Source organism: Alistipes provencensis, assembly GCF_900083545.1.
Taxonomy (GTDB): Bacteria; Bacteroidota; Bacteroidia; order Bacteroidales; family Rikenellaceae; genus Alistipes; species Alistipes provencensis.
The window spans coordinates 1556731-1672073 of the sequence record NZ_LT559262.1; the positions used below are offsets into that span (position 1 = coordinate 1556731).

Annotated in this window: 75 protein-coding genes and 2 tRNA genes (2 of these 77 only partly in view); 44 read left to right on the plus strand and 33 right to left on the minus strand. The window is 58.8% G+C overall.

All coding sequences use genetic code 11. The annotated features are described in order from the left end of the window. The 5 genes in view from BN5935_RS06235 to BN5935_RS06255 are tightly spaced (at most 20 nt apart) and all read right to left on the minus strand, a layout consistent with a single transcriptional unit that may run on beyond the window. Window positions 1-262 carry the start of a phosphatase PAP2 family protein gene (locus tag BN5935_RS06235; protein ID WP_064975352.1) on the minus strand. 383 nt of this gene lie to the left of the window's left edge, so 262 of the gene's 645 nt are visible here — the first part of the coding sequence; the start codon lies at window positions 260-262; the stop codon falls past the left edge of the window. Between the two features lie 7 nt (window positions 263-269). Continuing rightward, window positions 270-1775: an MBOAT family O-acyltransferase gene (locus tag BN5935_RS06240; protein ID WP_064975353.1), complete on the minus strand. Its 1506-nt coding sequence runs from the start codon at window positions 1773-1775 to the stop codon at window positions 270-272. Continuing rightward, window positions 1772-3373 (minus strand): SGNH/GDSL hydrolase family protein, encoded by a 1602-nt coding sequence (locus BN5935_RS06245; RefSeq protein WP_064975354.1) that lies wholly within the window; start codon window positions 3371-3373, stop codon window positions 1772-1774. The genes BN5935_RS06240 and BN5935_RS06245 overlap by 4 nt, the downstream gene beginning before the upstream one ends. Window positions 3374-3380: 7 nt before the next feature. Beyond that, window positions 3381-4133 (minus strand): zinc metallopeptidase, encoded by a 753-nt coding sequence (locus tag BN5935_RS06250; protein WP_064975355.1) that lies wholly within the window; start codon window positions 4131-4133, stop codon window positions 3381-3383. A 20-nt stretch (window positions 4134-4153) separates the two neighbouring features. Further along, on the minus strand, window positions 4154-4903 hold the full coding sequence (locus BN5935_RS06255) for an SDR family NAD(P)-dependent oxidoreductase (RefSeq protein WP_064975356.1): 750 nt from the start codon (window positions 4901-4903) through the stop codon (window positions 4154-4156). 74 nt (window positions 4904-4977) lie between these two features. Between BN5935_RS06255 and BN5935_RS06260 the strand changes: the two genes are divergently transcribed. The 19 genes from BN5935_RS06260 to BN5935_RS06350 all read left to right on the plus strand — a co-directional run bounded on the left by BN5935_RS06260 (window position 4978) and on the right by BN5935_RS06350 (window position 28348). Further along, window positions 4978-6222, plus strand: a complete 1245-nt coding sequence (locus tag BN5935_RS06260; protein ID WP_064975357.1) for an ABC transporter permease — start codon at window positions 4978-4980, stop codon at window positions 6220-6222. Then, window positions 6219-6935 carry a bifunctional demethylmenaquinone methyltransferase/2-methoxy-6-polyprenyl-1,4-benzoquinol methylase UbiE gene (ubiE, locus tag BN5935_RS06265; protein WP_064975358.1) on the plus strand — a complete coding sequence of 239 codons (717 nt, stop codon included), beginning with the start codon at window positions 6219-6221 and terminating at the stop codon, window positions 6933-6935. Before BN5935_RS06260 ends, ubiE begins: the two co-directional genes overlap by 4 nt. A 167-nt stretch (window positions 6936-7102) precedes the next feature. Further along, window positions 7103-7579, plus strand: coding sequence for a hypothetical protein (locus BN5935_RS06270; protein ID WP_235821030.1), 477 nt, complete (start codon window positions 7103-7105; stop codon window positions 7577-7579). Then, entirely contained in the window at window positions 7579-8085 is a 507-nt protein-coding gene (locus BN5935_RS06275; protein WP_064975359.1) for a hypothetical protein, read from the plus strand. Before BN5935_RS06270 ends, BN5935_RS06275 begins: the two co-directional genes overlap by 1 nt. 104 nt (window positions 8086-8189) lie before the next feature. Beyond that, a complete protein-coding gene (locus BN5935_RS06280; protein ID WP_064975360.1) occupies window positions 8190-8426 on the plus strand; it encodes a hypothetical protein in 237 nt (78 codons plus the stop codon). Between the two features lie 130 nt (window positions 8427-8556). Further along, the gene (locus BN5935_RS06285) at window positions 8557-9171 is read left to right on the plus strand and encodes a flavodoxin family protein (RefSeq protein WP_064975361.1); all 615 of its coding nucleotides are present in this window, start codon (window positions 8557-8559) and stop codon (window positions 9169-9171) included. A gap of 180 nt (window positions 9172-9351) precedes the next feature. Further along, a complete protein-coding gene (locus tag BN5935_RS06290; RefSeq protein WP_064976860.1) occupies window positions 9352-9915 on the plus strand; it encodes an RNA polymerase sigma factor in 564 nt (187 codons plus the stop codon). Window positions 9916-9986: 71 nt separating this feature from the next. Next, window positions 9987-10976, plus strand: a complete 990-nt coding sequence (locus tag BN5935_RS06295) for a FecR family protein (protein WP_064975362.1) — start codon at window positions 9987-9989, stop codon at window positions 10974-10976. Between the two features lie 156 nt (window positions 10977-11132). Further along, window positions 11133-14513, plus strand: coding sequence for a TonB-dependent receptor (locus BN5935_RS06300; RefSeq protein ID WP_064975363.1), 3381 nt, complete (start codon window positions 11133-11135; stop codon window positions 14511-14513). An 18-nt stretch (window positions 14514-14531) separates the two neighbouring features. Beyond that, window positions 14532-16172 carry a RagB/SusD family nutrient uptake outer membrane protein gene (locus BN5935_RS06305; protein WP_162272059.1) on the plus strand — a complete coding sequence of 547 codons (1641 nt, stop codon included), beginning with the start codon at window positions 14532-14534 and terminating at the stop codon, window positions 16170-16172. Between the two features lie 49 nt (window positions 16173-16221). Then, window positions 16222-17724 (plus strand): glycosyl hydrolase family 28 protein, encoded by a 1503-nt coding sequence (locus BN5935_RS06310; RefSeq protein ID WP_064975365.1) that lies wholly within the window; start codon window positions 16222-16224, stop codon window positions 17722-17724. 12 nt (window positions 17725-17736) lie between these two features. Next, on the plus strand, window positions 17737-19182 hold the full coding sequence (locus BN5935_RS06315; protein WP_064975366.1) for a glycosyl hydrolase family 28 protein: 1446 nt from the start codon (window positions 17737-17739) through the stop codon (window positions 19180-19182). Window positions 19183-19264: 82 nt separating this feature from the next. After that, on the plus strand, window positions 19265-21940 hold the full coding sequence (locus BN5935_RS06320) for an alpha-L-rhamnosidase (RefSeq protein ID WP_162272060.1): 2676 nt from the start codon (window positions 19265-19267) through the stop codon (window positions 21938-21940). Beyond that, window positions 21937-22848, plus strand: a complete 912-nt coding sequence (gene rbsK, locus BN5935_RS06325) for a ribokinase (protein ID WP_064975368.1) — start codon at window positions 21937-21939, stop codon at window positions 22846-22848. The genes BN5935_RS06320 and rbsK overlap by 4 nt, the downstream gene beginning before the upstream one ends. Window positions 22849-22872: 24 nt before the next feature. Beyond that, window positions 22873-24054, plus strand: coding sequence for a hypothetical protein (locus tag BN5935_RS06330; RefSeq protein WP_064975369.1), 1182 nt, complete (start codon window positions 22873-22875; stop codon window positions 24052-24054). 59 nt (window positions 24055-24113) lie between these two features. Beyond that, window positions 24114-25148 (plus strand): nucleoside hydrolase, encoded by a 1035-nt coding sequence (locus BN5935_RS06335; protein ID WP_064975370.1) that lies wholly within the window; start codon window positions 24114-24116, stop codon window positions 25146-25148. A gap of 13 nt (window positions 25149-25161) precedes the next feature. Then, window positions 25162-26166, plus strand: coding sequence for a GRP family sugar transporter (locus BN5935_RS06340; protein WP_064975371.1), 1005 nt, complete (start codon window positions 25162-25164; stop codon window positions 26164-26166). A 156-nt stretch (window positions 26167-26322) separates the two neighbouring features. Next, window positions 26323-27399, plus strand: a complete 1077-nt coding sequence (locus tag BN5935_RS06345; protein WP_064975372.1) for a glycoside hydrolase family 43 protein — start codon at window positions 26323-26325, stop codon at window positions 27397-27399. 52 nt (window positions 27400-27451) lie between these two features. Further along, window positions 27452-28348, plus strand: coding sequence for a glycoside hydrolase family 43 protein (locus BN5935_RS06350; protein ID WP_235821138.1), 897 nt, complete (start codon window positions 27452-27454; stop codon window positions 28346-28348). Between the two features lie 303 nt (window positions 28349-28651). On the opposite strand, the gene BN5935_RS06355 is transcribed toward BN5935_RS06350, so the two are convergent. The 5 genes from BN5935_RS06355 to BN5935_RS06375 form a co-directional block, all read right to left on the minus strand. Continuing rightward, window positions 28652-28739 (minus strand) — tRNA-Ser (locus BN5935_RS06355). Between the two features lie 121 nt (window positions 28740-28860). Beyond that, window positions 28861-29241: a hypothetical protein gene (locus BN5935_RS06360; RefSeq protein ID WP_064975374.1), complete on the minus strand. Its 381-nt coding sequence runs from the start codon at window positions 29239-29241 to the stop codon at window positions 28861-28863. 362 nt (window positions 29242-29603) lie between these two features. Next, a complete protein-coding gene (gene tamL, locus BN5935_RS06365; RefSeq protein WP_064975375.1) occupies window positions 29604-31916 on the minus strand; it encodes a translocation and assembly module lipoprotein TamL in 2313 nt (770 codons plus the stop codon). Beyond that, window positions 31891-36615, minus strand: a complete 4725-nt coding sequence (locus tag BN5935_RS06370; RefSeq protein WP_064975376.1) for a translocation/assembly module TamB domain-containing protein — start codon at window positions 36613-36615, stop codon at window positions 31891-31893. The genes tamL and BN5935_RS06370 overlap by 26 nt, the downstream gene beginning before the upstream one ends. A gap of 227 nt (window positions 36616-36842) precedes the next feature. Next, the gene (locus BN5935_RS06375; RefSeq protein ID WP_147625781.1) at window positions 36843-38420 is read right to left on the minus strand and encodes a cobyric acid synthase; all 1578 of its coding nucleotides are present in this window, start codon (window positions 38418-38420) and stop codon (window positions 36843-36845) included. 47 nt (window positions 38421-38467) lie between these two features. Between BN5935_RS06375 and BN5935_RS06380 the strand changes: the two genes are divergently transcribed. Further along, window positions 38468-39187 carry a Dph6-related ATP pyrophosphatase gene (locus BN5935_RS06380; RefSeq protein ID WP_064975377.1) on the plus strand — a complete coding sequence of 240 codons (720 nt, stop codon included), beginning with the start codon at window positions 38468-38470 and terminating at the stop codon, window positions 39185-39187. Window positions 39188-39442: 255 nt separating this feature from the next. On the opposite strand, the gene BN5935_RS06385 is transcribed toward BN5935_RS06380, so the two are convergent. Then, window positions 39443-40183 carry an MvaI/BcnI restriction endonuclease family protein gene (locus BN5935_RS06385; protein WP_204244893.1) on the minus strand — a complete coding sequence of 247 codons (741 nt, stop codon included), beginning with the start codon at window positions 40181-40183 and terminating at the stop codon, window positions 39443-39445. After that, window positions 40176-40478 carry a helix-turn-helix transcriptional regulator gene (locus BN5935_RS06390; protein ID WP_064975379.1) on the minus strand — a complete coding sequence of 101 codons (303 nt, stop codon included), beginning with the start codon at window positions 40476-40478 and terminating at the stop codon, window positions 40176-40178. Before BN5935_RS06390 ends, BN5935_RS06385 begins: the two co-directional genes overlap by 8 nt. Window positions 40479-40578: 100 nt before the next feature. On the opposite strand from BN5935_RS06390, the gene BN5935_RS06395 reads away from it, so the two are divergent. Beyond that, the gene (locus BN5935_RS06395) at window positions 40579-41829 is read left to right on the plus strand and encodes a DNA methyltransferase (RefSeq protein ID WP_064975380.1); all 1251 of its coding nucleotides are present in this window, start codon (window positions 40579-40581) and stop codon (window positions 41827-41829) included. Window positions 41830-42469: 640 nt separating this feature from the next. Further along, window positions 42470-43255 (plus strand): hypothetical protein, encoded by a 786-nt coding sequence (locus tag BN5935_RS06405; RefSeq protein WP_064975382.1) that lies wholly within the window; start codon window positions 42470-42472, stop codon window positions 43253-43255. A 58-nt stretch (window positions 43256-43313) separates the two neighbouring features. Here the strand turns inward: BN5935_RS06405 and BN5935_RS14860 are convergent, their stop codons facing one another. Further along, complete coding sequence (locus BN5935_RS14860) at window positions 43314-44594, minus strand: DNA cytosine methyltransferase (RefSeq protein WP_082944044.1); 1281 nt, start codon at window positions 44592-44594, stop codon at window positions 43314-43316. Between the two features lie 222 nt (window positions 44595-44816). After that, window positions 44817-44903 (minus strand) — tRNA-Ser (locus BN5935_RS06410). A 316-nt stretch (window positions 44904-45219) separates the two neighbouring features. Here BN5935_RS06410 and BN5935_RS06415 point away from each other — a divergent pair. The 6 genes from BN5935_RS06415 (at window position 45220) to BN5935_RS06440 (ending at window position 54356) form a co-directional block, all read left to right on the plus strand. After that, complete coding sequence (locus BN5935_RS06415) at window positions 45220-46275, plus strand: hypothetical protein (protein WP_064975383.1); 1056 nt, start codon at window positions 45220-45222, stop codon at window positions 46273-46275. A 35-nt stretch (window positions 46276-46310) separates the two neighbouring features. Next, entirely contained in the window at window positions 46311-48041 is a 1731-nt protein-coding gene (locus BN5935_RS06420; protein ID WP_064975384.1) for an OmpP1/FadL family transporter, read from the plus strand. A 97-nt stretch (window positions 48042-48138) separates the two neighbouring features. Beyond that, window positions 48139-49623: a proline--tRNA ligase gene (gene proS / locus BN5935_RS06425; protein ID WP_064975385.1), complete on the plus strand. Its 1485-nt coding sequence runs from the start codon at window positions 48139-48141 to the stop codon at window positions 49621-49623. A gap of 324 nt (window positions 49624-49947) precedes the next feature. Then, complete coding sequence (locus BN5935_RS06430; RefSeq protein WP_064975386.1) at window positions 49948-51219, plus strand: site-specific integrase; 1272 nt, start codon at window positions 49948-49950, stop codon at window positions 51217-51219. 813 nt (window positions 51220-52032) lie between these two features. Next, window positions 52033-52320, plus strand: coding sequence for a plasmid mobilization protein (locus BN5935_RS06435; RefSeq protein WP_064975387.1), 288 nt, complete (start codon window positions 52033-52035; stop codon window positions 52318-52320). Between the two features lie 464 nt (window positions 52321-52784). Further along, complete coding sequence (locus BN5935_RS06440; RefSeq protein WP_064975388.1) at window positions 52785-54356, plus strand: calcineurin-like phosphoesterase C-terminal domain-containing protein; 1572 nt, start codon at window positions 52785-52787, stop codon at window positions 54354-54356. A gap of 9 nt (window positions 54357-54365) precedes the next feature. Here BN5935_RS06440 and BN5935_RS06445 read toward each other — a convergent pair whose 3' ends face one another. Next, window positions 54366-55289 carry an AraC family transcriptional regulator gene (locus BN5935_RS06445; RefSeq protein ID WP_064975389.1) on the minus strand — a complete coding sequence of 308 codons (924 nt, stop codon included), beginning with the start codon at window positions 55287-55289 and terminating at the stop codon, window positions 54366-54368. A gap of 122 nt (window positions 55290-55411) precedes the next feature. On the opposite strand from BN5935_RS06445, the gene BN5935_RS06450 reads away from it, so the two are divergent. The 11 genes from BN5935_RS06450 to BN5935_RS06495 all read left to right on the plus strand — a co-directional run bounded on the left by BN5935_RS06450 (window position 55412) and on the right by BN5935_RS06495 (window position 72602). Then, on the plus strand, window positions 55412-56794 hold the full coding sequence (locus tag BN5935_RS06450; protein ID WP_064975390.1) for a sugar porter family MFS transporter: 1383 nt from the start codon (window positions 55412-55414) through the stop codon (window positions 56792-56794). A gap of 20 nt (window positions 56795-56814) precedes the next feature. Continuing rightward, window positions 56815-60201, plus strand: coding sequence for a DUF5107 domain-containing protein (locus BN5935_RS06455; RefSeq protein ID WP_064975391.1), 3387 nt, complete (start codon window positions 56815-56817; stop codon window positions 60199-60201). 2 nt (window positions 60202-60203) lie between these two features. Then, window positions 60204-63026: a glycoside hydrolase family 2 TIM barrel-domain containing protein gene (locus tag BN5935_RS06460; protein WP_064975392.1), complete on the plus strand. Its 2823-nt coding sequence runs from the start codon at window positions 60204-60206 to the stop codon at window positions 63024-63026. A gap of 36 nt (window positions 63027-63062) precedes the next feature. Beyond that, a complete protein-coding gene (locus BN5935_RS06465; protein ID WP_064975393.1) occupies window positions 63063-66179 on the plus strand; it encodes a SusC/RagA family TonB-linked outer membrane protein in 3117 nt (1038 codons plus the stop codon). A gap of 17 nt (window positions 66180-66196) precedes the next feature. After that, the gene (locus BN5935_RS06470; protein ID WP_064975394.1) at window positions 66197-68014 is read left to right on the plus strand and encodes a RagB/SusD family nutrient uptake outer membrane protein; all 1818 of its coding nucleotides are present in this window, start codon (window positions 66197-66199) and stop codon (window positions 68012-68014) included. A gap of 12 nt (window positions 68015-68026) precedes the next feature. Then, complete coding sequence (locus BN5935_RS06475; RefSeq protein WP_064975395.1) at window positions 68027-69001, plus strand: BT_3987 domain-containing protein; 975 nt, start codon at window positions 68027-68029, stop codon at window positions 68999-69001. A gap of 693 nt (window positions 69002-69694) precedes the next feature. Beyond that, complete coding sequence (locus BN5935_RS06480; protein WP_064975396.1) at window positions 69695-70594, plus strand: cation diffusion facilitator family transporter; 900 nt, start codon at window positions 69695-69697, stop codon at window positions 70592-70594. Window positions 70595-70931: 337 nt separating this feature from the next. Further along, on the plus strand, window positions 70932-71516 hold the full coding sequence (locus BN5935_RS06485; protein ID WP_064975397.1) for an RNA polymerase sigma factor: 585 nt from the start codon (window positions 70932-70934) through the stop codon (window positions 71514-71516). A 67-nt stretch (window positions 71517-71583) separates the two neighbouring features. Next, window positions 71584-71733 (plus strand): hypothetical protein, encoded by a 150-nt coding sequence (locus tag BN5935_RS15390; protein WP_204244894.1) that lies wholly within the window; start codon window positions 71584-71586, stop codon window positions 71731-71733. 97 nt (window positions 71734-71830) lie between these two features. Continuing rightward, a complete protein-coding gene (locus BN5935_RS06490) occupies window positions 71831-72223 on the plus strand; it encodes a VOC family protein (RefSeq protein ID WP_064976862.1) in 393 nt (130 codons plus the stop codon). Between the two features lie 4 nt (window positions 72224-72227). Continuing rightward, window positions 72228-72602, plus strand: coding sequence for a DUF488 domain-containing protein (locus BN5935_RS06495; protein WP_064975398.1), 375 nt, complete (start codon window positions 72228-72230; stop codon window positions 72600-72602). On the opposite strand, the gene BN5935_RS06500 is transcribed toward BN5935_RS06495, so the two are convergent. Continuing rightward, window positions 72589-72954, minus strand: a complete 366-nt coding sequence (locus BN5935_RS06500) for a hypothetical protein (RefSeq protein ID WP_204244895.1) — start codon at window positions 72952-72954, stop codon at window positions 72589-72591. The two genes, BN5935_RS06495 and BN5935_RS06500, sit on opposite strands and share 14 nt — an antisense overlap. Before the next feature lie 116 nt (window positions 72955-73070). After that, on the minus strand, window positions 73071-73658 hold the full coding sequence (locus tag BN5935_RS06505; RefSeq protein WP_064975399.1) for an HdeD family acid-resistance protein: 588 nt from the start codon (window positions 73656-73658) through the stop codon (window positions 73071-73073). Window positions 73659-73989: 331 nt separating this feature from the next. Here BN5935_RS06505 and BN5935_RS06510 point away from each other — a divergent pair, with 331 nt between their 5' ends. Beyond that, window positions 73990-77052, plus strand: a complete 3063-nt coding sequence (locus BN5935_RS06510) for a SusC/RagA family TonB-linked outer membrane protein (RefSeq protein WP_064975400.1) — start codon at window positions 73990-73992, stop codon at window positions 77050-77052. A 4-nt stretch (window positions 77053-77056) separates the two neighbouring features. Then, on the plus strand, window positions 77057-78688 hold the full coding sequence (locus BN5935_RS06515; protein ID WP_064975401.1) for a SusD/RagB family nutrient-binding outer membrane lipoprotein: 1632 nt from the start codon (window positions 77057-77059) through the stop codon (window positions 78686-78688). A 9-nt stretch (window positions 78689-78697) separates the two neighbouring features. On the opposite strand, the gene BN5935_RS06520 is transcribed toward BN5935_RS06515, so the two are convergent. The 15 genes from BN5935_RS06520 to BN5935_RS06590 form a co-directional block, all read right to left on the minus strand. Next, window positions 78698-79285: a DNA-3-methyladenine glycosylase I gene (locus tag BN5935_RS06520; RefSeq protein ID WP_064975402.1), complete on the minus strand. Its 588-nt coding sequence runs from the start codon at window positions 79283-79285 to the stop codon at window positions 78698-78700. Window positions 79286-79563: 278 nt separating this feature from the next. Continuing rightward, window positions 79564-81276, minus strand: a complete 1713-nt coding sequence (locus tag BN5935_RS06525; RefSeq protein ID WP_064975403.1) for a glycoside hydrolase family 88/105 protein — start codon at window positions 81274-81276, stop codon at window positions 79564-79566. 4 nt (window positions 81277-81280) lie between these two features. Beyond that, on the minus strand, window positions 81281-82681 hold the full coding sequence (locus tag BN5935_RS06530) for a polysaccharide lyase 11 (RefSeq protein ID WP_064975404.1): 1401 nt from the start codon (window positions 82679-82681) through the stop codon (window positions 81281-81283). A gap of 82 nt (window positions 82682-82763) precedes the next feature. Beyond that, window positions 82764-84671 carry a glycoside hydrolase family 28 protein gene (locus BN5935_RS06535; protein ID WP_064975405.1) on the minus strand — a complete coding sequence of 636 codons (1908 nt, stop codon included), beginning with the start codon at window positions 84669-84671 and terminating at the stop codon, window positions 82764-82766. A gap of 92 nt (window positions 84672-84763) precedes the next feature. Next, window positions 84764-86692: a hypothetical protein gene (locus BN5935_RS06540; protein ID WP_064975406.1), complete on the minus strand. Its 1929-nt coding sequence runs from the start codon at window positions 86690-86692 to the stop codon at window positions 84764-84766. Between the two features lie 59 nt (window positions 86693-86751). Continuing rightward, the gene (locus tag BN5935_RS06545) at window positions 86752-88614 is read right to left on the minus strand and encodes an Ig-like domain-containing protein (RefSeq protein WP_064975407.1); all 1863 of its coding nucleotides are present in this window, start codon (window positions 88612-88614) and stop codon (window positions 86752-86754) included. A gap of 31 nt (window positions 88615-88645) precedes the next feature. Beyond that, window positions 88646-89431, minus strand: coding sequence for a two component regulator (locus BN5935_RS06550; protein ID WP_064975408.1), 786 nt, complete (start codon window positions 89429-89431; stop codon window positions 88646-88648). A 19-nt stretch (window positions 89432-89450) separates the two neighbouring features. Continuing rightward, window positions 89451-90878: an alpha/beta hydrolase family protein gene (locus BN5935_RS06555; RefSeq protein ID WP_064975409.1), complete on the minus strand. Its 1428-nt coding sequence runs from the start codon at window positions 90876-90878 to the stop codon at window positions 89451-89453. Window positions 90879-90883: 5 nt separating this feature from the next. Next, window positions 90884-92314, minus strand: coding sequence for a glycoside hydrolase family 28 protein (locus BN5935_RS06560; protein WP_064975410.1), 1431 nt, complete (start codon window positions 92312-92314; stop codon window positions 90884-90886). Further along, a complete protein-coding gene (locus BN5935_RS06565; RefSeq protein ID WP_064975411.1) occupies window positions 92311-93846 on the minus strand; it encodes a glycoside hydrolase family 28 protein in 1536 nt (511 codons plus the stop codon). The genes BN5935_RS06560 and BN5935_RS06565 overlap by 4 nt, the downstream gene beginning before the upstream one ends. Before the next feature lies 1 nt (window position 93847). Further along, complete coding sequence (locus BN5935_RS06570; protein WP_064975412.1) at window positions 93848-96994, minus strand: glycoside hydrolase family 2 protein; 3147 nt, start codon at window positions 96992-96994, stop codon at window positions 93848-93850. Between the two features lie 25 nt (window positions 96995-97019). Then, window positions 97020-98120 carry a formylglycine-generating enzyme family protein gene (locus BN5935_RS06575; RefSeq protein WP_064975413.1) on the minus strand — a complete coding sequence of 367 codons (1101 nt, stop codon included), beginning with the start codon at window positions 98118-98120 and terminating at the stop codon, window positions 97020-97022. A 22-nt stretch (window positions 98121-98142) separates the two neighbouring features. Continuing rightward, entirely contained in the window at window positions 98143-99699 is a 1557-nt protein-coding gene (locus BN5935_RS06580) for a RagB/SusD family nutrient uptake outer membrane protein (RefSeq protein ID WP_064975414.1), read from the minus strand. Window positions 99700-99714: 15 nt separating this feature from the next. Next, complete coding sequence (locus BN5935_RS06585) at window positions 99715-102861, minus strand: SusC/RagA family TonB-linked outer membrane protein (protein WP_064975415.1); 3147 nt, start codon at window positions 102859-102861, stop codon at window positions 99715-99717. Window positions 102862-102996: 135 nt separating this feature from the next. After that, window positions 102997-105978 carry a glycoside hydrolase family 2 protein gene (locus BN5935_RS06590; RefSeq protein WP_064975416.1) on the minus strand — a complete coding sequence of 994 codons (2982 nt, stop codon included), beginning with the start codon at window positions 105976-105978 and terminating at the stop codon, window positions 102997-102999. A 156-nt stretch (window positions 105979-106134) separates the two neighbouring features. Here BN5935_RS06590 and BN5935_RS06595 point away from each other — a divergent pair, with 156 nt between their 5' ends. The 3 genes from BN5935_RS06595 to BN5935_RS06605 all read left to right on the plus strand — a co-directional run bounded on the left by BN5935_RS06595 (window position 106135) and on the right by BN5935_RS06605 (window position 115219). Beyond that, window positions 106135-110175 (plus strand): hybrid sensor histidine kinase/response regulator transcription factor, encoded by a 4041-nt coding sequence (locus tag BN5935_RS06595; protein WP_235821031.1) that lies wholly within the window; start codon window positions 106135-106137, stop codon window positions 110173-110175. Between the two features lie 91 nt (window positions 110176-110266). Then, on the plus strand, window positions 110267-112636 hold the full coding sequence (locus tag BN5935_RS06600; RefSeq protein ID WP_064975418.1) for a glycoside hydrolase family 2 protein: 2370 nt from the start codon (window positions 110267-110269) through the stop codon (window positions 112634-112636). Then, a complete protein-coding gene (locus BN5935_RS06605; RefSeq protein WP_064975419.1) occupies window positions 112637-115219 on the plus strand; it encodes a glycoside hydrolase family 2 TIM barrel-domain containing protein in 2583 nt (860 codons plus the stop codon). Here BN5935_RS06605 and BN5935_RS15115 read toward each other — a convergent pair. Further along, on the minus strand, window positions 115203-115343 hold the 3' portion of the coding sequence (locus BN5935_RS15115) for a hypothetical protein (RefSeq protein WP_157377876.1). Its footprint extends 3 nt past the window's final position; only the last 141 of its 144 coding nucleotides appear in the window; its start codon lies off the right edge, out of view; its stop codon occupies window positions 115203-115205. The two genes, BN5935_RS06605 and BN5935_RS15115, sit on opposite strands and share 17 nt — an antisense overlap.

A 115343-nucleotide genomic window follows, 5' to 3' on the forward strand; every position in this document is an offset into this window, starting at 1 on the left:
CGAAGTCAGGCAGCAGGTCGCCCAGCAGGCCGTTGCCCTTGAAGATGCCCGAAACCATGTCCGAGAGGGCCAGCGCCGCGACCATCAGCACCGTGAAGACGAGTACGTTGCGCCATCCGCCGCCGCGCCAGACGAGCCAGAGGATCAGCGCATACAGGGGCAGCCACATCGCCGTGCCCGAGACGGTCAGCATCAGACGGTCCATGAAGGGGCCGCCGTCGAAATTCAGATCGAGAAACAGTTGATGGTCAAAGTCGTACATCGGTCACTTAGAATTGGAAGTAGATGAAGGGCTGTATGTCGCTGGATTTTATCTGCATGACGCACCAGATCATCGCCGCGGCCATCACGACCTGCAACACCAGCGGCGCGTGGACCACGATCCGCCGTGCAAGGGCGTCCACCCGGCCCGGAAGCAGGTGGAGGATATACCCCGCGGCGATCAGCGCGAAGACGGCGGCGTATCCTGTCAATACCTGCGGGATCATCGCGGCGTTGAAATTTTCGAAAATCTGGTGCAGCATCAGCGAAACGGTCTGCATCGAGTCGGCGCGGAACATCAGCCATCCGAAGCAGACGATGTTGAACGTCAGGAAGATGCCCGCCGTACGGCTCCACCAGTGCATCTGGGCCCCGGTGGCCTTGGCACCCGGGACGACCGCCATCCAGAGTTTGTGCAGGGCCAGCGCCACGCCGTGCAGCCCGCCCCAGAGGATGAAGCGCACCGCCGCGCCGTGCCACAATCCGCCCAGCAGCATCGTCAGCAACAGGTTGCCGTAGGTCCGGATGCGGCCTTTGCGGTTGCCGCCCAGCGAGATGTAGAGGTAGTCGCGCAGCCACGTCGAGAGCGAGATGTGCCACCGCCGCCAGAATTCGGTGATCGTCGCCGACTTGTAGGGGGCGTCGAAGTTCTTCGGGAAGCGGAATCCCAGCAGCAGGGCGATGCCGATGGCCATGTCGGAATAGCCCGAGAAGTCGCAGTAGATTTGCAGCGCGTAGCCGTAAATGCCCATCAGACATTCGAACCCGGAGTAGAGCAGCGGCTCGTCGAAGATGCGGTCGACGAAGTTGAGCGAAATGTAGTCCGAGATGATGGCCTTCTTGAACAGACCCGTGAGGATCAGAAAGACGCCCGTGCCGAACATCTCGCGGGTGACGACGATCGGGTTTTGCCGGATCTGGGGGATGAAATCCCGGGCCCGGACGATCGGGCCGGCCACGAGCTGCGGAAAGAACGACAGGTAAAAGAGATAGTCGAGCCAGTTGGACAAAGGCTTCAACTGGCCGCGGTAAATGTCTATGGTATAGCTCATCGACTGGAAGACGAAGAACGAGATGCCGACCGGCAGGAAGATGTTCTGGAATTGCAGGAATCCCTGTCCGAACAACTGGTTGGAGATGTCGACGAAGAAGTTGGTGTACTTGAAGTAGCCGAGCATTCCGAGGTTGACGGCGACGCTCAGGGCCACCAGCCAGCGTTTCAGCCCCTTGAAGCGGGCCCGGTAGATGCCCTGCGCGATCAGGAAGTCGCTCGCCGCGGCGAAGATCAGCAGCAGGAAATAGACCCCGCTCGACTTGTAGTAGAAGTAGAGCGAGAAGGCGATGACGTAGACGATGCGGGCCATCGGCGCGCGGCGGAAGGCGCTGTAGATGAGCAGGAACCCCGCGAAGAGGAAGAGAAACAGCCCGCTGCTGAAGATCAGCGGCGACGAAGCGTCGTAGGCCAGCAGCGCCTGCACCTTGTCCCAAATGCCGTCTGTCGCGGGAAGCGTCATCGTATCGGCGGATTAAGCGGTTCGGGAGCTGCGGACGGCAGCAGGCTGCGCTCGATGCGCGTCCTTTGCAGGGAGTCGAGCACGGCGGCTTCGGCCTGCCGGCGCAGTTCGGCGGCCCGCTGCTCGGCATGGAGGGAGCAGGCTTCGGCGTTGAGGGCGTCGAACAGCGCCCACGCCACGCGGCGTCCGCCGGCGTAGTTGATGTGGGTGTAGTCCTTGCCCGCCCAGCCGTTCTTCACGAACTGCTCCATGCCCCCTTGCGCACGCATGGCGTCGCATGTGGGCCAGAAGGCCGCGCCCGTGTTCCGGGCCGCCCCGCGCTGGAAGTCGAGCATGTAGGGGATGGCGTCCATCGGTTCGAAGCCCGCGTCGGTCTTCGTCGAGCGGTCGCTGACGCCCAGCACCAGCACCGCGGCCCCCGGGAAACAGCTCCGCACGAAAGCTACCATCTTTTCGATCTGCGCCGCGTAGTTGGTGTAACTCTTCACGCCCGCCTGCATGATGTTGAGCCCGTATTGGAGGATCACCAGATCGTAACCCGTGAGGGCGTTGATCTGGGCGTTGACCGACGGGTTGGTCCAGAACATCGCCTGTCCGTTGTTGCTGCGCACCGAATAATTGTCGACGACGACTCCGCCGCCTTCGAAGACCGCGCCGTAGCCGATGAATCCCTCCGTGCCGGAGAGCACCTTGAAGGCGAGCGAGCGGATGTGCGGGGCTGAGATCTCGATCTGGCGCACGGCGGCGTCGCCCGTGATGTCGAACTCGCGGCGCAGGGTGTCGTTGAGCGTCACCTCGACGCGGCTGTCGCGGGGCGAGAGGAAGAGGATGCGCGCCCCGTCGCACGAGTCGAGCAGTTTGCGGTAGTCGGTGTTCTCCCAGCGGGTCGAGGCGCCCGCCGTGGGTTGGCAGACCCAGCCCGAGACGTAGAAATTCTCGCGCAGGTTGGCCGGGGCGGCCTTGCGCTGCATGATGTTGTAGGCTGTCCAGCCTTTCGACTGGGTTTTGATCGTGCGCCGGAAAGCCGTCAGCGGCGAGGCCATCGGGGCGAATCCCGCGCCGCCGCCGGGCCGTCCCCCGAAGGCCGACTGGAGCCGTTCGCGCAGGTCGGCGGTGAGGATGTCGCCCTCGACGAACGAGTCGCCGAGGAAGGCGATGCGCACCGGACGTTGGGCGTTGAGCAGCGTGTCGCAGAAAGCGCGGATGCGGCCGTCGCCGCTGTAATCCTCGATCGGGACCAATGTCGCGGTGAAGCGCGCCGAGTCGGGCTCGGGCCGTTGGCCGCGGAGGCTGTCCCGCGGGATGAGCCACTGGTAGGTGGTCTGCGTCTGGCGCGGGGCGGTGTCGGCTTCGATGCGTTCGGCGACGGCGTCGAGGTCGATGTGGAAATCCGCCTCGTCGAAAAGAACGGGTTCGGCGATGGGCTCGGCAGCGGCCGCATCGTCGAAGACCAGAATGTCCGAGAGGATGTTGGCTCGGCGCAGTTTGACGCTTCCGACGCTCTGCGGGGGAATGAAGCCGACGGCCGCGAGCACTGCGATGAGTGCCGCGGTCGCCAGCCAACTGCGGTGGGTGTAGTCTTTTTCGGGGGAGTTCATTGCCGGGTTAGTCGCGCCTTCCGAGGATCAGGAAGACGTAGTAGAGGACCGAGGCGATGGCGCTCAACGCCGCCACGAGGTAGGTGCGGGCCGCCCACGAGAGGGCTTCCTTGGCCTGTGCGAGCTGGGCGCCCTGCATCGTATGGCTGGTCTGGAGCCACTCCACGGCGCGGGCCGAGGCGTTGTACTCCACGGGCAGCGTGACGAGCGAGAAAACCGCCGACATGGCGATCATGCCCACGCCGATCCAGCACAGGATCTCGTTCTGCGTCGAGGCCAGAATGACAAGGCCCAAGATGATGATCCATGTGGCGGCCGACGAGGCGAACTGCACGACGGGAACCAACTGCGAACGGAGCACCAGCGGCGCATAGCCCTGAGCGTGCTGTACGGCGTGGCCGCACTCGTGGGCGGCGACGGCCGCCGCCGCGACGCTCGTCGACGAGTAGACCGAGTCGCTGAGGTTGACGGTCATCGTCTGCGGGTTGAAATGGTCGGTGAGGTGACCTCCGACGTGCGTCACCTTCACGTTGTGGATGTTGTTGTCGCGCAGCATCTTCTCGGCGACCTCGGCACCGGTCAGCCCGCCCGGGAACTGGACCTTCGAATACTTCTTGAACACCGACTGCAGGCGCGCCTGCACGATGAAGCCGATGACGCCGATGGCGATGATCAGCACGAACATGCCCATCGTGGCGGCCGAGTAGCTGATTCCGGCGCTCTCCTGAGTGTAATAGCCTGTCTGGAGCAGGGTAATCATAGGAAATGTCATAGCGTTTTCTATTTTGTTTTGCGGTATGTGTAATAAGCCCCGGCCTGTTGGGCGGGCATCAATACCATATCATTAACGTTCATGTGCGCGGGTAATTGTGCGGCCCACGCGATCGCTTCGGCGATGTCGTCGCCGGTGAGGGGCTCGACGCCCGTGTAGACCGCGTCGGCACGCTCCTTGTCGCCGTGGAAGCGGACCTCGGAAAACTCCGTTTCGACCATTCCCGGGCGGATTTCCGTCACTTTGATTCCCGCCGAAAGCAGGTCGGCGCGCATCGACTGCGAAATGGCGTGCACGGCGTGCTTCGAGGCGCAGTAGACCGCGCCGTTCTCGTAGGCTTCGGTCCCGGCGATCGAGCCGATGTTGAAGATATGCCCGCCGCCCGCAGCGACCATCTTCGGGGCGATGACGCGCGTGACGTAGAGCAGTCCCTTGACGTTGGTGTCGATCATGGCGTCCCAGTCGCGGGTGTCGCCCCGGTCGATGTGTTCCAGCCCGGCGGCCAGCCCGGCGTTGTTGACCAGCAGGTCGATCCGTTCGAGCGGTTCGAGCCAGCGGCGCACCGCCTCCTCGGAACGCACGTCGAACGCCAGCGCGGTGCAGCGTCCGCCTGCGGCTTCGATCTCGGTTTTTAACGCCGCGAGCCGTTCGGCACGCCGTCCGGTGACCGTGACGGCATATCCCTCTTTCGCGAGCCGGAGCGCCGTGGCGCGGCCGATGCCCGATGTCGCCCCTGTAATGAGTGCCTGTTTTTGCATAAAAAACGGTTCTTTCGGGCAAAAATACGAAATTTATACGTTTATTTGCATAAATTTTCTGCAAAACCGCTGCCGTGAATCTCGCTTTTTTCATCGCCCGCCGCATGGCGAAGCCCTCCCCGGAGAACAAACCCGGGGTGATGGAGCGCATCGCCGTGGTGTCGGTGGCGCTGGGGGTGGCGGTGATGATCCTCGCGATGGCCGTCATCATGGGCTTCAAGCGCGAAGTGGCGCACAAGATGACGGGCTTCGCCGCCCACGTCTCGGTGACCGACGTGCGGGGCGTCAACGCCCTCGATTCGGAGCCCGTGCACCGCAGCGCGCACCTCGAGGAGCTGATCCGCGCGACCGACGGGTTTGAGACGATGGCCCCCTATGCCGTGAAGGGCGGCATCGTCCGCACGGCCGACGCCGTGGGCGAGGTGATGCTCAAGGGCGTCGAGGGGGATTACGACTGGTCCTATTTCCGCGAATGGCTCGTCGACGGCGAGCTGCCTCGTGTGGGCGATTCGGTGCGCACGAAAGACATCCTCTTGTCGCGTTCGCTGGCCGACAGGCTGTTGCTCGGCGTGGGCGACAAGGTCGAGATGCTCTTCGTCGAGCCGGGCGAAATGCCCCGCCGCGACCGCTTCAAAGTGGCAGGCGTCTACGCCTCGGGGATGGAGGAGATGGACGGCATGGTGGTCGTCACGGACATCCGCAACGTGCAGCGGTTGTCGGACTGGGGACCGGACGAGATATCCGGTTACGAGATACGGACCCGCGACCTGCGCGACGCCGGCGCCTTTGCCCGCACGCTGGGCCGGACGCTGTTGTACGATGAGGAGGAGGGAACCGAAAACCTCGCGGTGACGAGCGTCACGGAGCGTTATGCCAATATTTTCGACTGGCTGAAGGCCCACGATGTGAACGCCGCGGTGATTATCGTCATCATGCTGGTCGTGGCCTTCTTCAACATGGCTTCGGCGCTGCTGATTCTGGTGCTGGAGCGCACCCGCATGATCGGGCTGCTGAAAGCTCTCGGGATGCGCAGCGGCGAGCTGCGGCGCATCTTCCTCTGGCGGGCGGCTTTCGTCACGCTGCGGGGATTGGTGTGGGGCAACGCCGTCGGACTGGGGCTGTGCCTTATTCAGAAATGGACCCATCTGGTGAAACTCAGCGCGGAGGGCTACCTGCTTTCGGAGGTGCCCGTGTCGCTGGGGTGGGGCTGGTGGCTGGCGCTGAACGCCGGGTTCATCGCCGCGATCGTCGCCCTGCTGGTGATCCCGACGGCCGTGGTGTCCGGTGTGAAACCCGAAGAAACAATCAGGTACGAATGAAACCATATAATACAGATCAGACCAAGAAAGAGGAGGTTCGCGAGATGTTCGACAACATCGCGCCCCGATACGACCTGCTGAACCATACGCTTTCGGTGAACATCGACCGCATCTGGCGCCGCCGCGTGGTGAACGAGGTGCGGCGTGCGAACCCCCGCCGCATTCTCGACGTGGCGACCGGCACGGGCGATCTGGCGATCGCCATGGCGCGCCGGATCGAGGGCGTGCAGGGGATGGGCGTGGACCTTTCGGAGCAGATGCTCGCCGTGGCGCGCCGCAAGGTCGAGGCCCGGGGGCTGGACAACCGCATCGTCCTCGACCGGGGCGATGCCGAGCACCTCGCCGTGGCCGACGCTTCGGTCGATGCGGCGACCGTCGCATTCGGGGTGCGCAACTTCGGGGACCTCACGGCGGGACTGCCCGAACTGGCCCGCACAATAAAACCCGGGGGCAAAGTCGTTATTCTGGAGTTCTCGCGGCCCCGCAACCGGGCGTTCCGGGCGTTGTACGAATTTTATTCCTATAAAATACTGCCCCGCATCGGCGGGCTGGTGTCGCGCGACAAGAGGGCCTACGAGTACCTGCCGGCCTCGGTGGGGGAGTTTCCCGCCCCGGCGGAGTTTCTGGGAATGATGGAAAAGGCGGGGTTCCGAAACTGCCGGGCGAGAAGCCAGAGCTTCGGGATCGCACAGATATATATAGGGGAGAAATGAGAAAAATGCAAGAACCGCAATATGATTATTGCTGCCGAATGCCGTATTCGCGGCCTCAGGCCGCGTATGCAAGTCTGCCCCGCCCCCAACCCCCCGCCTCAGGCAGGGGCTTGGTCCGCCTGCGGTGGAAGATCAGGGTTCCGAACGCTGTTTTCTCATCGCTTTTGTTGCTGGCGGTCATTCTGTCGACTTCGTGCCGCAAGGCCGTCGAGAAGGCGCAGCGCAACATCCGTTTCGAGGGGATCGAGAAGATCGAACGGCAGGGGCTGACCGGCGCCGAGATGGTCGTGCGGGGGATGAACGACACGGGCTACAAGCTGCAGCTCAACATGGCCGAGATCGACATTTATTACTCCGAAAGCCGTGTGGGGACGATCGTGCTGCGCGAACCGGTCGAGGTGCCCCGCCGCACGACGGACAGTTTCCGGACGCTGTGGAGGTTGAAGATCTCCGATCCGATGGCGCTCTATGTGCTGCTCCGGAAAGTCGAGGCGGGCGACCTTTCGCAGGTCGGCGTCGCCTATGCCCTCGAGGGGCGCGGAGGCCCGGCGCCCGTAAAAATTTCGCGCGACAGGATGCCGTTGTCGGATTTTTTGAATACCTTTGGCCTTACGTTGCAGGATGTTAAAAACCAATTGAAGTGATGCGCAGATTGTCGATCCTTACCCTGATGCTCCTGTGTGCGGCCGTTTCGCTCCGTGCACAGTCGCTCGACGCTTTCAAACAGCGGCTGGCCGAACCCGTCGCCGGGGCCGCCCTTTTCGGACGGGCGCAGGTGACCGTCACGGAGCACGGCGATGCCGCGCGCGCCGTGGCTGACGCCGTGCCGGAGCACGGCGATGCCGCGCGCGCCGTGGCTGACGCCGTGCGTGCCGGGCAGCGGTTGCAGATACGCGGTTTCCGCGTCTGTATCTTTTCGGACAACGGGCCCGAGGCCCGCAACGGGGCCTTCGCCGCGCAGAAACTCTTCGAGGAGACCTATCCCGGCGTGAAGGTTTACATGGACTACAAGATTCCCTATTTCGTCGTTTCGGTCGGGGACTGCCTGAGCAACGAGGAGGCGGTTATTCTGAAAGGCCGCGTGACGGGGACTTTTCCGAAAGCGTTCCTGAAAAACGAGGAATTTCCGATTTCGAACCTTTTGGACTAAAAAAAGTCCATTTTTGAAAAATATATGTTTTTTCTTTGCTTATTTCGGGCGAATATATATCTTTGCGGCGTTACTGAATAACTAATTTCTAAACATTTAGCGCTATGAAAAAGATTTTCTCTTTTGTTGTCGTTATGGCTGCCGTCGCTATGGTAAGCTGCTGCGGCAATTCGAACAAGAAGGCCGCTGAAGGTGCTGCCGCCGAGGCTGCTGCTACGACCGAGGCTGCCGCTTGCTGCGCCGAGAAATGCGACTCGACGAAGGCTTGCTGCGCCGAGAAGTGCGATTCGGCGAAGGTTGAGGCTTGCGCCGAGAAACCCTGCTGCAAGAAGGCCGAGTAATTTCCGGTTAGGTTTGAGAGTGAGGGAGGTTCGGAAGAATCCCCCTTTTTCATTATACATTATAGGTAACGCCGCCTCATCTCCGGCGGCATAGTAACGACACTTTTATTTTTGTAACAAAATAACAGCCATGAAAGTACTGCTTATCAACGGAAGCCCCCGGCGCGAGGGCAACACCTTCATCGCACTCTCGGAAGTGGCGCGCACGCTCGAAGCCGAGGGTATCGGGGCCGAGATCGTGTCGATCGGCACCAAGGCCGTGCAGGGTTGCATCGCCTGCGGAAAATGCTCGGAGCTGGGCCGCTGCGTCTTCAACGACGCGCTTTACGACGAAGTGCGTGAAAAACTGGCAGGGGCCGACGCCCTCGTGGTCGGCTCGCCGGTCTACTACGCAGGGCCGAACGGGTCGCTGTGCGCGCTGCTGGACCGGTTGTTCTACTCCTGCGGGCCGATGCTGGCCTACAAGCCCGCGGCCGCGGTGGCTGTCTGCCGCCGGGGTGGGGCGAGTGCGACGTTCGACCGGCTGAACAAGTATTTTACGATCTCGAACATGCCTGTCGTTTCGTCGCAGTACTGGAACAGCGTTCACGGGCGGCTGCCCGGCGAAGCGGCGCAGGACGCCGAGGGGTTGCAGACGATGCGGGTATTGGCGCGCAACATGGCGCGTGTGCTTCGGGCCGGACTGCTGGCCGGGGAGGGACGTCCCGAGCCCGAGGAGCGGGTGGTGACGAGTTTCATCCGGTAGGGAGCGTCGCCGGAAAAGATTGGGCCGCGGGGATTTTTCCGCGGCTTTTTTCGTGTTTTTTCAGTTCCGGCGGCACGGGCAAATGGCACGAACGGACTTGATTTTGTCCGGTTCGGTAGCGTTTTCCCGAAAAATTTTGCATATTTGGGCACCGAACACCTAATTGCTACCTTTTTCCAGATGCAGAACGGAACCGATGAACAAACGCTGGTTCGTAACCTGAACCAAGGGGATCAGACGGCTTTCGAGTTGTTGTTTTACCGTTATCGCGGTAAAGTCTGCAATTTCGTAAAGGCCTCGCTGCCGCGTCATTCCGACCCGGAAGAGGTGGTTCACGAGGTCTTCCTGCGCATCTGGACCGGTCGCGGGAACCTCGATCCCGGGTTGCCGTTCGGACCCTATTTGTTCCGCACGGCCCGCAATCTGGTCATCGACCGGCTGCGCGGGCGCGTCAACCGCATGGTCTGTCTCAGCGACGAACTGTTTTCCGACGACGCGGACACCGACGCCGCGGCCCGGGACGTCGAGGAGCGGCAGTTGGGCGAGTGGTTCGACCGGACGCTGGAACAGCTTCCGGAACACCGGCGGCAGATTTTCGTGCTGAGCCGTCTCGAAGGGCTCTCCTACCGGGAGATCGCCGCACGCCTCGGCGTCACGGAGAACACGGTCGACACCCAGATTCGCCGGGCGCTGCTCTTTTTCCGCGAAGAGCTCAAAAAATTGCGGCTTCTCTTCCTTTTTTAATATTTTTTCGCCGCTCTGTCACGGAACACCCCCGGGTATTCCGTATTTATGTATGTAAAGTGCATGCAGAGATGGAAAATACATTCGACATACTGGACCGGTTCGTAAACGGACAGGCGCTCACGGACGAGGAGTTCGCCGCGCTGAAGCGTCTTTTTGCGACCCGCGAGGGCGGCCGCACGATCGAGATGTGGCTGGCCGCGAAGTGGGAGACCGCTTCGGACGCGGACGCGGAGATCGGTTACGACGCCCTGCGGCGGAAGATCACCGATTACGAACACTCCCGCTCCCTGCGGCGGCGGATCGCCGGGTCGGCGCTGCTGCGCAGCTACCAGCGGATCGCCGCCGTGCTGCTGGTTCCGCTGCTGGTGGCCGCGTCGCTGTTCGCACTCGGCGCTTTCGGCGATGTGAAGACCTACACGGCCGAGGCGCCTTGGGGCGAGAAGGCCCGGCTGGTGCTGCCCGACGGCAGTGTGGTGCTGCTCAATGCCGGGTCGCGCATCAGCTACACCTCCGATTTCGACCGCCGCGACCGCCGGCTGGAACTCGACGGCGAGGCCTATTTCGAGGTGCGGAAGAACAAGGGAAAACCGTTCGTCGTCTCGACGCCCTATCTCGACGTCCGGGTGACGGGTACTAAATTCAACGTCAACGCCTATGACGACGAACCGTCGGTCGTGGCGTCGCTCGTGGAGGGCAGCGTGGACATCACCGCCCGCTCCGACGGCCGGGTCTACCGGCTGACGCCCGGCCATTCGATCGCATTGGCCAAGGCCTCCGGCGAGGTGACCTATCCGCCGCTGAACGGCGATGTCGTCCTCGCTTGGAAGGACAATAGGCTGGTGTTCGCCGACGACGACATCGCCTCGCTGGCCAAAAAGATCGAGAAATGGTATGACGTGAAGGTCGTTTACGACCCGGCACGCTTCGAAAACAGTAAATTCACGGTCCGCCTGATGGAGGGCGAGCGGCTCGACAACCTGCTCGACATCATCGAAACGGCCCTCGGTGCGGAGTGCTCGATGCGCGGCGACACGCTGGTCATCACGCGCCGCAAATAACCTGAAAGACAATCACTGACCCTGCTTAAAACCAACGCCTGCCTATGAGATAGAAACCATCTTTTCATCCGAATGAAAAAGGGAAGCGGTGTGCGACCACCCCTCCCCTGAGTGAACTTTAAAAAACTTTGCGCTTCATTAAAATTCATTGCGAATATGAGAAAAAAATCGTTATTACGCAAATTCGTGCTCGTATTTGCGTCATACGCAATCACTTTATCCCTTCCCACGGGCGTCCGCGCCCAATCCGGAGGAGGCGATAAAGTCACCTTCGACCTGAAAAACGCCCCGCTGACCGAAATTTTCAGGCAGATAGAAACCCAGACCGACAAACGCATCGCCTACGACGATTCGATCCTGCCGGGCGTGCGCATCGACCTCGCCGTGCGGAACGAACCGGTGGCGGGCGTGCTCGACAAAGCCCTGCGCAACACCGACCTGACCTATCAGGTCAAGGGCAAGTACGTCGTGATCGCCAAAAAGGGCGGACAGCAGGCCGCAACCCTCTCCGTGTCGGGCCGGGTGGCCGATTCGGCGGGACCGCTGGTCGGTGCCACGGTCATCGTGAAAGGCTCCGGAGCGGGGACCGTGACCAACGAAAAGGGTGAATACACCCTCGGCAACCTCACGCAGGACGCCGTGCTGGTCTTCTCGTTCGTGGGCATGCAGACCCGAGAGGTGACGGTCGGCAGCCGCACGCGCATCAACGTGACCATGGAGACCGACGCCAACCAGATCGAGGAGGTCGTCGTCAGTTACAGTTCCCAGAAGAAAACGTCGCTGACGGCGTCGGTGGGGATGATCAAGAACGACAAGATCTATTCGAAACCCGTCGCCGACGTCAGTTCGGCGCTGGTCGGGCAGATGGCCGGACTCATCACGGCCCAAAGCTCCGGCGAAGTCGGCGTGGACAAGACCGAAATCTACATCCGCGGTATCTCGACCTTCGGCAACAGCAGTCCGCTGATTATCGTGGACGGCGTGCAGCGCGGTGACCTGAGCATGCTCGACGCCAACGTCATCGAGTCGGTCTCGGTGCTGAAGGACGCCGCAGCGGTGGCTCCCTATGGCATGGCTGGCGCCAACGGCGTCATCCTCGTCACGACCAAGAGCGGTTCGAAATCGCGTCCGACGCTCACCTACAACGGGTACACCGGATTCCAGAACCCGACGGTGACGCCGAAACTGCTGAACTCCTACGACTATGCGCGGATGATGAACGAGGCGGTGCGGAATGCCGACCCCAAGGCCACGCTGCCCTATCCGAATCCCGAAGGGTATCTGAAAACCATCCGCCGCACGGCGGACGCCGACTACGACCGCTATCCCGACAGCAATGCTTGGGATGAAATTTACAACGACAACACGGTCATCACCAGCCACAATGTCGGGCTCTCGGGCGGTACGGACGTCGTGAAATACTACATGGGACTGGGCTACCTCTATCAGGAGGGCATGTGGTCCACGTCGCACATGAACAAGTACAACATGCTGCTCAACCTCGAGGCCAAGGCCACCCGTACGACGACCATCAAGCTCTCGTTCAACGGCAACCTGCGCCGGATCAAGGCCCCCGAGGCGACCGAGTCGCATGTGATGTCCTATGTGCTGCAATACAAGCCCGTCGACGCTTTCTGGTACACGAACGGACTGATGGGCGCCTCGAACGGCAAGAATCCCTATGGTATGACGCGTACCGGCAAACGCCAGTACGAGGACACCAACATCTTCACCCAGCTCACCGTGGAGCAGGAACTGCCGTTCCTGCCGGGGCTCAAGGCGAAGGGCGTATTCAGTTTCGACCCCACGAGCGTCTTCCAGAAGACGTGGCACGAGCCCGAAATGACCTATTACACCATCAACACCAACGTTCTGCCCTACGTCTACAATCCGGTGGTGTCGTCCGAGAAGCCCAGTCTGGCCGAGAGTCAGTCCAACTCGAAGGCCTACACCTTTCAGGGCATGCTGACCTATGCGAACACCTTCGGCGGAAAACACTCCGTGTCGGCGCTGGCCGTCGTCGAGGCCCGGCAGGTGGACTACCGCAACCTGAGCGCCTCGCGCACGAATTTCGACCTGAATATCCCCGAGCTGAGCATGGGTAACTCCAACTCCTCGAACTGGAGCAACGGCGGCGGATCGTCGAAGGCCACGCAGGTGGGTTACGTCTACCGCGTCTCCTATGAGTACGACCACAAATACCTGCTCGAGACTGCCGGACGCTACGACGGGAACTACTATTTCGCCAAGGGCAAGAAATTCGGTTTCTTCCCCTCGGTGTCGGCGGGATGGCGCGTGAGCGAGGAGCCTTTCATCAAAAATAACCTTCCGTGGCTGAACAACCTGAAGCTCCGCGCCTCGTGGGGCGAGTCGGGCAATCTGGCGGGTTCGGCGTTCCAGTACTCCTCGGCCATGAACGTCTACGGCGGAGCCTATGTCTTCGACGGGTACCTCTATCAGGGCGTGGCGGAGAGTCTCGAGCCCAATGTGAACATCACATGGGAGAAGGCCCGGAAGACCAATGTCGGTATCGACATCGGGCTGTGGAACAACCGCCTGACTCTCGAGGCCGACTATTTCTACGAGCGGCGCAATAATATGCTGGTCAGCCCGCAAACGGTTGTGCCGATCGAGTACGGCATCGGAATCGCGCAGGAGAACGCCGGCGTGATGGAGAACAGCGGCGTGGAATTCACCCTCGGCGGCAACTACTCCTTCGCCTCGGGACTGCGGCTGGAGGGTAGTTTCAACTTCACCTACGCCCGTAACAAGATTCTCCAGATTTTCGAGAATCCCCTCACGCGCGACAACCCGCTGCGCGCACGCACCGGGCGTCCGCTGAACACTCCCTTCGGGCTGAAGGCCGAGCGGCTTTATCAGGAGTCCGATTTCGACGAGTACGGCAACCTGTGGCTCGACCTGCCCCAGCCGACCTTCTCAGAGGTCGCCCCGGGTGACATCAAGTGGGCCGATCTGAACGGTGACGGGGTGATCGACGGTGCCGACGAAACGGCGCTGGGCTATCCCAGACTGCCGCAGATCATCTACGGATTTACGCTCAAGGCCCTCTTCCGGGGACTGGATTTCAGCGCCCTGTTCCAAGGCGCCGGGCAGAGCACGACCTTCATCGACGGCGGTCTGGCGTTCCCCTTCGCCGGCGGCGAGAACCCGCCCCGGGCAGCCAAGGACTACTGGACGCCCGAGAATACCGACGCCACCTATCCGCGGCTGTACGGCACGGGCGGCGGTAACAGCAACAACTTCCGCCGCGGCAACAACGATTGGTTTCGCCGCAGCGGCAACTACCTCCGCCTGAAGAACATCGAGCTGGGATACACTTTCTCGCGGGCGATGTTTCCGAAACTGCCCCTGCAGTCGATACGCCTCTATCTTTCGGGGCAGAACCTCTGGACGGTCAGCGACCTGAAGGATTTCTACGACCCCGAGATGGGGCAGGTGGGCGACGACGCCAACACCCGCGGATGGTACAGCCCCCAGCGCAAGATCGTCAGCGTGGGATTGAACATCACTTTCTAACGTAAAACCAAGACCATGATGAAAACGAATATATTCCTGAAAGGTTTGCTGGCGGCGATGCTGTTCCTGTCCGCATCGTGCGGCGAGGATTTCCTGACGGTGGTCCCGCAGGACCAGCTCGACTCCGAGGCGGTATTTTCCGACTCTTCGGGCGGCGACCTCTTCCTGAGCGATATTTACAACAACCTGCCCGATCAGGAGACCCTCAATGCCGACGGCTTCGGGTACGACTCCTTCGAAATGTTCGGCGACAACGCCGTGGCCCGCTACGACTGGTGCGTGAGCTGGAACATCGGCATCGCACGCGACTACGGACCCAACAACACCGGGTTTCTCTATGCCCACGGCTATCCGAGCATCCCGTTCTACTACCCGCGCATGATGGCGAACATCCGCAAATGCAATGTTTTCATCAAGCAGGTGGAGGATCACAAGGCCAACTTCCCGGCGGACTGGATTCAGAAACGCGTGGCCGAGGCCCGTTTCCTGCGCGCCTACTTCTACCATCAGGCGTGGATGGCTTACGGCGGTCTGCCGATCATCACCGTGCCGCTGGACCGCAATACGCAGGGCGACGCCATTTTCTATCCGCGTGCGACCTCCGAGGAGACCTTCGAGTTCATTACCCGCGAGCTGGGCGAATGCGCCGCGGACCTGCCCAACGAGGTGGGTGCGGGCCACGCCACGCAAGGTGCGGCGCTGACGCTCAAAGGGTGGTGCGAGTTGTTCGCACAGCGTTATGATCTGGCGGCGGCGACCAACTGGCAGGTGATGCAACTGGGCGTATACGACCTCTACAAGGAGGGGTACAACGCGCTCTTTACGGAGAAGGCCAACAACTGCGCGGAGTCGATCTTCGCCTACCAGCATGTGCCGGGTAACAAGATTTCGCAGCGCTCGATGCTGTTCGGCCCGATCGGTGCTTACAACGGCTGGGGCTTCATGCAGCCCACGCAGAACCTTGTCGAGGAGTTCCGCATGGCTTCGGGCCTTCCGACCGGCGAGGACGGCAGTTTCGATCCGCAGAATCCCTACGTCGGACGCGAGCCGCGCTTCTATGAGTCGATCATCTACCACAAGTCCACCTTCTCGGGCAAGGTTTACGAGATCAACGACCTCTACGACCCCGCGTCGAATCTCTATACGGGTTACTTCCGCCGCAAGGGTATCTCCGAGCCGCTGAACCTCGGGCAGGAGGGGTACAATTTCATGTTCTTCCGCTTTGCCGAGGTGCTGCTCAGCTATGCCGAGGCCAAGATCGAACTGAACGAGATCGACGACACGGTTCTGGACGCCATCGACCGGGTACGCCGGCGCGGCGGGCTGCCTTCGCTCGAGGAGACCTACGGAAAGACCACCTTCATGCAGGCGGAACTGCGTGACGTGGTGCGCACCGAACGCCGCATCGAGCTGGCTTTCGAGGGCAAGCGCTACTGGGACCTGATCCGCTGGCGCGAGGCCGAGCGGCTGCTCAACCTGCCGGTGCGCGGCATCAGCTACGAGAACGGACGGTATGTCGAAAAGAACGTGCATGCCATGAAGTTCGATGCGTCGAAAAACTACCTCTTCCCGATGGACCAGAGCTGGATCGACATCAACCCCCGTTGGCAGGAGCAGACCACCGGCGAATTCAACCGCGGGCAGAACCCCGGTTATTGACGGTGGGGACAACAACAGACAGATTACCAAACCTACAAGCCAAAACACTATGTTTCGAACGAAAAATAATCTCCTGAAAGCCCTTTGCGCCCTCGTATTCGCCTGCCCCCTGACGGCATGCGACAAGGACGATGCGCCGGACCCCGGCAAGGACCGTTTCAACGGGAGCGGATATGCCGTCAGCGTGAACGGCGAGCCGGTGAAGGCCTACACATGCCGGGTTTCGGCCGTTCCCTTCAACCAAGTGTGGGACGGGTATCAGCGTCCCGTGGACCAGACCGAGATCGCCTATATGGCCCTTTGGGACCAGCCCGAAAGCGGGCCTGCCGAGGTCGAAGTGACCGTCCGGCAGCCGATAACCTCCGTGCGGATCAATCCTTCGTGGGCCGGGGTGGAGCCCCGGGTCGAGGGGCAGAAAGTCTCGTTTTCGCTGACGGGCACCGAGCCGCGGAACCTCACGCTCGAGGTGAACGGCCCGCACAACGCCCTGCATCTCTTCGCCTGCGCCCCGGAAGCGGACGTCCCGGCCGAGGGGAGTGTCACCTACTATTACGGACCCGGCATACACCGTCCGGGACGCATCAAACTTCAGTCCGGCGCCCGGGTCTATCTGGCTCCCGACGCCGTGGTGTTCGGCAGCTTCTACGCCGTGAACGCCTCGGACATCCGCATCTGGGGCCGCGGAACGATCGACGGCAGCCAGCTCAAACGCGGCTCGGGGTCGGGACTCGGATTTTCGAACTGCAGCAACATAAAGATCGAGGGCATCGTGCTGCGCGATCCCGCGATGTGGTGCTGCGCCCTGTTCGGATGTACGGACGTCGAGATCGACAACGTGAAGATCGTCGGGCTGTGGCGTTACAACGCCGACGGCATCGACGTGGTGAACAGTTCGCGGGTCCGCGTGAAAGACTGCTTCGTGCGCTCGTTCGACGACGCGCTGGTCGTCAAGGGCCTGACGCAGAACAGCGGCGAGCCCGAGACGGTCTTCATCGGCGACCGGCCGGTCGAGGACGTGACGTTCGAGCGCTGCGTCGTCTGGTGCGATTGGGGCCGCGGGATGGTCATCGGCGCCGAGACCTTTGCGCCGTCGATCAGTAATGTCACTTTCCGCGATATCGACGTCATCCGCACGACGGACGTCTTTATGGACATCCTTCACGGCAACAAGGCCGCCGTGAAAGACATTACGTTCGAGAACATCCGCGCCGGGATCGACGACCATACGCCCGAACCCCTCTTCCAGACTGAAAAGGGACAGATCTATGCCGATCCCGACCGCGGGTATGTGCCGCGCCTGATGAGCATTTCGATCGCACCCAACGGTTGGCTGCCCGACGGGACTCTGGGGACGGTGGACCGTGTGACCTACAAGAACGTCACGGTTTACGGCGACAAGCGTCCGGAGTCGGATTTCACGGGCAATTCGGCGGTGCACCGCATCGACGGCGTGGTGATCGACAATCTGGTGATCGGCGGCGAGAAGGCCACCGACGCCGCGTCGGCATCGCTCGAGGTGGGCGAATACGTCCAGAACCTGCAATTCCGCTAAACCGACGGGCGTATGAAAACCATTCGTATCATACCGCTTTTCGCCGTGCTGCTCCTTGCGGCCTGCGGCGGGACGCAGACCGGGGCCTACCGCCTGAAGGTGGACGGTCGGGAGATCGGGGTGACGGACTGCCGCGTGTCGGCCGTGCCGATCAATCAGGTGTGGCCCGGCTACCAGCGCCCCGTGGATCAGACCGATACGGCTTATTTCGCCGCATGGGAGATGCCGCAGGGACCGGTCGAAGTGGAGATCACGGCCGACCGCGAGGTCGGGACGGTGAAGGTGACCCCGGCGTCGGCCGGGATCGAACCGCGCGTCTCGGGGCGCCGCATCCGCTTTACGCTCGACGCTCCGCGCAATATCTCCGTCGAGGTCGACGGCACGCACCGCGCCCTGCACCTCTTCGCTAATCCGGCTTCGGCGGATGTTCCCCGGGACGGGGAGTCCGGGGTGCGCTACTACGGCCCCGGCTACCACGAGGCGGGCATCGTCCGGCTCGAAAGCGGCGACCGGGTCTATGTGGCCCCGGGGGCCGTCGTGTCGGGAGGCTTTTACGCCGTCAACGCCCGGGACATCACGATCTCGGGGCGCGGCGTCATCGACCAGAGCCGCTACGAACGCGGTTCGGGCAGCATCGTCGGATTCTCGGGATGCCGCAACGTGAGGGTCGAGGGGGTCATTCTCTGCGATGCCTCGATGTGGTGCTGCACCTTTTTCGGGTGCGACTCGGTGGAGGTGGACAACGTGAAGATCGTCGGGCAGTGGCGTTACAATTCGGACGGCATCGACGTGGTGAACAGCTCCCGGGTGCGGGTCCGCAACTGCTTCGTGCGCTCGTTCGACGACGCGCTGGTGGTCAAGGGCATGAAACGCAATCTGGGGGAGCCGGAGCTGATCGGGATCAGCCACCTCCCGGTGGAGGACGTGCTGTTCGAGAACTGCACGGTCTGGTGCGACTGGGGCCATGCGCTCGAAATCGGCGCCGAGACCTGTGCGCCGTCGATCCGCAACGTCGTCTACCGCGGGATAGACATCGTCCGCACGTCGTTCGTGGCGATGTCGATCCTCCACGGCGACGGGGCTCCGGTGCGCGACATTCTCTACGAGGATATTCGGCTGAACATCGATCCGCAGACGCCCTCGCCCGTGTTTCAGACCTCCCGCGGGGAGGTGTACGAGGATGCCGGGGGATTCGTGCCGATGCTCTTCGAGGCGGTCATCAACAAGGACATGCTCTGGGCGCAGGATGCGTTGGCGGGCGATGTCGAGGGGGTGACCTACCGCAATATCTCGGTGACGGGGCCTGCGCCGAAGTCGCTCGTGAAGGGGCTCGATGCGGAACACCGCGTCCGGGGGATTGTCGTCGAGAACCTGCGCTTCAACGGCGAGCCCGTCCGCGACGCCGCCCGGGCCGGGATCGTCATCGAACAGCACGGCGATCCGGTGACGTTCCGATAGTGTTCATGCAGGCCGGAGGGCCCGGGTCGGAGAAACGCCACGCCCGGCCCCCGGCATGCCCAAACCCTGAAAGACAATGATTGTGAAAATAGCTTTTTGGGCAATGATGCTCTTCCCGGCGCTGACGGTGGGGGCGGCGGGACTGACGGCGGGGTATCTCCGCTGCGAGTATCGCTCCGCACCCGAGGGCATCGGCGAGCGGTCGCCGCGCCTGAGCTGGGAACTGACGGCGCAGGAGGGCGGCGAGGCGTGCGTGCAGCGTGCCTACCGCATCCTCGTGGCTTCGTCCGAAGAGGCGCTCGCCCGCGGGGAAGGCGACCTGTGGGATTCGGGACGGGTCGCGTCGGACGCCACCGGCGGCATCGTCTACGCCGGACGCCCGCTGCGCTCGCGGCAGGTGTGCCACTGGAAAGTGCAGGTGTGGGACGGCGACGGGGAACCTTCGCCGTGGAGTGCTCCGGCCCGGTGGAGCATGGGCTTGCTGGAGTACCGCGACCGGGAGCCCGTGCGGTGGATCGCGCGGCGTATCCGGACGGCCCCCGACTCGGCAGGGCTGGTGCTTCCGCCGGCGCGGTATTTCCGCACGGCGTTCACCGTCGGCAAGCCCGTGCGGCGCGCCGTGGCCTATGCCAGCGCCAAGGGAATCTACGAACTGCGCCTGAACGGGCGGCAGGCGGGCTGCGACTACTTCACGCCCGGCTGGACCGACTACCGCAAGCGCATCTACTACAACACCTACGATGTGACCGACCTGTTGAGGCCGGGCGAGAATGCTGCCGGGGCTGTCGTGGCCGACGGCTGGTATGCCGGGTATGTCGGTTTCGGGATACTGGAACGGCTGGAGCGTTCGCGCGAGTTCTACGGCATCGACCCGGCGTTCTTCTGCCGGATCGAGATCGAATACGCGGACGGCACGACACAGTCGGTGGTGACGGGCCCCGGTTGGAAATCTTCCGAAGGCCCCGTCCGGCAGGCCGACCTGCTCATGGGCGAGGTGTACGACGCCCGGCGGGAACAGCCCGGCTGGGACGCTCCGGGTTTCGACGACGGCGCGTGGGAGGCGGCCGAACTGTCGGTCAATCCCGACGGGGCGCTCGAAGCCGCGCCGACGGACCCCGTGCGCGAAGCGGAGCGGATCGTGCCGGTGTCGGTCGTGCGGCGGAGTCCGGGTGTCTGGATTTTCGACATGGGCCGGAACTTCGCCGGGACCGTACTGCTGAAGGTTAGGGGCGAGGCGGGCCGCACGGTGATGCTTCGCTACGGCGAGATGCTCAACGCGGACGGCAGCCTGATGACCGAGAACCTGCGGCATGCCCGGGCGACGGATTTCTACACGCTGCGCGACGGGGAGCAGGAGTGGTCCCCGCGGATGACCTACCACGGGTTCCGCTATGTGGAGCTCACGGGGTTGGACCGGCCCGGTGCGGAGACGCTCACGGGGATCGTACTTACCTCGCCGACGCCTCCGGCGGGGTCGTTCGAATGCGGCAGCGAGCTGGTCAACCTGCTCTGGCGCAACATCACGACGACCCAGCAGGCGAATTTCTTCGAGATACCGACCGACTGTCCCCAGCGCGACGAGCGGCTGGGGTGGACCGGCGACATCCAGATTTATGCCCGTTCGGCGACCTATAACGCCGACGTGGCGTCGTTTCTCTCGAAATGGTTGGTCGATCTGGACGATGCGCAGCGCAGTTACGGGGCCTATCCCAGTTATGCGCCCTATCCCTATGCCATTCCGATGGAGTACGCTCCCGCATGGATGGATGCCGGAGTGATCGTGCCGTGGACGCTGTGGCAGGTTTACGGCGACACGCGGGCCGTGCGGAGGGCCTATCCGGGGATGAAGCGTTTTATGGATTTTCTGGAACAGGGTGCGCAGGGGGATTTGCAGCCCGCGGTGCCCACCTTCGGGGACTGGCTCGCCGTGGGGCGCACGGCTTCGGACGACTTCATCGCCAGCGCCTATTATGCCTACGATGCCGCGCTGATGGCCGAAATGGCCGGGGCTGTCGGCGAACGGCAGGATTCGATCCGTTACGCTGCGTTGGCGTCCCGTGTCCGGGAGGCTTTCGCCCGCCGATACATCGCGCCCGACGGCCTGATCCCCGGCAACGACTGCCAGACGGCCTATGCGCTGGCGCTCTGCTTCGGACTGTATCCGGAATCGCTGGCGCAGGCCGGGGCCGACCGGCTGGCGGCGATGATCGACGCGAACGGAGGCCGCTTCTCCACGGGATTCCTCGGGACGAAACATGTGATGATGGCGCTTTCGCACTACGGCCATGACGATGTGGCATATGGGTTGCTGTTGCAGACGGGGTATCCCGGGTGGGGCTACTCGATCCTCAACGGGGCGACCTCGATCTGGGAGCGGTGGGACAGCTACACCCGCGAATACGGGTTCGGGGGCCGCGACGGCGGCAACAATGCCCGGATGAACTCCTTCAGCCACTACGCCTTCGGGTCGGTGGCCGAATGGATGTTCCGTTACGCGCTGGGCATCGATACCGAAGGACCCGGTTACCGGCACATCCTGCTGCGTCCCCGGCCCGACGCCCGTATCGGGTGGATGAAGGGTTCGTACCGTTCGGTGAGCGGTGTGATCGTCTCGGAATGGGAGGTCGGACGCCGCACGACCCGCTACCGCTTCGTCGTGCCGCCCAACACGCGGGCCACGCTGTCGCTGCCCGGGCAGGAGCCCCGCGATCTGGGCCCCGGGGAGCATGAGTTCGAATTTAAAAATGTGAAAAGATGAAAATAGTTGTCATAGGAAGTTCCAACATGGACCTGATCTCGGTCGCGGAGCGGATGCCCCGCCCCGGGGAGACCGTCGGAAACGCCCGTTTCATGCAGGCCTTCGGCGGCAAAGGGGCCAATCAGGCCGTCGCCGCGGCCCGGCTGGGCGGCGAGGTGGTGCTGGTCGCCGCACTCGGGGACGATCTTTCGGGACGCGCGATGCGGGAGCATTTCGCCGCCGAGGGCATCGACACCTCGCGTCTGGTGACCGATCCGGAAAACGCCACCGGAACGGCGCTGATCCTCGTGGACGCGGCTGCCGAGAATGCGATCTCGGTAGCTCCGGGCGCCAATTTCTCGCTGACGCCCGAGGCCATCGGGTCGCTGGACGAGGTGCTTGCCGGGGCCGGGATGCTGGTCATGCAGGCCGAGATTCCCTACCGCACCGTTCGTGAGGCGGCGTTCGCCGCTCGGCGGCTCGGGGTTCCCGTGCTGCTGAATCCCGCGCCGGCCTGCCGCATCGACGCCGAACTGATGGCCGCGGTGGATATTCTGGTCGTGAACCAGACCGAGGCGGCCTGCATCAGCGGGCTGTCGCCCGATGAAAATCCCTTGGAAGAGGTGGCCGGGCGGCTGTTGGCCGACGGGCCGCGCAACGTCGTGGTCACGCTGGGCAGCCGGGGTTCCTACCTGCTTAATGCGGCGGGTTCGCTGACGGTGCCCGCTTTCCGGGTGAAGGCCGTGGATACCACGGCTGCGGGCGATGTCTTTTGCGGCGCGCTGGCGGTAGCTGCCGCCGGGGCGGAGCTCTCGGCCGAAGCCCTGCGTTTTGCCAGCGCCGCATCGGCCATCAGCGTTACGCGCCAAGGCGCCCAGCCCTCCATCCCCACGCGGGCGGAGGTCGAAGAATTTTTAACGAAGAACTGAAAAACTTTAAAACCCAAACGGATTATGAAAACTTCCAAACTGTTCATTTACCTGACGCTGCTGCTTTTCCTCGCGCCGGCGGTCACTTCGTGTTCGGACGATGACGACATGGACATCCCCGGACATACCATACCGCCCAAGGCGGTCCTCTCGTCGGACAAGACCTCGTTCGAGGCCCTGACCGGAGCCGCGTTCGTACTCGAAGCCACCGTGACACAGGGCTACAACGTGCAGCACGAATGGAAGATCGGCGACATGGTCATCGGGCAGGAGGCACGGCTGGAATACGCCTTTGCCGATCCGGGGACCTTCGAGGTCGTCTATTCGGCCCTGAACGGCTACGGCGCCGACCGTCATCCCTTCACGGTCGAGGTTTCGCAGGGGGCCAACCCCGGCATCACGTTCTCGACCGACAAGCGCACGTTCGAGCGCAGTATCGGCGAGATGGTCCGGCTGTCGGCCACGCTGACCGGCATCACCGGCACCCATTCGTGGCAGGTCGACAACAAGGAGGTCTCGACCTCGGAGCGGCTGGACTACTCCGTCGCAACGGCCGGTACGAAGCTCATCAAGCATACGCTGACCTACGACGAGGGTACGACCTACACCACGCAGTTCACGCTGACGGCCGTCAAGAGCGATTACGGCAACTGGTTCAAGTGGCGCGAGGGCAAGGACTACGTCATCTGCCTGAAGAACGACCTGACGAAGGTCGTGGCCGCCGACGTGAACAATCCTGCGGCGCCCTACAACGTCGAGACGTGGGACGGCAGCGAGAAACAGATGTTCCGCAAGGGGTATTATTTCGGTTACGGTCCCGTACCGGCGCTGGAGTACTACAACTTCTACAACGTGGCCACGCACAGCGTGCTGCAGTGGACGGGCAACGCATGGCCCAACAACCCGGTCGATCCCGTCACGGGAGCCATGGGCGCTGACCCGTGGGACGCTTGGTTCATGGATGTGAACAGCTCGGGCGACGTGCGTTTCGTACACTTCTTCGCCCTCTGGGACAGCCATCCCAATCCGTCGCCCGATCTGATGAGCAGTTGTCTGACAGTGACCGAAAACGGCACGAAGATCGGCGTCTACTCGTTCTACTGCTGCGGAGCGGACGGACGCCCGGATTTCGTGAACTATCAGGCGCTCGGCGACAAGTATTTCGAATTCAAGATGATCGCGGTGGAGGACATGCCGCAGCCTTAAACCAACGGCCGTTCCCGGGCGGGCGGGTCCTGCCCGGGCGGTTTTAAAAACTACGCACCATGAAACACATCGCATTACTGGGCTGTCTGTGCCTGCTGGCGGGCGGCTGTTCGCAGCCGGCCGAAGTTCCCGAGCCCATACCGGTGATTTTCGACACCGACCCCGGCAACGACATCGACGACGTGCTGGCATTGCAGATGCTTCTCAACTACCACAAGGAGGGACGGATCGACCTGCGCGGCATCGGCATCGGCAAGATGTATCCCCGGGCCATCGAGTACGTCGACGCCTACTGCCGTCACAACGGCCTGAACGACATCCCGCTGGGCTATGTCTACGACGGGGCCAATCCCCTGCCCGAGGCGGGCGACTATGTGACCGGGACGCTCGACACGCTGATCGGCGGCAAACCCATTCTCACCCCTGCGCGGAGCATTGCCGACGACATTCCCGAGGGGTACAAACTCTACCGCCGGCTGTTGGCCGAGGCGGCCGATTCGTCGGTGGTATTCATCGCCGTCGGGCCCTACACCAACGTAGCGCGGCTGCTGGAATCCCCCGGGGATGAGTTCAGTCCCCTGACGGGCCGCGAACTGGCGGCCCGCAAGGTGCGGCTGCTCTCGGTGATGGGCGGCACCTACAATGACGACGTCTTCAACAACCCGGAGTGGAACGTCATGCAGGACCTCGGGGCGTCGCGGACGCTCTTCGCCGAGTGGCCCACGCCGCTCGTGGCCAGCGGTTCGGAGGTCGGGACCCGCATCCTCTACCCGGCGTCGAGTGTGCTCCGGGATTTCGAAGGGGGCGAGGCGGCGCCGCTGTGCGTCTCCTACAAGATTTACAAGCCGATGCCCTACGACCGTCCTACATGGGACCTGACGTCGGTGCTATATGCCATAGAGCCCGAAGGGAGTTGTCTGGGCGTCTCCGAACCCGGAACGATCACGATCGCCGAGGACGGGTACAGCCGTTTCACGCCCGATCCCGCAGGCCGTCACCGCTACATGACCATTGCCCCGGAGGATATTCCGGGGGCTGCCGCCCGGCTGGTGGAGAGCTGTACGGGGCGGCGCGCCGAAAATAATCCGAATTAAAAACCGACCGACTATGTTTATCGTAAACAACTATCCGCTGGCCGTTCTCTTCTGCATCGTGACGATGCTCTGCTGGGGTTCTTGGGGCAACACCCAGAAGATGGCCGCCCGTACATGGCGCTACGAACTCTTTTATTGGGACTACACGATCGGCATGCTGCTGTTCTCGTTGCTCGCGGCTTTCACGCTGGGCAGCTTCGGCAGCGAGGGCCGCAGTTTCCTCACCGACATCGCGCAGGTCGAGACCGGAAAGATGTGCAGCGCCCTGCTGGGCGGCGTGATCTTCAACGCTTCGAATATCCTGCTGTCGGCGTCGGTCTCCATCGCCGGCATGGCTGTGGCTTTCCCGCTGGGGGTCGGCATCGCACTGGTGCTGGGGGTCGTCGTCAACTACATTGGGGCGCCCAAGGGCGATCCCGTCCTGCTGTTCATCGGTGTGGCGCTGATCGTCGTGGCGGTCGTCTGCAACGGGATAGCCGCCGGACGCGGAGGTGGCGGAAAGGAGTCGCCGAACCGCAAGGGCATCCTGCTGGCCGTGCTGGCGGGCGTGCTGATGTCGCTCTTCTACCGTTTCGTGGCCGCGGCCATGGACCTCACGGATTTCACCGCTCCGCGGGCCGGGATGGCCACGCCGTACAGCGCCTTCGTGATCTTCTCGGTGGGTGTGTTCCTGAGTAACTTCGTTTTCAACACGCTGGTCATGAAACGCCCGTTCGTCGGGGCGCCGGTCTCCTACCGGCAGTATTTTCAGGGAGGGCTCTCGACCCATCTGGTCGGTGTGTTGGGCGGCTGCATCTGGGCGTTGGGAACGTTGTTCAGCTACATCGCGGCCGGAAAGGCCGGTGCCGCCGTCTCCTATGCGCTGGGGCAGGGTGCGCCGATGGTCGCCGCGCTCTGGGGCGTGTTCGTCTGGAAAGAGTTCAAGGGGGCGGGCGGTTCCGTGAAACGGCTGCTGGGGCTGATGTTCCTGCTGTTCGTGGTCGGACTGGCGCTGATCGTCGTCTCCGGGGGGAGCTGATAAAAAATATTGTAGATGGAAAGGCCGTGAACAATCACGGCCTTTTTCGGTCGTGCAGGGGCCTGATTGGTCAGATAGTTACAATTTGTGGGAATATTTTTTCATTCTCCACAGGGTAGGATGCCTATCTTTGTGTTATCTGCAAAATCTATCCGCATGAAGAGCCTCTTTTTACTTTTATCGCTCCTGCTTGCCGGCTGCGGCGGGAGTTACAACAATCCGCTGGATGTCGCTTTCGGCGACCCGTTCGTGCTGGCGGCTTCCGACGGTCGTTTCTATATGTACGGTACGGGCGGGGCCGCGGCCGGATTCCGGGTCTGCGTGTCGGACGATCTCGTCACATGGCGGGATGCCGGCGTCGCCTATCAGCGCGGTGAGGAGAGTTGGGGCGTCGACTGCTTCTGGGCTCCCGAGGTGTACGAGCGCGACGGCCGTTATTACCTGTTTTACAGCGCCAACTGGCGGGAGAATCCGAACGGGGATGCCGAAACGTTCCGGATCGGTGTCGCCGTGTCCGATTCGCCGGCCGGACCGTTCACCGATATGTACGACCGTCCGATTTTTGACCCCGGCTATCCGGTGATCGACGCCAATGTGTTTTGGGACGACGACGGAAGCGTTTATCTCTACTATTCCCGCTGCTGCTACAAGCACAGTGTGGAGAGCGGGGTTTCGGAGTGGGCGCGCCGCGAAGGACTGTACGACGAGATCGAGGAGAGCTGGGTCTACGGCGTCCGGATGAAGCCCGATTTCAGCGGGATCATCGGCCAACCGGTGGCATTGCTGATGCCGCCGGCGACGATGGACGATCCTCAGGCGGAGTGGGAGAGCCGTTCGGTCACCTCCCGGGAGGTGAACCGCCGCTGGACCGAGGGCTCTTTCCTTCTGAAGGACGACGGGCGGTATTATATGATGTATTCGGCCAATTTTTACGGCGGGGAGCACTACGCCGTGGGGTATGCCACCTCCGATTCGCCGCTCGGACCCTTTGTGAAATCGGCCGACAATCCCGTGCTGCAGAAGAATACGGACCGCGGCGGGGATGTGACCGGCACGGGCCACAACATGGTGCTTACACTCGCCGACGGCGGCCGCTATTGCGTGTACCACGGACGGACCTCGGCGACAGGGGACCGGCGCGTCGTCTTTATCGACCCCATGGAGATAACCCCCGAAGGAAAACTGGTCGTTCACGGTCCGTCGACGGACTGCCGGCCCAAACCCAGATTGTGATATGAAACGTCTGTTTTTATTGATCCCGGCGCTGTTCGTCCTGACCGGTGCGATGTCGGGGCCTGCGGACGGCTCTCGGAAGGTGCCTCTGGCCGATCCGTTCATCCTGCTTTACGATGGGGTATATTACGCTTACGGCACGGGTGCCGTGAACGGCATCGAGGTGTGGACTTCCCGGGACCTGATGTCTTGGAAACGGGCGCAGGGCGGCGCCCGCGAAGGGTTGGCACTGCATCGCTCGGATGTCTGGGGCGAGAAATGGTTCTGGGCTCCCGAGGTCTACCGGCTGAATGGGCGGTTTTACATGTATTTCTCCGCCGAGGAGCACATTTGCGTTGCTGTCTCCGACTCGCCGCTGGGGCCTTTCGTGCAGCAGGAGAAGAAGCCGATGATCGCTGACGAGAAATGTATCGACAATACGCTGTTCATCGATGATGACGGCCGGGCGTATATGTATTTCGACCGCTTCAACGACGGGCTGAATATTTGGGTCGTCGAGATGGAGGACGACTATGTGACGATGAAAAAGGAGACGATGCGGCCGTGTATTCATGTTTCACAGCCTTGGGAGGAGGTGTGGCCCCGCGTGAACGAGGGGTGTTTCGTGATTAAAAGGAACGGAACCTACTATATGGTCTATTCGGCCAACAGCTATGAAAGCCCGTCCTATGGGATTGGCTGTGCGACGGCCGGTTCGCCGCTGGGACCTTGGACGAAATACGGCCATAATCCGTTGTTGCAGAATCCCGGCGAGTTGGTCGGTGTGGGGCACAGTGCGCTGTTTTGCGATGAGGAAGGCCGGCTGAAGATCGTCTTCCATGCCCACAAAAGCCGGGAAGCGATCCATCCCCGTGAGATGTATATCTCCGACGTGCGGTTCCGGGACGGGCAGGAGTGCCGCCTGATGGAGATCGATCCCGAATACACGACTCCGGTGATTGCGGAGTAGCCGGGTTGCAGGATCGAGAAAGGAATTGCCGGCGCTGCGCTCATGGTGCCCGAAATTGACTCGCTTCGTGGCGGCTGGGATTGACTCGCTTCACTCCGCGTTCTTTGGGAATTGACTTCGCTGCGCTCGTCTTTCCCCTGCCTGCCGGCGGCATCCCTGCAAGACGGAGAATGCAAAAGAAAGCCGCTGTTCGGCGGCTGACTTTTCGTTTTCAGAACGATTTCGAATAAATTCGATTCGTCCTGAAAAACAAAAAGGGCTGTAACCGAGTTACAGCCCTTTTCTTTTGCATTTTCCGTTTTGCGGAAAGAAGGGGATTCGAACCCCTGAAACCCTTTAGGGGTTTACTCGCTTTCCAGGCGGGCCAGTTCAACCACTCCTGCATCTTTCCGAAAGGTGCCCCAAAAGTACGCAATATTTCCTGATTCTGCAAATGACAGCCCCAATTTTCTGCGGGAAGCCCTTTGCAGAATCTCTTATGCATCGGAACGGGTGGAGCGGCGGCGGGACTTCTAAGGCCGTTCAATGCGGATCTTCCGGACCGGTTTTTCCTCTTCAGCCTCTTTGTGCAGGACTGCGAGCACCTCGGCGGCGATTTCGGGAAGTGTCCATACGGCGTTCGGCCGACGGGCGTAGAGACGGTCGCAGGCGGTTTTGATCGGTTCGAGCAGTGCTGTCGTCACCACGATATGCGGAGGGAGCTTCATCCCCGAGAGATCGTATTTCTCCTCCTTGAGGTAGTTGAGAAAGGTGTCGTAGGTCGCTCCGAGGTATTTGCCGTATGCCTTGTAAATCCGTTTGTAGTTGCGGTTGGAATTTCCGTCTTCGTAATAGAAGGTTTTGAGCGACCGTGCGACGGCAACGCGCAGTTTCAGGTGGTTGGGATCGTACATGATGATCGAATTTTTGGGTTGTTAAACTTCGGCCGGCAAAAACTACCATGTATGTACGAAGGGGGCGACAGCGACTATGGATCGATTAAGATCGTAACGGCACGGTCGGAACTCCCGCCGGATACCGTAGTTGTGCAGGTCCTGTTATGTTCATAAAACAAAAATCCGGTTTAGAAACCGTACGGGCAACTCCTGTCCTAATGGTTAAGATTAAATTATAAAATCTTATTGTATAATAAAAGATGTAATATGGCGTAACAGGTATATTTCGGGCGTGAAAATCAAATTCGGACCGCTTACGGCGCGGTCTTCCGAGATCGGGAACCGGGCTGTTTTTCAAGCCTGCGGCGCCGGTCGACGGGTCAGAAAGGATAGCCGATGGCCAGATGGAAACCCAGTCCGTCCCTGAAGCTGGAGATGTTGTAATAGCCCTTTTTGTCCGGATTCGGGTAGGGCGTGTGCAGGCCGATGCCGAGGTCGGCGCGGATGACCAGATAGCTGATGTCGTAACGCAATCCGAATCCGGTGCCCAGCGCGATCTCGTTCAGCAGGCCCTTCCATTTCAGCTCCGCACCCGGACGCTTGGGGTCGTTCTTCAGCAGCCAGATGTTGCCGGCGTCGAGGAATACGGCCCCGCCGAGCTTCCCGAGGAGCCCGAAGCGGTATTCGACGTTGGCTTCCAGTTTGAAATCACCCGTCTGGTCGAGGTAGCCGTTGCGGTCGTCGCGGGGCGGGCGGTAGCTGCCGGGGCCCAGCGAACGCACCGTGAAGGCCCGGATGCTGTTGGCGCCGCCGATGTAGAACTGTTCGCTGTAAGGCATCACCTCCGAATTGCCGTAGGCATAGCCCACGCCGACGAGCAGGCGCGTCGCCAGCCAGTTGTTGCGGCGGCCGAGGCGGTGGTAGAATTTCAATTCGCTCACCTCCTTGGCGAACTGCGAGAAGCGGTTGCCGAAGAGGTGCTGGGGCTGCCGCTCGCCGAAGGCCCGCAGGATGCCCGAGAGGAGGTTTCCTGCCGAAGTGACGCTGTTCTGCCAATAGAGGCGGCGGTTGCCCGTGGCGCCGTAGGTCTTGTCGAACGTGTAGGTGTAGCCGATCGACGGCACGAACTGGTTGCGGAAGCTCATGGCGATGGCCGGATTTTCGTCCATTGTTTGATCGAAGGACTCGGTCGTGTGGAGCAGTTTGTTGTAGGTGAGCTTGAAGACCGTCAGCGTGTGGCGGCTGTAGGGCGAGGTCTGGAAATTGTAGCCCGCCGAGCCGCTGAAGGCGATCAGCCGGAAGAAGCTGGGGCGGTTCATCAGGTCCACGCCCAGTTGGAACGAGGTGCTTCCCGCATAGCGCAGGCGGCGTGTCATGGACTCCGGCAGCAGCAGGCGCGGGATGTTGAGGTTGGCGTTCAGCCCCAGTTCGTAGGAGTTCAGCCGCGAGGAGCGGCCGCCGGAGTTGCGGTTGCCCGTCTGCCATTCGTAGGAGCCGTTGAGCTTCAGGGCGAGGACCTCGCCGCCCCGGAAGAGGTTGTTGTTGCTGACCTTGAAGGTGATGCCGGGGCCGATGAAACTGTTCGATTTGGTGGTTACGTCGGTCTCGAGGGCCGCCTCGAGGGGGTAGTCGAACTGCGCGTCGAGCGTAACGTCGAGCGTGTCGGCGCCCCGCAGGGAGTCGAGCGGCGTGACGCTCAGGTTGACCGAGCGGAAGATGCCCAGTTTGTTGAGGCTGGTCTGCGTCTGGCTCTGGGCGTCGACGGTGAAGAGCTGGCCGGGTTCGAGGGCGAGGGCCCGGGCGAGGATTTTGGGACGTATCTTCATCGGCCGCTGGGCGATGACCGTGGCGTTGCGCAGCCGGAGGGTGTCCGTCGGTCCGGGCTTGATATTGCTCAGACGCACGGTGATGTCGCCCACGCGGTAGGGTTTGAGGGCCACCTCGGGGACGTTCGGCTTGAGGTTCAGCCGCAGGTCGACCCGCTGCGGGGCGAGCGTCGTGTCGGCGAGGTATTCCATATATTCCGGGCGGAAATAGTAGTAGCCCCGATTGCGCAGCAGCCGCGCGATGCGCTGCCGTTCGAGCGTGAGGGTGTCGAGGTTGTACTGCGCCCCTGTGCGGAGCAGCGAGGTCGTGCGCATGCTGTCGATCAGGGGTTTCAGTCCGCCTTCGACCGTCGGGTAGGAGATGTCGGCATAGCGGAACGGCGGTGCGATCCGGAGCGTGTAATTCACCTTGGCTTTGCGGCCGTGTTTGCGGTAGAGCAGGGAGTCCGAGGCCCGGGAACCGAAATAACCGTAGTTCTCGAGGACCTGCTCGGCGACCCGCGTGCGCAGTTCGGGCTGCACCTTGGAGATCAGCACGGGTTGTTTGGCCAGCCGCCTGAAGAACCAGTATTTGAAGCCCTTCTCCTTGGGCGAGTAGAGGTAGTTCCAAGCCCACAATCCGATGGGCAGCGGCGTGCGCAGGTAGGGGCTGTAAAGCGGGTTGTTCGGGGCCACGGAGAGGGGTTCCTTCACGGCCGACTCGGCGGCTGCGGAGAGCACGACGCCCGAGTCGGGTTCGATGCGGATCTTCTTCACACCCGTGTACAGGACCTCGTCCGCCCCCAGACGCCGGGTGGTGGAGCAGGCCGCGAGCAGCACGGCGGCGGCAAACAGGACGACGCTATTTCGGATGTTCTTCGGACTCATTTCGTTGCTGTTTTTCGATGCTGCGCTTCGTCAGCCGGAACAGATCGCCCAGCCGCAGCAGCTTCTTGCGGATGACGAAGCCCACGCCCGTCTCGGTGATCTCGCCCTCGAGGATGCTCTCGTAGCCCGTGTGGCGGAACAGCCGCAGGTACATGTTGTCCCGTTTGGTGAGCATGTATTCCAGCGAGATGTCGTCGATGAGGTTCTCCTTGAGGTTCTGCGACGGGTCGGCGTCGGTGCTGATCTTGCCCCCGATCACGGCCCGCACGCGGTTGCTGAAGAGGTTCTTCGAGAGGCGGTAGGAGTAGTCGGTACGCTGGCCGTTGGGGTCGTCCTCGCCGTAGGAGTTGATGCCGAACGAGAGGTCGACGCCCTTCAGGTTGTTCTGCGCCCACTGGTTGAGCTCCTTCTGGATGAACGAGTTGAGCGGATTCTCGGAGGAGGCCTTGCCCGTCGATCCGGGACCCGTGTAGGTGTTGTAGATCAGCAGGTTCATCGCCTGCGTGGCCCGCTGTTCGGCCGTGAGCGAGTTCAGCTCGTTTTGCAGTGTGAGGTCTTCGGGGGCCGAGAGGTCGAAGCTCACCTCGAGGTCGTTGAGCGTGTTGCGGATGTTGATCGAGATGTTGAAGTTCACCGGCCGCGCGTCCTGATCGTCCGAGGAGACGTTGGCCCGGACGGTCTCGACGGCCGTGATGTTGAAGGCCGGGTCGGCGATGTTGCCCACCCATTCGACATAGCCGTCGGGCGTGATTCGGAAGATTTTCTGGGAGATGACCGGCGGGTTGTAGCGCACGGTGCCGCCCGAGAGGACGTATTTTCCCGAGAGGCTCACGTCGCCCAGCGGGTTCATCGTGTAGGTCAGGTTGCCGCCGCCCTGCAGGTCGATGCGGTTCTCGCCGTTGGCCGAGAGGTCCACGCCGGCTTTCACGTCGCTGTTGATGTCGACGTTCATCAGCACGTCCATGCCGCCGATCTTGACCGCCGGGGCCGCTTCGGGGGGCTCCTGCGCGTCGAGGTCGCGGAACGAGACGAACGTCACGACGTTCTGCGGGCGCTCCTTCACGTCCATCGGCGAATCCTGCATGACATAGCTGATGTCCGTGCCGCCCAGCAGCGCGAGGCTGCCGCGGACGACGAGTTCGTCGAGCGGCCCCCGGGCCGTGGCGTCGAGGTCGAGGTAGGCCTTGCCGTAGACCGGGGCCTTCTCCTTGCGGGCGACGTTCACGAACTGGAAGTCGGAGGCTCGCAGTGCGAGGTCGGCCTTCATCCGGGCGAAGTCCGAGAGGTCGACGCTGCCCCGGATCGTCAGCGGATTTTTGTTCGGGGCTGTGACGGCATAGTTGTCGAACCGGACGCGGCTGTCGGCGATGCGGATGGTGTCGGACGAAAGCCGGAACGAGGTGCCGATCATCGGCACGCGGACCTCGGTCCCGGCGAAGCGCACGCCGCCGTTGAGATTCAGGCGGTCGGGGGTGCCCTGCGCATGTACTTTGGCTTGGAGGTCGCCCGAAAGGCGGAGCATGTCTGCGAGCAGGAAGATGTTGACCGGTTGCAGGGGAAGCCCCGGGACCGTGACCGTCAGGTCGAGCGGGCTTTCGCGGTCGGCGCGGTAGTCGCCCCCGACGGCCAGCACCTCGGTGCCGTCGAGCGTGAGCCGGGCGTCGGCCCGATGTCCCCGGCCTTGGCCGTAGAAGAGCCCGAAGTCGATATTTCCGAAGCGTTGTTTGGCATAGGAGAGTTCTGCCACCGAGACGTCGCCCCGGAGACACAGGCTGTCGGGCGCGAGGTTCAGCGTCACGTCCGCGCCCAGCACGCCGTCGACGGGCGGCGCCGAGGGGAGCAGTTCCAGCATTGAGCCGATGTTCAGTCCGGCGATGTCGAGGCGGATGCCGTCGGGCGAACCGGGGGCCGTAACGCTCCGGAGTGCGAACCGTTGGGTGCCGTGGGTCATATCGAGGTCGGCTTCGACACGCTTGTCGAAGCGGTAGACGAGGTAGTTGCCGGGGTTGACCTCCCAAGGTTCGAAGCCGAACAGCGGATTGCGGGGCGTGACGCTCGCGCGGATCAGGCTGTCGGTCCATGCCACGTCGAATCCGAAGCGGAATCCCTCGCGGCCCGACCGGTCTTTCTGCCAGAGGTTCAGTTGTCCCGTGTTGCCCGCGAGACTGCCGTACACGGCGGCCTGAGCCACATGGTCGAGGTTGCCGGGGGTGTTCGCCACGCGGAGGTAATAGGCCAGTTGTCTGGCCTCCTGCGTGATGCCGAGCTTCACGGTGTCGAGCACGATGCCGCCCGAGGCGAGTCCTTCGACGCGCATCCGGAGCGAGACGGGCTGCAGGTCGTGGTTGCCGCCCCGGATTTCCAGCGCGTCGAACGAGGCTTTCCGGCTTCTCAGCAGGTTGTTCAGGATGTTGTTCCGCCCGGCCGTGGCCTGCAGGTCGAAATCGGGAAGCACGGGTTGCAGTTGCTCCATATCGACGCTTTGGAGGCGTATTTGCCGCGCCAGCGTGTCGGCGCTCCGGGTCAGGGCCGCAATCAGCGAGTCCAGCGGACTGCGGGAGGAGAACCGCAGCGACAGGTCGCCGGACGATATCTCGGCGCGGGTCGAGGCCGTGTCGGATGCGAACGCGACGCTCGTGGGACGGATGCGGTCGGTGCGGTAGCCATTCCGGATTTCGATGCTGTCCAGTCCGATGCGGGCGGCATAGCTGCCCGGACGGGTGGCCGAGGCCGAGGCGTCGAGCAGGAACGATCCGCCGATCCGCTCCGGGGTGAATCCCATCTGCGCGAGGTCGAAATCGGCGACTTTGCCCGCGATACGCACCTGCTGCTGCTCCTCGGTCAGCATACCGGAGAGCAGCAGCGACAGCCGCAGGGCTTCGTTCCGGTCGGAGAGCGCACCCGAAATATGCTGCTCTTCGAGGTCGGCTTCCAGCCCGATGCCGCCGAAGTCGTAGCCGCGGTACTCCGCATGGTCGATCTGCGCCCGGAGGCTTGTCCGGGTCTGCGTCTGGAACGGGTCGAATCCGGCGCCCCGGGCCGTCAGCGAGAGGGCGAGCATCCCCAGCGAGTCCGCCGGCAGGAACCGGTTGACCGGGAAGCTGTCGCACCGGAGTTCGGCGTCGTAGCTCTCCTTTCGGGGATCGAGACGGCCGTTCAGGATAATTCGTCCGGCATCGACGGCGAGCGTCGAAGCGACCGAGAGTGCGCCCCGGTCGGTTGCGGCCGAGCCGTGGAGCCCGATCTGGTCGGGGATGGCCACGCGGCGGCGCAGGGCCGAATCGGGCAGCAGCTCCATGAGGAAATTCATGTCGCGGAAATCGCCTTCGAAGCGGGCCGAGGCGTTCAGCAGTTCGGGGTCGAGCAGGTTCTGCGCCCGGCCGTCGGCGGTGAAATCGAGGTGTCCGGGCGACGAGACGTCGAGCCCGATCCGGCCGATGTCGGCCAAGGTCCCCGCTGCGGTCAGTTTCATCCGGACCGTGCGGTCGTTCAGCGCCGGTGGGATTGCCGTCGGGTAGAGGGCGGCGATCTCTTGCGTGTTCACCGACGCAGAGAGGTCTGCCGAGAGGGGTGTGGCAGGCTCCATGCGCAGGATGCCGGGGCCGGCCGACAGCTCGGCCCGGAGTTGGGAATAACGTGTTTCGAGTTCGAATCCGGAGAGCGCGATGCCCGTGGAGTCCATTTCGAACCGGCCGCTTGCGTCGCGCACGGCGAGGCCGCTGCGTTCGATGAACGCCAGTCGGCGAAGTTGCAGGGCGATGTCGGCGCCCCGGTTGTAGACCGAATCGATCGTAAGGTCGAGGGCCGAAAGGGCGATGAACGCCGGGTCGAATCCCGCGGCGGGGCGGTGGCCCAGCGTGCCGTATTCGGCTCGGTTATCCGTCAGCGCGACGCTGCCCACCCGCACGGTCCACGGCAGGGAGGGCGTCGCATCGTCGGGGGATGCGGGTTCGGCTGCCGGTTCCTGTTCGGGGTCGGCCGGGGCGGTCAGGTAGGAGTAGGCGCCCCGGTCCAGCAGGACGCTCTTCACGTCGACCTGCTGGCTGCCCAGACCGACGCGGCACGCCTCGATCTCCCCGTCGGCGAGGCGCACGGAGAGTTCGGTCGCCGCGGGTGCGGTCCGCATCCCGAAGGCGGTGTTCCCGATCGATATTTGCCGGATGTCGAACGACCACGCCAACGGAGCGGTGCTGTCGGCTTTCTCCGCAGGGGCCGATTCCGCGAGGTCGAGGAAGATGTCGCCGTCGGAAAGCGCGATCCGGGCGATGCCGGCCGTCTGGGCCCGCAGGTCGGCCCGGGCCTCTTCGAGCGCCAGTTGTCCGGCGGCGATGCGCATATCCAGACCTCCCGTGGAGTCCCTGTAGTGGGCCGCGACCCGGTCCAGTTCGAAACTGCGGACGACGACCTCTTTCCGGATCAGGGGCCACAGGGCTACGTCCACCGACAGTTTGCCGCAGTCGACGAGCGTGTCGGCCCGGTCGACCAGCAGCGTCTCCTCGACCGTCAGGCGGAGCGGAAAGGCGAGGCGGATGCGGCCGACCGAGAGCTCCATGCCGAGCGCTTCGGAGGCATAGCCGACCGCCTTGCCGCGGATGAAATCCTGCACGGCCGGGATGTAGAGCAGCGCGGGGATCAGCAACACCAGCAGCAGGACGACGAGCAGCGTCCGGAGTGTATATTTTACGATCTTTTTGAGCATTTGCAAAACGGACAACTTCGTCCGCTGCAAAAGGCAAGCCATTGAAATCTAATTGTTTATTGGCTCGCAGGGCGCGAAGGGACGAATTTATCCGGCCGCAAATTACTAAAAATCGGGCGATTACGCAAACGCGCAGGCCCGGATAAACGGTCTCATTCAGGACATTTACGGTCTTTTCCGTTCGCGTTTTACGGGGGGGGGCAGTGGGAGTAGTTCGGCGTGCGAATCTATTCAGAGGCGCTTATGATTCGATAAAACTGCTCCATGTCGGTATTCCGGCGCACATGGTCGGCCAGCAGGTCGTACTGCTGTTCCTTGTAGGTGCGTGCATCGACGGATTCGGTCCGGGGGAGCCGGTCGGCGAAGGGCCGCAGCAGGCGGTCGATGAAAAGGGGGTTGTCGGCAATTCCGTGCAGGTAGGTTCCCATGCAGTTTCCGGCCACGCAGCCGTCGCTGGTTCCGTCGGTGAGATCGGTGAGCGGTTCCGCCGCGTGTCCGGGGAGCGGGGCGGTGCGCCCCATGTGAATCTCATAGGCCGATCCCGTGCGGTCGTCGCCGGGGAGGGTGAATCGGATTTGCCGGGTAACCTTTTCGCCGGTCAGCACGGTCTCGACGGGCAGCAGCCCCAATCCCGGCATCGTCGCGGTGTCGCTTTCGACGTGGTGCGGGTCGCGGATGGTGCGGCCCATCATCTGGTAGCCGCCGCAGATGCCCGCCACGGTGCGTCCCGCTTCGGCCAGCCGGACAATCTTGTCGGCCAGCCCTTTGCGGCGGAGTTCCGCGAGGTCGGGCATCACGCTTTTGGAGCCGGGCAGGAAGACGATGTCGGCCTCGTCGAGCGCGTCGGGCGAATCGGTGTAGTAGAGGCAGACGCCGGGGAGGCGTTCCAGCGTATCGAAATCGGTGAAATTCGAGAGGTGGCTCAGCAGTACGACCGCGATGTTGACCTTTCCGGGTTCGGCCCGGCGATGGCGCCGGTCGAGAGCCACGGAGTCTTCGGCTTCGATATGCACGTCGCGCAGGTAGGGGATGACCCCCAGCACCGGGATGCCGCAAAGCGTTTCCAACATCCGGCGGCCCTCGTCGAAAAGGCTGATGTCGCCGCGGAACTTATTGATGAAGATACCTTTGACCAGACACCGCTCCCACTCTTCGAGCAGTTGCATCGTCCCATACACCGAGGCGAATACGCCTCCGCGGTCGATGTCGGCCACCAGAAACACGTCCGCTCCGGCGTGGGCCGCCATCGGCATGTTCACGAGGTCCGTGTCGCGCAGGTTCAGTTCGCTGATGCTCCCGGCGCCTTCGAGCACGACGGGGTTGCAGCGGGCCGCCAGCCGGTCGTAGGCCGCACAGACCTCGCGCCGCAGAGCTTCCCGTTCGGGTCCGGCGTGGAAAAATTCGGCGGCGGAGCTGTTCCCGACGGCCCGGCCGTTGAGGATCACCTGACAGACCTTGTCGGTGTTGGGTTTCAGCAGCAGGGGATTCATGTCCGTGTGACACTCCACGCCCGCGGCCTCGGCCTGCACGACCTGCGCCCGGCCCATCTCGCCGCCGTCGGCCGTCACGAAGGAGTTCAGGGCCATGTTCTGGGCCTTGAACGGTGCGGGGTCGTACCCGTCCTGTCGGAGAATACGGCAGAAGGCCGCGGCGAGCAGGCTCTTGCCCACGTCGCTGCCCGTGCCGGCGAACATCACCGGGTGCAGTTCGTGTATTGCGCACAGCGTCCGGACGGTCAGCCCGAAAGCGGCGGTGGTCTTGCCCTTGTCGTTTCCGGTGTAAGTGTGGAGGTGGCCTTTATTCATGGTACAATATTATTTCTTATTTTTGTCTTTTCAAAACCTCATTGCCCATGAATCCGAAAATCCCGGCCGTTTTCAACTGGAGCGGCGGAAAAGACTCCGCACTGGCCCTGTACCGCGTCCTGCAGGAGGGTGTTTATGAGGTAGTTTCGCTGCTGACGACGGTCAACCGGGACACCCGCCGTTCCTCGATGCACGGCATTCCGGTCTGGCTGCTGCGCCGGCAGGCCGGGAGCATCGGGCTGCCGCTGGAGGTGGTCGAACTCCCCACCAACGGCTCGACGGAGGAGTACGAAACGGCCATGTCCGGGGCCGTCGACCGGTTCAGGAAACTCGGAGTCCGGCACTTTATCTTCGGCGACATCTGTCTCGAAGAGGTGCGCGCCTACCGTGAACGCCAGTTGGCTCCCTGCGGCATTACGGTCGTCGAACCGCTGTGGGGGTGTGACACGAAGGCTGTTGCCGAGGAGTTTTTTGCCTCGGGGCTGCGGACCGTCGTCGTGACGACCAATGCTGTGCTGCTCGACGAACGTTTCGTAGGCCGCGAGTACGACCGTGACTTTGTGGCGGAACTTCCGGAGGGCGTCGACCCCTGCGGCGAGAACGGCGAGTTTCACACGTTCTGCTATGCGGGCGGGATGTTCCGGATTCCGGTCGAGTTCTCGCTGGGGAAACCCCTGCGCCGCGCCTATTCGGTCAAACTGGAGGACGGAACCGTGCAGAAACACGCCTATTGTTTCGCAAATCTCAATCTGCCGGAAGCTCCCTGAGGTCGGAGCAGCCCGTTGCTCTGCTCTCCGCCGATGTGCTGAAAGAGAAGGGGATATCCGCGTAAGAAGAAAGACACACTTTTAACGGGCAGATATGCTATGCCATGAAAAACGCTCACCAAACGCTCACCATTGGTGAGGGAATCAGTTGTTAAAACCTGTGTAAACTATTTGTAATAAGCTGTTTGCGCGGTAAGTCGCAAAAAAAGAGGAAGTACTGATTTCAGTATCTCCTCTCGGCTATATAGTATAAGATTACCGGATCTCTATTTTTTCTTCATAGAGAGAATATAAATCTGCTGGCTTTATTCTAAAACCTGTTCCATGGTCATGTGGCTTGCCTTTGTTTTTACCACTTTTATACGATCCAATGCGAATATCTATCATTAGTTTACCATCGTCAATTAATTGTAATAGCTTGCTGATTGATGGTTTTAAGTAAATCTCCGCCTTTGTATAGTGAAAATACTCTTCTCCGTTTTCTATTTTTGAATCTGCATATACAAAAAATAGCGCCTTAAGTTTAGAATTTAGACATGTGTCAAGTTCTTCGTAAGTCCAGTAAGCAGACCTGTCAACTTCGTTAGATTGAAGATTCTTAATTTCTATAACCACTCTTTTATTGACTTTATCGTTTATTATGATAAAGCCATAAATCCCTCTATAAGTATTGCATTTATTGGAGAATATCGAAGTGTGCAACCTCTTTAGGTTTGGATTATCTTTGTAGCTTTCCCCGTATGTATCCCTTAAATAAGTATTTACTTTAGGTGGCTGAGAGGGGCTTTTGGTAAATAAAGTTAAGTACGATGATGTCTCGGCTCTTTTGCTTTTAACTTCAAATCCGGCAAAATCTGGAGCTTTGTTATTATTCTCATCAACACCAAGATAATCCTCAAATGTTTTTCCTATACCTGTATTATGAATTCTACGGCTTTTGAGATACCCCAAAGCCTTAATTCTGTTAAATTCATTAACAATCAGTTTCTTATCCATCATATTCTACTAATTTTTCAATTAAACACCTTACAAGTTCATTTTTATCCAGTTTAAGTTCCTCTTCATTGAGGAACACGGATTCAATAGGATAATTAAATTCTCGGCACAGGACACTTATTTGTTTGAGAGTGTACTTATGCGGGAATTTTGGACTTTCGATATTGCCAATCTGGCCATAGCTATTTATCCCCAAAAGGTCACTAACAAGAGCTTGTGTCATATTTTGGTTCTGTCTCAACTCCTTTAAGATATTTATAATCTTTAGTTGATAGTCTGTTTTCTTTATCTCCATAATCTTGCACTCATTTTGAGAGCAAAATTCGAAAATAAAAAAACCTTATCCACTCTCATATTGAGAGTGATTTGTTATCTTTGCAAAAATATCTGGAACTATGTACAGAAGAGAATATACGTCAGATTGGGATTTTAGAGATTCAAACACCAAAGAATATACACATTGTTATCATAATTACCCTGCAATGATGATTCCGCAAATTGCAAGGAGGTTAATTTGCGATTTCGCACCTGAAGGTTCAGTAAAAATGATTTTAGACCCGTATATGGGGTCAGGAACAACTCTTGTTGAAGCAGCAATAAAAGGGATTGATTCAGTCGGAATAGATATTAACCCGTTGGCTCGTTTTATTGCAGAGGTCAAGACAACTAGATTTGATATCAGTGAGGTTGAAGAATCATTCAAATATATATTGAGGAAGATAGATAGTTTTGATATGAACGCTTGGGAATATGTTGAAACAGATTTTGAACACATAACTAAGCATGATTATTGGTACAGTAAAGAGAATTTAATAAAATTGAAATACTTATCATCAGTAATCAATGGTATAGAATTCGCCGCAACCAAACCTTTTTTCAATCTTGCATTGGCAGAAATCATAAGAGATGTTTCATTTACTCGAAACGGAGAGTTTAAACGCTATCGAATTGATGCCGAGAAAATACCGACCTATAATCCCAATCCATTCGTCTTAATCGCTGATAAAGTAAGACGAAATTTGGATGGTCTAAACGATTTTTTAAAAGATGCTTTGGAGTTTACGGTAAATATATCCGACTGCAATAGTGTGTATAAGATACCTAATTCATTATTAGCAAAAGATAGTGTTGATATGGTGGTAACTTCCCCTCCTTATGGAGACAGTCGTACAACCGTTGCTTATGGACAATTTTCAAGATGGGCCAGCGAGTGGTTTAAATTTCCTAATGCAAAAAATATAGACCGTACCCTTATGGGGGGAGTTCCTAAGAAAATAGATGCCATAAATACAGACACTTTAGCAATGGAATTAGCGTTGATAAAACAATCTGATATAAAACGATATTACGAGGTTGTTACATTTTTAGACGAGTATTCTCAGTCTATTAAGAATGTAGCTAGTGTTGTTAGAAAGGGAGGTAGAGTTTGTTATGTTGTTGGAAATAGAACAGTAAAAGAAGTGCAAATTCCATTGGATTATTTTACTGCTGAAATGTTTGAGAAGAACGGCTTCAAGCACGAAATTACATATGTTCGTTCCATTCCCAATAAAAGAATGCCAAGCAAAACCAGCCCCTCCAATAAGAAAGGGGCTAATGTTAATACTATGACCGAAGAATATATTGTGATTATGACTAAACTATAATGATGTTAAAAGCCCACACTTTGATGAGACAGAGGAAGCCATCAGGCACCACTCCAAGGGTCAAGCTCCCATATCGGGGGAAAATGGTTGGCCCTCGGCTTCTAAGATCGGGGAACTTCCCGAACACGAAGCAGAGAGAGCTGGCAGAACCGCTTCCGATATTGCCCATCATCCTGACATGGATGGACAAGAGGGCTATGGGTTGAAGAGATGAGTTCGATGGAAAACCCGTTAGTCAGCCATTGAATTGTGATATATTTAGCCTGTTCATGTAAAAAATAGAGTTAAACAATCTCCCGAGACGATAAAATCTCTCAAATAATGGCTTTATATAAGAAATATTGTAGTAGCTTTGTATAAGCTATATATTTGTGGCTAAATCGGATGTATGATAATTAAATTAAAACATCAGAAGGCAAATAAGTTTTGAAATAAGTCTGAATATCCTTGCTCAACTGAGTATCAGAACTAACACTTCATAAACTCCAGTTCAGCCAGATCAATGGGTGTTCACGCTTCTACTTGAGGGCGAGGATAAAAGTTGTTGTCTGGAGGGCGGTGCTGGGCCTTGATACCGATAATCACTCCATGCCCTCTCTCTTTACCGAAAGAGGCTTTTTGGATTCTAAGAATATCATCTATGGACAAAGAGTATATTTTAAATCCCGATGCTAGCATAGCATATGAAGGAATTGAAGTTCTTACACCAGCCGAAGTTGCAGTTGCAATGAATTTCGCCAATAATGCACTGAGAGAACTGAGTGATACTACGATGCGTTTTGATATTAATATTTTCGAAACTCTTGGAATGCGCAATCTCAGTGGTATGATTGGAGAATATTTTGCGAGAAGTGTCATGAAATTGTCTGATGGGAAATTAGAATCAAATTTACATCAGGATGGCTACCCGGATCTACTGTTAGTTGATACACCTGAGAAAAAAGCATATTTTGAAAAATTATATTCCATAAAAGATGGACGAAAATATCCGATTGACAAGGAACATTTTAGCCCGTTTAAGTATGGAGGTATTGAAGTAAAGGCAACCTGTGGAAGCACGCCTTCTGCAGACAAAGTACCGAAACCCCTAATTGGAGAGCAACGAGTAACTCTTGTCAATGGCTTTGATTGGAAAGCCCATCATAGAACAACAAATCATTTACTTGCCATACTTTGGGATTTTATTGACGGCCTGCCTACATATGTTGCTGCTTTTTACCAAGATAGCTTAGAGATTGGCGATTGGGGCAAAATCGTGCAACCAAAAGAAGACGGAGGTAGAACTACAAGTGTATCTATTATGAACTCTGTTGGAATTAAAAAAATGTGCAATAACTGGGTTGCCGTTATCAATGACAGGCTGTATATTGACTTATTGGCTAAGCAAAAATGGATAGGATATAGAGTTGACAGGAATCTTGTTTAAACTCAATGAGGCTGACCAAATTTGGTCAGCCTCATTGTTTATGGTATATTATAGCAGTTTACTGTGAAATCTCTATTATATGCTTTACAATAACATCCGTCAATCTTGGCGGAACACTTTCTCCAATCGTATCACGGATTAAACCATCATTGACCATTTTTCCATTGATAACAAAAGAATATGGATAATCAGCTATGGTCTGTATAACTAATCCTTCATATAAAGATAAAACTCTATCTTGTGTCGGGTGTAGTTTATTATCCGAACAGGCATATTGAAAATTTTGTGTTAGCGTACTGGCGGGAACATCCCATGCCATTCTCTTATATGCACTAGTGAAAGCTTTCATTATGCGTTTTTCTCCCGTTTTCTTATCAACAGTATATGGACGAGGTAGTAAAGAACCACATTTTTCACAATAAAGAGGTGTATCGGTGTTTGCTTTATTTACACCTTCGGAATTGTGTTTCGTACCATGTAATCTGTTACCTTGATATAGACAAGAAGGATTAATACATTGATTATTCATTGCTGTTTGTCTTTCAGGAGTATGTTTTACCCATGTCAGCTTAGCGTCATCTAAAATAGGAACTTTGTGCAAAGGATTGTTGGGGTCGACATTATCCCCGGCACGCGAACTAATTGGGGCAAGTTTACCTATGACATCTCTTAATGTAAGCCATTTACTTACAAAAGGAGAGCCGTGTTCCGAATGAGTCGGCATTGGAATTAGCTGACCTTTATCTGAAAATTCTTTTATTCCTTTTTCATTTCGTGTAAGTATAGTTATCAGTCTATTTCTATGTTGTGGCACTCCATAATCTGCAACGTCCACAACCACTGGCTTACCTACATATTCGTCAAAAAGTTCTTTTTTTATATATTCAATGATATTGATTACATTTTCACCGTCTTCAATAATGGTGTTTATCATATTGGGGACATTTTCAAATATCACCCACTCGGGTTTTAACGCTTTTACGATCTCTACGGCTGGTATTATCAACTTATTCCGAGGATCAAATTGAGGTCGAATTCCTTTTTTGAGGTTGTTTAGAATCGTACCCATTCCATTTGATGACATTCCTTGACAGGGAGGAGTGGCAATTAAAATAAACGGAGATTCTTTATATGTCGATTTGTAGTAATCTATAATTTGCTCTTTTAGTTCCCAAATATCTCCACAGAATCCTTTGGCTTCAGGATAGTTATTTAAGAATAAACCCATTCTTTCCCGAAGAAGTTCGCAAGCGACTACAGTATCTATTCCGTTTGCCTTAAGCCCCAAATCTCCTATTCCTGATGAACAAAATAGACTAATTGCTTTTTTATTATTCATTAAAGTTATATAACTTAGATTTGCGTGTAAAGGTATCAAATTTCAGTGACATACATTGCGGAATTGACTTAAATATTTGTTATGGCGGGGAGCAAAAAATGCTGACCCAAAGAAAAGTTTTTCACCTTCTTCAAGTCAGCATAAATTTTTATTTTCAACCCTTTAAAATTGGGCGTAAAAAAAGTGTAAATCTCGCAATCGCTTGATTTACACCCTTTGTTGCGGAGAGAGAGGGATTCGAACCCCCGGTACAGTTGCCCGTACACCGCATTTCGAGTGCGGCCCGATCGACCACTCCGGCATCTCTCCTTTTTCGGTCGCGGGAGAAGGACCCGCGTCCCGGCCTCCCGGCTCCAAAACCGTTGTTTTGGGACTGCAAATATAGACATATTTTTTATTTTCGCACATTTTCATGCGGAAAAAATTGCAATCGGTTGAAAAAAAGCCATGCCGGGGCGTCCGATTCACGTTTTTCCGGATATAATACCTATCTTTGGTGGCGAGAGTCCCATTGCGCGCGTGCAGTATTTTCCGCGCGGGGCCGTTTATAAGGATGAAATGATACTAAAAGCGGTATGGTTTTCGTTTTTAGATAAAGAGTAACGCAAACAACACTTTCTGCGCTATGAAAAAGTTGAAAATTTTAATCGGAACCGTCTTGCTGTCCGCCGGTATGGTCGGCTGCACGTCGGCATATTATGCTTCGGCGGGGTACGCCTCCGACGACCTGTACGCCGTGCATGACAAGACACAGATCGCCCGCAAGAAACAGGCCGAGGCCGCTGCTGCCGAGAATAACTATTACGAGTATCAGGCTGCGGATGCGAATCCTTATGAGAGCGTACTGGCCGACGACTACGAAAGCGCCTATGCGCGCCGTCTGCGCGGCTTCGAGTCGCCGAGCTACAAAATGCCGTCGAGTTATCTCAACGCGCGTTACAGCAGCGCGTTCAATTACGCTTCGGCCTACGATCCGGCGTTCTACAACATCGTTATCTCGGGCGATCAGGTATGGGTCGAGCCCAAGTACGTCACGTCGATGTTCGGAACGTGGGGTACGGTCGTTTACGGCGATCCGTGGTACTGGGGCTGGAACAGGCCGTGGGGACCCAGCTTTTCGATCGGCAGTTGGGGCTGGAGCTTCGGGTGGAATTCGTGGAACAATCCTTGGTACAGCCCGTGGGGGCCGTGGTATAGTTCGTGGTACGATCCTTGGTACCGGCCCGGATGGGGCTGGGGGCCCGGGTGGCACGGCGGACACCATCATCACCCCGGTCCGGGTTGGGGCCCGGGGCATGGCGGAGGGCACGGGTCATACCGTCCTTCGACGATCGTGAACCGTCCCCGTCCGTATTCGGGTTCCGGCAATTCGGTGAATACCTATCGTCGTCCCGGAAGCAACGGCGGCTTCAAGACGGACGTTTACCAAGGAGGGAACCGGGGCAACCGCCGGAGTTCTTCGTCAGGCGTTTACCGTCCGTCGAACACCCGTTCGGACCGCAATACCTACAATCCGGGCAGTTCGAATACGGGCCAGAACAGCGGACGCCGCGGATCGTCCTCGTCGTCGAGCTATTCGCCCTCTTATTCGTCGCCTTCCTACTCGGCTCCTTCGGGCGGTGGCGGAGGTTCGCGCGGCGGTGGCGGCGGAACCACGGGTTCGAGTTCGCGGGGACGTTAGCCGGGGATAATCAGGTGTAAGTAAAAAGAGAAGCCATGAAAAAAGTATGGATAGCGGCTGCCGCCCTGCTGGTCGGGTGGGGCCCGGCCGCAGCACAGAGTAATTTTAACTACGAGATCGGCGGCATGATGCTGGGTAACGATGCCATGAGCCCCGGCGATCTGTTCTCCCTTTCGCAGGTGCAGTTCAACTTCAGCACCGCGCGTTCGATGGGTATGGGCGGTGCATTCACCTCCTTGGGCGCCGATCAGGCGTCGATGTCGATCAACCCGGCGGGATTGGGCATGTATCTCGACAACGAGGTGGCGATAACGCCGATGCTGAGCCTGTCGCGCTCGTCGACCGAGGGGATGACGCCGTATCAGGGCAATTCACGGAACCGCTTCGCGCTGGGAAATATCGGCGCCGTGTTCAATGTTTACGAAGGGTCCGGACGGTTGGTCAGCTTCAATCTGGGTATCGGCTACAACCGGCTGGCCGACTATAACTACAACTATTCGTTCCAGTACGGGGGTAGCAACTCCTCGATCGCCGATGCATTGGCCGTCCAGTTGGAATCCGGGAATATCGGCATCAGCCAAAGCGGTGCTATCAGTCAGGGCGGATTCACCAACTGGGATATCGACCCGATGTATTGGAACGGCGTGGCAGGCTATAAGTCTTACCTGCTCGATATGAACGGGGACGGGGAGTGGTATCCTTCCGAGATCGGCAGCAATGCGGTCATCGACGCGGGTACGTCGCTGCGCAGCACCGGATCGGCCGGCGAGTTCGATATTTCGATGGGCGGGAATATAGACAACAAACTCTATTTCGGGTTTACGCTGGGCATTCAGCGCATCTACCAGAAAAAGGAGTTCTATTACGGCGAGGCCTACTCCTACGGAGGCGGTAACGGTTACGGATATGGTTACGGAACCGGGGATCCTGCCGTATACGCTAACGGAGACCCGCTTTCCAATGTGATGCAGTCGATGGGTATGACGCAGACCTCGATCGTCGACGGTTCGGGTGTGAATTTCAAACTCGGGTTGACGTATCGTCCCTTTGCGGGGCTTCGTCTGGGCGTGGCTTTCCACTCCCCGACCTATTACTCCCTCAATCGCCGCTATCAGGTCGCCATGTCGACAATTTCGCTGGGGCCCACGGATGCTGACAAAAGCGATTTCCGGCCCCGTGAGTACACGTCGGAACAATATTCCCCGGAATGGCGCGACGAGAACGAATACTCGTGGTGTTTCGTGACGCCCTCGCGGCTGCTGTTCGGCGCCTCGTACACTTTCGGACGGGTGGCCGTCCTGTCGGTCGACTACGAGCGCGACTGGTACAACGGGATTCGGATGAAGGAGATGCCCGAGCAGCCCTCCGGCATGACGATGTATGATTTCAAGCAGAATTTCAAGACTTTTTACAAAGGCTCGAACACCCTGCGGATCGGTGCCGAGTTCCGGCCGCTGCCGATGCTCGCGGTGCGTGCGGGTTACGGGTACAACGGCTCGATGCTGAAGGACTCGGACATTATTCTCTCCTCTCCGGTCGTTTACCAGACGAATTATTATACGGCCGGACTGGGCATCAGTTTCAAGCGTGCCTACATCGACCTTGCATACTGCTATGCACGGAACAAGCTGACCCCTTACATGCTGTTCTACGGCAACCGGTACGACGAGGCCGGGGTCGAGCCCGATGAAATCCACACGAGCGGTCTCTACAAAACCGAGATCACCCGTCACAACGTGGCGCTGACGCTCGGATTCCGCTTCTAAAGGCATATACATAATAATTAAAGGTCTGTCGTTGCGACGGACCTTTAATTTTTTCGTATATTTGCAGTTCGAAATAAAAGTAAAAAATTAAAAAGATATGGCAAAGGAACTGAAAGACCTTACGAAGTCCGACGAGAACTATTCGCAGTGGTACAACGAGCTGGTCGTGAAGGCCGGGCTGGCTGAGAATTCGGCCGTCCGCGGGTGCATGGTCATCAAACCCTACGGCTATGCCATCTGGGAGAAGATGCAGGCCGCGCTGGACCAGATGTTCAAGGATACGGGGCATCAGAACGCCTATTTCCCGCTCTTTATCCCCAAGTCGTTCTTCTCGAAGGAGGCCCACCATGTCGAGGGTTTCGCCAAGGAGTGTGCCGTAGTGACGCACTACCGCCTGAAAAACGATCCCGACGGCAAGGGCGTCGTGGTCGATCCCGATGCCAAGTTGGAGGAGGAACTGATCGTGCGTCCGACGTCGGAGACGATCATCTGGAACACCTATAAGAACTGGATTCAGTCCTACCGCGACCTGCCGATCCTCTGTAACCAGTGGGCCAATGTGGTGCGTTGGGAGATGCGCACGCGTCTGTTCCTGCGCACGGCCGAGTTCCTGTGGCAGGAGGGCCATACGGCGCACGCCACGCGCGAGGAGGCCATCGAGGAGGCCACGAAGATGATCCATGTTTACCAGAAGTTTGCCGAGGAGTGGATGTCGCTGCCCGTCGTCGTGGGACACAAGTCGCCCAACGAGCGTTTCGCGGGTGCCGAGGACACGCTCACGATCGAGGCGCTGATGCAGGACGGCAAAGCCCTGCAGAGCGGTACGTCGCATTTTCTGGGGCAGAACTTCGCCAAGGCGTTCGACGTGCAGTACGTCAACAAGGAGGGTAAGCTCGAGTATGTCTGGGCGACTTCGTGGGGTGTTTCGACCCGCCTGATGGGGGCGTTGATCATGGCCCACTCGGACAACAACGGTCTGGTGCTGCCGCCGAAGCTCGCGCCGATTCAGGTGGTGATGGTCCCGATCTACAAGGGCGAGGAGCAGCTTGTCGAGATTCGGGCCCGCTTCGAGGCCATCGCCGCACAGCTCAGGGCCAAAGGCATTTCGGTCAAGATCGATGACCGCGACAACGTGCGTTCGGGCTTCAAGTTCGCCGAATACGAATTGAAGGGTGTGCCCGTGCGTCTGGCGATGGGTCCCCGCGACATGGAGAACGGCACGATCGAGCTGGCGCGCCGCGACACGCTCGAGAAAGAGACCGTTTCGCAGGAGGGGCTTGTGGAGCGCATCGAAGGCCTGATGACCGAAATTCAGGAAAATATCTTCAAGAAGGCGCTCGATTACCGCGAGTCGATGATTACGAAGGTCGACACATGGGAGGAGTTCAAGCGGGTGCTCGACGAGAAGGGCGGTTTCATCTCGGCGCACTGGGACGGCACGGTGGAGACCGAGGTGGCGATCAAGGATGCCACGAAGGCCACGATCCGCTGTATTCCGGTGGATGCGCCGGACGAGGAGGGCGTTTGCGTCTTCTCCGGAAAGCCGTCGCACCGCCGCGTATTGTTCGCCCGCAGCTATTAGTTTTCGATTTCAGGCGGCTATTTCCGCACATCCCTCGAGCGGGGCGAATGGAATGTACTCAGGTACTATCCCTTCGTTTTCCGTGAGGTGAAAAATGGTGTAAATATTGAGTTTTCAATGATTTAATATTTGCAAGAGTTTTCTCTTTTTGGGAAGGACCGGCATAAAAAGGTAATTCCAGACGAGGTTACGGTTTCCAGATCGTTACCTCGTCTGTTTTGCTGTATCTTATATAAGATATTCATTTGCAATTTCTTGCATCGCGTTTCATCTTGACAGACAACTCTGAAGAAATTAGTTTTAACCCCTAAATTTCCTCGGAGTATGCGCAGCACATTCAAGGTTCTGTTCTACCTCAAAAAGGACAAACACAAACCTCAGCCGGTAGTTCCTGTCATGGGCCGTATTACCGTCAACGGTACGATCTCCCAGTTCAGCGCCAAACTCAACGTACCTCCCCATCTGTGGGAAGTGAAGGGCGGAAGAGCCAAGGGCAAAAGCTTTGAAGCCGACCGTATCAACCGCCATCTGGATAATATCCGTATCCAGATAGGTAAACACTATCAGTCTATCTGCGACCATGACGAATATGTTTCCGCCGATAAGGTAAAAAATGCTTATCTGGGTTTCGGCAGAAAGTATAAACTGTTACTGGAGTTATGCGATGAATTCTGTAAGGATTACAAGACCCGTGTAGACGTCGACCGTACCATCCACTCCTTACTTCGTTATCAAACCTTAAGACGTGATTTGAGTCTCTTCGTCTGCCGGAACTATAAAGTCAGGGATGTCCCCCTTGCGGAACTGGATCAGTCTTTTGCGGAAAAGTTTACTGTCTATCTGAAATATGTCAGAGGCCTTGCCGATACGACGATCAGCGTTGAGATCAAATCGCTGAAGCATATTATCAAGAAAGCCTTTAACGACGGGCAAATAGACAAGAATCCGTTCGCCTATTACTATTATGTTGCCGATCAGCCGGAAATTGAATATCTCACCGAAGAAGAAATCAATAAACTAATTATCGGCAAAGTCAAGCAGCAGCGTCAGGATCGGACACGGGATATGTTTCTGTTCTGCTGTTTCACGGGATTGTCCTATGCCGATCTGGCGAAACTGAGTTATGAGGAGTTGAAACAAACACCGGACGGAACATGGTGGATTAGCAGTACCCGTCAGAAGACGAAAGTACCGTTCACGGTAAAATTACTTCCGGTCGCAAACGCAATCCTTGAAAAGTACCGAATAGAGAAGAATCGGCATAATCCGCTGTTTTCCGAGAATCCGGGAAAGGTCTTTCCGGTAGCGTCGCTGAAATCTTCGGATGCCAGCCTGAAACAGATCGCCCGACAATGCGGGATTGCGAAGAATCTGAAATTCCACATAGCGCGGCATACCTTCGCCACGACGGTTACCTTGATGAACGGCATTCCGCTGGAAACGGTATCAAAAATGCTGGGGCACAAATATACGACCACGACTCAAATCTATGCCAAGGTGACCAACCAAATGATAGGTAATGCGATAAGCCGAATAGAGGACCAAATTGGCGAACAGTTCCAATTTCCGACTCTGAAAAAAGAAGCGGTCGGATAAATTCCATACGGAGATTCAATCCGGCTCTTTTCCCGCCGGCAGGGAATTAAACGCCGGAGATGAGAATCCACAAGGCCTTGCGAATCGCCCGCAGGCGAGCCTTGCGTATTTCCATTCCCGGCGTTTTGCTGGACGCTACCGTCGGAAAAGGCGATATTCTGCGGCCCGGCTTTACAACACGCATCCCGGAAACCCGATAGTCGCATTCCGTGACCGGGACATCGTGTTCCAAAGTTCCATGATGGTAATTAGCAACCGATGCCGCCTTTCTGATTGCAGATTGAAATGCTTGCTGATTCCATCATTTTTGGATATTTAGAGGTTTTTATTGTTTTGCAGAAAGGATAATTTCCATATCTATAGATATTTATATTCCGATTCAGATTTCTGGAAATCTATATTTTTCTATTTCTGTACATCCCCGGATTTATCACTGGTGATAAAGTTGGAGAAATTGCCAGAGAGCTATAAATTCAAGTATCCGAATAATGAAAAATTCCTTTCTGCCGCAATATGCAACAGGGTAAAACGCTTCCGAACTAATGTCCGCTCACGACCGCTCCAGTCCGTTCACCGGGTTTTTTTTCTGTGCCCGACGGTTGTAATATTGCAACCGGGAAAGGCCCGTCCTCGGACGCCGCTTCGAAGGTTTTTCAAAGTTTTCACAAAAAAATTTCCGGCGCGGATTTTTGTTGTCGCCAGACAACAGCGAGGTGTACCTTTGTCCGACAAACTGCGTTTTGTCCGACAAAGGTCCTCGCTCTGCGAGACGGGGTGGCGTTCCCAAGTCACGCCACTTTAACTACCAATACTATGACAACCGCTAAAAAGAGAACCGGACGCCCTACAGCTACCGATCCCCGTATCCATCGGTACAATTTTAAACTTACGACGGAGGAAAATATCCGGTTTAAAAAGATGCTTTCGGAAGCCGGACTGGAACATAACCGGAGCCGTTTTATTGTCAAACGTATCTTCACGGAACGCTTCGAGGTCATCAAACGCGACCCGTCAAAGGGACAGTTTATCGCACGGCTGAATGACTTTTATTTCCAATTCCAAAAGCTGGGTAACAACTGTGCGCCCGTCAAGGTGATGTAATAAATATAGCGATGACAAGTTATTAGGTCCGTATTCTTTGAGAATGACCTATCACCAACCGACTTATCTGCAAGGAAAACCGAACAGGGAGTGTAGCATGTTGAGGTAAACCATAAGTCAGTCAGTTACCGGACTGCGACTGAATGGAGTGGTGAAAGACAGATATGAGGATAAAATCCGAATTGATTGAATGGCAGCCTGAACGATAATGGCCAAAACAATAACGTTAAAATAACTATACTCGTCGTGTCATAATACTCTTCATGCAATTTGTGGCAGGAGAGCAGAAGCTTATTTTTCAAGGAAAAGAGGATATCTCGGAAGAACAATAATTATGATAAACAATGCTCCAAGAGAATTACAAAACATAAAATTTTACATTCTTTTCATTCTATTTTACATTGCACAGGGGATGAATTAACTGTAAATTTGTCCCGGAAGCAAAACTTTTCCGCCCCTATACGATGAAGGCCCGGCATATCATCCTGTCAATCCTCGCTGCGGCGACGTTTTTCGCCTGCGGAAAATCCGACGGCGGAGACAATACCGGCGACAACGGAGACGGTACGCTCGTTATCGCCCCGCAGAACAACCTCTACGGTGTGATTTCCGACCAGACGGGAGCCCCCATACAGGATGTAATCGTCTCGGACGGCTTCACATGCGCCAAAACCGATGCCCGGGGCCTTTACCAGATGGCCTATGCCCCGGAGGCCGAATATGTCTTCTACTCGATACCGGCCGACTGCGAAATAGCGGTATCGACAGAAAACTACCCCGTATTCTACGCCCCTATTAACAAAGCGGCACACAAATTCCGGAAAGATTTCACCCTAAAGAAGACGGGCATAGCCGAAACACGCTTCCGGCTCATCGCCATCGGCGATCCGCAGGTCTCGATGGGCGATATCAGGCGCTTCCGCGAAGAGACGATGTCCGACATCCGGGAAACGGTCGAAGCCTCGGCGGAAGCCTGTTACGGGATCGTTTTGGGCGACATATCGGCAGATACACCCGATGCCTTCTCCCCTATGCGTGCAGAAATTTCGGCACTACCTGCACTGAAAACCTTCGTCACCATCGGCAACCACGACAAATCGGTCTCCGCCAGTGGCAAGGCCCCCGACGGGAAACGATTTTCTGCGATATACGGCCCCCTCGACTACTCGTTCAACCGGGGCGACGTCCATTTCGTCTGCATGGATAATATCCGTTTCAGCTCCTCCACCGCATACACCGCTGGATTCACCGACGAACAGGTCGAGTGGCTCCGGCAGGATCTCAGCTTCGTTCCCCGTTCGAAGATGGTCGTTCTGTTTTACCATATCCCGATGCGCGGAGCCTCCTTGGGCAACATGGCCAAGGTTTTGGACATGCTGGAACCGTTCCGCGAAGCCCATCTCATGGCAGGACACACTCATTACACGGAGAATTATATCGACACGCGACGTAACAATCTCTACGAACACATTCACGGAGCCTCCTGCGGGATGTGGTGGTTCTCGGATCTGAATGGCTGCGGGGCTCCGAACTGTTACTATGTCTACGACATCGACGGCGCGAAGCTGGCCAACGGCTATTTCAAGGGAACACACCATTCGGTCGAATTCCAGATGCGGCTCCACCGCGGCTGCGATGTCTGCGAAGGCACTTATGAAACGTTCACCTATGCGACACTCGGCGTGGGTTCGGATGCTTCGACCGTCATTGCCAACGTTTTCAATGCCGACACCGAATACTGGAAAGTCGAGCTGTATGAAGACGGGGTGAACCGGGGGCGCATGACACGCATCGCTGCCGTCAAAGACGACATGTGGACCCTGGGATACCATATCGGCATGCTGGGAAAAGGCCATACCGGAGGCAACCGGGACCTCTACACGAAAAACAACAAGCACCTATACTACGGGAAACTGAATAATCCGGATGCCGCCGTGAAGGTCGTAGCGACCGATCAGTGGGGCAACATCTACGAACAGACGGAATTCACTGCCCCGGACGATTATTCCACAGCCGTCAAACACATCCAGCCGTAACCGGCCCTACTAGACATCCACTGTTTTATACTTTTCATTATAACGCCTGCGGTATTCCCGGGGCGTTATATCCATCTCCTTGATGAAGGCTTTGGAGAAATGGAACGGATCGTAATAGCATAGTTTAAAGGCGATCTCCTTGATCTTCAGCTCTGAGAACTGCAGGTAGGAGCAGGCCCGCTGAATCCGTAGTTGGTTGAAATACAGAATGGGTGAATAGGTCGTCTTACGGATGAACAGCGCCGTGAGGTGCGAAGCCGAATAGCCCACGGCATCGGCGATATCCTTCAGGGTGGTCTTGTTCTCGAGATTGTCTTTCATATATAGGATGCTCCGCTCCACCACGTCCTCAATCCTCACGTTGTTCGTGATCCGGAACTGCGAGACATATTTGAGCGACGCCAGAAAATATCCCAGACAAAGACTGATATACTCCAGATTTTCCGGACTATAACCCATCTCGAGATTCCGGTAAATATTCTCGAACAGTTCGAACCGGGCCGCATGGCGGCTGTTGTCGCTCTCTTCCAGTGACAGGGGCCGTCGCATGATCGGCTCGAACATCCCAACGTTCTCACCCTGAAAGTGCAGCCAATAGATACTCCACGGATTCCTCAGGTCGGCCCCGTAGACATGCGCATCGCGGGCCGGGATAATGAAAAACATGTTTTCCGACAGGCTGTATCTCTCACCGCCGTACTCCACCCACCCTTTTCCGTTGCTGCAGAGGATGAGGATGTATTCATTGGCTCCGTTCATGCGCTTCCGGTAATGGAACCGGGCATGAGGATAATAACCGATATGGGTGACGTAAAGCCCCCGGGTCACCGGATTGGCAGCCTGCCAGCGTCTCGTACTGTAAGGTGTCACGATCGCTTTTTCGCCTTTGAAACCTTCGGCGATCGTCTCCCGCTCGCTCATTCCGCTGCTCATAATAGGATTGTATAGTGGTTGAAAGTGCTAAAATAGCAATATTTTACATGTTTTTAAAAAATACATACATTTTTTTTCTTTTTCGACTCCTTACATTTGCATATACCAAAACTACTGACAGCATGAGTGACAAACAAGGCAGCAAAGCCTATCTGGTCCTTATTACATTTATCAGCGCCTTGGGCGGGCTGCTGTTCGGATACGACTGGGTCGTAATCGGCGGTGCAAAACCATTTTACGAAGCATTCTTCGGCATCCAGCAGGCTCCGGCCGTCCAGGGATTCGTCATGGCGAGCTCGATTCTGGGTTGTCTGCTGGGCGTGACGGCGACGGGGTGGCTGGCCGACAAATACGGCCGCAAGCCGCTGCTAGCAATCGCCTCGGTCATCTTCATCGTATCGGCCGTCGGCACCGGAGCCTGCAACACCCTGCCGTGGTTTATCTTCTACCGGCTGTTCGGCGGCATCGGTATCGGAATCGCCTCGAACCTTTCGCCGATGTACATCGCCGAAGTCTCGCCCGCCGAGGTGCGGGGACGATTCGTCTCGGTGAACCAGCTGACCATCGTGCTGGGCATCCTGAGCGCCCAGATCGCCAACTGGCTGATTGCCGACCAGACGCTTCCCGGCAGCGACATTCTCGCCTCGTGGAACGGACAGACAGGATGGCGGATCATGTTCTGGGCCGAACTCGTCCCAGCCGTATTGTTCTTTATCCTCATCTTTTTCGTCCCGGAAAGTCCCCGCTGGCTGGGGACACGATTGAAATATGAGCAGTCCCGGCGTATCTTTACCCGCATCGGCGGACAGGAATATGCCGACAGGCAGATCGAGGCGCTGAAAAGCGTATCGGCGGAAAACAGTGGAAAGAGCGGTTACCGGATGCTCTTCCGGGGACGGTTGGGAAAGATACTGCTCACCGGCATCGTGATCGCCGTGTTCCAGCAGTGGTGCGGGCTGAACGTCGTGTTCAACTATGCCCAAGAGATTTTCCATGCCTCGGGCTACGGCGTCTCCGACATCCTTTTCAACATCGTCGTCACCGGTGTAACGAACGTCGTTTTCACCTTCGTCGGTATCTACACCGTCGACAGGCTGGGCCGACGGGCCCTGTTGCTGTTCGGTGCAGCCGGCCTCGCGGCGATCTACGCCGTGCTGGGTGCCTGCTACTATTTCGAGGTATCGGGATTTGCAGTGCTCATCCTCGTCGTGACGGCCATTGCGGCATACGCCATGACGCTGGCTCCGGTAACCTGGGTCGTCATCTCGGAAATATTTCCGAACAGGGTGCGGGGAGCCGCCATGGCCATCGCCACATTCGCCCTATGGACAGCCTGTTTCATCCTGACATATACATTCCCCGTACTCAACAGCAGCCTGGGGCCCTACGGCACCTTCTGGCTCTACGGTATCATCTGTCTGTTCGGGTTCGCCTACCTCTGGAAAAACCTGCCCGAGACCAAAGGAAAGAGCCTCGAAGAGATCGAAAGGGAGTTTACGAAATAAGCATCAACAATTTATAAGCAATGGAAGAGATAACGAAACACCTGATCCGCCCGACCGTCACGGGCAAAGGAGAGGTCCGGGCCTGGGAAGAGGAGGTGATACTCCCGACCTACGGCATCGGCGAAGAGGAAAAGAACCCCATGTTCCTTGAAAAAAGGGTTTATCAGGGCAGTTCGGGAGTCGTATATCCCTATCCCGTCGTGGAGAAGATATGCGACGAGAAGCGTCCCCGTCGCTGGAAGGCGCTGTTCCTCGAAAACGAATACTTGAAAATCATGATTCTGCCCGAATTGGGCGGACGGATACAAATGGCTTACGACAAGATCCGGGAACGCCATTTCGTCTACTACAACCAAGTGATAAAACCAGCGCTCGTCGGACTTACGGGACCGTGGATCTCGGGAGGCATCGAGTTCAACTGGCCCCAGCACCATCGTCCGAGCACTTACCTGCCTACCGACTACTCGATCGAAGAGCATCCCGACGGCAGCATCACGGTCTGGTGCAGCGAGGTGGAGCGCATGTTCCGTACCAAAGGCATGCAGGGCTTCACGCTTTGCCCGTCGAAGGCGTACATCGAAATAAGGGTGAAGGTCTTCAACCGCACTGCCTTTCCGCAGACCTTCCTGTGGTGGGCCAATCCGGCCGTCCCGGTCAACGACGGCTACCATTCGGTTTTCCCGCCCGATGTACACGCCGTATTCGATCACGGGAAACGGGCCGTATCGAACTTTCCGATCGCTACGGGTATCTATTACAAACAGGATTATTCGGCGGGTGTGGATATTTCCAGATACAAAAACATTCCGGTACCGACGTCGTACATGGCTATCTGCTCGAAATACGACTTTGTCGGGGGATACGAACAGGACATGCAGGCAGGTCTGCTTCATGTAGCCGACCACCACATCTCCCCCGGAAAGAAACAATGGACCTGGGGCTGCGGCGACTTCGGAAAAGCCTGGGACCGCAACCTCACCGATGAGGACGGACCCTATATCGAACTAATGACGGGGGTTTATACTGACAACCAGCCCGATTTCACATGGCTGCAGCCCTATGAAGAGAAATCGTGGGTCCAGTATTTCATGCCTTACAGCCGGGCGGGCTATGTCAAGAACGCCACCCGGGACGCCATAGTCAACGTCGAAGTCCGCGACCGGGAAACGGAGATCGTTCTTTACACGACCTCGCCATTCGAAAACCTGCGGATCGTACTCCGTAACGGCGAACAGGTGTTGTTCGAACAGAACGGTATCGCCGTCTCCCCGGCACAGGTGTTCACCGTCCGCGTCGAAACTGGCGAACTGAAACCCGAAGAGCTTACCTTCGAACTCTTTTCGCCGGAAGGCGGGCTCATGCTCGCATACCGGGCCGATCCTCCGGTGATAAAGCCGGCTCCGGACCCGGCCAAAGCGGCCCTGCAACCCCGGGAAATTGCGTCCATCGAACAGCTTTTCCTCACAGGACTGCACCTTGAACAATACCGTCACGCCACCTATGACCCGGCGGATTACTACCGCGAGGCGCTCACCCGCGAACCAGGGGACGTGCGGTGCAACAATGCTATGGGACTGCTACTTCTGCGTAAGGGACAGTTTTCCAAAGCGGAACCCTATTTCCGCCGGGCCGTCGAGACGCTCACCGAACGGAATCCGAACCCTTACGACAGCGAGCCCTATTACAACCTGGGCACGAGCCTGCTGATGCAGGGCGACCGTGACGGCGCCTATGACGCTTTTTTCAAATCGGCATGGAACGCCGCGTGGCAAGCTCCGGCTTACTACTGGTTGGCGGCCATCGATTCGGCGCGTGGAGAATGGGCAACGGCGTTGGAGAAGATCGACCGCAGTTTGGTTTTCAATGCCCGCAATCACAAAGCCCTGCAGCTCCGTGCGTCCGTACTCCGGAAGCTCGGCCGTAAGGAACAGGCTCTGCAAACGATACAGGAAGCACTTACCAACGATCTTTTCAACATGGGCTGCCGTTTCGAAGAGTACCTGCTGACCGATGACCGGGAAAAACTGGATACGATGAACCGGATGATGCACGGCATGCATCACTCCTACATCGAATATTCGCTCGATTTTGCCGCCGCAGGCTTGTACGACGAAGCCGCGCAGATGCTCGAACAGGCTGTACAGGAAAAAGGTACCTACCCGATGGTCTACTACGCATTGGGTTACTATGCCGCCATGCAGGGAGAAACTGCCCGAGCAACATTGTATTACGAACAGGCTGCCGCACAAAGCCCCGACCGGTGTTTTCCGAACCGCATCGAGGAGGTGAACATCCTGCGCAACGCCATGGAGCACAACCCTTCGGATGCACGGGCACCCTATTATTTGGGAAATTTCTACTATGCAGCCCGCCAGTACGCCGACGCCGTGGCAAACTGGGAGAGATCCTATACACTAGATGACAGGTTTCCCACCGTACAGCGTAATCTCGCACTGGCCTACTACAACAAACTCAGCGACCGGAAAAGAGCGTTGGTATTTATGGAACGGGCCTTTGCCCTCGATCCCTCGGATGCCCGGGTTTTCATGGAACTCGACCAGCTCTACAAAAAGACGGGAGTCGCACCCGCCGGACGTCTGGAAATGCTCGAAGCTCACATGGAGCTCGTCCGGCAACGCGACGACATGCTGGTGGAGCTGGCAACGCTCTATAACCTGACCGGAAACCACTGTAAGGCCATGGAGCTGATCGCCTCGCATAAGTTCCATCCTTGGGAGGGTGGCGAAGGTAAAGTCACCGGGCAATATACGCTCTGCCGCACGGAACTGGCCAAAGAGGCCCTTATGAAATCCGATTTTCGGGAGGCGCTGCGACTGCTGCACGAAACCGACCGTTATCCGGACAACCTGGGCGAAGGCAAACTCGCCACCGCCGAGGAGAACGACATCGACTACTTCAAGGGGCTTGCCTACGCCGGGCTCGGCGACACGGACCGCGCCGCCGAGTATCTGCGAAAAGCGACACAAGGATCGTCGGAACCCCAGCAGGCATTCTATTACAACGATCAGCAACCTGACAAAATTTTCTATCAGGGACTTGCATGGGCCGCGCTGGGCGACGGTGAAAAGGCCCGCGGGTGTTTCAACAAGCTGATCGACCACGGTCGGCAACACCTGTTCGACATGTGTCGTATCGACTACTTCGCCGTCTCGATGCCCGACCTCGCCATCTGGGAGGAGGACCTCGACGTCCGCAACCGGATACACTGCAGCTACGTTATGGGACTGGGCTATTTCGGCCTCGGGGACCGTGCGAACGCCCTGAAATACTTGGGCGAAGCAGTCGCCGCAGACGCCTGCCATCCGGCCTCCTACATCCTCCGGGGCATGAACAGATTCCCACTGCCGGAAAATTTCCGAACCGCAACCGAACTCAAAACAAAATAACGATGAAAAAACTTTTGACGCTTGTTTCAGCTCTGCTGCTGTTCCCGGGCGCACACGCACAGCGGGACCGGCTGGACCTCAGCGGTGAGTGGCGGTTCCGTATCGACCGCAACGACATTGGGGAACAAGAGCGGTGGTATGACCAGACCCTCGAAGGGACGATCTGGCTGCCGGGATCGATGACGACCAACGGCATCGGTGACGCCTCAACATTCGATTTTCCGTGGGTCGGGACCATCGCCACCGACCGGAAATGGTTCAACGTGAACGACGACCCGAAATGGAACTCCCGGAACGATCCCCGCATCGTCTTCTGGCTCACACCCGAGGTTTGTTACAACGGAGCGGCCTGGTACCAGAAGGAGATCGAGGTCCCGCAGGAGTGGGGCCGGGAAGGCGGGGTCGTCCTCGGCCTCGAACGCTGCCATTGGGAAACGACGCTCTGGATCGACGGCAAAAAGCAGGGCTCGGAGAACAGCCTCAGCGTCCCGCACCGTTACCGCCTCGGCGAGCTCAGCCCGGGACGCCACACGCTGACCCTGCGCATCGACAACCGGGTGAAAGAGATCGACCCCGGAATCGATGCCCACAGCATATCGGACCATACGCAGGGTAACTGGAACGGTGTGATCGGCGAGCTGTCGCTCGTGAAAAGCCCTCCAGTGCAGATCTGTTCGGTAAAACTGACGCCCGACGTGGCGGCAAAGCGCGTCATTGCGGAGCTGACCGTGGACAACGCGGCCGGAACAGCGAACGCCACCGTCTCGATGCAGGCCCGTCCTGCGGAGGGGAACTGCGGCGCAACGCCGCCGCCGATGAGCCGCAGCCAAAAACTGACGAAGGGTACGAACATCGTCCGAATCGAATACGCCATGGGCGACGATATCCGGCTCTGGGATGAATTTAACCCCAATCTCTATATGTTGGAAACCCGCATAAGCAGCTCTTCAGGAGAAGACTCCGCCGTTTCGACCTTCGGCATGCGGGAAGTCGGTGTAAAGGATTCTCAGGTGACGGTAAACGGCCGTCCGGTCTTCCTTCGCGGAACGCTCGAATGCTGTATATTCCCCGAGACGGGATTTCCGCCGACCGACGAGCCCGAATGGGAACGGATTATGTCCACATGCCGCGAATACGGGCTCAACCACCTGCGGTTCCACTCATGGTGTCCTCCGAAAGCCGCTTTCGACGTGGCGGACCGTATGGGCTTCTACCTGCATGTCGAATGCGGCAGTTGGTCCAAGAACCTCGGTTCCGGAATGCCCATCGACCGATTTATCTACGACGAGAGCGAACGCATCGTCCGCGAATACGGCAACCACCCTTCGTTCGTGCTTTTCGCCTACGGCAACGAACCCGCAGGTCCCCGTTATAGGGAGTATCTGCGCGGATTCGTCAACCACTGGAAAGCAAGGGACAGCCGCTTCCTCACAGGCAGCGCCTCAGGATGGCCGGAGATCGCCGAGAACCAGTGGCTGAGCACGCCGGACGCACGCATCCAACGCACGCGCCGGGGTCTGAAGAGCATCATCAACGGCAGGCAGCCCAGTGCCGCCTACGACTGGAGCGACTCGATCGCACGCCGCACACGTCCCGTCATCAGCCACGAGGCCGGACAATGGTGTGTCTACCCTGACCTCAAGGAGCGTGCCCGTTACACCGGAGTAATGAAGGCCGTCAATTTCGACGTTTTCGAAGACCGGCTCCGGGAGAGCGGCTTGTTGCATTTGGCAGAGGATTTCCTGATGGCATCGGGGAAACTCCAAGCGTTGTGTTACAAAGCCGACATCGAAGCGGCGCTGCGCACCAAGGGCTTCGGCGGGTTCCAGCTCCTCGACCTGCACGACTTTCCGGGACAAGGGACGGCTCCGGTCGGCATCCTCAACCCCTTCTGGGAAAACAAGGGATACATTGCAGCCGACCGGTTCCGCCGGTTCTGCAACACCATCGTACCGCTCGCACGCATCGAAAAACTCGTCCTCGACAGCGGCGACGAACTCCGCGCGGACATCGAAATTGCCCAATACTCCGCCGCAGATATCGGGAACAAGGAGGTCCGGTGGGTACTTAGCGACCAAAAGGGTCGCGTCGCAGACTCCGGAACCTTCCGTGCAGACTTGCTCCCGACCGGGACCCTGACCCGTGTGGGCACTATCGTCCGCACGCTCCGAACGGACCGTCCCGTGCAGTACCGGCTGACCGTCACGATGGACCAATATGCCAATGACTGGGACATCTGGGTCTATCCCACCGAGAATACGCCAGCCGGAAAAGTGCTCGTCACCAAAGTTTTCGACGATACAAGCCGCAAATTTCTCCGGGAAGGCGGCAGCGTACTCCTTTCGCCCGAATTCGGGACACTGGCCAACCGGGGTGCTGATTCCTGCGCCGTCGGATTCTCGACGATCTTCTGGAACACCCTATGGATGAACGGGGGCCCGCCGCATACGATGGGCATTCTCTGTGATCCCACACATCCTGCGCTGGCCGGCTTCCCGACGCAGTATCACAGCGACTACCAATGGTACGACGCCATGTCGCGCTGCAATGCCCTGCCCCTGCACCGGCTTGCCAAGGGAGCCGAACCCATCGTGCGCATCATCGACGACTGGTTCAGCGCCCGGTCGCTGGGGATGATCGCGGAATTCAGGGTAGGTGCCGGAAAGATCGTCATCAGCGGCGCGGACCTGCTCACCGACCAGCAGCAGCGTCCGGGGGCGCGGCAGCTGTGCAACTCCCTTCTCCGCTACATGAACAGCGCGGATTTCGACCCGCGGCAGGAAACAACGCCCGAAGCAGTGGCTTCGCTGTTCGACCGGCCTTAAAACGACTCCAAACGAATCAACCTAAAACACCAACCCATGAAAAATCCATCGACAACAACCTCTCCGTTTGCGGGTGCCAGTATCCGGATACGGCAACTCGCAGTATTGTGCTGTGCATGTCTGGCGGCGGTCTTCGTTTCCATTGTCCCGGCCGCGGCCCAGAACGACGGTAAAATCCCCGTCGCAGGACTGGTGACCGACGCCGCCAACGGAAGCCCGCTCATCGGTGTCACCGTGCGTGCGAAAAGCCGTCCCGGATTCGGTACGGGCACCGATCGCAACGGACGTTTCATCCTCAACGTAGCTCCCGATGAAACGCTGATTCTCTCCTACATCGGCTACAAAGAAACCGAGATACCGGTGAACAACCGCACCACGCTGAACGTCAAGCTGGAACCCGAAACTGAAGAACTCGAAGAGGTTACGATCGTCGGTTTCGGCGTGCAGAAAAAGGTCAGCGTCATCGGCTCCCAGCAATCGATCAAGGCCACGGAAATCAAAAATCCCGTGCGCAATCTCACCACGTCGCTCGGAGGACGTATCGCCGGACTGGTTTCGGTGCAACGCAAGGGCGAACCCGGATTCGACGATGCAACCATCTACATCCGCGGCATCTCTACGCTAACAGCCAGCATGAGCGCCCCGTTGACGCTGGTGGACGGCGTTCCCCGGAGCTTCTCGGACGTAGACCCCGAAGACATCGAGAGTTTCACCATCCTTAAAGATGCCTCGGCAACGGCCGTATACGGTGTCCGCGGTGCCAACGGCGTCATTCTGATAACCACGAAAGGCGGTACGGCCGGAAAACCGAAATTCAACATCCGCTACTCCGAAGGTCTCACCCAATTGACCCGGCTTCCGGAATTCGCCAATGGCCCGACCTATATGCGCATGGCCAACGAGGCGTTCCTCACCCGCGGTGGAGCCTTCGACCAGAAACCTTATTCGGACGATGAAATCCAATGGACCGCCGACGGAACCGATCCCTACATGTATCCTAATGTCGACTGGTTTGACGAGATATTCAAGGATTTCGGCCGTAACCGTTCGGCAAACGCCAACATCAGCGGCGGCTCGGAAAGCGCCATCTATTATATCGGCCTGGGCTATTACGACGAGGACGGCCTCTACAAGAACGAAGGAGTTCAGAACTATAATGCCGACACCTACTATCGTCGTTACAACGTTACCTCGAACATCACGCTCAAACCCACCTTCACCACCGAGATCAAGTTGGGCGTACAGGGCTACCTGGCCAATGCGAACTATCCGGGAACAGCTACCTCGACGATCTTCCGGAACGCCTTCTACATGACCCCGATCACCATCCCGACCCGATATCCTGACGGAAAGATCGCCGACATCGAAGGACATTACAGCCCTTATGCGGCGCTCAACCACACGGGCTACATCAGTCAGTGGAGAAGTCAGGTCTTCTCAAACCTGAAAATCACCCAGCAGCTTCCGTTCATCACCGAAGGGCTCTCCGTTTCGGGCATGTTCTCGTTCGACTCGTACAGCTATTCGAGCAACCGATTCATCAAAAACCCGAAGACGTGGCTGGCTAGCGGCTATGACGACGAGGGCAACCTCACTTACCGCCAGACCAACTCCTCCGATGCCAACATCGACGAACTCAAGTACAGCCACAACCAAAACGGCAACCGCACCATCTACCTCGAGGCGGCCCTGAATTACGCACGGACCTTCGGCCGGCACAGCGTGGGCGCCATGTTACTCTACAACCAGAGCGATGAGGTGCGGACGGAGAACGGACAGACGCTGATCGATGCACTGCCCTACCGGTTCCGGGGCTTCGCAGGCCGCGCAACCTACTCCTACGGCATGCGTTACTTCTTCGAATTCAACTTCGGATATAACGGTGCGGAGAACTTCACGCCCAAAAACCGATATGGCTTCTTTCCCTCCGTGGGCATAGGATGGGTGGTTTCGGAAGAGTCCTTCTTTGAACCCGTGAAACGCTACATTCAGTTTCTGAAAATCCGAGCCACTTATGGTTCCTCGGGTAACAGCAACCTCGACGGACGACGTTTTGCCTACATGAATACGATTGCGAACTCGAGCTATAAGCCCTACACCTTCGGCGAGGACATGAAGCAGACTTATGACAAAAAGTACATCGACGAATACGGCGTCGACGTCGTATGGGAGGAATCCGTCAAGGCCAACATCGGACTCGATCTGAACACGCTCAACAACAACCTCAACATCCAGATCGATTTCTTCAAGGACAACCGCAGAAACATACTGCTCCGCCGCCAGAGTATCCCCGAATATGCGGGAATCATCAAAAACCCCTTCGGTAACATCGGCGAGGTGGAGAACAAGGGCTTCGACCTGTCGGTCAACTACAACAATTCGTGGCAGGACTGGCACCTCAGCCTGCTGGGTAATTTCTCGTTCAACCGCAACAAGATCATCGAGGATGACAAGCGCTATACCTATCCGTGGCAGTCGACCATCGGGCAAAAGGTCGGACAGCGCACCGGTTACATTGCTCTGGGACTCTTCGAAAGTGACGAGGAAGTGGCCATGTCGGCTTATCAGGCCGGGACCACCCAAGCCGGTGACATCAAATACAAGGACATGAACGGCGACGGCGTAATCGACGACTTCGACAAGGTTCCCATCGGCTGGGGCTCCATACCCGAGATCATGTACGGATTCGGCTTCACGGTTGGCTACAAGAACCTCAGCCTTTCGGCACTGTTCCAAGGCGCGGCCAACGTCGACATCATGATGAGCGGCGAAGGGTTCATGCCCTTCATCCAGGGTCGGGGACGCGGCAACCTGCTCAGCAACATAGATGACCGCTGGACCGAAGAGAATCCCCGGCAGGATGCGTTCTACCCGCGTTTGGCCATCGGATCGGTCAACATGAACTACGAAAACAGTACCTGGTGGCTGAAAAACGCCAACTACCTGCGGCTGAAGAACCTCCAGATTTCGTATAACCTGCCGAAAAAGTGGATGGAAAAAATACGACTCAAAAGCGGAACGGTGTTCATTCAAGGCGTCAACCTGCTTACGTTCAGTGACTTCAAATTCTGGGACGTGGAGCTCGGAGACGGAAGGGGCGGCGCCTATCCCAACCTGAGGTCTTACTCTATAGGAGTCAATTTCAGCTTCTGACGCAAAAACTTACGACTATGAAAAAAAGCATATATTACCTGACCCTCTCACTTGCCGCAATCCTGACGGCATCGTGCAACGGCGATTTCTTCGACCAGGTACCCAACGACGTGCTCACGGTCGAGCAGATATTCAACTCCAAGAAATACTCCGAAGAGTATCTGGCAGGCGTCTATGACTATGTCAAGGAGGAGTGGCACCGCACCTCCGACGTTCCGTGGGACCCCTGTTCGGACGACTTCGACCAGACGTACGACCGCGGCAACGACTATCCCACCTACAAAATGAATTTGGGTAAATGGAACGCCTCGTCGAATTACTACAATTTCTGGAAAGACTACTATCAGGGAATCCGTTCCGCAACCTTCTTCATGAACAACATCGACGGCAATGAAGAGATCCTCGCCGAGGCCGGTCAGGACCTGATCGACCAGTACAAGGCCGAAGCCCGATTCCTGCGTGCATTCTACTATTTCAACATCCTGCGGCAGTACGGCCCCTTCATCATCCTGGGTGACGATGCCATTCCGGGCGACTTGCCCAGCGACGATCCCGCGATGAACAAGCCCCGCAGCACCTACGACGAGTGCGTGGCCTACATCGAACGGGAACTCGACCTGGCGGCGAACGATCTGCCCTTGCATTTCGCGGAGCAGAAAAAGACCGACTACGGCCGGGCCACGAAGGCGATGTGCATGGCCGTCAAGTCGCGGATGCTGCTCTATGCCGCGAGTCCGCAATTCAACGGAAATCCCATGTACGCCAATTTCAAAAATCCCGACGGAACTCCGCTTATCAGTCAGACCTACGACCGCGAGAAGTGGAAGAAGGCGGCCGACGCAGCCAAGGATATCATCGACCTCGGTATCTTCGACCTATACAAAGTGCGCAACAGCGACCAGAGCATCAACCCCTACCTCTCGGTCCGCAACGTCTATTTCGACAATTTCAACTGCGAATACATTGTTTTCCGGATCAACAACTGGCTGCGCTACTGGGACCAGGCGGCATCGCCACTGCAAACCGGGGGATACCAGAGCATGGCGGCCACACAGCAGCTCATCGATGAGTTCGAGATGGCCAACGGAAAGGGCATCTTCGAAGACGGCAGCGGCTATGTAGAGGAGGGCTATTCGGGCGCAGACTACAAGGATTCGAAATCGGGATTCGTCTACTGCCCGGCCGGCAGCCGGATGATGTATTACGGTCGTGAACCGCGGTTCTATGCCAACATCTGCTTCAACGGTTCGTACTGGGTGGGCGATAACGCCACGCGGATCGCCCTCTACTACACCGGAGCTTCGGGCCGCTCGAAAACGACCGACAACTATCCCCGTTCGGGTTACATAGCCATCAAGAACGTGCCGCCCGACACCAACTGCAAGAGCGGCGTCTACCTGACGCGCCCCGCCATTCTGTATCGTTACACAGAGGTATTGCTCAACTACATCGAGGCGCTGAACGAATACGATCCGGGCAACGGCGACATCGCCTACTACCTGAACCTGATCCGCGAACGGGCAGGACTGCCGGCCGTGGAGGAGAATCTTTCACAAGAAGTGATGCAGCAGAAGATACGCCATGAACGCCGGGTGGAACTCTGTTTCGAGAACCTCCGCTACTTCGACACGCGCCGCTGGCTGATCGCCGAACAGACCGACGGAGGCCCCTTCTACGGAATGAACATGATGGCCGGGAACTCGTACAAGGACGATGCGTTCTATGCCCGTACGGTATTCGAGACCCGCGTGTTCCGGAGCAATTACTACCTTTTCCCCATACCACAGTCGGAAGTGGTAAAAAACAGCAACCTCGTCCAGAACCCAGGATGGTAAAATTTGAACAGCATGAAAACAACCGCATATTTCATCGTTGCCGCCGCCCTGCTGGCAGCAGCTTGCAACAAACCCGGTGAGGAATACGATTTCGACACCGTCCGATACCGCAACATCTATACCGTACAGGCCCGGGATTATCCCGTCGCCTGTACGATATCCATGGACCGCGACACGACGTTCCGGCTGAACGCCAATTACGGAGGGCTGGACGTACCGCAGGAAAACATTACAGTCACGTTCGGCGCCGATCCCACATTGGTGAACAGCTTCAACGAGGACAACCAGACGCTTTACCCAGCACTCCTCACCGACGCCTACACGATCAGCGATGCACAGACCGTCATCGCCAAGGGCAAGCTCTACTCCTCGCAGGCCGGTGTTACAATCCATCCCTCGCAGTTCCGCGGCGTAGGACCTTATATCCTGCCTGTCTCGATCGCTTCGGTCAGCCCCGAGTTGCCCGTCAACGGTTCGATGCGCACGGTGTATCTGCAGATCGAAGGACGGCACGAAAGCAACCCCTATACCAATTTCGACCGGACGGAATGGGAACTACTCAGTGTCTCTTCGCAGCACAACACCACGACTTATAAGGCTGCGAACATCTTCGACGGCGACCTTACCACATTCTGGCATACCTCTTATGCCACCGGCAACCAGCCGGGGCCGCCCCACATCCTCGTCGTCGACATGAAAGTGAAAAAGGAAATCCACGGACTTGAAGTAGACGGACGAACAGCCTCGGCGACCAACCTCGAAAGCCCGTACAACCGCGGCAATCCGCGGATTGTAAACCTTCAGGTCAGCGACGACAACAACACATGGACCGACGCTGGAACTTATGTGATTCCGGGCGCCGGCGTCACCGTCAAAAACTACGTCTATCTGAGCAGTTATGTCAGCGGACGGTATTTCAAATTTACGGTAACAGCGACGTTGGCCGATTACTACGGCACCAACGTCTCGGAACTTTACTTGTTCTGATATTCCGCATCACAAAAAGCCAGCGGACCGACAATACACGGTCCGCTGGCTTCTTTTATAAAGGTTCTTATTCACCCAGAATACACAATGAGATAGGCTTTTCTCAAAAATACTAGAATGCAGCAATTTTCGCTTTTATGATTGCTCTTCTATAAAAAGCATGACGCCAAAAGAATTAAACTGGTCAGGAAAATATACTGTGTACTTTTATGTAGTTTTCTTATAATATCGATCATTTTCAATTATTTACAATATTACTACAGTGCTACTCACAAGCATAATGTTGCTACTATAGAGGGGGCACAACCACCTTATGGAATACGGTCAACGATGGCCTTAAATTATGGATTTGTCAGAATCGAAAAATTATCTAAATTTGTATTCAATAACAGGAGTTGTTTGACATGAAGGAAAGCAGATGCGAACAAATGCATACAACCGTTTCCTAACCATTACCTGCTATATGCAAATAGAGTCATAACTTTTTAAGTTACAACTCTATCTGGATGTGAATGGGCAGTACTCAGGTACTATCCATCCGTCCCGTTCGAGGGATGTGCGGAAATATCCGCCTGAAATCGAAAACACGCCGGACTGCACTTCATAAAATATACTCCTCCGAGAGCAGAAACAACGCATTCCGAGGGAGTGATACTCTAAATTTTTTTCGTACTTTTACCCCATATTTTAAGTATGTCTGACACCTCGGAAATACGGATACGCCGCATCTACCGCGTGACCTTCGTCGGTTTCGCGGTCAATCTCGTGCTGTCGCTTCTGAAGCTCGTCGCCGGTGTCTTCGGGCGAAGCGGTGCGATGATCGCCGATGCCGTGCATTCGTTCTCCGATCTGGCCACCGACATCGTCGTGATCGTCTTCGCGCGGATCTCGGCCAAGCCCCGGGACGACGGGCACGATTACGGTCACGGCAAGTACGAGACGCTCGCCACGATCCTCATCAGCATTGCGCTGGGTATCGTGGGCGTCGGGATACTCGCCGACAGCATCCGGGCCATCCGGGTGGTGATCGACGGCGGGCTGCTGCCCCGGCCCGGACTGATCGCTCTCGTGGCGGCGGTCCTCTCGATCGCGGCCAAGGAGATACTCTACCGTTATACCGTGCGCGAGGGACGTGCGATCGACAGTCCCAGCGTCGTGGCTAACGCTTGGCATCACCGCAGCGACGCCCTTTCGTCGCTCGGAACGCTCGTCGGCATCGGCTGCGCCTATTTTCTGGGCGAGAGGTGGCGCATTGCGGACCCGATCGCCGCGCTGATCGTGGCGGTGTTCATCTTCAAGATCGCCTTCGACCTGATCCGCACGGGATTGGGTGAACTGCTCGAAAAATCGCTTCCCGAGGAGACGGAGCAGGAGATTCTGCGTATCGTGACGGCCGATCCCGCCGTCCGGGAGCCGCACAACCTCCGGACACGGCGTATCGGCGCCGCCATCGCCATCGAGGTCCATGTCCGCGTCGACGGGGCGATGACCGTCGCCTGTTCCCATGCGCTGACGGTCGCCATCGAACGACGCCTGCGGGCGCGTTTCGGCGAGGGGACGATGATCGCCATCCATGTCGAGCCGATAAAGTAGCCCTCCCTGTTGTTATTTGCGCCGCAGTCGGAACCGCATTTTACCCGCGTGTTCTGCCGTTTCGCCCAAAGCGCGTTTTTGCATTTTATCCCTCCGCAGGTTATTTTCGGCACGGATTTTGTTGGCTTCAGGCTGAAAAATTGTGCCGGCAAATTTCCGGCGGAGTAGAAAAATATTTGGTTTTTTCGGAAAATGTGCTTATCTTGCCATCGTAAAGCCTCCGGAAACTCCGACGTTTCACAAGGCCCGAACAATGATTATTAACGACATCTGTAACTCTAAAAGGATTGCCTATCGGGAAAGAAATCTACTCTTAGTAACTAATTGAGACAAGAGTATGAACGTGCAAGTATTAAGTGACCAGGTATTGCTTAATCACTACCTTTCAGGTGACCGGAGTGCCATATCCAAACTCATCGAACGCCATAGCAGACGCGTGCGGGACTACATCAACATGATGGTCAAGGACCGCGACGTGGCCGATGATATTTTTCAGGAGACATTCATCAAAGCCGTCCGTGTGATCGACGAAGGCCGTTATACCGATAACGGCAAGTTCCTGTCGTGGATACTGCGCATCGCCCACAATCAGGTGATCGACCATTTCCGCGCACAGCGGCAGAACAAGTCGGTCAGCGAGTCCGAGGCGGGTTACGACGTGCTGGGCACGCTGAAATTGGCCGAACGCACCGTCGAGGATGCGATGGTCTGCGACCAGATCGAGCGCGACGTGCGCGCGCTGGTCGAGCTGCTGCCCGCCGAGCAGCGCGAGGTGGTGATCATGCGCTATTTCTCGGGGCTGAGCTTCAAGGACATCGCCGAGCAGACCAACGTGAGCATCAACACCGCGCTGGGACGCATGCGCTATGCGCTGATCAACCTGCGGAGGATGATCAAGGAAAAAAATCTGATTCTGAGCTGACGCCGCACAATAATCTCCCGAAGGGCTGCGTTATATGGATGAAAGCAAGCTAAAACCAGTAAGGCCTATGGAGGAGATTGACAAAAATGAGGTTTCAGACAACGGCATCTCTGAGGACGAAGACTTAATGATGCGGGAGGTGATACAAGGTGATGCGGATTTGTGTTATTTGCATCATTACCTCTCGGAGGTCTTCCGAAGCGGAGATAATTTTTAAGGGTTAATTTTTGATGGGGAAGGGCGCCGGGAGGCGCCCTTCATGTACCTTCGTGCGTTCTCGTTTTTTGCACGACTCACGCTAAAATCAGATGATGATGAAATTCAGCAATGTAAGATTATTGGTCAAGGACTATGACAAGTGCTTCCGGTTTTATACCGAAAAACTTGGTCTGGAGCCGGTTTTTGATATCGAAGGCTGTTATGGAAGTTTCAGGGTGGCCGAAGGCATCGAAGGATTGGCCATATTCACTTCCGATTTGATGGCTCCGGTCGTGGGCAATGCGGATGAAGCCCAGCCGGTCGGCGGCCGGGAAAAGATGATGGTGTCATTCGAGGTCGGAAACGTTGATGAAGCCTTTGAAGCCCTTGCCGCAAAGGGTGTCGAGTTTGTCAATCGCCCGGTCGATATGCCCGGCTGGGGAATGCGGGTTGTCCATTTGAGAGATCCGGAAGAGAATCTGATCGAACTTTTCACCCCTTTGAAATAATCCTATGACACGAATACGGATCAAACGGGTTTACGAAACGCCGGCACCGGACGACGGCTGCCGCGTGCTGGTCGACAGACTTTGGCCGCGGGGCGTCCGCAAGGGGGACCTGCCATACGATATCTGGGCCAAGGACATTACGCCCTCGGCCGGACTGCGCGCGTGGTATCACGCCGACCCTGCCGGGCGGTGGCAGGAGTTCCGCCGCCGTTATACGGAGGAGTTGCGCGGCTCGCAGGCCGTGCGGGATTTTATCCGTGAGATTGCGGACACGGAAACCGTGACGCTGCTCTATGCCTCGAAGAATGCCGCCGAGAACCATGCGCTCATCCTGCAGGAGTACCTGCAGCATGCCGCGGAGGGTGTCAAAGCCGTTTGATGGAGGTGATCCGGGCCTCGCCCTGTCCCGGGAGCGGCTGGTAGACGGTCACCTCGGCCTGATAGGTTTCGGGGTCGAGCGTCACGGTGCGCGCCTTGCAGACAAAGCGGTAGTTGATGCCCGCTACGACCTGCGTGGCGACGCTTTCGGGGGTGTATGCCACGCCCGTAAGGCCCTGCGTGACCTGATGGAACAGCGCTTGTTCCTGCTCGCTGAGCGGACGCTGCTCGGTGTAACCGCCGGTCATCACTACTCTTTCTTTGCTTTCTTCGGTTTTTGCGGCTTTGCGGCCCGGGCCTCCGCAGGCGGCCAAAGCGGCGGCCGCCAGTGTCAGGATCAGAATTCGTTTCATGGATACGCTTGATTTGCAGATTCAAAGATAGGTAATTTCCGCTCCCCGTGCAACGTTGGGAAATGGGAAAGCGGGACGTTATCCGCTAACGCCCCGCTTTTCGGAGGAAACAGGTCTCAGCGGCCGCCGCCGAGGCAACGGTGGGCATTGTGGAGCTGGAGGGCCAGTGAGAAGGCCGCGACGCCTGCGAAAAGCAGCGTGATGCCGACCCAGACGACGACAGCCGTGGTGCCGAATACCAGCGGCTGGAACAGGATCCATAGTGAACACAGCAGGAGCAGGACGCCCGTGAAGACGGTCCAGCCTGCGCCGGGAATCTCCATGGCGCTCATGTCGCCGCCCAGTCCGATGGAGCTGAATCCGCGCATCATCAGCCAGAAACCCAGAAATATGGGCAGCGTGGCGGCCGACAGCGCGACGTTGAAGATCAGGATGATGCCGAGGATGATCTCGATGATGCCCCCGGCCATCATCCAGCCGCGGCCGGTGATGAAATGGCGGTTGGCCGACGAGAGCACCACTTCGAGGATGCCCGAAATCAGCATCAGCCAGCCGAAGACGAGCGACATGCCCAGATAACTCTGGGCCGGGAAAACGAAGGTCAGCACGCCGACTGCGAACAGCGCGATGCCGACGATCAGCAGCAGCCACCAGTAACGGACGGCCTGCTTCGAATTTTCGATCAGTGTGGAAAAATTCTTCATGGTATATGGATTTACCGCTTCCCGAGCAATTTGCGTACCAGAACGGCGTGTGCCGGACGGCCGAATGCGCGGATTCTCAGTGATTCGCGGCGGCGGAATGCCGGACCGAAGGATATTCTCCGGCGGGTTTTCGGGACCGTTCGGCGGTTTTTTGCCGACGGAGAGTGAGTATTTTATCGCTAAATCGTCTGTTTTGGCCGTTTTTGTGGTTTTAATATGCTATTTTCGTGTTGTATCCGACAAAGTTTTATACATTTGCGGTTGATTATTGTAATAAGTGACGCCCCTTATGCATTCTTTTTTTAAATTGCGGCCGGGACCAACTGTGGGATTGGTGTTTGTCGCACTCCTCACTGCATGGTTGTGCTTGGCTACCCAAACTACTGTTTACGCCCGGACCGGCGTTCGTAAGACGGAGGTCAAAGGCCGTGTTACCGATGAGGCGGGTACTCCGCTGGTCGGGGTCACCGTCGTGGAACGGGGTACTCCGAACGGTACGGCGACGCTCTCCGACGGACGGTTTTCGATAATGGTCACGACCGGAGGAATCCTCGATTTCTCCTACCTCGGCTATGCCTCGCAGCAGATCGAGCCGGGCACCCGTACCGCGTTGGAGGTGGTGCTGAAGGAGGATGTGAAGGCCATCGCGGAAGTGATCGTGACGGCCCTCGGCCTCGAGCGCAACTATGCCGACCTGACCTATGCCGCCGACAAGATCAAAGGTACGGAACTGTCGGCCGTCAAATCCCCCAACATGATTCTGGCGCTGGCCGGCAAGTCGGCCGGCGTGCAGGTCAACGCGAGCTCCTCGGGAGCGGGCGCTTCGGCCAAGGTGAGCATCCGCGGCGTCCGTTCGGTGGCCAGCGACAACCAGCCGCTGTATGTCGTCGACGGCATGCCGATGCTGAACTCCTCGCCCGAGCAGTCCTATTCGGCCATCGGCGGCATCGCCGACGCCGGCAACCGCGACGGCGGCGACGGCATTTCGAACCTCAATGCCGAGGATATTGAGAGCGTGTCGATCCTCAAGGGAGCCCCTGCGGCCGCGCTGTACGGCAGTCAGGCCGCCAACGGCGTCATCCTGATTACGACCAAGCGCGGCAGCGCCGAGAAGCAGCAGGTGACTTTCTCGTCGAACCTGACTTTCCAGCGTCCTTTCTGCCTGCCCGAATTCCAGAATCGCTACGGCGTGAGCGGTGGGGTCGAGAGCTGGGGCGCCCGGGGCGGCGTGACGGCATACGACAACGCCGGGGAGTTCTTCCGGACGGGCGTAACGGCGGTCAACGGCGTCTCGGTCTCCACGGGGTCGGAGTCGATCCAGAGCTATTTTTCCTACGCCAATACCGCCGAGCGGGGCATCACCGGAAAGAACCGGCTGATGCGCCACAACTTCAACCTGCGCGCCACGTCGGACATTCTCCGCAAGCGGGTGAAACTCGACGGCAACGTCAATTTCATGCGCCAGACGGTGAACGACAAACCCGTGCCGGGCGGTTTCTACATGAATCCGCTGGTGGGGCTGTACCGCTTTCCGCGCGGCGTGGACATCACCCCTTACCGCGAGGGTTTTGAGGTCTACGACCCCGACCGGAAACTCTCCGTGCAGAACTGGATCGCCCCGAGCGACGATTTCGAGCAGAATCCCTACTGGATCGTCAACCGCATCCGCAGCAAGAGCCTGCGCAACCGCGTCATGGCTTCGCTGTCGGCGGACTGGCGGGTGACCGGGTGGCTGCATATCAAGGCCCGCGCCAACGTCGACCATTTCAGCGACAAGGTGCGCCAGAAGTTCTGGGCTTCGACGGCGCCCGCGCTGGCCGGAGCCAACGGGCGTTATGTGGAGAGCAGTTTCGCGGAGACGCTTTTCAACGGCGAGGTGCTGGCTCTGTTCGACAAAAGCCTCTCCGACGACTGGAAATTCAGCGCGACGCTCGGTACGGGGCTCAACGACCGCACGGTCAATTCGCTGCGGATCGACTCGAAAACCGCGTCGCTCTACTATCCCAACATCTTCAACGTCGCCAACATCGTCATGAACAGTTCGGCGTATATCGACGAGCAGATCGACGCCCGGCGCCAGATTCAGTCGCTGTTCGCAACGGCCTCGTTCAAGTATGCCGAGAGCCTCAATTTCGAGGTCACGGGGCGTAACGACTGGGCTTCGACGCTGGCCTACACCGACCACGAGAACAGCGGGTTCTTCTACTATTCGGTCGGGGCGTCGTGGGTGATCGGCAAGCTATTCAAACTGCCCGAGTGGGTCTCGATGGGCAAGGTGCGTCTGACTTGGAGCCGGGTGGGCAACGACATCCCGATGTTCATCACCAACCCCAAGGCGCACATCTCGGCCGGCGGAGGCGTCAGCGCCGCCGATGCGGCTCCCGGGACGAACCTCAAACCCGAGATGACCAATGCCCTCGAGGCGGGTGTCGAGTGGCGTTTCTTCGGCGACCGGCTGAACGTCAACGCCACCTATTACAAAACCAATACTCACAACCAGTTCTTCAAACTCCCGGCCCTTTCGGGCGAGGCTTATGCCTTCCGCTACGAGAATGCCGGAAACATCGAGAACGAGGGTATCGAGATCGCGCTGAGCGCCTATCCGGTCTATGGGAAGCAGGTCACATGGTATACGGGCGCGAATTTTTCGCACAACCGCAATCGGGTGGTCCGCCTCCACGACGAGTTGCGCGAGTACGTCTACGGGCCTTCGAGCTTCTCGTCATCCTACGCCATGAAGCTCGTCGAGGGCGGTTCGATCGGTGACATCTACGGCCGGGCTTTCGACCGCGACGAACAGGGGCGGATCATCTACGAGACCGAGGGCGACTACGCGGGGCTTCCCCGCACCGTCGGCGACGGAAACACCGTGAAGGTCGGCAACGCCAATCCCCGCTTCTCGCTGTCGTGGAGCAACACGGTCTCCTACAAGGGGCTGTCGCTGTCGCTGCTGGTGGACTGCCGCTACGGGGGACGGCTGCTGTCGCAGACGATGGCCGACTTGGATTCCTACGGCGTCACGAAGGCGACGGCCGATGCCCGCGACCGCGGTTATGTGACGCTCGAAGGGCGGCGGATCGAGGACGTGAAGGGATTCTACAAACTGGTCGGAGGACGCGCCGGCGTGACGGAATATTACATGTACGACGCGACGAACATCCGCCTGCGGGAGATGTCGCTCTCCTATGCGCTGCCCAGACAACTGGTGCGGCGCACACGGGTGTTCAGCGCCGTGAGCGTGTCGCTGGTGGCCCGCAACCTCTTCTTTATCTACAACGCGTCGCCGTTCGACCCCGACCTCGTGCTCTCGACGGGCAACGACAATCAGGGTATCGACGTCTACGGCATGCCGACCGTGCGGAGTGTCGGATTTAACATCAAATTGGAATTCTGAGGATATGAAACGCTGGCATACATACATTTTCGCCGGATGCTGTGCGCTTTGCCTCGGGGCATGCACGGGTAATTTCCGGGATATCAACGACGACCAGTCGGGCACGACCGACAAGGAGCTCGAAGCCGACAACAACGGTCTGGGCTACCGGCTGAAGATCGTCCAGCAGGGTATCTATTTCAACTACGACTACGGCAAGGGCAAGAACTGGCCTTTCCAGCTCACGCAGAACCTCAATGCGGATATGTTTTCGGGCTACATGCACGATCCCAAGCCGCTGCAGGGCGGGAGCCACAATTCGGATTACAACCTTCAGGACGGCTGGAACAGCGCCATGTGGCAGTTCACCTACTCCTACATCATGCCCGAGATCTACCGGCTGGAACAGACGGCCGAAGAGCTGATGCCGCCGTTCTATGCCATTACGAAGATTCTGAAAGTCATGGTCATGCACCGCGTGAGCGATTTTTACGGGCCGGTGATCTACTCCCATTTCGGGACCCACGGCGTCGAATATGTGCCCGACAGTCAGGAGGAAGCCTACGGGCACTTCTTCGCCGATCTGGACGAGGCTGTGGAAATCCTTTCGGATTATGTCGGGGAGCATCCCGAGGCCAACGAGTTCGCGCAGTTCGACCTGCTGCTCGACGGCAGTTACACGTCGTGGCTGCGTTTCGCCAACTCGCTGCGCGTGCGGCTGGCCGTGCGTATCGCTTCCGTGGCCCCGGAGCAGGCTGCCGAGGAGTTTCGGAAGGGGGTGAACGCACCCCACGGCGTGATCGAGTCGAATGTGGGAAATGTCGCCGTAGACGCTTCGGGCGTCTTCCTGAACCCGCTGGGGGCGATCAACCGCAGTTGGAACGAGGCGGTCATGAACGCCTCGATGGAGTCGATCCTCAAGGGATTCGGGGACCCGCGCATCGAAAAGTTCTTCGAGCCCTGCCGCAACGATCTGACCGTTACGGAAGAGGGCGGAGGCACCGCGGCGATCGCACTCAAGGGGGAGTTCCACGGAATCCGGCAGGGAACGGCCTTCTCGCATAACTATTATGCGGCGTTTTCGCGCCTGACGATCGAACAGACGACCGATGCCGTCCTGATGACGGCCGCCGAGGTCTGGTTCCTGCGCGCCGAAGCAGCCCTGCGGGGCTGGACCGACGAGAACCCGGAGTTCTGTTACGAGCAGGGTGTGGGCCTGTCGTTCACCCAATGGCAGGCGACGGGACTCGAACGTTATCTGCAAAGCGATGCGACGGCGGCGGACTACCACGACCCCGTCGATCCGCAGAACGACATCGCCGCCCAGTGCCGGGTGACGCCCCGCTGGGAAGAGGGGGATTCGAACGAGCTGAAACTCGAGCGGATCATCACCCAGAAATGGATCGCCATGTATCCCGAGGGATGCGAGGCGTGGGCTGAACAACGCCGCACGGGTTATCCGCGGCTGTTTCCGGTGCGCTTCAACCACAGCAAGGGGCAGAGTATCGACACCGAGACGATGATCCGGCGGCTGCCTTTCCCGGCGACGATGGCCACCTCCGACCCCGAGCAGTACGAGACATTGATCGACGCACTGAACGGCGCGGACCACGGGGGCACCCGTCTGTGGTGGGATACCGGGAAGAATTTCCGGTAGGCGGTCCGATTACCGCTGTTCTGCGCCGTCGTTCCGGCACATGCAGCCGGTCAGGTGATCGTTGACGAACCCCGCAGCCTGCAGGTGGGCGTAACAGATCGTGGAGCCGAAAAATTTGAATCCCCGCTTTTTCATGTCCCGGCTCATGGCGTCGGATTCGGGCGACGATACCGGGATTTCGCTCAGCGACCGGAAGGTGTTGACAATCGGTTTCCGGTCGGGAAAGAACGACAGGGTATAATTGTAAAAACTGCCGAACTCCTTTTGCAGGTCGAGGAACAGCCGGGCATTCGAGATCGTCGATTTGATTTTCAGCCGGTTCTTCACGATGCCCTCTGCCTGCATCAGCCGTTCGATATCCTCGTCGGTCATCCGGGCCACCCGTTCGGCATCGAAATCACAAAAAGCCTTGCGGTATCCTTCGCGCTTTCTGAGAATGGTTATCCAGCTCAGTCCAGCCTGAGCGCTCTCCAGCACAAGAAATTCGAACAGCGTCTTGTCGTCGGTCACCAGTCTTCCCCACTCCTCGTCGTGGTATTTCACATACAGCTCGTCGGTTCCGCACCAGCCGCAGCGTCCGTTTATCATGTCCTGCATCGTCGTAGTTGTTAGTATGGAGTAAAGATAGCGGATTCACGGCGTCGCACCAAATTTCAGCGCCCCGACTTGGGCACAGTCCATAAAAAGTCTCCGGATTCATGATTCCCTTTGCGGCCGCCACGCATCGGAGCGATCCACAAAGTGCGCAAAGTACACATGGGCGTGAAGATTCCGGAGTGCAAAATTAACCCGTTCCGCGCAGAATGCAAAATCTCTGGCGGACGGGTTTATTTTATAGCGTATCTTCCGGAATAGATACTGTATGTGTCCGATCTTTATTTTCTCTTTTGCAATTTGTCCATTTCCAGAGCGGCGAACAGGAGCGGCAGCAGTCCGTGCGTATCGCTGCGGATGAAGGGAATGCGTTCGTAGTCCGCGGGATCGGTACTGAAATTGGTGCCGCCTTTCACGCCGTTGAAATCGTCCTCTTCGCTGACAAAGGTCGTCAGTGCCTGCCAAGCACGGCGGAGCGGTTCTTCGACTTGTTTGCGCGGAAGCCATCCGCGGTTGATGCCGCGGGCGAGGCAGTAGGTGAAGATCGCGGCACCGGAGGATTCGCGGGCGGAATCCTCCCGGTCGAGGATGTTGCGCCAATAACCCTCCGTATCCTGATGACGCAGCACTCCTTCGATGTGGGCCCGGTAGATGGCCAGTATCCGTTTGTAATTCCGGTCGCTGCGGGGAAGCGCGTCGAGCACCTCGCAGGTTGCCCACAGGGCCCAGCCGTTGCCGCGCGACCAGTGCGGAACGCGGATGTCGGGATGAGAGGGGTAGCAGGCCTGCCGGTAGAGCCCTGCGTCGGCATCGAACAGCAGGCGGTTAAAGCCGATGAGCTGGTCGGCGGCGTCGTGCAGGAGGCTTTCGTCATCCGTCAGGCGGTAACCGTAGATCAGATAAGGCAGTCCCATGAACATGTCGTCGGCCCAGACCGAGGGATAGGGGGTGTATTCCCGGGCGAAGACGCCTTCGGTGCGGAACTGTTCGTGGCACAGGTAGTCCAGCACCCGTTCCGCCTGCCGGCGGTAGCTCTCGGGAGGATCGGGGCTCTCGACGCAGCGGGTGATATAAGGCATGGCCGGGGCCGATACATAGTCGAGCATCGGACGTCCTGCGGTGCCGAAGTTGAACGACCGGACGGCGTGCAGCCGTTGTGTCTGGTGTTCGGCCAGCGGGAAGGTTTCGAGCGAGAAATCGCACCATGCGTCGGCATAGGCTGCGTATTTCGGATCGCCGCAGGCGGCGGAGAGTCGTTGCAGGGCCCAAGCGAAGCATCCCACATGGTAATACCATTCGAAGAAACGTCCGTTGGCGGCCGGTGCCGAAACGATATCGACGGGCGGGATATTCCACGCGACGGTGCGGTCGCAGTCCCGGTAAGGCGTGTGGAAAAGCAGGGTGCTGTCCGGGGCGAGCGGTGTCGCAAGATCGCCTTCAAACGTTCCGAGCACCAGCCAGCGGGCCTCTTTGAGTTTCGGGGCGTAGGTTTCGAGTGTGCAGAAAATCTTGCGTCCCCGTTCGGCATAGCGCGAGAAGTTGCGCGACTGCATCAGGAAAAGGTGTTCGCCGCCGTGGTATTCGGTCTTGACGAGCAGTTTGTGCGGCCCGGCCGTCAGGCGCAGGCGGAACGATTCCGGAAGGCGGTAGTCCTTCTCGCCGAACTTCACGGCGAAGGGGTGCGGCAGGGTGCGTTCGTAGACCACCGAGTCGTCGATCGTGATCCGCACGGGACCCGTGCATCCCAGTTCGAAGAGCTCTTCGGTGTCGCCTTCGCACCGGAGCGTCGTCAGGGCGTAGGCCACGCCCGGGCGATCCATGCAGCGGCCGAAATCGACGCAGCCGAAGTCGGAAGAGGCGCCTTGGAGTTTGTATTCCAGTTCGAACCGGGTGTTGTCGACCACCTTGTCGGCGACGCGGCGGGCCAGTTCGAGCGGTTCGGCGGCATGGGTCAGGGCCGGGATGAGCAGGGTGATGAGCAGCAGAGGTTTCATGACGTCAGAAATTGAGTACGGGATAACGGTGTCCGTAACCTGCGGACGACAGGCGGACGTTGTCGCGGTAGACGTCGGTGTCGAACCGGGCCTGCTGGGTCTGGTTTTCGCGGGCATTGCGGTCGGTCCAGAAGACGATGCGGCCGTCGGGATGGGCTACGACGACCTGTTCGCCCGCCAGCGGCAGCACCTTTTTCGCGGCGACGAGGGTACCTTTGCCGGTTTTCAGCACGACACGCCCCGTGCGGTCGTACAGAGCTCCGTCCGTGAAGAGTTCGTGGATGCCGTCGCCGTTGAAATCGACGACCGTGCCTTTGATCGGAAAGTCGATTTTCACTTCCTCGCCCGTGCGGGCGTCGTAGGTCTTGGCGACGCACCCTTTGGGCGGGACGTCCTCACCTTTGAAGGGGTAGCGTCCGGCCATGGCGATCCGTTCGCCGCGGGGACCGAAATTGCCCACCCAGCCGTGATGGTAGTGCCCTTTGCGCTCGGCGATCGCCCAGAGCCGGCGTCCCGTCTGGTCGAACATCACGGCACGCGGCTGTTTGCCGTCATCGCCCTTTTCGCGCGTGGTGAAGAAGCACCACCGTTCCGATTCCGCGTTCCACCAAGGCTGCACCAGATCGGAATGTTCGTTCCAAGCGTCGCCGTCGAGGATGAAGAGCTGTTCGCCCGTGTCGAACGAGAAGCACCGTTCGCCGTACATGAACTGCTCGCGGCCGTCGCGGCGGAGGTCGAAGATCGGGGTCGAGTGGCTGCCGCGCGCGCCGTGGCCGTCGTCGGGTATCTTGACCTTCCAGCGGCGGCTCATGTCGCCGTTCCACCCCTGCATCTGTATCTCCTTGTAGGTGCCCTGTACGGTCACCAGCACCGGACTGCCGTCGTCGGCGTGGCCGCCGATGAGCAGGAACCGCCATTTGTAGCTGTTGGCTTGGTTGTGGGCCGGGGCGGGCCACTGCCACGAGCCGGTCACACGGCCCGTGCGGGCGTCGGCGCGTTCGAGGCGGTATCCGTCGTAATCGAAGGGACGTTCACAAGTGTTGACGACGTAATAGATCTCGTCGCATCCGTCGCCGTCCATGTCCATCGGCAGCAGCGGCATGAACCACACGCCCGGAATGGTATGAGGCAGTTCGCGCCGCCATAATTCGCGGCCTGCGGCGTCGAAGACGGCGATCTTCGGCGTATCCTTCGGGAAGGTGAAACTGCCTTCATAGGGGTCGATGCTCTTCTCGGCGGAGAAGACCGTGACGAATCCCCGTTCGCCGTTTCCGAGGTCGAGCGGCGTCAGCCGGCATTGTTTGACGGGGGTGCCGAGGTCGAGGGTCAGAACCTCGCGGGGCGAGAATTCCCGGGCGGCGAGTGCTGCGGGGAGCAGCAGCAGGGTGTACAGCAGTTTTTTCATGGGTTGATCTTTAAAATCGGAGGGCCGGGTACCAGCCCGGCCCTCCACACAATAAAACCTAATCTATTATCGGTAACAACCGTTACTTTTTCGCGTCGCAGATCTCGCCGTCCTGCTGGTGCCACAGACCATAAGGCTCCGTGCGCGAACAGCTTTCGTAGTCGATACCCTCGAGCGCGTAATTCTTCACGTCGTCCATCACGATCGCCGGGCGGACGTCGTTGTTGGCCAGCCGCAGCCGCATGTTGCGGACCTGCAGTCCGTCGACATGGCGGAAATAGATTCCATAGGCGGGACAGGTGCCGTAGCAGTCGAATTCGGGATATTTCTTCTCGTTTTCGGGGACGTCGCGGTAGATCATCTGCGGTTCGTTGACGGAGCCGAAGAGCAGCAGGTCGCAGTCCTCGATCAGCACATTCTCGATCGGATGGCCTTTCAGACCGCCGACGGCCGTGCCGACGCCCGGACCGCCCTTGACCTCGACCCAGCCGATGCCGGTGTTGCGGATATTGCGCAGCGTGACGTTGCGGATGGCGCCGACAGGTGCGGGGTTCGGACCGCCCTCGAAGGTCCGGCCGCGGTTGCCAAGCCGCACGACGAACGGAGCCGCGCAGTTGCTCATGCGGATGTCCTCGTAGGTCACGCCGTCGATCACCGAGCCGTCGACCGCCTCGATGGCAATTGAATAGCGGGTCCACCCTTCGGCGTTGCGGACGTGAACGTTGCGGATTTCGCCGTGGGTCTCGGTGCCGATCTTCACGAGGTTGCAGTTGGCGTAACGTGCGCGCACGTCTTCGACGAAGATATTCTCGGCCGGAGTGAGCGACAGCGCTTTGAGGCAGACGGCGTCGTCGCCGCAACTGCAAAGGAAATTGCGGACCACCACATCGCTGCAACCGCTCAGGTCGATGCCGTCCTGATTGTTGGTGCCGGTGTAGCAGCGCACGGTGACGTTTTCGACGCGCAGGTTCCGGCAGGCTTCGTAATACTGGGTCCAGTTGGCGCTGCGGGCCAGCGTGACGCCGTCGATCGCAACGTTCTTGCATTCGACCATACGGATCAGGCGCGGGCGTTCGTGCTCGTTGTTGCGGCCCCGCCAGGGATATCCCTCGAAGAGCGAGTAGCCGTCGAGGATGCCGCCGCCGCAGATCGTGATGTTCGAGGCTTTTTCGGCATAGATCATCTGGAAGTCCTCCTTGCCGCGAAACGACGGAAGGGAGCAGCGCAGGGGCGGGAAATCGTCGTGGTTGACCGAGCCGCGCAGGATGGCGCCCGCCTCGACGCGCAGCGTAACGTCGGATTTGAGTTGCAGCGTTCCGGTGACGTAGACCCCGTCGCGGACCCAGACCGTGCCGCCGCCCTTGCGGGCGCTGCACTTGTCGATGGCGGCCTGCAGGACGGCGGTGTTGACCGTCGCGCCGTCGCCGACGGCTCCGGCCTCGGCGATGTCGATGACGAAGCCTGCGGGACGCACCGTCTCGGGCCATTCGCCCAGCGGGCGTACCGCCACGAGGTACATGTTATGCGCACTGCTGCCGTTCTCGCCCAGCGCGACGCACTCGCCCCGGCGGTAGGGACGGCGGTAGCAGGTGAAGCGCTCGCCGCGGTCGTTGGTGATATACAGGGAGGTGCGGACGAACGTGTCGAGCCAGACGGGTTTCTCGGCAATGGCGTCGTTGTGGGCCACGAGGACCTCGGCGTCAGCTTTCACGTCGAAATAGGCGATGTCGCCGCGGTCGAAGCGCTTCGATCCGTAGGCCGGCTGGATCCAGTCGGCGCCCTCCAGCTCGGGCGACAGGGCGGTGACGGCGACGGGTTCTTCGCCGTACATCGATACGCCCGTGCGCAAGTTGCCCTGCTCGAGCCAGTGCGAGATGTTGTAGTTGAACTGCCAGACGTCGAGTACGTCGAGGCGTGTGATCAGCCGGGTATCGGCATGTGCCGCCGCCGTGGCGGCGAGCAGACAGCAGGTCAGAATGAGTCTTTTCATCGGTTGTGTTTCGGGTTTTCGTTCGGAACAAAATTACGGCTTCCGGGCGAATGCAATGTGCAATAAATACCGGGATAGGTGGTGAAAAATGCCTATTTTCCCTCGATCGTGCGGCGCAGGGCTTCGAACTCGGCCTCGGTGTGGTCTTCGGTGTCGATCTTGCGTTTCAGCACCCCGGCGACCTTCTTCTCGGCGGAGTAGGTGTTGGCATGGCGCAGCGTGCGGCGGCGCGGGGAGTAGTCGAGCATGATGCGGCGCATCAGGTAGTCGCGCTGGATATAGCGTTCGAGCGCCGCGATGCATTCGGCGCCGTACTCCGGTCCGTCGGTGTAGGTGCGTTCGCGGGAGAGTTCGTACTTGTCGTTGTAGACGTAACCGCTCTTGTAGAAGAGCAGCGCGGCTTCAACGAGTGCGGTGTTGCGCTGGCAGAGCGTACGGTTGAGGTAGGCGCTGGCGATGATATCGTTGAGATAAGGGGCGTTTGCAGGTCCCGCGGCGCGGGCTTTCTCGGCTTCGGCGACGGCCCGGTCAGCACATTCGGCCATTTCACGCAGTACGTCCAATGGGGTCAGCCGTTTTTCGGCATGATATTTCGCCGTGAGCGCTTCGTCCGAGCGGTCTCCGGTGCGCCATGCCGTGCAATACTCCGGTACGCCGACCACTTCCTGCCGGACGAAGGCCATGCCGGCCGGAGCCTCGGGGTTGTCGAACATCTGCCAGAATTTCAACGGCTGCAAACCCCCGACCGAGAGGCCGTCGCCGCGCCAGAACCACGCGGGCATCAGTTTGATGAACTGCTCCTGTGCATGTGCTACGGCCTTGAGCGATTGCAAAACGTGGGGCGCGGCCTTGCGGTAGGTTTTGGTCAGGTATTTCTCGGCATCGGCGTCTGACCATGGCTTATTGTTCATGGCCCCGGCCACGGTGAGCTGCGTCAGACGCCGCACGGGATTGTCGGCCGAATCCTCGCCGCGCAGCGTGTAGTCCTGATAGACGATGCCCGTGAAACGGCCCGCACGGACGTTGTCGAAGATACGGTTCACGATCTTGTTGTCGTACCAGTAGACCGGGTGCGGGTATTCGGCATCGTAGACGTGCATGTCCAGTACCACGCCGTAACCCTCGTCGAGCATCTCCTTGCCCCAGAGCGGATAGTTGACCAGCGGCTGGTCGTAGCCGGCGTATTTCACCGAGAGGACCAGCTTCTCGCGCGGAATGTCGAGCTGCTGCATCACCTCGGGCTTCACATACCAGTCGCGCATGCCGAAAAAGTAATCGTCGCCCCGTTTCTCGCGCAGCATGTGCGCCAGACGGTTGGAGTAGTCGACGAAACAACTGTCCGTCTTGTCGTAGTCCACGCACTCTTTCCACGATTTCCATGTGTTGGGGCGCACCTTTTCGACATCGTAGGTCCACGCTGCCTCGGCATAGGCGTTGAGGAAGCCGTCCAGCTCGGGCAGCAGGTCCAGCGCCCGGGAGGTCGACCAGAGGAAAAAATCGCGGAACAAATCGTTGGTCCACTGCTGTTGGGGGACGCAGTTGGGCGACTTGCCAGCCAGCGCTTTCTGGAACATGTCGTTCTGGTGGGCTTTGCGCAGCAGTTGGTCGAAGACCCCGTCGGGGTTGAGCTCCTGCTGGTGGGCGCACCAGAATTTGTAGGGTGCATAGTGCGAATAGGAGCGCGTCACGACGTAGCGGATGCCGCGCGACTTGGCATAGGAGATATTCTCCCGCAGGGTCGCGAGGTTTTGGGCGACCTTGGCAGGCGTGTATTCCGCGGCTTCGGGGTAGGGCGAATCGGCGTAATCGACGATGTGCATCGGCAGGAAGGTGAACGTGCCGATGGAGATGACGTTGTAGCCGTCGGCGGCGATGCGGTCGATCTGTTCGCGGACCTCATCGCTGAGTTTGGGATTCATCCACTGGGACGAACCCACCGGGACGATGCGGTACTGCATGGGCTTCTGCGCATGCAGGGTGAAGGCCGTGAAGATTAACAGCAGGGAGAGTATCTTCTTCATTTGTCAGGGTCGGAAAAGGTTCATGGTGCCGGGAAAGCACCATGAACCGATTTTCAGTGTTATTTGATCTCCGTCAGTTTTGTCGGTACGGGGATGTCGCCCCATGTTTTCAACTGGGCGGGAGCCCCGCTGTCGTCAAGCGTGTAGTAACCGACCGGGCGCGGCATCGGACCCGTCCAAGGCACCGGACAGGGGTCGTCGAAAGGCTGGGTGATACCTCCCGTGTTGAGGAAGTCGAAGACACGGGCCGTGCCGTCGTCGTTTTTGAGTGACGGTATGCCGAGTTTGGAATCACCCGAACCTTGTGACGTGTTGACCAGGAAACGGAAAAGCAGGTCGTCGGTCTTATTGTAATTTCCGTCGTTTGCCTGACCTTCTGTATAGCGCCAGATGCGGATGAAGGGTGCATCTTTCGTCGTTGTCTTGTGACCTGTCCAGAATTTGCAGGTATGGCCGAGGAAGCATTTGATCTTACCGTCGTCTTTTTTGCATGCCGCCCAGCCTTCTGACTGGTTGCCTTCTTCATATCCGGCTCCGGCAATTGCAAAACGCGATGTGGAGAGACAAGCCCAGTAGAACGGCTGGTCGGGATCGGCGATAGTGGGGTATTCGTAGGGATAGGGTGTTGCCGTTAGGTAAATGGCTACTGAACCTACTTTGTCAATTCCATCGACAGCAGGCGATGCGACAGCCCAACTCTGAGTATCATTGAATTGAGTCTTTTTAGCAGTTCCTCCTCCGGAGCAATATACGATGCAGGCGTAATTATCATTGGGAGACGAAATGGTTGAGTTTGTCGAACTGGTGCCGCGCATGCGGTTGCCCCACTGGTCGGTCACCATGACGCCGGTGGCGGGAACATATTGATACGGGCGCAGTTTGCACGAGGCTGCGGCGGCGCTGGCGTCGTCGGAGGTGGCTGTGATGAGTATTTCCGTAGCTTCGCAGTTGGCCGGGTCGAACGCGAAATCTTCCTTGACGGTGATCGTCGAGTTCCCGGCAGGGGCGTTGGCCGGATCGTCGATCATATAGACGTTGAACGAAACGGTCTGCGTGGCGGGGTCCTGCGTACCCTCGGCGTCGACCGTTGCGACGGCGGTGTTGCTGCTTTCGACGTGGACGAGACTGTTCTCGGGGATCTTGATCTCCTCGTCATCCGTGGAGAAGACCACGCGAATAGCTTTGGTATGACTGACGGTGAGGCTTCCGGCGAGTGCGTCGCTGGCCTCGCTGCCGTCCTCGTTGAGCGACAGCGCAACGCCCGTGACCTTGATGGTCTTCAGGCTGACGGGGATTTCCGCGCGCACGTCGTCGTTGCGCGTCGACTGAATGGTGATCGTCGCGTCGCCCAGTTCTTGTCCCGGGACGAGCGTGAAGCCCGTGCGGCCGTCGAGTTCCTTCTCCTCGACGTCCACGACCTCTCCGTTCGTCGTTTCGAACGTCACACTCTTGTCGAAGGTGTCGTGTACGAAGATTTCGAAAAAGTAGTCGCGGTTGCCCGTGGAGTTGCGGACGAAGGTGATCCGGCCGTCGACGGGTTCGTTGAGCAGCAGGTCGTAGACACGGATGCCCGCTTCGACGGTTACCGAGACGGCGCAGGTGGCTTCGATCTCGGGATAGGCCGTGCTGCGGGCCGTGATGACGGCGTCGCCCAGACCGGTGGCGCGCACGGCGCCGTTTTCGTCGACCGTGGCTACGGCGTCGTTGCTGGAGCTCCAACTGATTTCGCCGTCGGTGGTTTCCGCCGGGTCGAACGAGGCGTAGAGTCGGCGGGTTTCGCCGATGATGAGTTCGCTGAGCGAACTTTTCGACAAGGTGAGCTCTTTCGGCTTGTAGTAGACGTTGCCGTCTCCCAGCCAATCCGAGTCGCCGCAGGCCGTCAGAGCCAGCGCGGCAAGTGATAAGAGGATCAGTTTTTTCATGTCAGGTTATATTTTTTTGGTTGTTTCGGGATTATTTGCGGGGTACGGCACCCGTGAAGGCATTCTTCTCCAGCCGCAGGTATTTGAGCCGGGGCAGCGATTCCAGCGCCGCGGGTACGGCGCCCGAGAGACGGTTGCCGGCGGCCTTGAACGACGTCAGTTCGGTGAGCTTGGCCACCGAAGCGGGAATTTCGCCCGTCAACTGGTTATAGCTTATGTCGAATGAGATCGATTTGGCGGGTTTGGCCAGCAGGGCCATGTCGCCGATCGCCGCCGGGATCGAACCCGTCAGTTGGTTTTTGTTGAGCAGTACCTTGATCTCGTTGCCGCCCTTGCCGTCTTCGCGGGGTTTCGAGGTCTTGGCTTCGGCGCCCAGAAGGATCAGTTCGCCGGGGATTTCGCCCGAAAGCCGGTTGTTCGAAAGGTTGAGCGAGGAGATCAGTTTCAGACCGCCGATCTGAGGCGAGAGACTTCCCGTGAGGCCGTTGCCCGAGAGGTTGAGCGTGCGCATGCCGTTCAGGGCATAGATCGCTTCGGGAAGCTCGCCCGTGAGGCCGTTGTCGGGCAGCTCGAGCTTGCTGACGCGGCCTTTGCGGATTTCGTTGATGCCGAACCAGCCGGTGCCTTCCTGAGCGTTGTAGACTTTCACGTCGTCGGCCGTGGCGTTTTTGAAATCCCAGCCGGAGTTATTTTTCCAATCGGCGCCGCCCGTGGCCTCGTAGAGAGCCCGCAGGGCTTCGAAATCCGCCGTGCTGATCTGTGCGGAGATCGGACCGCAGAGAAGCAGTGCCGCAAGAATGGGTAAAATTCGTTTCATCGCAGGTTATCTTTATGGTTTATTGTTCGATTCGGTATTCCCGGAGCAGTTTGCGCAGGTTGGTGCTGCCTTTGACGGCATGGGCCGGAAGCTGGCGCTCCGCTCCGAAAACATACATTTCCGGGGCGTGTTCTACCGTTACGGTCTCTTCGCGGTAGGTGCCGTCGGCTTTGCGCAGCCCTTCGGTCCGCAGGTTGAACTGTTCGGCCACGAAATCGTACATCGCGCGGCGTTTGTTCATGCCGTAGTCGTGCTGTTCGGCGGCGAGGTGGACGTTGCGAATCTTGTCGCTGGCTCCGAAAAGGGCATAGACCTTTTGCAGATAGGGGTATTCGATCTGCGGCACGGTCACCGTCCAGTCGTGTCCGTCGGAGATCACCAACTGCGGATGCGGGGCCGCGAGGGCTCCCAGCTCGGCGTTGTTGGTCATCAGTTCGCCGGGCAGGATGTGGATCGGAAGCCCGCTTTCGCAGGGGCATCCGCCGAAGAAGTGCGACGAGAGCATGACCACCGGGACGCTCAGCGTGATGCGGTCGTCGAGCGCGGCGATCACCATCGTCTGCGTGCCGCCGCCCGAGGCGCCCGTGACGCCCACGCGGGTCGTGTCGGCCCACGGTTGGGTACAGAGGTAGTCGAGGATGCGGATGCTCTGCCAAGTCTGCATGACGATCCCCAAATCCGTGCGGTGGTCCTTGAGGTTGAAAGCCAGCGCCGATTCGCCCCAGCCCCACATGTCGTAGCTGAAGACCGCGGCGCCCATTTTGGCCAGCATGGCGCAGCGGAGCTGCTGGTCGGGGCGGTAGCGCCCCCGCTCGTCGGGAATCGAGGTGTCGGTCTTGTTATAGAAGTGTCCGTGCGGCGAGAGCATGACGGGGATGCGTCCTCGGAACCGCGCGGGCATGTAGAGCGATCCCGAGACCCAGACGCCGGGCAGGACCTCCAGCGCGATGTTCTCGACGGTGTAGCTGTCGTGCCGGCGCAGGTTGCTCCGGATCGGCGCGAGGTCGCACTTTTTCAGGCTGTCGAGCCCCAGCGTTGCGAGGATATGCATGCGGATGCGGGCCTTGCGGGCTTCGACAGCCTCGCGCGAGGGATAGAGTTCGAGCAGGCGCTTCAGGTGCTTTTCGCCCTCGGCATAAGGCTTGCGGAAATACTCCCATTTTTTGATTTCATAGACACCGGGGGTCTTGGCCGTCCAGCGCATGTCTAACGGACGCAGGATGTTGTCGAGCGTAGCCTCGGCATCGTCGTAGAAACGCCACGGGGCCGATTTGACGATACGTCCCTTGACGTTTTTATCCTCGTAGAGCAGTTTGATGCCGTATTGTTCTTCAACCTGCTGGAGCACCTCTTTCAGCGGACGGTCGTAGACGTCCGAATTGAGCCACTGTGCGTCGAGGCGCGCGGCGGTGAGGAGGAACAGCGATATGGCTAACAGTCTTTTCATGGCGGTTATTTGAACGTGACTTCGGCGTTGACGCATTTCAGCGCGATCTGCTCCGGGGCGAGGATTTTCTTGCTGCCCACGGTCAGGTTTTCGAAAACCACGCCCTCGATGTCGCCCCGGGCGGGGCATTTGATCTCGGGAGCTTTCGGGAAGGGGGTGAGGAACGAGCAGTCCCGGATCTCGACGTTACGGATCGAGCCGACGGGGACGTTTTCCTTGCGGCGGTTGACCACGAAATGGAACATCATCCGCTTGCTGTCGGGATGGCTGCGTTCGAAGCGGTTGTTCCGATAGCGCACGTCGCTCAGGGCCGTGCCGTCGGAGACGTAGAGCGCCATGCCGCGGTCGGATTCCAACACGTCGTTGTCCTCGAAGGTGATGTTCGACATCCGCGTTCCGCGGGTTTCGGTGCCCACTTTGAGCGACGACTTCTTGGTCAGGAAGACGCAGCCCCGGACGGTGATGTCCTCCGCGTCGCCCAGATAGTCGGAATATCCCGTGGTCTTGACGGCCACGTTGTCGTCGGAGCAGTAGGCGAAGCAGTTTTCGATCAGCAGGTTGCGCGAGGCGTCGGGGTCGAAGCCGTCGGTGTTGCTCAGCTCCGTGTCGTTCATCAGCTTGATGTTGCGAAGGACGACGTCGCGGCAGAGGAGTATCTGCGTGTTCCACGACCCGGGGTCCCGGAACATCACGCCCTCGAAATGCAGGTCCGAGGAATTCACGGCCAGCAGCAGGCGCATGCGGGCCTTGTCGCCGAACTTTTCGCGCAGGGCGCGGCCGCTGCCGTCGATGGCGCCCAGTCCCGTGATCCGGACATTCTTGGCGTCCTTGACATAGATGAAGCGGCGGGTCTTGACATCGTCGTTCGATTCGAAGGCGGCTGCCGAGGAGGCGTCGGCCCGGAGGACCGCACCGCGTTCGAGGTGCAGGTGTGCGTGCGACGGCAGACGGAGCTGGCCGCAGAGATACTCCCCGGCGGGGAATACCAAAGTACGGCCTTTCTTCGCACATGCGTCGATGGCGCGCTGGACCGTGGCGGTGACGTTCGTCGTCCCGGTGTTGTCGATGCCTTTATACTCCATAATGCTAGTTCCTTCGACTTTCTGCGCGGGTTTCTCGGCGAAGATGAAGAGTTTCGCCGTGTCGTTCAGCCGCACGAGGTACTGGCCCGTTTCCGGGAGCCGGAAGCGTACCGTGCGCCCGTCGACCGAAGGCGCGATGCCGCGGCTCAGGGGGCTGACCTCGGCCGAGACGATCTCGGCGGGGAACGTTACGGTGAACTCCGCGGTGCCCTTCGGCGTGCAGGTGACGTAGTGGTAGTGCTTGAAGGGCTCGACCTGCTGGGCCGCGCCGTTCATGCGCACCTCGTACCCGGCAGCCGAGGCGGCTGCGGTCCACAGGAGCAGGGCCGGGAGTATCGTAAGTCGTGTTGTCATTCGAAACGGATGTTTTCGGTGAAACGGATCTTGGCGCCGAGGTCGTCGAGCGAGCGGACGGGACGGCCGCCGATCGTGACGTTGCTGAACGTCAGGCTGTCGATCGTGTGGTCGGCGTCCAGCCCGGCAATCTCGGCGGGGCGCGGGAAGACCGTGGCGAAGTCGCAGTTGCGGATCATGACGTTGCGGATCTGCCCTTTGCCGTGGCGTTCCGAGATTTTGAAGTGGATCGGGCGGCGCTGGCTGTCGGGATAGTTGCGTTCGATGCGGTTGTTTGAGAAGGTGATGTTCTCGAACAGCGCCCCGTCGTTGCAGTAGAGCGCCAGCGCGCGGTCGCACTCGACGACGTCGTTGTCCTCGAAGAGAATGTCGGACATGTGCGCGGCCTTGGTTTCGGTGCCCACCTTGAGCGACGACTTGCGTGTCAGGAAGACGCAGCCCCGCACGACGATGTTTCGCAGGTCCTTGTTCAGCCCGAGGTTGTTGGTGGTTTTGATGGCCACGTTGTCGTCCGAGCAGTAGGCGAAGCAGTGGTCGATCATCACGTTGGCCGAGGCGTCGGGGTCGAAACCGTCGGTGTTGGGGACCGTGGCGTCGTTGATGAGCTTCACGTCGCGGATCGTCACGCCGTCCGAGTAATGGATGTGGGTGTTCCACGCCGCGGGGTCGCGCAACAGGACGCCTTCGATCACCACGTTGCGCGAATTGCGGATGCGGATCAGGTTGGCCGGCTTGCCTTGGGCGCGGAGCGCGGCCCCGCTGCCGTCGATGATGCCCCGGCCGCGGATCGAAACGTTCTCGGCGCTGTCGACGAGGATCAGGCGGCTGAAAGTCATCCACTCGCCGTTGTCGGTGTAGCGCTCCTTGTTGTGGATGTGGTCGGCTTCCGGGAGGCCTCCGTCGGTCGGGTAGTCGTCCCGGTTGTCCGACCCCTTGATGATCGCTCCGTCGGCGAGGTAGATATGCGTGTTGCTGCCGATGCGGAGCGTTCCGGTCGGATAGACCCCGCGCGGGAAGATCAGCGTGCGTCCCGTGGCCGAAGCCTCGTCCAGCGCGCGTTGCAGGTTGGCGGTCTGGAGCCCGTCGTCCGAAACGAAATCCGCGGCGTTGAGCGTCTGCCCGTCCATCGCCGGAGCCTTCTCGGGCTTGTCGGCCAGCAGGAACAGCCGGTCGCGGTCGTTCAGGCGCACCACCCACCAGCCTGCGCCGGGAAGGGTGAACCGGGCTTCGCTGCCTTCGACCGAAGCCGCTATGCCCCGGGCGGCGGGACTGACCTCGCAGCCGGTGAGCGGCTCGGCGGACTCGATGAGTACGGGGGCGCTGCCGTCGAGTGCGAAATTGACGTAGTAGATATCCTTGTAGGCTTCGACAGGCAGGTCGACGCCGCCGACGGTCACGCGGTAGCGGTCGGTCACGGTGTGGTGTTCGGGCTGTGTCGCCGCTGTCGGCGTGACTTTGGCCCCGGTACACGCCGACGCTGCCAGCAGCCATGCCGCCAGCGCCGCGTATACTATGTATCGGGTGGGTTTCATCTTACAGTTTCTTGTCGGGGAATTTCTTCGAGGTCAGGGCCTTGAATTCGGGGATCAGGACCACGCTGTTGGGCTTCACGGTGTAGGAGTCGGTGCGGGTCTTGGTCTTCTTGTTGCGGATGCTCTTGAACGTCACCGACGGGTTGATGGCCGTGATGAGTTTGTAGGCCCGCTTCTGGGCGTCCTTGTCCAGCGTGCCGAGCTCGGGGCGGACGAGAGCCGCGATGGCTTTCAGGTCCGTGCCCTCGACGGTGCGCAACTCCTTCGCCGCACTTTTTTCGCCGGTCCAGACCGCTTCGCCGCCCTCGGGAATACGGTCGATGAGTTCGCAGACGGCCATGTAGTTCATGTCCTTGCCGTCGCGCACGATCATCTTCGCATAGTAGTTGGTCATGTAGTCGACGTAGGCTTCCGGCAGCCGCTTCGACGCCAAGTGCTTGGTGATGGCGCGCGAGACATTGTACTGGCCGGCGATGAAGTTGTAGTCATCGGCCACGATGTAGCCCCGGTCGCCGGTGTAACGGGCCGTCGAGGCGAGGATCGTCGAGAAAGCGTCGAGCATGTAGCGGAACTCGGGCGTCGAGGTGTCGATGCCGGGGTTCTGCTCCTTGATGAACGCTTGGGTGAGCGCACGGAACTCCTGCTGGCGGGCGATCGGGAACGATACTTCGCCGGGGAAAAGGCGCATTTCCTCGGGTGCCGTGACGAAGTTGGCCTGCGAGGCGTTGACGGCCACATGCTGGCGGCCCTCCCAGCTCAGACGGGGTTCGGTGATGCCCGGCAGCGGCGCGGGATCGACATAGTCGACCACTTCGACGGTCGCCGAGGCCGATCTGAGGCCCGTCGCCGAGGCGGTGACGGTCACCGTGCCCGTCTTGCCGACGGCGCGGATGAGGTTGATGACCGGAGCGTCGATGTACATCGTGCCTTCGTACTCCTCGTGCTTGTCGCGGTCGCTGATGTAGACGTCAGGACCGATGAGCGCCGCGGGGCCTTCGACATGGAATTTGAGCGTGTTGTTCGCGCCGTAGACGTGTACGCCCTCCTTGTCCACGATATCTACCTTGAACTCGACGATGTTGTCCGCCGTGGACATCATCTTCTCCGCCGACAGTTTGATCGTCAGCGCCGCGGGTTCGCCCGACATCACGACGCGGTCCTTCACGACCGTGCCGTTGCGGTGCGTGGCGACGGCTTCGATCGTGCCGCGCTCGACGGCCACGTCGGGGAATTCGACGCAGAAATCGTTGCTGACGTCGGGTTTCTTCTCCCCGACCTTTTTGCCGTTGACGTAGAGCTCGACCTTCGCGCAGTTGGAGTCCACGGTGATGAGCTTCTTCTGCCCGACGTACTGCGAACGCCAGAAATGCGGCTGGATATGAACCATCGGCGTGCGCGAGAAGTTGGCCTGCCAGAGATAGTAGACGTATTTGGGTGTGCGCCAACTGTCGACCCAGCCTTTGGGGTTGACGTGTTTGAGCGGTGCGCCGACGTATTCGCGGTCGGCGCCGTGGTCGGCATAGAGCCAGACGGTGCCGTTGTGCTCCGAGATGGGTTTCTTGGGGTTACGCGAGACTTTGTGCTGCCAATACTCCGTGCCGGCCCACTGGCTGTCGGAAGGTTCGAGATTCATGTCGTCCTTGTCGTACCAGCCGCGGATGGTGCAGCGCAGGTAGCTCTCGACGGGCATCTCCTTGTCGGTGTGCTTGCAGAACTCGGGGTTGTACGAGTCGTTGTAGGGCTGGCGCACGGTGATGATGCGCGTGGGGTCCTCCTCGGCGGCGTAGCGCGAGTCGCAGGCGTGGTCGGTCTCGTTGCCCATCGACCAGATGACGATCGAGGGGTGGTTGCGGTCGCGGCGGATCATCTCGCGGCAGTTCTGCTCCTGCACCTCCTTCGAGAAGTTCTGGTTTTTGATATTGGGCAGCTCCTCGTTGATGCAGATGCCGTGGCGGTCCATGAAGTAGTAGACCGACGGGTCGTTGGGATAGTGCGCCGTGCGCATGTAGTTGATGTCGAGGCCGAATTTCATGTCCTCCATGTCCCGCTGGGCGATCCATTTCGGGAAGGCGTGCCCCAGCCACGGGAACTCCTCGTGGCGGTTGATGCCGTGCAGGTGGGTGACTTTGCCGTTAAGCACCAACCGGTGCAGGTCGTAGTCCCACGAAATACTGCGGATACCGAAGGTCGAACGGTAGGTGTCGACCAGTTCCTTACCTACATAAACTTCGCTGTAGGCGTTATAGAGGTAGGGCGAATCGGGACTCCACAACTGCGGTTTGCGGAATTTGGGGATCGACTGGTCGAATTCGGCGATCTGCCCGGCGCCGATGCGCTGCGAGGCGTTCAGCCGTTCGCAGACATTGCCGTCGGCATCGGTGACGACGGTCCGCAGGGTCACCTCCGCAGTTTCGGAACGCTGGTTCTGCACATAGGTTCTGATCCGCACCGAGGCTTGATTCTCGCTCACCTCCGGGGTGGTGATGAACGTACCTCCCTCGTGCTTGTACGATCCTTGGAAGGGGATGTTCACGGGGTCGGTGACGGTCAGCCGCACGTCGCGGATGATGCCTCCGTAGACCGCCCAGTTGCCGGCGTTCATCGGCGGAATGCGGTATTTGTCGTTGAGCGAGTTCTGTACGGCCACGGTCAGGATGTTCTCGCCGCCGAAATTCACGGCGTCGGTGGCATCCATGTAGAAGCTCGTGAAGCCGCCCTTGTGGTCGCCCAGATACTTGCCGTTAAGGTATATTTTGGCATATTTCTGCACGCCGTCGAACTCGAAGCGGATGCGGCGGCCTTCGTATTCACGGCCGATGTCGATGCGTTTGCGGTACCAGCCCCAGCCGTTCCACCAGTAGGGGTTGTCCGAAGCGGCGACGTTGCGGATGTAGGGATGCAGTTCGCGCGTGGTTTCGTAGGTCTGCCATGTGTGGGGGACGCAGACGTAGCTCCATGCCGAGTCGTCGAACGACGGGGATTCGTAGACGCCCTTGACCTCCTCTTCCTGAGGGAAGTAGTTGAATGTCCACTCGGTGTTGATGGTCTTCGTCAGGCGGTGGCTTTCGGCCGGGGCGTAGCCCTTGGCTGCTGCGGTCAGCGTAAAGGCCGCGGCGGCGAGGACCGTCAGTATCTCTCTCTTCTTCATCTATGAACTATTTTTGCTTGTTTTTTCAGTTCCCGCCGTAGTCGGCACCCTCCACTACGTCGAATACCACCCGGAAGCCGATCTCCTCGGAGCGCGTGCCGGGCTGGATCTTCAGCCGCATCGTGGTCTTCACGGCGTATTCAGGCTGGTCCCACGAGCCGCCGCGCAGTACTTTCAGCTTGCCGCTGGCGGGACCCTGCGGGGTCTCGACGTAGGTGATTTCGCCCTTGACACCTTTGCCTTCGGCATCGAGGGAGGGAATTTCACCTTCGGTCGGGACTGCGTTTTTCAGACACTCCCTGTAATAATCGGCGCCGTACCAGTCCGAGCACCACTCCATCACGTTGCCGCACATGTCCGTCAGTCCGAGAGCGTTGGCGGGTGAGGTTTTGCCGTCCTTCATCTCGCCGCAGCGGTGCGCCATGCGGCCGATGCGTTCGATGCGGTTGCCCTGGGCGTCGGTGATGACCGTCACAAGACCGGTTCCGTAGCTCGCGTTCTTGGAGTTGAAGAACCATGCGGCTTTGTTCGAGGAGCTGTTGCTGCTGTAAGAAAGGTAACGGTCGCCCGAGTTTTCCGCTGTGGCGGCCTTGGCGGCCATTTCCCATTCGGCTTCGGTCGGGAGGCGTCCCCCGAGCCAGCGGGCGAAAGCGTCGGCCTCTTTCCATGTAATGCAGACTACGGGGAAATCCTTGCGTGAATTTCCGTCGGGGTCTTCCCATTTCCAGAAAGGCTCCTTGGGCATCTTCACCACGTTGGGATTTGCCTCGACGAATTTTTCGAACTGCTCGACCGTCACGTTGCCCTTCATCATGCGGATATGCGTGGTGAGTTTCACATAGTGGGCGGGGCGCTGGTCGTAGAGCGTCGTAGAGCCTTCGTCGTCGGTGCCCATTGCGGCATAAAGGCATTGGTCGGTACTGCCCCATGCCTTGTTGAAATCAATATCGGCCCATTGGTCCTCGGGAATGATGTCGTAGGGCTTGGCTGAGGATTCGAGCACGATGTCGGGTACATCCTGTACGTTGTCTTCGTGTTCGTAGAGCGAATCGGGCGTGTCGTTGCAGGCGGCAGCGGTCAGGGCCGCGGCGGCCAGAATTGCAAAGCGGAATGTATAGCGTTTCATCTTTTCGTTGGTCGTTTTGGGATTAGTTCCATCCGGGGTTCTGCGTGAGCTTGGGGTTGGCGATACGCTCGTCAGCCGGGATCGGCAGCAGCAGGTGTCTGGACTGTGCGTTCTTGCTCAGCTTGATGAACGGAACGCTCAGTTCGGGCGTCTTCTTGCCGTCCATGGGGTTGACGAAAGACTGCTTCAGGTCCTCGGCGCTCATCTCGACGACTCGCTGTGTGAAGGCTTTCATCACGTCGAGGTAGCGGCCCGTGCGGCGCAGGTCGTAGAGGCGGTAGGCCCCTTCGCCGGCGAACTCCCAGCGGCGCTCCTGCAGGATGGCGTCGGCCAGCTCGTCGTGCGAAAGCGTCGCATCGAGGCCGGTGAGCGTGGCGCGGCTGCGGACGAGGTTGAGGAAGAAGACCGTCTTGTCGGGGGCTCCCAGCTCGTTGTAGGCCTCGGCCAGCATCAGGTAGGCGTCGGCCGAGCGGAGCAGGATGACGTTCGGGCCGGCCAGATTCTGGTTCAGGGCGGCGATGTCGTAACCTTTCAGGAAATGGGGCTTCGAAGAACTGGTGATCTGATAGGTCTGACGGTAGCGCATATCGTCGGTGTCGTACGAATTGAAGAGATCGTACGAGGGCGTGTAGCTCTGGTAGCCGTTGGTTGCGCCTTCGATTTTCTCACCGCTCGCACCCTTCAGCTCCGAGGGAGCCACCTCGCGGTGCCATGTGTTGTTGTACTTGTCCTCGCTTTTGGCAGTGATTTCCCACAGAATCTCCTTTTTGCGCTCCTCGCGTTCCTTGTAGCGCGTATCGAAAATGTACTTGTACTCCGGGCAGAGTCCGTAATCCTCGTTTACCTGCGTATCCTCGGCGAAGAGTTTGAGCGTCTCGATAACGTTCATGTACTCTTTGCGGACAAGGTACATCTGGGCCAGCAGCGTCTTGGCTGCAGCCCGCGAGATGGTCAGCGGATAGCTTACGCCCGAGGAAACGGTGATAGCCGACGGTTTTTCCTCGACGATCTTGGCGACCCATTCCATGTCGGAGATGATGGTCGAATAGACGGCGTCGACCGACGAACGCTCGGGGCGGATATTGTCTTCCTTGATGGAGTAGACCGGAACGGTCATCAGAGGTACGTCGCCCCACAGTTGGACGAGGTTGAAATAGGCCCATGCGCGGATGAATTTGGCCTCGGCGATGATGTTTTCGCTGTTGGCGGGACTCAGTTCGGGGCGCTTTTCCAACTGGTCGATCAGGATGTTGCACTGTTCGACGACGGCGTAGAACTTGCCCCAGATGTTTTTGACGATCGAGTTGTTGACGTTCAGCGTCAGGTAGGCGACGCCTTTGCGGTCGACGTTGGTCGACGAATAGTCGATGTTGTCGGTCATCGTATCGGTGAGGTACATGAAGTCCGTGCCGAAAACGGTATTGCGCACTTGGTAGTATGCCCCGTAGAGGAACAGCATGGCCTCCTCCTCGTTGTTGAAATAGTTGTCGAGGGGGATTTGCGTCTTCGACTGCTCGTCGAGGAAGTCGCACGATCCCAGCACAAAGGCGGAAAGCAGGATGAAAAGTATCTTTTTCATGATCGGGCAGTGGTTTTAGAAAGTGATGTTGACATTGAAGGTGAAGGTCTTGGATGCCGGATAGCTGCTTCGATCGATGCCAAGGGTCGAATTCGACGTTCCCACCGAACTGCTCATCTCAGGGTCGAATCCGCGGTATTTGGTCCACGTCCAAAGGTTCATGGCCTTGAGCGAGAGCATCAGACGCTGCATGCCGATCTTACGCGAAATCTTCTGCGGCACGGTGTAGGTAAGCGAGAGGGTCTTCAAACGCAGGTACGAACCGTCTTCGACCCAGCGGTCGATGACGTTTTGGGTGTAGAGGCGCGCCGTGGAGGGCGATTGCTGCGATGAAGGCAGCGGTTTGCTTCCGCCCATCCAGCCTTGGTCGCCCGTGATCGGGTTCGCGGGACGCCATGCGCCGAGTCCGTCGGCATAGGCGTTGTTGTTGCCGGCTTGGTACAGGTCGAGCTTGGTGACGTTCGTGTTGATGATCTTACCACCGAGGGCGTAGTTGAAGAAGACGGTCAGCGACCAGTTCTTGTAGTTGAACGTGTTGGTGAAACCACCCATGACGTTCGGAAGGGCCTGGCCCAGCACGACTTTGTCCTGATCGTTGATCACGCCGTCACCGTTCTGGTCGATGTATTTGATCATGCCCGGGCGGGTCTGGATGTTGAGCGGATCCTCGACCCAGACGGCATCGTCAGCGTAGACTTCGTCCCAGCTTTTGTAGATCGAGGTCTCGTAACCCTTGATGATGCCCAGCGGCTGTCCGATTTCCAGGAAGGTGATGTCTTGGTTCACACCGTTGCCCATGTGGTAAAGCACGACGTGGTCGTTACCTCCCAAATCGGTGATCGTACTTTTGTTCCAGCCGATGTTGAAGTCGGTGTTCCAGCTGAAATTGCGGTGCTCGATGTTGCGGGTGTGGATCTCGAATTCGACGCCCTTGTTGTCGATGTTGCCGACATTGGCCGAAACCTGCGAATAACCCGTCGTCTGCGGCAGACGGTAGTTGTAGAGCAGGTTGTAGGTCTTCTTATAGTAGGCGTCCACCGAGAAACGGATACGGTTTTGGAACAGTCCCACGTCCAGACCGCCGTTGTATTCGTGGGTGGTCTCCCATTGCAGGTTGGGGTTGCCGATCTGCGAGATGGTTGTACCGTTATAGGACTGCCCGTTGACCAGCACTTTGTTCGAGGAGAGCATCGTCGGCGATTTGTATTCGCCGATGCGGTCGTTACCCGTCACACCGACGCTGAAACGGGGTTTCAGTTCGGAAATCCATTTCACGTTTTTAAGCCACTTTTCCTTGGTCATTTTCCAAGAAACCGAAGCTGCGGGGAAATAACCGTAGCGGCTGTCCTCGCCGAAACGCGACGATCCGTCGGCACGCAGCGAGAAGGTCGCCGTGAAACGTTCGTTATAGGTGTAGATGGCGCGTGTGAAGAACGACAAGTGGTTGACCGCTTTGTAGCTCGATCCGGGAACGCCGATATAGGCGCCTGCTCCGAGGCTGTTCCACATGAAATAGTCGGTGTCGAAACGCGTAACGTCGACGTCGAAGCCGTCCGATTCCTGACGCTGCCAACTCTGGCCGAGGGTCCACATCAGATAGTGCTTCTTGCTGAATGTCCGGGAGAAGTTGATGAAGTTTTCGTTGCTCCATGTAATGCCCTGCGACGTTTTGCGCGTCGCCTTGTTGTTCTTGTCGATATGCGATTCGGTGCTGTAAATCGACCGCAGAACATAGGCGTAGTCGTTGCTGTTGTTGTATTTGTAGCCGGCCGTGGAGTTGAAGGACCAGTATTTCCGCTTGTCGATGTCCCAGCGGAAGACGGCGTTGAGTTCGGCCGTCGTGCGTTTGTTCCACTGGTTCGAGTTCAGGGCCTTGGCGGCTTCGGTGTTAATACTCTTGATCTCGCCGGTTTCTTCATCGATATAGGTGCCGTCGCCGAGGTCCGTGCCGTTGACTGTGTTGGTGGGTTTCTGCATCAGCATACGCAGCGTGGCGCCGGAGTCGCCGGAGCTGATCTTTTCGGTCTGCTGACGGCTGAGCGAAGCTTTGACGTCAAGATGCAGACGTGGGGAAAGATTTATGTTGAACTTGGTCGAGAAGCTCAGGCGCTCGTTGCTCGAGTGGCGCAGGATACCCTCTTCGCTGAGCCAGCCGCCCGAGATGTAATAACGCATGTCTTTCGATCCGCCCTGCAGCGAAACCGTGTAATTGTGTCGCTGGGCAATGTCGCGCAGCAGGCGTTTCTGGTAATCGTTTGTGGTGAGCGTATCGGGACGCAGCGTGTTGAAACTGTTCACGCCCCACATCATGCGGGCGAAGTTGTCGTATTCGGCAAACTGCTGGCTGTTCATCATCTCGATGCGGTAACGCGGGGTCGAGAGTCCGTATTCGGCGTTGACCGAAAGGCTGGGCTTACCGACCTGACCGCTGCGGGTGGTGACCATCACCACACCATTGGCACCGCGCGAACCGTAGATGGCCGTAGCGGCGGCGTCCTTCAGAATCTCGATGCCGGCAACGTCGTTGGGGTTGAGCAGCGACAGGGCGGTCTGGTCCGAGGGGATGTTGTCGATCACCACCAGCGGACTGGTGTCGCCCGAGATGGAGGTGCCGCCGCGGATGCGCATGGCCACTTCGCTGCCCGGCTCGCCGGACGCGGTGATGACCAGTACGCCCGTCGCATTGCCCTGAAGGGCCTGCTCGATCGACGATACGGGGGTCTTGTTGATGTCCTTTTCACTGATCACCGCGATCGAACTGGTGAGGTTGCTGCGCGGGACGTAGCCGTAGCCGACGGCCACGACCTCCTCGATCTCAACGGCCGAGACCGAGAGCTTGGCGTCGATCTTCGTGCGTCCGTTGACCGGGAGAACCTGACGTGTGTAATTGAGGTGCTGGAATATCAGCGAATCTTTGGCCGAGACGTTGGTCAGCATGAAATCGCCGTTGACGCCCGTCGTCGTACCCTTGTAGGTGCTGGCGACGATGACCGATACGCCGATGATCGGTTCGCCCGATGCGGCGTCGGTGACAACGCCCGAGACGGTGAGGCGCTGTTGTGCCTGAAGCGAGGTCGTCAGCAGGAGTGCGGCGAGGGTGGCCAGCACGGTCACTGCCGGGCGCTTCAGTTTCGATACGAATAAAAAGTCAAAGTTTTTCATTCATCAGTTGGTTATTTAAGGTTAACGTTTGTTCGCAAAAGCGGTAGTACAAAATTATCCGGGAGGGGTGGAACGGATGTCGAATATTTTTTCGATTATGTTCGTTTTAAGCCGTATTTAGACCGGCAGGGGGAATCAGCGTTTGCTGTTCCCACTGCCGGCCGAGTTTTCCAAGGCGTTCTTGATCAGGTTGATGACCATCTGCACGGCGGCTTCGTCGTATTTGATGGGGCTGGGAATAGCCTCCGGGGTGCGCGAGGGGTCGAGCCGTCCTGCGGTGAGCAGTCCCGAAAGCAGCAGGCAGCCTTTGCCGTCGCCGAATCCGATCCTCAGCACGGGAGTTCGCGTGAGGTTCTTCCCGGCGGCGGCCAGCGGCACCAGTTCTGCGGCGCTGCCTTGGGCCGAGTTGCGATAGCCGCTGCCGAGGTCGGTGATGCGGACCGGGGCTTTGGGGTTGATTGACATGGCCAGTGCCGGGGCGTCCTCGACCAGAAACTCCATCTTGCGGCGCAGTTCGCGTATCACTTCTTTGTTGTCGGGCCGGGCGTCGAAGGCGAAGAATCCGCAGAGTTCGTAGGCGTAGTAGTCACCCTGTTCCATGCGTCCGACATCGGCGCCCCGGCGGCTCCATTGTGCCGAGAAAGCTTCGCGGCTCAGCCCCTGCACGTCGAAATCGGCGGCGGGAACGATCAGTCCGCCCCGGAGCCCGTTCCAGAGGGCCGTGTGGCGGGGCGTCAGGTGGCGCCACAGCTCCGTATGGACGGAATCGGGATGGATGTGGCTTTCGGGTTCGGCCGCCTCGGTGCAGGTGAGCGACAGCCCGCCGAAGAGGTCGTAGTGTGTTATTTTAGGATCGGTCACACGAGCTACGCCCTGTAGGGGCCCCAGTTGGCCGTCCTCGGCGGGGTAGCCCTGCCCGAGGTAGCGTTCGCCGATGTCGAGCATCACGACGCCTGCGCCCCGGGCGACGGCCTTTTCGATCGTCCGGCGGCAGTCGTTCAGCCCTTCCCAGCTGGCGCGGCCCAATAATAAAAGGTCGGCTTTCACGGGGTCGGGGACGGTGCGCAGGCCCAGCCGGTGCGCCATGGCGAGCAGCTCGGTCTCGGCGGCGGGGATGTAGAGGGCGGCTTCGGCCACCGGGGCCGGAACTTCGGCTTCGAGGACGCGGATGTCCCATTCCGAAACGACGGGGTATTTCACCTCTTCGGTGGGGTTTAGCAGCGTGGTGCGGAGAATGTAGTCGCCGCACACGGCGGGCATTTCGAGCCGGCACTCGGCGATCCGTTTGTCATAGGGCTCTACGCGGCATTCTATGGTCTTGGCGAAGCTTCGCCGCGAGAAGGCGTCGGTGATCTCCACGCGGGCCGTGAGGGTCGAGCGGCGGTCGGTGTCGTTGAAGAAATGGAGCGGGAGGGTGATTTCCTGTCCGGGGGTGAAGTTGCAGTCCCAGATGTCCATGCTGACGGCCTGCGGCGACCAAAGCACTGTTAGGGCATTCCAGACGTTTTTGGGCGTGCCGTCGCGCAGCGGCCCCATGAACCAGTGGTTGCCGTCGGCGTAGCTGCTGGCGATGGTGAACGGAGCGACGCCCGCTGCACCGATCCTCCGCCAGTATTCGGATACCTTGCCGCATGCACGGTCGAGGTGGTGAAGCCGCTCGGCGGCGGTGTGGTTGCGGCCTAAGAAGCGCATGTAGCTCTCGCGGATGGAGGGGTAACCGCCCATTTCACCGTTGCCGTCGAGGTAGTTGCCGCCGAATTCGTCGACCATGATCGCCTTGGGGAACTGGTCGGCGGAGTCGTAGTAGAGCCCGAGATTCTCGAACAGACTCCACCAATATTTATGGATATGCATCACGTCGCGGTCTTCGAGGATGAGCGGCGGGTAGGCCGGGACGATCTCGTCGAGGGCGCTCCATGCGGTCTTCAACTGTTCGCCCTCGGTCTCGTTGTAGGGATGGTAGAGGAGAATGGAGGGGTGGCGGGCTGCCAGATCGAACCACTTGGGATACTGATCCATCAGGCTTTCGCGCGAGGCGGGCATGCCGTGGAAGAAGTTCCACTCGTACTGCACGGCCAGTCCGTACCGGTCGCAGAGGTCCAGCAACCGCTCGGGCGGCACGCCGAGGTGGAACCGCAGCAGGTTGGCGCCATGCTCTTTCAGCCGGCGGACGATGTTGTCGCGGAACCAAAGGGTGTCGTAACCCACTTCGCGGCCCTCGGCGTCGCGCATCCAGCGGTGCCAGACGACCGTGCCGCCGCGGAGTTTAAGCGGCCGGCCGTTGAGGGTGAATTGTTTGCCGGTCACGGCGGCACGGCGCAGTCCCAATGACTGCTGCCAGTCGGAGAGCGTCTCCCCGCGTTCGTCGAGCAGTTCCACGCGGAGGCCGTAGAGGGTGGGATTTTCGGGCGACCATTCCCGGAGCAGACCCCGGTAGTCGAACGCGACCTCGTTCTCGCCCGGCAGGGCGGGGCCCGTCCGGGTCAGGAGTTCTTTTTGGCTCTCTGTCACCGTGATACGGGCCGATGCGGCGCCCGTGCCGCGGATGCGGTAGCGGAGCGTTGCGCGCCCGGCTTCCGGGTCGCAGTCGGTAAGCACCCGGTCGGTAAGGGCGTCGGCATAGAGGTGCAGCACGACGTCGTCCCAGAGCGATGAGGAACAGTTGCTCCGCCACTGGTCCACCTTGGGAATGAACGAGGCGTCGGCGGGCGGAACATCGGCCAGCGAAGCGAGCGATATTTCGAGCGTGATGCGGTTGCCGGGTTTCAGCGACTCGTGGCGCAGGTCGTACAGCGAGCGGATCATGCCGCCCTCCTGCGACGAGATCCTTTGTCCGTCGATGTAGACCTCGGGGCGGAAGCGGGCGCCTTTGAGTTCGAGTACGGCGGCGTTCCACGTTCCGTCGGGCAGCGTGACCTCGCGGCGGTACCAGAGGCGTCCTTCGGTGTAGCGTGTGGCGTCCATCGGGACACCCGGAACCAGCGTCGTTCCGGTGTAGTTGCGGTCGATGCCGTATTCCCACGGGCCGTTCAGTCCGAGGTCGGCATGGCGGGTCTGTGCCGGGGCTGTCGGGGCGCAGAGGAGAATCAGAATAAAGAGGAGTCCGTATTTTTTCATTCGGGTAGCAGTTTGGTGTTCGGGAACAAAAGTAGGGAGAAGCCCCGGTGCGGATGTTTGGATATTTCCGGAAAAGGTCGGATATTTGCCATATATGCCCTGTGGATATTTGGCGCATATCAAAAAAGTGCTATCTTTACCTTTGAAATGAAACCGATGACGCATCTGTTTTTCCGAACTCTTCTGATCCTGTCCTGTTTGGCCGCCGGGGTTTTCCGGGCATGGGCCGAACGGGTCATCGTACCCGTGGAGGGAGGCCCGGTCGGGAACTCGATCACCGCGCTGCTGCAGGACGACGACGGGTTCATGTGGGTGGGGACTATCTCCGGCCTGATGCGTTACGACATGTATTCCTACCGCTATTTCGGCGACAGCGACGGACTGCCCGTCTCGCGGACGATGATCCGCTGCCTGACCCGCGACGACAAAGGCCGGGTCTGGATCGGTACGGAGAACGGTGCCGTCGTTTACGATCCCGTGCAGGAACGGTTCCGGCGCATCGGCGGCCGCATCGCCGCCGTTCCGGTGAAGACCATCACCCGAACCTCGCGGGGGACGATGCTGCTCACCGTGGGCGAGGGTGTCGCCGTGGTCGACCCTTCGTCGCTGGAGTACCGCTTCATCGCCGGGGAAAACCTGAACAACATACTTGCGATCACGACCGATGCCGGGGGTGACATCTGGGGCTGGAGCCACGGACAGTTGTCGCGTTTCGATTTTTCGGACGACGCGATGTCGCCGCGCATCGACAGCCGGCCTTTCGCGTACGATGTGCGTGCCATGGCGGTCGACTCGCGCGGAAGGCTATGGTTCAACGACCGGCGGCGTCTGATGACCGTGCCGCTGCCAGTCGGAGAGGCGCAAATCCCCCCCCCGACCGTGGTGCGGAGCGGCGTAGATGTCCGTTCGATCCATATTGACGGCGACGACGCGGTGGTCACGTCGTCTTACGACGGCATCCACCTGTTTCGTATCGCGGAGGACGGGAAGCCGGTCCCGGACGGCGTCATGTGGGTCGATCCCGAGTCGCCCAGCGAGGTCTGCAACAGCGTGCTGTGCATGGAGCGGGACCGGGACGGCAATTACTGGTTCGGGACTGTCGACGGTATCTATGTGGGCTGCGAACGTCCCCGCGAGATATTCCACAACATGTCCGCCGCCGATGCCGGAGGATTGATCCACAATGTCGTGTCGGATGTCTGCCCGGGTCCCGACGGTGCCGTCTGGGCGGCCACGTCGGGCGGACTGGACCGCATCCGGCGGGTGACGCCGGGGCGTTATGCCGTCGAACATTTTATTCCCGGGCAGCCTGCGGAAAGCGGTGAACTGAGCGATAGCCGCCTGCAGACGCTGGCTTTCGACAGCCGGGGAACGATGTGGCTCGGCACGAAGCGGATGCTGCTGTTCTTCGATCCGCAGAGCCGCCGTTTCTTCGAACGCGGAGAGGTGACCGGACTGCTGGCCCGCTACGGGGCGTTGTTCAGCAAGGAGCTGCGCTGCGACAGCCGCGGCAACGTCTGGATGGGCTTCATCTACGGCGGATTGTTCGTCTACGATGCCGCTGCGGAGCGTTGCCGGACGGTGCGGTTTGCCGGTACGGACCTCTACGATGCCAGTCCGCAGGCCGTTTTGGAGGATAGCGGCGGAAACATCTGGATCGGCACCAAATCCCGGGGGCTGTTGTGTTTCCGGCCCGACGAGGCCGTTCGGGAGGGCGACACGCTCCGCGTCGAACGTTACGATACCTATTTTTTACAGGATCGGGCGCTCGCCGGATTCGTCAGCATCAATGCACTCTACGCCGCGGTCGACGGAACGGTCTATGCCGGAACGTCGCACGGGCTGTACCGTTACGATGCCGTCCTCGACCGGTTCGAGGCATGTCCGCTCAATGCTTTCGGCGAGGAGGTCTGGGTGCTCGATATCATCGCCGACGCCGACGGCGCGCTGTGGATTTCGACTATGCAGGGCGTTTACCGTTATATGCCCGGGGCCGGGCAGGCGCCTTTCTACGAACTTTCGGGCGGTGCTTTCGCTCGCCTCGACTACAACCTCGGGAGCTGTCTCGATGCCGACGGAACGCTCTTCTTAGGGGGCATCAACGGTATCACTTGGTTCGACCCACGGCAGGTCGAACGGCCGGACGAGGCGGCAAAGGTCTATGTCTCGGGGGTCTCGGTGCTCAACCGGGACATCGTGCCCGACGGTGTCCACTTGGAGTCCAACATCAACCGTTCGCACCGGCTGACGCTCAATTACGACGATTACCAGCTTTCGCTCGACTTCACGACGCTGACCTTCGCCCCCGAAGGCCGCGAGCGGTTTTATTACCGGATCGACGGAACGACCCCCGACTGGATTCCGATCGGGGAGACCAACCGCCTTTCGTTCTCCAACCTCGCGCGCGGGGAATACATGCTGCGGGTCAAGGCGGCCGACGCCTCGGGCGTGCTGGGCGAAGGGTCTACCGATATTCTTATCACAGTGCTGCCGCCGTGGTGGCTGACGTGGTGGGCTTACTGCATCTACGGGGCGCTGGCGCTGCTGCTGGCAGCGGCCGTGGTGTGGGTGATCCTGATCCGTTACCGCGCGGCGCAGCAGGTGCGCATGGTGCAGTACAAGCAGCAGTTGTTCATCAACCTGACGCACGGGCTGAAAACCCCGCTGACGATGATGCAGGTCCCCCTGCAACTGATGTCGGACAGCGGTGAGCCGTTGAGCGACGAGGCCCGCCGGGGACTGCTGGCGATGGTGAGCGCCAATGTCAGAAAGCTCTCCAACACGGTCCGGCAGCTCATGGAGTTCCGCAAGATCGACCAGAACCGCGTGTCGATGAATCTGGCGGAGGTCGATATCGTGGAGTATGTGCGCCGTATCTGCGACTATTTCCGGGCCCTCTTCGAATCGAAGGGGCTGAAACTCCGCTGCGACCTTCCCGGGGAGACGATCGTGATGACCTTCGACCCCGAAAAGATCGAGCTGGCGCTCTACAACCTGTTGCAGAACGCCTATACCTTTACCCATACGGGCGGCGAGGTGAGCGTCGGCCTGCGCTGCAACGGCCGGACGGTCTGTATCGCCGTGCACGATACGGGTATCGGTATCCGGTCGGAATACCTCGACAAGATCTTCCTCCGCTTCTGGCAGGTGCATGAGTCGGACACGATGCCGCCGCTGGGTGCGGGTATCGGACTGGCCGTGGCCCGGGAGTTCGTCGAGATGCACAACGGCCGCATCGAGGTCGAAAGCCGTTACGGTGCCGGCAGTACCTTCACCATCTGCCTGCCGCTGGAGGCCCGTTACAAGGCCGAGCAATATTACATTCACAAGTCGACCCAGACGGACGAGGAGCAGATCCTGCCTGTCTATACCAAGCAGTACGCCGAGTCGGATGTCTATGTCGGGAACGACCCCGGCATCGACGAGTCGAAGCCCAACACGGTCTATGTCGTGGCCGGCGGCGGTGATATTACGGGGCTGGTGCGGATGGTGTTGTCGGATTACAATGTGCTGCATTACAACAACGTCGAGGATGCGCTGCGCGCCGTGCGCGAACGGCGGCCGCAACTGATCCTGATCGATATCGTGGTCTACGACCGCGAGGAGGGGCTTGCGCTCTGCCGGCGGCTCAAGGGTTCGAAACAGACCGACGACATTCCCGTCGTGCTGCTCACGGCGGACAATACGCCCGAGGATGCACGGATATTCTGCGAAGTGGGCGTGGATTCGTGGATGGAGAAACCTTTCGATGTGGAGTTGTTCCGGGCACGCGTCCGGCAACTGGTGAGCCGCCATGTCGATCTGCAACAGAAGCTCAAGATCGGGCAGATACTCGGCAAGCGCGAGGATATCGTCGTGGAATCCGCCGATGAAAAGTTCATGAGCCGAGTGACGGAGATCATCGAGCAGAACATTCCCAACGAGGAGTTTTCGCTGGAGGTTTTCGCCCGCGAAATGCGCGTATCGCGTTCGGTGCTGAACATGCGCATCCAGAGTATCGTGGGCAAGTCGCCGATGGAGCTGCTGCGCAACGCCCGCATGCAGCGTGCCGCCCAGTTGCTTGCGACCAATGCCTACGACGTGGCGCAGGTGGGTTACATGGTCGGTTTCTCGGACCCGCGCTATTTCTCGACCAGTTTCAAGAAACAGTTCGGGGAGAGCCCCCGGGCTTACATGCAAAATCACCATAGCGCCTGATCTCGGCGGAATTTCGACATATTAAGGTATCGGTTAAACATGGATTTCGGGCTTCGGGGGTACTTTTGTGCATCTCCGAAAACGAACCCGAATGAGAACACTGAAAACTTTTCTGTGCATCCCGGCGTTGGCTTTGTGGCTGACGTCCGCGGCCCAGCGGCAGGTCGAGGATGCCAATAGCGACTGGCTTTTTTCCTATAAAGAGGCGACAGCCAAACCCGTGAAGGGTATTCCTCCGCAGGCGCAGGTCAGCTACGACGATGCCGGCTGGAAATCCGTGTCGGTGCCCCACACATGGCAGACCTACGAAACCACGGGTGAACTCCACCCATTCATCGCCTCGCCCCACGCCAAGGACAACCCCTACTGGTGGGACGGCAAGGGTTTTTACCGCAAGCATTTCACCCTGCGGCCCGAAGTGCGCGGCCGCAAACTCTTCATCGAGTTCGACGGCGTGATGAAAAACTGTCTGGCCTATATGAACGGCAAACTCATAGGCGAGCATCTGGGCGGCTACGGCTGTTTCTATTTCGAACTGACCGATTATGTCGACTGCGACGGGGACAATCTCTTCGTGCTGGAGGTCTCGAACCGGCAGACCGATCCCCAGCGGGTGCCCCCGATGGATGCCGGGTGCTGGAACTTTTACGGCGGCATCTACCGCAATGTGCGTCTGGTCGCTACGGACGATGTTTTCATTCCGTTTCAAGGGTCGTACAAGCACGAGGGCGGTACGCACGTCACGACCGAGAATGTTTCCGACTCCGTTTCACGGGTCCGGGTGCGCACATGGGTGCGCAACGAACGTACGGAACGGCAGGTCGTGGAGCTGACCACCTCGATTGTCGATGCCTCCGGGCGGGTCGTGGCGGTCGCAAGCACCCCGCAGGAGATTCGTCCGCAGGAGACGGCGCTGTACGACGAGGAGTTCGAGATCGCCGGTCCGCAGCGCTGGTCGCCGGCGTCGCCTAATTTATATAAGGTGGTGTCGACGGTGACGGCCGGCGGCAGGTCCTGCGACCGTTACGAAACCGTGTTCGGCATCCGGACCTTCGAATGGAACCACGACGAGCGGCGGCTGTACGTCAATGGCAAGCCTGTCAATATTCAGGGCTTCAACCGGCATCAGGAATATCCGTGGCTGGGCGACGCCATTCCCTATTTCATCCACCGCATGGACCTGCTGGACATGAAGCGCAGCCTGAACTGCACGGCGCTGCGCCCCGGGCAGTACTGTTCGGGTCCCGAGGTCTTTGCGCTGGCCGATTCGCTGGGGCTCATCACCTTTGCCGAGCTTCCCAACGTCAAGAACCGTCCCTTTTCGCCCGAGGCGCAGTGGATGCAGACCGTCGAGATGGTCCGCCGCCTGCGGAACAGCCCGTCGGTGCTGCTCTTCGACATGGGTGACGAGACGGACCGGGCCGCCGATTCCCGCTGGGCCTACATGGAGTCCCCGGGGCATTTCATCACCTGCCGCCATTGCGAAGGCTCGGGCGGGCGGTTCATCGATATCACGCCCAAGGAGCTGCGCATGTCGAAGATGCTCCGCTGCGCCGTGCGCGGCTGGTACGGTGACGATGAGAAACCCCTGCGTCCCGACAACCAGCAGTGGACCTCGAACGACGAATTCCGCCACCTGATCGCCCTGCAGGGCAAGAAACCCGGCAGCGACGAGGACCGCATCGACCAGCCCAATCTGATGGTCTGGCTCTACGAGGACCACGGCTGCGACCGCGAATACCGCAACGCCCCGATGCTGCACTACAATCCGAAAGGGTGGGTCGACAGCTACCGCGTGCCCAAATACGCCTATTACCTCTGGCAGGCGAACTATGCCGAAAAACCAATGGTCTTCGTGATGCCCCACTACTGGCGGCGGCAGTACATCGGGCAGCGGCGTCCGCTGGTCGTGGATTCCAACTGCGAGGAGGTGGAGCTGTTCGTCGGCGGAAAGAGATGCGGCGTGCTTCGTCCGTCGGCGGAAAACCGACATTCGGTGACTTTCGGCGACATCGGGGTGCGCAACGCTCCGTTGCGTGTGGTGGGTCGCAACGGCGGCGTGCGGGTGGCCGAGACCGTCGTGCCGATGGCGGGCGCTCCCGAACGGCTCACACTGCGTTCGTCGCATACGACGGTGGATGCCGCGCCCGGCGGGGTGTTTATCGTGACGGCCGACATCACGGACAAGGCCGGGAACCACATTTACGGTGCCCGCAATACGGTGCGCTGGGAGGTCGAAGGCCCTGCGACGCTGGTGGGGCCTGCGGAGTATGTTTCGCAGTTCGGCGACGAAGCCGCCCGCACCGGATCGCTCTATATTGACATGCCCGTCTCGAACGTGGTCCGGCCGACCGGCGAGCCGGGCGAAATCCGGGTCCGGGTCTCGGCCGACGGGCTTACGTCCGCCGAGACCGTTGTCCGGGCCATTCCCTGTAAAATCAAAAAAAGCATTACTCGATAGATGAAACGAAATTTATTCACCCTCCTCCTTGTTTTTGCGCTCGGCGCCGTGCAGGCGCAGACGAGCCGGACGCTTTCGCTCAACGGACGTTGGCAGGCGGCCGTCTCGGAAACGCAGCCCGACACCTATCCTTCGACCGTTCCCGTGCCGGGCGTGATGTCGCAGGCCGAGCCCGCACCGGGCATTGATTTCGACGCCACGCGGCTGAAAGACGACGTGGGTTATGACTATGTGTGGTATGCCACGGATTTCGATCTCTCGAACTCGCACGATGGTTACGACAACGGCAACTACACGCACGCCCTGCTGCGCATCCGGGCCAAATACAACGCGCTGGTGATCCTGAACGGCGTGGAGATCGGTTACGACGCCCATTGCACCTATTCGCACGCCGAGTTCGATGTGACGCGGGCGCTCGATTTCAACGGACCCAACAGGCTGGTGGTGCGTGTGGGGAGCTGGAATACGGCGTCGTTTCCCTCGAAGGACAATTCGTCGGAGTGGTGGCGCAACTCGCGGGCCCCGGGCATCTGCGATGATGTGACCCTCTGCCTGACGCACGACGTGACGGTCCGGCACCTGAAACTGCTGCCCGACGTAGCCGACAGCGTGGTGGTCTGCACGGCGCGCGTGGCCAATTACGGCGGCGAGCCCCGGAAAATGAAGGCCCGGGTGACGATCAACGACTGCCGGCATGACTTGGAGAACGATTTCGACGAGATTCCCGTCGTCTGCGAGGCCCGGCTGGGTTCGTTGTCGATTCCGGCGGACAGTGTGGCCGAATTTACCTTCCGGATTCCGACTCCGATGCTCAAACCTTGGACGCCGGGCCGCGAGGGCGATCCGCAGCTCTACCAGTTCAATTTCATCCTCGCGGACGACCGTTCGGCGGATTGCAGGACGGAGACTTTCGGGTTCCGCGACATTTGTGTCGATGGACGGGATGTGCTGGTCAACGGCCGCAGAACCCTGTTCCGGGCCGAGAATATCGCCTTTCAGCGGGCCCTGAACCGCTGGGCGGGGGTGATGTTCGACGAAGCGTGGATACGCCGCTTCCTGCGTGCGGCAGTCGAGGATTACGGGTTCAACTACCTGCGCATTCACCTCGGCCACGCCTATAACAAGTGGTATGACATCGCCGATGAAGTGGGGCTGATGATTCAGGACGAATGGCGCTTCATGCACGACGACGAGCCCACGGGCGAGGACCTCGTCGAGACCGAAACGGAGTTCCGCCGCTGGGTGGAGCAGAACGTCAACCATCCGTCGATCGTCGTCTGGGATCAGGAGAACGAAGGCAACGTGAAACTCGAAGCGCTGAAGGCCGAACTGCGGCGGTACGACCCGACGCGGCTGTGGGGCGAGGACGATTTCGACGCCCGTCACATTTACGAATACTCCGAAACGATCGTCGATACGCCGGTACATCCGGTCAGCGATGCCAAGCCTTCGACTGTCTTGGAGTCCTGCCGGTTGTGGCTCAACGAGCGGGGCGATCTGGAGCCGCGCGAGAATTTCAAGACCAGCCGAACGGCCAGCGGCTGGGGACTCTATTTCTATACGCTTCCCGAGATCGAGCAGTTGCAGGCCGACATCCATGCCGATCTGGGGACATTCTACCGTTCGCGTCGCGTGCAGGCGTGGGCACCCTTCGCGCTGCTGAGCGGTGCGGTGAACGGACACAGTTATTATTTGGGGAATCTGGCCGACTCGCTGACTCCCCAGCCCAACCTGCGGGTCCTTGCGCAGCTCAATGAGCCGGTCGGAACTTCCGTGGAGATGAATCAGGCACGGGAGTGGTACAAGGAAAAGGTACTTTACCGGCCCGGCGGCAGTTATGCGAAGACGGTGTGGGTCTGGAACGATACCGACAGTCCGCAGCGGGTACGGCTCGAAGTCGCCGTGGCTGACGCCTCGGGGCGGGAGCTGTCGGTGCGGGAGGCTGCGGTCGAGGTCGCCGCAGGCGGTGCCGAAGCGGTCACGATGAACTTCGTCATGCCCCGCAGGGAGGGTGTCTGTCTGCTGAAACCCCGCCTCATTACGCCGGAAGGACGGCGCATCGAAGGTGTCGGGCGCCGGCTGATGGTGGCCCGCAAGGCCGGTCCGAAGACCGCAGCGCAGGGTTTCGGCGGACATGCTGTCCCGTTCGAGGACTGTCGGTCGGTATTGGAAAACTTCATCGGACAGGAGTTGCGGCCCGAGGTACAGGCGAAGATCGTGCATGCGCTCGGCGGCGAACTGATCGACCGGGCCGAGCAGCGCCGGAAGGGTGGATTTCTTGTCCGGACGACCCGTTATCTGGGGCCCGGGCATATGCTGGTGACTACGCGCACGTTCGATGCCGGGGGCATGGAACTGACTGCCGAACAGAGTGAGGCGCTGACGTATGTGAAACTTCCGGAAACGGTTCGGCAAACGATAGCCCGGGTGGTCGGGATGGTCCCTGTGGACGAATCGAAAATTATACGCCGCCGACAGGATGATAAGGATATCTATACGATCTCGATGGTCGGCAAGGAGGTACGCTACACAATCCACATGACGCCTTCCGGAACGTTGATTGACTTCAAGTTATCGGATTGACAATGGATATCAGCGGCACGTCCACGGCGGTCTGTTCGTCGGTGTTGAGCCGTTTCGACAGGGGTGCTCCTTCGGGTGAAAAATAGCGTCCCAGCAGTTCGACATTGCGGGTTTCGTCCATCTC

What these genes read in the sequence shown, in the direction of transcription:
- BN5935_RS06240 (WP_064975353.1), bottom strand. Translation starts at nt 1,775, where the DNA reads ATGACGCTTCCCGCGACAGACGGCATTTGGGACAAGGTGCAGGCGCTG.
- BN5935_RS06245 (WP_064975354.1), bottom strand. Translation starts at nt 3,373, where the DNA reads ATGAACTCCCCCGAAAAAGACTACACCCACCGCAGTTGGCTGGCGACC.
- BN5935_RS06250 (WP_064975355.1), bottom strand. Translation starts at nt 4,133, where the DNA reads ATGATTACCCTGCTCCAGACAGGCTATTACACTCAGGAGAGCGCCGGA.
- BN5935_RS06255 (WP_064975356.1), bottom strand. Translation starts at nt 4,903, where the DNA reads ATGCAAAAACAGGCACTCATTACAGGGGCGACATCGGGCATCGGCCGC.
- ubiE (WP_064975358.1), top strand. Translation starts at nt 6,219, where the DNA reads ATGAAACCATATAATACAGATCAGACCAAGAAAGAGGAGGTTCGCGAG.
- BN5935_RS06275 (WP_064975359.1), top strand. Translation starts at nt 7,579, where the DNA reads ATGCGCAGATTGTCGATCCTTACCCTGATGCTCCTGTGTGCGGCCGTT.
- BN5935_RS06280 (WP_064975360.1), top strand. Translation starts at nt 8,190, where the DNA reads ATGAAAAAGATTTTCTCTTTTGTTGTCGTTATGGCTGCCGTCGCTATG.
- BN5935_RS06285 (WP_064975361.1), top strand. Translation starts at nt 8,557, where the DNA reads ATGAAAGTACTGCTTATCAACGGAAGCCCCCGGCGCGAGGGCAACACC.
- BN5935_RS06290 (WP_064976860.1), top strand. Translation starts at nt 9,352, where the DNA reads ATGCAGAACGGAACCGATGAACAAACGCTGGTTCGTAACCTGAACCAA.
- BN5935_RS06295 (WP_064975362.1), top strand. Translation starts at nt 9,987, where the DNA reads ATGGAAAATACATTCGACATACTGGACCGGTTCGTAAACGGACAGGCG.
- BN5935_RS06300 (WP_064975363.1), top strand. Translation starts at nt 11,133, where the DNA reads ATGAGAAAAAAATCGTTATTACGCAAATTCGTGCTCGTATTTGCGTCA.
- BN5935_RS06305 (WP_162272059.1), top strand. Translation starts at nt 14,532, where the DNA reads ATGAAAACGAATATATTCCTGAAAGGTTTGCTGGCGGCGATGCTGTTC.
- BN5935_RS06310 (WP_064975365.1), top strand. Translation starts at nt 16,222, where the DNA reads ATGTTTCGAACGAAAAATAATCTCCTGAAAGCCCTTTGCGCCCTCGTA.
- BN5935_RS06315 (WP_064975366.1), top strand. Translation starts at nt 17,737, where the DNA reads ATGAAAACCATTCGTATCATACCGCTTTTCGCCGTGCTGCTCCTTGCG.
- rbsK (WP_064975368.1), top strand. Translation starts at nt 21,937, where the DNA reads ATGAAAATAGTTGTCATAGGAAGTTCCAACATGGACCTGATCTCGGTC.
- BN5935_RS06330 (WP_064975369.1), top strand. Translation starts at nt 22,873, where the DNA reads ATGAAAACTTCCAAACTGTTCATTTACCTGACGCTGCTGCTTTTCCTC.
- BN5935_RS06335 (WP_064975370.1), top strand. Translation starts at nt 24,114, where the DNA reads ATGAAACACATCGCATTACTGGGCTGTCTGTGCCTGCTGGCGGGCGGC.
- BN5935_RS06340 (WP_064975371.1), top strand. Translation starts at nt 25,162, where the DNA reads ATGTTTATCGTAAACAACTATCCGCTGGCCGTTCTCTTCTGCATCGTG.
- BN5935_RS06345 (WP_064975372.1), top strand. Translation starts at nt 26,323, where the DNA reads ATGAAGAGCCTCTTTTTACTTTTATCGCTCCTGCTTGCCGGCTGCGGC.
- BN5935_RS06350 (WP_235821138.1), top strand. Translation starts at nt 27,452, where the DNA reads ATGTCGGGGCCTGCGGACGGCTCTCGGAAGGTGCCTCTGGCCGATCCG.
- BN5935_RS06360 (WP_064975374.1), bottom strand. Translation starts at nt 29,241, where the DNA reads ATGTACGATCCCAACCACCTGAAACTGCGCGTTGCCGTCGCACGGTCG.
- tamL (WP_064975375.1), bottom strand. Translation starts at nt 31,916, where the DNA reads ATGAGTCCGAAGAACATCCGAAATAGCGTCGTCCTGTTTGCCGCCGCC.
- BN5935_RS06370 (WP_064975376.1), bottom strand. Translation starts at nt 36,615, where the DNA reads ATGCTCAAAAAGATCGTAAAATATACACTCCGGACGCTGCTCGTCGTC.
- BN5935_RS06375 (WP_147625781.1), bottom strand. Translation starts at nt 38,420, where the DNA reads ATGAATAAAGGCCACCTCCACACTTACACCGGAAACGACAAGGGCAAG.
- BN5935_RS06380 (WP_064975377.1), top strand. Translation starts at nt 38,468, where the DNA reads ATGAATCCGAAAATCCCGGCCGTTTTCAACTGGAGCGGCGGAAAAGAC.
- BN5935_RS06385 (WP_204244893.1), bottom strand. Translation starts at nt 40,183, where the DNA reads ATGGATAAGAAACTGATTGTTAATGAATTTAACAGAATTAAGGCTTTG.
- BN5935_RS06390 (WP_064975379.1), bottom strand. Translation starts at nt 40,478, where the DNA reads ATGGAGATAAAGAAAACAGACTATCAACTAAAGATTATAAATATCTTA.
- BN5935_RS06395 (WP_064975380.1), top strand. Translation starts at nt 40,579, where the DNA reads ATGTACAGAAGAGAATATACGTCAGATTGGGATTTTAGAGATTCAAAC.
- BN5935_RS06405 (WP_064975382.1), top strand. Translation starts at nt 42,470, where the DNA reads ATGGACAAAGAGTATATTTTAAATCCCGATGCTAGCATAGCATATGAA.
- BN5935_RS14860 (WP_082944044.1), bottom strand. Translation starts at nt 44,594, where the DNA reads ATGAATAATAAAAAAGCAATTAGTCTATTTTGTTCATCAGGAATAGGA.
- BN5935_RS06415 (WP_064975383.1), top strand. Translation starts at nt 45,220, where the DNA reads ATGAAAAAGTTGAAAATTTTAATCGGAACCGTCTTGCTGTCCGCCGGT.
- BN5935_RS06420 (WP_064975384.1), top strand. Translation starts at nt 46,311, where the DNA reads ATGAAAAAAGTATGGATAGCGGCTGCCGCCCTGCTGGTCGGGTGGGGC.
- proS (WP_064975385.1), top strand. Translation starts at nt 48,139, where the DNA reads ATGGCAAAGGAACTGAAAGACCTTACGAAGTCCGACGAGAACTATTCG.
- BN5935_RS06430 (WP_064975386.1), top strand. Translation starts at nt 49,948, where the DNA reads ATGCGCAGCACATTCAAGGTTCTGTTCTACCTCAAAAAGGACAAACAC.
- BN5935_RS06435 (WP_064975387.1), top strand. Translation starts at nt 52,033, where the DNA reads ATGACAACCGCTAAAAAGAGAACCGGACGCCCTACAGCTACCGATCCC.
- BN5935_RS06440 (WP_064975388.1), top strand. Translation starts at nt 52,785, where the DNA reads ATGAAGGCCCGGCATATCATCCTGTCAATCCTCGCTGCGGCGACGTTT.
- BN5935_RS06445 (WP_064975389.1), bottom strand. Translation starts at nt 55,289, where the DNA reads ATGAGCAGCGGAATGAGCGAGCGGGAGACGATCGCCGAAGGTTTCAAA.
- BN5935_RS06450 (WP_064975390.1), top strand. Translation starts at nt 55,412, where the DNA reads ATGAGTGACAAACAAGGCAGCAAAGCCTATCTGGTCCTTATTACATTT.
- BN5935_RS06455 (WP_064975391.1), top strand. Translation starts at nt 56,815, where the DNA reads ATGGAAGAGATAACGAAACACCTGATCCGCCCGACCGTCACGGGCAAA.
- BN5935_RS06460 (WP_064975392.1), top strand. Translation starts at nt 60,204, where the DNA reads ATGAAAAAACTTTTGACGCTTGTTTCAGCTCTGCTGCTGTTCCCGGGC.
- BN5935_RS06465 (WP_064975393.1), top strand. Translation starts at nt 63,063, where the DNA reads ATGAAAAATCCATCGACAACAACCTCTCCGTTTGCGGGTGCCAGTATC.
- BN5935_RS06470 (WP_064975394.1), top strand. Translation starts at nt 66,197, where the DNA reads ATGAAAAAAAGCATATATTACCTGACCCTCTCACTTGCCGCAATCCTG.
- BN5935_RS06475 (WP_064975395.1), top strand. Translation starts at nt 68,027, where the DNA reads ATGAAAACAACCGCATATTTCATCGTTGCCGCCGCCCTGCTGGCAGCA.
- BN5935_RS06480 (WP_064975396.1), top strand. Translation starts at nt 69,695, where the DNA reads ATGTCTGACACCTCGGAAATACGGATACGCCGCATCTACCGCGTGACC.
- BN5935_RS06485 (WP_064975397.1), top strand. Translation starts at nt 70,932, where the DNA reads ATGAACGTGCAAGTATTAAGTGACCAGGTATTGCTTAATCACTACCTT.
- BN5935_RS15390 (WP_204244894.1), top strand. Translation starts at nt 71,584, where the DNA reads ATGGAGGAGATTGACAAAAATGAGGTTTCAGACAACGGCATCTCTGAG.
- BN5935_RS06490 (WP_064976862.1), top strand. Translation starts at nt 71,831, where the DNA reads ATGAAATTCAGCAATGTAAGATTATTGGTCAAGGACTATGACAAGTGC.
- BN5935_RS06495 (WP_064975398.1), top strand. Translation starts at nt 72,228, where the DNA reads ATGACACGAATACGGATCAAACGGGTTTACGAAACGCCGGCACCGGAC.
- BN5935_RS06500 (WP_204244895.1), bottom strand. Translation starts at nt 72,954, where the DNA reads ATGAAACGAATTCTGATCCTGACACTGGCGGCCGCCGCTTTGGCCGCC.
- BN5935_RS06505 (WP_064975399.1), bottom strand. Translation starts at nt 73,658, where the DNA reads ATGAAGAATTTTTCCACACTGATCGAAAATTCGAAGCAGGCCGTCCGT.
- BN5935_RS06515 (WP_064975401.1), top strand. Translation starts at nt 77,057, where the DNA reads ATGAAACGCTGGCATACATACATTTTCGCCGGATGCTGTGCGCTTTGC.
- BN5935_RS06520 (WP_064975402.1), bottom strand. Translation starts at nt 79,285, where the DNA reads ATGCAGGACATGATAAACGGACGCTGCGGCTGGTGCGGAACCGACGAG.
- BN5935_RS06525 (WP_064975403.1), bottom strand. Translation starts at nt 81,276, where the DNA reads ATGAAACCTCTGCTGCTCATCACCCTGCTCATCCCGGCCCTGACCCAT.
- BN5935_RS06530 (WP_064975404.1), bottom strand. Translation starts at nt 82,681, where the DNA reads ATGAAAAAACTGCTGTACACCCTGCTGCTGCTCCCCGCAGCACTCGCC.
- BN5935_RS06535 (WP_064975405.1), bottom strand. Translation starts at nt 84,671, where the DNA reads ATGAAAAGACTCATTCTGACCTGCTGTCTGCTCGCCGCCACGGCGGCG.
- BN5935_RS06540 (WP_064975406.1), bottom strand. Translation starts at nt 86,692, where the DNA reads ATGAAGAAGATACTCTCCCTGCTGTTAATCTTCACGGCCTTCACCCTG.
- BN5935_RS06545 (WP_064975407.1), bottom strand. Translation starts at nt 88,614, where the DNA reads ATGAAAAAACTGATCCTCTTATCACTTGCCGCGCTGGCTCTGACGGCC.
- BN5935_RS06550 (WP_064975408.1), bottom strand. Translation starts at nt 89,431, where the DNA reads ATGAAACGAATTTTACCCATTCTTGCGGCACTGCTTCTCTGCGGTCCG.
- BN5935_RS06555 (WP_064975409.1), bottom strand. Translation starts at nt 90,878, where the DNA reads ATGAAAAGACTGTTAGCCATATCGCTGTTCCTCCTCACCGCCGCGCGC.
- BN5935_RS06560 (WP_064975410.1), bottom strand. Translation starts at nt 92,314, where the DNA reads ATGACAACACGACTTACGATACTCCCGGCCCTGCTCCTGTGGACCGCA.
- BN5935_RS06565 (WP_064975411.1), bottom strand. Translation starts at nt 93,846, where the DNA reads ATGAAACCCACCCGATACATAGTATACGCGGCGCTGGCGGCATGGCTG.
- BN5935_RS06570 (WP_064975412.1), bottom strand. Translation starts at nt 96,994, where the DNA reads ATGAAGAAGAGAGAGATACTGACGGTCCTCGCCGCCGCGGCCTTTACG.
- BN5935_RS06575 (WP_064975413.1), bottom strand. Translation starts at nt 98,120, where the DNA reads ATGAAACGCTATACATTCCGCTTTGCAATTCTGGCCGCCGCGGCCCTG.
- BN5935_RS06580 (WP_064975414.1), bottom strand. Translation starts at nt 99,699, where the DNA reads ATGAAAAAGATACTTTTCATCCTGCTTTCCGCCTTTGTGCTGGGATCG.
- BN5935_RS06585 (WP_064975415.1), bottom strand. Translation starts at nt 102,861, where the DNA reads ATGAAAAACTTTGACTTTTTATTCGTATCGAAACTGAAGCGCCCGGCA.
- BN5935_RS06590 (WP_064975416.1), bottom strand. Translation starts at nt 105,978, where the DNA reads ATGAAAAAATACGGACTCCTCTTTATTCTGATTCTCCTCTGCGCCCCG.
- BN5935_RS06595 (WP_235821031.1), top strand. Translation starts at nt 106,135, where the DNA reads ATGACGCATCTGTTTTTCCGAACTCTTCTGATCCTGTCCTGTTTGGCC.
- BN5935_RS06600 (WP_064975418.1), top strand. Translation starts at nt 110,267, where the DNA reads ATGAGAACACTGAAAACTTTTCTGTGCATCCCGGCGTTGGCTTTGTGG.
- BN5935_RS06605 (WP_064975419.1), top strand. Translation starts at nt 112,637, where the DNA reads ATGAAACGAAATTTATTCACCCTCCTCCTTGTTTTTGCGCTCGGCGCC.